We start from the raw sequence: 114775 nt of genomic DNA, 5'->3' as shown, positions 1-114775 counted from the left end.
CAACACCGGCATCGCGGTCGCCAAGGGCAAGCGCTACGACTTCTCCCTCTGGGCCCGCACCAGCGGATCGGACAAGGCTCCGCTGACCCTCTCCCTGCGCGACGCCTCCGGCGAACTGGCCCCGGCCCGCCGTGTCACCGCGCGGGGCGGCTGGGCGAAGTACAAGGCCACCTTCACCGCGAGCCGCACCTCGGCCACCGGCCGGCTCGCGGTCGCGTCGGGCGCACCCGTCTCCCTGGACGAGATCTCCCTCTTCCCGCGCGACACCTACAAGGGGCGCGAGAACGGCCTGCGCAAGGACCTCGCCGAGAAGGTCGCCGACCTGGACCCCGGCTTCCTGCGCTTCCCCGGCGGGTGCCTGGTCAACACCGGCTCCCACGAGGCGTACGACGAGAAGTCCGGCTGGCAGCGCAAGCGCTCCTACCAGTGGAAGGACACCATCGGGCCGGTCGAGCAGCGCGCCACCAATGCCAACTTCTGGGGCTACAACCAGAGTTACGGCCTCGGCTACTACGAGTACTTCCAGTTCGCCGAGGACACCGGCGCCATGCCGCTGCCCGTCGTACCCGCTCTGGTGACCGGCTGCGGCCAGAACAAGGCCACCGACGACCCGGCCCTGCTCAAGCGGCACATCCAGGACACCCTGGACCTCATCGAGTTCGCCAACGGTCCGGCGACGAGCGAGTGGGGCAAGAAGCGGGCGGCGATGGGCCACCCCAAGCCCTTCCGCCTCACCCACCTGGAGGTCGGCAACGAGGAGAACCTCCCGGAGGAGTTCTTCGCGCGCTTCAAGGAGTTCCGGGCGGCCATCGAGGCGAAGCACCCGGACATCACCGTCATCTCCAACTCGGGTCCGGACGACAGTGGTTCGGTGTTCGACAAGGCCTGGCAGCTCAACCGTGACGCGGACGTCGCCATGGTCGACGAGCACTACTACAACAGCCCGCAGTGGTTCCTGGAGAACAACGACCGCTACGACTCCTACGACCGAAAGGGCCCCGAGGTCTTTCTCGGCGAGTACGCCTCGCAGGGCAACAAGTTCTCCAACGCCCTGTCCGAAGCGGCCTTCATGACCGGCCTCGAGCGCAACGCCGACATCGTGAAGCTGGCCTCGTACGCCCCGCTGCTCGCCAACGAGGACTACGTGCAGTGGAAGCCGAACATGATCTGGTACGACAACGACCAGTCATGGGGTTCGGCCAACTACGAGGCGCAGAAGCTCTTCATGCGCAACGTGGGCGACGAGGTCGTGCCGTCCACGGCCTCCGGCACCCCCGCCACGTCCGGCCCCATCACCGGAGCCGTCGGCCTCTCCACCTGGGCGACCAGCGCCGCGTACGACGACGTGTCGGTCACCGGCGCCGACGGCAAAACGCTCCTGTCCGACGACTTCTCCGCCGGTGACAGTCAGTGGAGCAAGGCGGCGGACAAGGGCACCTGGGCCGTCCAGGACGGCGCGTACGTCCAGACCGACGAGGCCGCGGAGAACACGCTGGTCACGGCGGGCGACAAGAGCTGGCAGAACTACGACCTGAACGTGAAGGCCACCAAGAAGTCCGGCAAGGAGGGCTTCATGGTCGCTTTCGGGGTCAAGGACACCGGCAACCATTACTGGTGGAACCTGGGCGGCTGGAACAACACCCAGTCGGCCGTAGAGAAGACCGTCGACGGTGCGAAGCAGACCATGATCCAGGACACGACGGCCATCGAGACGGGCCGCAGCTACGACCTGCGCGTCGAGGTGCGCGGGCGTCAGGTGACCCTCTTCCTCGACGGCAAGAAGTGGGGCTCTTTCACGGACGACAAGCCGGCCGAGCCGTTCCGCCAGGTCGTCACTCGCGACAAGGCCACCGGTGATCTCATCGTCAAGGTGGTCAACGCCCAGGGCGCGGATGCCCGCACCAAGATCGGTCTCGGCCCGGCGACGAAGGTGCGCTCGACCGCGAAGGTGACCACGCTCGCCGCCGACCCGGCCGCGGAGAACACGAAGGACGCGACACCGGTCAAGCCGGTGACCTCGACGTTCAAGGGCGTCTCCGACACGTTCTCATACACGTTCCCGGCGAACTCGATCACTTTCATGAGGATCAGGACCGACTGAGCGCCCACCGGGCACAAACACGAGCATGCCTGGTCAAACGGGTGGTGACAGGGCCTTCGGGGGGTTCGGTTGGCGGGTGAGGACAAGGCAATGACAGGATGAGGACCATGACAATCAAGGCTTATTTCGACATCACCATCGACGGCAAGCCCGAGGGCCGCATCACGTTCAACCTCTTCGACGACGTCGTGCCGAAGACCGCGGAGAACTTCCGCGCGCTCGCCACCGGCGAGAAGGGCTTCGGCTACGCGGGCTCGAAGTTCCACCGCGTCATCCCGGACTTCATGCTCCAGGGCGGCGACTTCACCGCCGGCAACGGCACCGGTGGCAAGAGCATCTACGGCGCCAAGTTCCCCGACGAGAACTTCCAGCTCAAGCACACCAAGCCTGGCCTGCTCTCGATGGCCAACGCCGGCCCCGACTCGAACGGCTCGCAGTTCTTCATCACCACGGTCGTCACGAGCTGGCTCGACGGCAAGCACGTGGTCTTCGGTGAGGTCGCGGACGAGGAGAGCATGGCCCTCGTCAAGAAGATCGAGAGCTTCGGCTCGCAGTCCGGCGCCACCAAGGCCGAGATCGCCATCTCCGCCTCGGGCACCCTCTAGCACTCGGTGCATGAGCCCCCGCCCCTCCGGGGCGGGGGCTCACCCGCTGTACCGCGAGACCGGTGAGTCGGTACTGGCAGGCCCACCTGCCCGTACGTGAGGCGCCGACCGTCACGGGGCACGCCATGCGCCAAGTACCTCACCGGCGGTGTCGGCGCACGTCACGAGGGCGAAGCGTTCGGCGAGCCGTTCGAGCTGCCGCCGGACCGGGCGTACGCGGAGACCTGCGCGGCCATCGCCTCCGTGCAGTGATCCTGGCGGATGGCCCTGCTCACGGGCGAGACCCGCCGTCACCACTGCCGGTCATCGCCGCTCGGACGAGGCACCGACCCCGCCCCTCCTGCCCCACGGGTTGAGCGCACTCTCACCCGCGTACGTATGTACGGGAGACACCACCCTCCCCCACCCGGAGGCCTCTCATGGCAGACGCGGGCAACGTCACCGCCCTCTTCCGCGCGTCGACCGCGCACAGCCCCTCGTACTCCGCGCTGAACAGGGCGGGGGCGGACAGCGGGCGGCCGCTCGTCGACTTCTGCATCCCGTGCAATCCGTACTTCCCCACTCCCGAGATGTACGAGGAACTCGGCGGGCGGCTGCGGGACATCCTCACGTACTACCCCAGCGGCGCGGACACCATCACAGCCGAGCTCAGTGCCGTGTTCGGGCTCAATCCGCAGACCGTCGTGATGGGCAACGGGTCGACCGAACTCATCACGTGGATCGACCACTTGCTGGTGCGGGACGCGCTCGCCGTGCCCGTGCCGACGTTCGGGCGGTGGACCGATCAGTCGATGGAGACCGGCAAGCGCGTCGACATGTTCCTGCTTCCGGAGGCCGACGGCTTCGTTCTCGACCCGGCGGCCTTCGTCGACTTCGTACGGGCCCGCGGCTCCCGCACCGCGGTCGTCTGCAACCCCAACAACCCGGACGGGGGCATGCTTCCGCGCCGCTCCGTGCTCGCGCTGCTCGACGCGCTCCAGGACCTCGATCTTGTCGTGGTGGACGAGTCCTTCCTGGAGTTCGCCGACGCGGGACCCGAGTCGAGCGTCGCCGACGAGGCGGTTCTGCGGCCCAACGTCATCGTGCTGCGCAGCCTCGGCAAGAACTTCGGTCTGCACGGCGTGCGCTTCGGCTATCTCGTCGCCAATCCGGGCCTGGCCGGCCGGGTGCGCGCCGCGCTGCCGAAGTGGAACCTCAACTCTTTCGCGGAGGCCGTGGTGTTCATGCTGAGACAGCACCGCCACGCCTACGAGCTGAGCCTGCGGCAGGTACGTCGCGACCGGCAGGAGATGATCTGGCACCTCGGCCGGCTTCCCGGGCTCACCAGCTATCCCTCGCAGGGCAATTTCGTGTACGTGCGGCTGCCCGACGGGGTGGACGGGGCGGTCCTGCGGGACCGGCTGCTCGCGGAGCACGGCATCCTGGTGCGCGAGTGCGGCAACAAGATCGGCAGCTCCAGCCGCTTCCTGCGCCTGGTGGTCCGCCCGCCGGTCGACGTACAGCCCCTGATCAGCGGAGTCGAACAGGCCCTGTACGCGACCGGGGACGGCGGGCTCCTGCCGGTCCCCTACGGCTCGGGGAACCCGGCGGTGGACCGTCTTGTGATGCGGGCCTGAGTCCGCCGGCTCAACGGTGCGCGAACGCGCTCATCGCCTCGGTGGGCGCGCCGTCGTAGTCGAAGAGCGCCTGGTTCTCCCAGCCGTTGCCCGTGGAGGGGTCCGCGGGGTCCCAGCCGTTTCCGTCGACGGCGGTCCACGTGGCGTCCCACCAGAAGACGCCCAGGCCGCGACCTGCCGGGACCGCCTCCACGACGCTCTGGATGTCACGGAACCAGGCCGCCTGGCCCGCCTCGGTGGCGGGATAGCCGCCGACGAGTTCCTCGGTCTTGTCGATGACGTTCTCCCAGCCGTCGTCGCTGTCCAGGCGGAAGGGGTAGGCGGTCTCGGCGACGAAGAGCGGCTTGGCGTAGCGCGCCGCGAGGTCGTCGAGGTTGGCCTGGAGGTCGGTGAGCGCGCCGTGCCAGTAGCCGTAGAAGGAGAGGCCGATGACGTCGAAGGGCACGCCGCGCGAGACCGCGTTGTCGAACCAGGCGCGGTACAGGGCGTTGTCGCCGCCGTTGGCGAGGTGGAGGGCGACCCGCGTGCGCGACGAGACGGCCTTGGCGGCCTGTGCGCCGGCGGTCAGAAGACCTGCCAGCTGCGACCAGTTGCCGGTCGAGCCGGTGGGCCACAGCATGCCGCCGTTCAGTTCGTTGCCGATCTGCACCATGTCCGCGGTGGTGCCCTGCGCCTTGAGGGCGTTCAGGACGTCGTACGTGTGGTCGTGGACGTCGGTCTTCAGCTGGGCGTACGAGTGTCCCGACCAGGCCGAAGGGATCGTCTGGGCACCCGGGTCGGTCCAGGTGTCGGAGTAGTGGAAGTCGACGAGGAGCTTCATGCCCCGCGCCTTGACGCGCTTGGCCACGGCGAGAACGCGGGCCTTGTCGCAGTAGCCGTCGGCGGGGTCGACCCACACGCGCAGGCGGGCGTAGTTCATGCCGGCGGACCGGAGCACGGCGAGGGCGTCGGCCGTGGCGCCTGATCCGGTGCGGTAGACGCCGCCGAAGTCCTCGCTCTTCTTGAGCGAGGAGATGTCGGCGCCCTTGACGGACAGGCCGGTTGAGCCGGGCGTGAGCGTGATGTCGTCGAAGTTGGCCCAGTTCCCCGCGTTCGCGTCGGAGTACAGGCGGACGGTGCAGGCGTTGCCCGTCACCTTGACCGAGGTGACGAGGCGGAGCCATTTGCCGTTCGGGGTGGGCGGCAGCTCGGTGCGCTGTTCGCTGGAACCGCTCTTGAGCGCCAGGTAGGCCGAGTTCTGGCCGCCGCTGGAACGGACCCAGGCGGTGAGCGTGTACGTGCCGTCGGCGAGACCGGTGAGGTACTGGTACGTCTCGACCTTGTACGCCGAAGCCGACCAGTGCGCCAGGCGTCGGCCCCCGGTACGGCCGCCCGCCTCGGCGAAGGAGGCGCCGGTGGCGCCGTAGGTGCTCCAGCCGGTGGCGCCGTTCTCGAAGCCCCCGTTGGTGAGGGTGGACGCGGCGCTCGCGGACCGGGTGGGCAGCGCCATGACGGCGGCGCCTCCCAGTGCTGCTGCCAGGACTGCTCTGCGGGTGGTGCTGCCTGAGCTGAATGTTCCGTTTCCGTGCATCGTCGATGTCCCTTCGACTCGGCGGTACGGGGGAATGGCGGGCGTTGTGCGGAGAGGGCGGAGTCAGCCGTCGAGGCGTACGACCCGGACGGTGCCCGCGGGCACCGCGAGGCGGCCCGCGGCCCGTTCGCCGGTGAGGAGTTCGGTGCCATGGGCGTCGAGCGGCACCTTCGCGTCGGACTCGGTGTGGTTGATGGCGAAGAGGTAGGTGCCGCTGTCGCCCTGCCGGGTCACCACCTCGACGTCACGCGGGAGTTCGGGCCGCTCGGTGATGCCGGCGTCGGCGCAGGCGGTGGCGAGCAGGGCGTCGAGATCGCGGGCGGTCAGGCGCGTGGAGACGTACCAGGCGGTGCCCTCCCCGAGCTGGTTACGGGTGACGGCGGGGCGCCCCGCGGCCAGGCCGTCCGCATACGTCCACACCGTCTCGGCGCCGCGCTCCACGACGAACTCCGTCCATACGTCCGCGGTGAGTTCGGCGCCGTCGGGGCCCGCGACACGCACCGTCTGACCGTCGAGCAGCGGTGAGAACTCCTCGACGGTCAGACCGAGTACGTCGCGCAGGGCACCGGGGCAGGGCCCGGGGTGCACGGCGTCGTGCTCGTCGACGATGCCGGAGAAGTAGGAGACGAGGAGGGTGCCGCCGCGCGCCACGTACTCCTTGAGGTTGCGCGCCGCGGCCTGTGTCGCCAGGTACAGGGCGGGCACGACGACCAGGGGGTATGCCGACAGGTCGGCCTCGGGGTGGGCGAAGTCGACGGTGAGGTGGCGGTCGTACAGAGCCTCGTAGAACGTGTCGGCGCGCTCCCGTGCGTCGTGGTCCTCGCTGGGCCGCCACTGCAGGGACTGCGCCCACCAGGAGTGCCAGTCCCACAGCATGGCCACGTCGGCGGTGGTCCGCGTACCTTTCAGCGGCGCCAACTCGCCCACGGCGGCGCCCAGTTCCACGACCTCGCGCCAGACTCGGGAGTCCGTTCCGGCGTGCGGCAGCATCGCCGAGTGGAACTTCTCCGCGCCGCGCCGCGACTGCCGCCACTGGAAGAACAGGGCCCCCTCGGAGCCGCGCGCGACATGGGCCAGGGAGTTGCGGGCCATCTGCCCCGGTGCCTTGGCGGGGTTGCGGGGCTGCCAGTTGACGCCGGAGGTGGAGTGTTCCAGAAGCAGCCAGGGGGCGCCGCCCGCGACGGAGCGGGTGAGGTCGGCGGCCATGGCGAGGTTGACGTGGGTGCGGCGGCCGTCGGTGATCAGGTAGTGGTCGTTGGTGACGAGGTCGACCTCGCGGCCCCAGGCCCAGTAGTCCAGGGAGTCGCACTGGCTGAGCGCGGTCATGAAGTTGGTGGTGACGGGGGTGCCGGGGGCGAGGCGGTGCAGGATGTCGCGTTCGCGCACGAAGTTCTCGCGCAGGGTCGCGTCGGCGAACCGGCGGTAGTCCAGGGCCTGTGCGGGGTTGCCGACCGTGGGGGTGATGCGCGGCGGCTCGATCTCCTCGAAGGAACCGTAGCGCTGACCCCAGAACGCCGTGCCCCAGGCCTCGTTGACCGCCTCCACGTTCCCGTACGCCGACTGGAGCCAGCCCCGGAAGTGGGTGGCGCAGGACGCGCAGTAGCAGGCGGAGACCGGCACCCCGTACTCGTTGTGGACGTGCCACATGGCGAGCGCGGGGTGCTCGGCGTACCGGCGGGCGAGCTGCTCGGTGATGGCGGCGGACGCCTCGCGGTAGGCCGTGTTGCTGTGGCAGATGGCGCCTCGTGAGCCGAACTCGTAACGCACGCCCTCGGCGGTGACGGGCAGGGCGTCGGGGTGCGCGCGGTAGAACCAGGCGGGCGGCGCTACCGTCGGGGTGCCGAGGTCGGCGCGGATGCCGTTCTCGTGCAGGAGGTCCAGGATCCGGTCGAGCCAGCCGAACTCATAGCTGCCGGGCGCCGGTTCGAGCAGGGACCAGGAGAAGATCCCGAGGCTCACCATCGTGACGCCGGCCTCGCGCATCAGCGCCACGTCCTCGTGCCAGACGGTTTCCGGCCACTGCTCCGGGTTGTAGTCCCCACCGAAGGCGAGCCCGGTCAGGCCCGTGGGGGTGTTCTCCGGCATGGATTTCTCCCGAGTCGTCGATCAAATGGGAACGTGCACACACACTTTCGCGGTTCTGAGTTCAACATAACCGCACAGCAACAACCATTGACAAGTGTCCTGGATGTTTCTCTACTGTGAACGCTCACAGACGTGGCCCAGCCGCTCGACGCAGTCGGCACAGCCACCCGGTAAGGGGAGACCATCCATGCCGTTCACGAAGCACCGCCGCTTCCACGCCACTTCGCTCGCCCTCGCACTCGGCGCCGCCACCCTCACCGCGTGCGGCTCATCGGACGACGGGGGCCAGGCGGAATCGGGTCCCGCCTCCCTGACGTACTGGGCCTGGACGCCCGGCATGGACAAGGTCGTCGACCTGTGGAACGAGGGTCCCGGCAAGAAGGAACAGATCAAGGTCACGGTCAAGAAGCAGGCCTCCGGCGACACCCTGGTCACCAAGATCCTCACCGCCCACAAGGCGAAGAAGGCCCCCGACCTCGTCCAGGCCGAGTACCAGGCCCTGCCGACCCTGGTCAGCAACGACGCGCTCGCCGACATATCGGGTGAAGTGGGCAAGGTGGAGGGTGAGTTCCCCCAGGGCGTCTGGCAGCAGACGACGCTCGGCTCGGACGCGGTGTACGCGGTGCCGCAGGACTCGGGGCCGATGATGTTCTACTACCGCGCCGACCTCTTCAAGAAGTACGACCTCAAGGTGCCCGCCACCTGGGACGAGTTCGCGAAGACCGCCCGCGCGCTGAAGAAGAAGGCTCCTGACAAGGAGCTCACCACGTTCTCCGCGAACGACTCCGGGCTCTTCGCGGGCCTCGCCCAGCAGGCGGGCGCCAAGTGGTGGACCACCAAGGGCGAGAAGTGGAAGGTCGGCATCGACGACGACGCCACCCGCAGGGTCGCCGACTTCTGGGGCGGTCTCGTCAAGGAGGGCGCCATCGACAACCAGCCGATGTACACCCCCGCCTGGAACAAGGCCCTCAACACCGGCAAGCAGATCGCCTGGGTGAGCGCCGTCTGGGCGCCCGGCACCCTCACCACGGCCGCCCCCGACACCAAGGGCAAGTGGGCCATGGCCCCGCTGCCGCAGTGGTCCAAGGGCCGAGCCACCACCGGGAGCTGGGGCGGCTCCTCGACCGCCGTCACCACCGACAGCGATCACAAGGCCGCTGCCGCCAAGTTCGCCGCCTGGCTGAACACCGACCCGAAGGCACTCGACGCGCTCGCCAAGGAAGGCGGCATCTATCCCGCCGCCACCGCGGCCCAGACCAGCGGCGCGTTCGCCCAGCCCCCGGCCTTCTTCGCCGGCCAGAAGGACTTCTACCCGCAGGCCGCCGAGATCGCGAAGACCGCGGCGCCCGGCGCCTGGGGCCCGAACGTGAACGTCGCCTACACCACCTTCAAGGACGCCTTCGGCTCGGCCGCCAAGAACAAGTCCGACTTCCGCGGCGCCCTGAACACCATGCAGGACGCCACCGTCGCCGACCTCAAGAAGCAGGGCTTCGGAGTCGCGCCGTGACCACCGCACGACCCGCAAGCCCCCGCCGCGGGAAGTCGTACGGGGTCAAGAGCGCCCCGTACGCGTTCCTGCTCCCCGCCACGCTGCTCTTCGCGCTCTTCTTCGCGCTGCCCATCGGCTACGCGCTCTGGCTCAGTCTGCACAAGGTCGAAGTGCAGGGCCTCGGCCTCGGCAAGGACGCCCGCCGCGAGGTCTGGGCCGGGATCGGCAACTACACCGACGCGCTCACCGACTCCGAACTCCTGCACGGCACACTGCGCGTACTCGGCTACGGCGCCATCGTCATCCCGGTGATGCTCGGCCTCGCCCTGCTCTTCGCGCTGCTCCTGGACACCGAGCGGGTGCGCCTCACTCCCTTCACGCGCCTCGCGATCTTCCTGCCGTATGCCGTGCCCGGGGTCATCGCCGCGCTCCTGTGGGGGTTCCTCTACCTTAGGGACGTCAGCCCCTTCTTCTTCGTCCTCGACAAGCTGGGCCTGCCCCAGCCCGACCTGCTCGACGGCGGCCCGCTCTACCTCGCGCTCTCGAACATCGCGGTCTGGGGCGGTACCGGCTTCAACATGATCGTCATCTACACCTCGCTGCGGGCCATCCCGGCCGAAGTCCACGAGGCGGCGAAGCTGGACGGCTGCTCACAGCTGCAGATCGCGCTGCGGATCAAGATCCCGATGGTGGCGCCCTCACTGGTGCTCACGTTCTTCTTCTCGATCATCGCGACACTCCAGGTGTTCAGCGAACCCACCACCCTCAAGCCGCTCACCAACTCCGTCTCCACCACCTGGAGTCCGCTGATGAAGGTGTACCAGGACGCCTTCGGCAAGGGCGACATCAACTCGGCGGCGGCCACCGCCGTGATCATCGCGGTCGCCACGCTCGTCCTGTCCTTCGGGTTCCTGCGCGCCGCGAACTCCCGTACGAAGAAGGAGGCGAATCCATGAGTTCGCCGAATGCGCCGAGTACGCTCGCCGTCCGCAAGTCAGCACCCGCCGCGGGCACCACCCCCGGCACCGCGCAGGGACCGCCCGCGCCCCGCCGCATCGCCGTCCTGCCGACCGCCGTGCTGCTGCTCGGGGCCCTGTACTGCCTGCTGCCCGTGGTCTGGGTGGTGATCGCCTCCACCAAGTCGGGCCGCGAGCTGTTCTCCACGTTCACGTTCTGGCCCGGCAGCGGCTTCGCCGACAACGTCACGGACCTCTCCGCCTACCGCGACGGCATCTACTGGCGGTGGATGGGCAACTCCGCGCTCTACGCGGGCCTCGGCGCGCTCCTGTCCACGGCCGTCTCCGCGATCAGCGGATACGCCCTCGCGATCTACCGCTTCCGCGGTCGCGAGACCGTCTTCAACATCCTCCTGGCGGGCGTCCTGATGCCCCCGGTGATCCTGGCCGTCCCGCAGTATCTCCTCCTCGCGAAGGCCGACCTCACCGACTCGTACGCCTCGGTCCTGATGCCGCTGATCCTCTCCCCCTACGGGGTGTATCTCGCCCGGATCTACGCCGCTTCGGCCGTGCCCGGCGATGTCGTCGAGGCGGGGCGGATGGACGGCGCCGGCGAATGGCGGATCTTCACGCGGATCGCGCTTCCGATGATGGTGCCGGGACTGGTGACGGTGTTCCTCTTCCAGTTCGTGGCGGTGTGGAACAACTTCCTGCTCCCCTACATCATGCTCAGCGACGACGAGAAGTTCCCCATCACCCTGGGCCTGTTCACGCTCCTGGAGCAGGGCTCCAACACCCCCGCGCTCTACACCCTCGTGATCACCGGCGCGCTGCTCGCCGTCGTACCGCTCATCGCCCTCTTCCTGGTCATCCAGCGCTTCTGGAGCCTCGACCTGCTGTCCGGAGCCGTAAAGTCGTGACCATGAACGCAACGGGGGGCAGGCGAAGGCCGCCGACGATCCACGACGTGGCCCGCGAGGCCGGCGTCTCGCGCGGCACGGTGTCCCGCGTCCTCAACGGCGGGCACTATGTGAGCCCTTCCGCGCAGGAGGCCGTGAACGCGGCCATCCGCAAGACCGGTTACGTCGTCAACCGGCACGCCCGCTCGCTGATCACCGGCCGCTCCGACTCGGTGGGCTTCCTCCTCACCGAACCGCAGGAGCGCTTCTTCGAGGACCCCAACTTCAATGTCCTGCTGCGGGGTTGCACGCAGGCGCTCGCCGCGCACGACATCCCGCTGCTCCTGATGCTGGCCGGCACCCCGGACGAGCGGCGCCGCATCATGCGCTACATCACCGCGGGTCACGTCGACGGGGTGCTCCTGGTCTCCAGCCACTCCGGCGACCCCGTCACGGACGAACTGCGGGATGCCGGGGTCCCCCTGGTGGCGTGCGGGAAGCCGATCGGCCAGGCGTCCAAGGTGAGCTATGTCGCCGCGGACGACCGGGACGGGGCTCGCGACATGGTGCGCCATCTGCTCTCCCTCGGGCGGCGCCGCGTCGGCACGGTGACCGGGCCGCTCGACACCCCCGGCGGTGTGGAACGGCTCGCGGGGTACCGGGAGATCCTCACCGAGGAGGGGATCGCGGTCGACGAGCGGCTCATCGCGTCCGGCGACTACAGCCGGGCGGGCGGTGAGGCCGCCGCTGCCCAGCTCCTGGGCCGGGCCCCGGACTTGGATGCCGTGTTCGTCGCCTCGGACCTCATGGCGCAGGGCGTTCTCACCGCCCTGAACCGCGCGGGCCGCCGCGTGCCTCAGGACGTCGCGGTCGGCGGCTTCGACGACTCGCCCGCCGCCCTGACCGCCCGCCCCGAGCTGACGACGGTCCGCCAGCCCTGGGACCGCATCAGCGCCGAGATGGTGCGGGTGCTGCTCGCCCAGATAAGCGGCGAGGACCCGGCCGCGGTCATCCTGCCGACAGAGCTCGTGATCCGCGGCTCGGCCTGACGTACGACGAGGCCGCGGAGGGCTTGCTCCACCGCGGCCGTGAGGGAGGGACCCGAACATGACCGACGCCTTGGCCGCCGGCGGGGACGATACCGTGAGGGCGGTGAAGAACTGGGCCGGGAACATCACCTTCTCGGCCCGTGAGCTGCACCGGCCCACGTCGCCGTCCGCCCTGCGGGCGCTCGTCGCGGGCAGCCGGCGGGTGCGGGTGCTCGGCAGCGGCCACTCGTTCAACCGGATCGCCGACGTGGACGGCGACGGCCCGGACACGGCCCTGGTGTCGCTCAGCGCCCTCGCCCCGTCCATCGACGTGGACATCGCGGCGCGCACCGTGCGCGTCTCGGGTGGCGTGCGCTATGCCGAACTCGCCCGGCACATCGCGTCGTCGGGGCTCGCCCTGCCCAACATGGCCTCGCTTCCGCACATCTCGGTGGCCGGTTCGGTGGCCACCGGTACGCACGGCTCGGGGAACGGCAATCAGTCGCTGGCGGAGACCGTCCGCGCGGTGGAACTGGTGACCGCCGATGGGGAGACGGTCGTACTGAACCGCGGCGAGGACGGGTTCGACGGCTCCGTCGTCTCGCTCGGCGCGCTCGGCGTGGTCCTCGCCCTCACTCTCGGCCTGGAGCCGCACTTCGAGGTGAGCCAGCACGTGTTCGGCGAACTCCCCCTGGAGGGGCTCGACTTCGAGGCGGTGACGTCGGCGGCGTACAGCGTGAGTCTGTTCACGGACTGGCGCGGGCCGCGCTTCAACCAGGTGTGGCTCAAGCGGCGCGGTGAGGCCACGGTCGACTTCCCTTGGGCGAAGGCCGCGAGCGAACCGCGGCACCCGGTGCCGGGCATGCCCGCCGCCCACTGCACCGAGCAGCTGGGCGTGCCCGGCCCCTGGCACGAGCGACTGCCCCACTTCCGGGCCGAGTTCACGCCCAGCAGCGGCGCCGAGCTCCAGTCGGAGTATCTGCTGCCGCGCGAGCACGCCCTGGCAGCCCTGCACGCCTTGGACCGTCTCCGGCAGGAGGTGGCGCCCGTCCTCCAGGTGTGCGAGGTGCGTACGGTCGCCGCCGACACCCAGTGGCTCAGCCCCGCGCACGGCCGCGACACCGTGGCATTCCACTTCACGTGGGTGCCTGACGCGGCGGCCGTGCTCCCGGTGGTCGCGCGCGTCGAGGAGAGCCTGGCGCGGTTCGCGCCCCGGCCACACTGGGGCAAGGTGTTCGCCGCCGACCCCGCCGTGCTGGGCGACCGCTATCCGCACGCGGCCGATTTCGCCGCGCTCGCCGGCCGCCTCGACCCGGCGGGGAAGTTCCGCAACTCCTTCGTACGGCGTTTCCTCGGGCCGCGGGCCTAGGGTCCTAGGACGCGCCGACCGCGTCGGCGACGGGGATGCCGAAGTCCGGTGTCCCGTCCGCCTTCCAGCCGAGTCTCTGGATGCGGGTGTGGCGGTTGGGGTCGTGCAGGGGGTCGCCGACGATGTCCTTGTACTGCCGTGCGTGGTAGACGAGGACATCGGTGCGGCCGTCCTCGGCGACGGTGAAGCAGTTGTGGCCAGGGCCGTACTGCTTGGTCGTGTCGTTGCTGGTGAAGACGGGGGTCGGCGACTTGGACCAGGAAGCGGGGTTCATGAGGTCGCTGCGGGTGTCGGCGGTGAGCAGGCCCATGCAGTAGTTGGAGTCGGTCGCGGACGCCGAGTACGAGAGGAAGACGCGGCCGTTGCGCTGGATGACGGAGGGGCCTTCGTTGACCTTGAAGCCGACGCACTCCCAGTCGTACTCCGGTGTGGTCAGGCGTATCTGGGGGCCCGTCAGGGTCCAGGGGTTCGCCATGCGCGAGAGGAAGACCCCGGTGTTGTTGTCCATGCCGGGTTCGTACTGCGCCCAGGCGAGGTAGCGGCTGCTCCGGTGGGTGAAGGTGGTGGCGTCGAGGGAGAAGGTGTCCCAGGCCGTGGTGAGCCGGCCCTTCTCCGTCCAGCTCCCCTTGAACGGGTTGGAGTGGGCGTTCTCCAGGACCCAGATGCGGATCTTCCACACGTCGTCGGCGGGGGCCGCGGCGAAGTAGATGTACCACTTGCCGTTGATGTGGTGGAGTTCCGGCGCCCAGATGTGCGCGGCCATGTCGCCGCTCGTGTGCCGCCTCCAGATGACGGACTCGTCGGCCCGCGTCAGGCCGCGCAGGGTGCGGGAGCGGCGCAGGATGATGCGGTCGTACTCGGGGGAGGACGCCGTGAAGTAGTAGTGACCGTCGTTGTGGCGGTGGATGTGCGGGTCCGCGCGCTGCTCGACGAGCGGGTTGCGGTAGGCGGCGGCGCGGGAGGCCGCGTGGGCGGGTGCCTGGGCGAGCGCGGGCGCGGCGGCGAGGGCGCCGGCGGCCAGCGTTCCTCTCAGCACTGTTCTGCGGCTGGGGACTTCACTGTGGTTCATACGGCTCCCTGGTGGGCGAGGCGGACCTGACCGCACGCCGCGGCAGGGGGACAGCGGGCCGACCGGTCAGCGTCGCCTCCTCGCCACGACGTTCGTAATTTCGAACGCCATCTGATACTCCGAACGCCGAAACGTTAAAGGGGCGTTGGGGCGAGGGTCAACGGTTGTGACGAGATGCGCCCGGGAGCTGCTGCCCGTGCCGCTCCACGAGTCGTCACCCCATCCGTCCGAGCACCTCCGCGCATGCCTTGATGTACGCGCCCACCAGCGGGCGCCGGTCGTCGCCCACGCGCCAGGCCAGCGCGAACCGGCTGGGCGTGATGCCGCGGACCGGGCGGGTGACGACGCCGCCCAGCGTGATCAGGGGTGCGTTGCCCGCGGCGACCAGACAGACCCCACGGCCGTCCACCAGCGCCTCGTACGTCTCGTCGGTACTGGCGATCTCCGCGCCGACGCGCGGCGGGCGGCCCGCGCGGGCGTCCAGCGCGAGCCAGTAGTCCCTCAGCGCCCCCGCGCTCTTGGGCAGGGCGAGGAAGGGCTCATCGACGAGGTCGGCGAAGTCGATCTCGTCCCGTCCCGCGAGACGGTGCCCCGAGGGAAGGGCGACATGGCGCGGCTCCTCGGCGACCACCACCCAGCCGTAGCGCTCCAGGTCCGGAAGCGGCAGCCAGACGAAGGCCACGTCCGCCGTGCCGTCCGCGAGGCCGGCGCTCGCGTCCTCCCAACTCACCTGCCGCAGCCGGATCGTGGCCTCTGGATGGGCGGCGCCGAAGCGGGACCGTACCGCCGGGAGAAGGCCGCCACGGGCCGCCCGCGTACTCATGCCCACGCAGAGCGTGGCCCGCTCCTCCGTCTTCGCGCGCTCCACCGCGTCGAGCGCCGACTGCCAGTGCTCAACGGCCTGTTGGGCGTAGGGCAGGAGCGCCGCACCCACGCGGGTGAGTCGTACCCCGCGGTGCCCGCGCACGAACAGGTCGGCACCCAACTGTCGTTCCAGGGCCCGTATCTGCTTGCTCAGCGCGGGCTGCGAGACGAAGAGCCGCTCGGCGGCCCGCGTGAAGTGCAGCTCCTGCGCCACCGCGACGAAGTAGCGAAGATCCCTGCCGTGCACGTCCCTGCCCTGTAGGTCCATAACCATCAGCTATCACGTCAGGTCTTGGACGGGCCACCCGGTTCTGCCACAGGCTGATCCACAGAGCCGGTCAGCAGCGAACCGGCCCGTCGGCAAAGGGAGTTCGAGATGACGAAGGTATGGCTCGTGACGGGCGCGAACAGCGGCTTCGGCCGGGCGATCACCGAGGCGGCCGTCGCCGCGGGCGGCGTGGTCGTGGCCACCGCCCGTGACGCGTCGTCCCTGGACGACCTGGTCGCCGCCCATCCCGACCAGGTCGAGGCCATCGCCCTGGACGTGACGGACACGGCCGGTATCGAGGCCACCGTGCGTGACGTCACCGACCGGCACGGGCGCATCGACGTCCTGGTGAACAACGCGGGCCGCAGCCATGTCGGCGCCCTGGAGGAGGACTCGGACGCCGAGCTGCGCGCCCTGTTCGACGTGCACGTCTTCGGTCCGGCCGCGCTGACCCGCGCCGTCCTTCCGCACATGCGGGCGCGGCGCTCCGGGGCGATCGTGCAGATGAGCAGCATGGGCGGGCAGATGTCCTTCGCGGGCTTCTCGGCGTACAGCGGCACGAAGTTCGCCCTGGAGGGGATGTCGGAGGCGCTGGCCGCCGAAGTGGCTCCGCTCGGCATCACGGTTCTGGTCGTGGAGCCGGGCGCGTTCCGCACCCGCCTGTTCGGCAACACCAGCGCGAGCCCCGTCGAGATCCCGGACTACGCCGAGACGGCGGGCGCCACCCGCACGATGGTCGCGGGCGGCGACGGCGAGCAGCCCGGCGATCCGGCGAAGGCCGCGGCGGCGATCCTCACCGCGCTCGACGCCGACGAGACTCCGCTGCGCCTGCCACTGGGCGAGGACGCCGTGGACGCGGTCGTCGCTCACCTCGACTCGGTCCGGGCGGAGATCGCCACCTGGGAGAAGGTGACCCGCGCGACCGCCTTCGATGCCTGAGGCGGTCGGCGGGCGCCGGGCCGCGGGCGGCGTCAGCGGTCGCGCTTGACCGCCCGCAGAACCACGAACTTCGGGTCGCTGGCGACGACTTGGGAGTTGCCGAAGAGCTTGCGCAGCTTCACGTGGTACTGGAGGTGGCGGTTGCCGACGACCCACAGTTCGCCGCCGGGGCGCAGCGCCGCCCGCGCTCCGCTGAACATCCGCCAGGCGGTCGCGCCCGAGTTCGCCTGGTGGCTGTGGAAGGGGGGGTTGTTCAGGACGAGGTCCACCGACCCGGGCGGAACAGTCGACAGCGCGTCGCCCACCAGGAACTGGGCCTCGGTGGAGTCGGCGGCGTTCGCGCGGAAGGTGGCCTCGGCCGACGCGACGGCCGGGAACGACTCGTCGATGAAGGTGAGCGTGGCCTCCGGATCGGCGACGGCGGCGGCCGTGCCGAGCACGCCGTTGCCGCAGCCCAGGTCCACGATGTGCGCGGCGCCCTTGCCGGTCGGCAGGTGGCGCAGGAGGAAGCGGGTGCCGATGTCGAGGCGGTCGGCGCAGAACACCCCGGCGTGGTTGACGGCCGTCAGTCCCGATCCCGCCCCGGAGTCGGCGTCGAGGACGTAGCTGCGCGGCCAGGGGCTGGGTCCCGCGTTGCGCTCGGGATCCGGCGTACTGAAGATGAGCCGCGCCTTCTGCCGGGCGAGGGAGGTCCGCGTAGGACCGATGATCCGCTCGAACAGATCGAGCGTCGAGGTGTGGATCTCGGTGACCATGCCGGTGCCGACGACGACCGTGCCCGCGTGCAGCGCGGGCGCGAGCCGGTGCAGCTGGTCCTCGAGGAGCGCGAGGCTCTTCGGTACGCGGACGAGAAGTACGTCGATCCGGCTCGGCGGGGCGTCGACGGTCGTGGTGAGCCGCACCGCGTCCGGCGCGAACCCGGCGCGCGCCACGTTGGCCCGCGTCGCCTCCCGCGCGAGGAACGAGTCGGTGATCAGCGTCGGCCCGTGCTCGGCGAGCGCCGTGGTCAGCGCGCCCCAGCGGTCGCCGACGACGACCACGGTGCCGGAGAGGTCGACGGGCTTGCCCCCCGCGTCGATCCCACCGGGCTCGCTCTTCCCGTCCGTCTCACCCGCGAGGTGCCGCAGCAGGTAGGCGTCGGCGGCGGACCAGGCGCGCAGCGGGTCGCGGGGGTCCTCGGGGAATCGTGTGAGGTCGTACGCGCCCCATGACGTGCTCAGCTGGTTCATTGCCCTCAGGCTAACCGAGCGCCGGGGGTGCTCGGTGCGGCTGATCCGAACAGCGGCTCCTGTGGTGCGGGCGCGGCGCTTTCTCCCTAGCGTTCCTTGATGGAGCACCCGCGCATCCCATCCCCGAGGAGCCGTCATGCCGGAGCTGTTCATCGGCGGAACATGGACCACTGCCCAGGACGGGCAGACACGGGAGATCCGCTGCCCCGCGGACAACACCCTGGTCGCGACCGTCGACGAAGCCGGGCCGAAAGACGCCGCGGCGGCGATCGCCGCCGCGCGTGAGGCCTTCGACAGCGGGCCGTGGCCCGGCACCTCGGCGGCCGAACGCGGCCGCCTGCTGTTGCGCGTGGCCGATCTCCTCGAACGCGACAAGGACGCGCTCGCCCGCGCCGAATCCCTGGACACCGGGAAGCGGCTCGTGGAGAGCGAGTACGACATGGACGACATCGCGAACTGCTTCCGCTACTTCGGCAACCTGACGGCGGCGGGCGGCACCGACCGGGTCGTCGACGCCGGCAGTGCGGAGGTGGACAGCCGGGTGGTGCACGAGCCGGTCGGGGTGTGCGCGCTGATCACGCCGTGGAACTATCCGCTGCTGCAGACCGCCTGGAAGGTCGCCCCCGCGCTGGGCGCGGGCAACACCTTCGTCCTCAAGCCCAGCGAGCTGACCCCGCACACCGCCATCATCCTGATGCGCCTGCTCACCGAGGCCGGGCTGCCGGGCGGGGCCGCCAACCTGATCCTCGGCGCGGGCCCCACCGCGGGCGCCCCGCTCACCGAGGACCCGCGGGTCGACATGGTGTCGTTCACCGGCGGGCTCGCCACCGGGCGCCGCATCATGGCCGCCGCGGCCCCCACGGTGAAGAAGGTGGCCCTGGAACTGGGCGGCAAGAACCCCAACATCGTCTTCGCCGACGCCGACTTCGAGACGGCGGTCGACCACGCCCTGATGGCGATCTTCCTCCACTCCGGCCAGGTCTGTTCGGCCGGGGCGCGGCTTCTCGTCGAGGACGGGCTGCACGACAGGTTCGTCGACGAAGTGGTCGAGCGCGCCGGGCGGATCCGGCTCGGCGGCCCCTTCGACGACGACGCCCGTACGGGACCACTGATCTCCGCGGCGCACCGCGACAAGGTCGAGGCGTATGTGGCGGCGGGCATCGAGGAGGGCGCGGTGTTGCGCTGTGGCGGCGCGCGCCCCGACGACCCGGCGCTGAGTGACGGCTATTACTACCCGCCGACCGTGCTCGACGAGTGCACCCCCGGTATGTCCGTGATCACCGACGAGTCGTTCGGACCGGTGCTCACCGTCGAGCGGTTCCGGGACGAGGAGGAGGCCGTCGCGCTCGCCAACGACACCGTCTACGGGCTCGCGGGCGCCGTCTGGTCGCAGGACGGCGACAAGGCGCACCGGGTGGCGTCCCGGATGCGTGCGGGAACGGTGTGGATCAACGACTTCCATCCCTACGTGCCGCAGGCGGAGTGGGGCGGCATGAAGCAGTCCGGTTTCGGACGCGAGCTGGGTCCGGCCGGTCTCGCCGAGTACCAAGAGGCCAAGCACGTCTGGCGCAACCTCGCGCCGGCACCGCAGAGGTGGTTCGAATGAGTACGGATTCCGGCCCGGACCCGACCGTCCCGGCGAACTCGCAGAGCCAGGACGACGACGACGCCCTGGGCGAGCTCGGCTATCGTCCCGAACTCAAGCGCACCCTGGGCAACTTCCACACCTTCGCCGCCGGGATCAGCTACATCTCGATCCTGACCGGCACCTTCCAGCTCTTCTACTTCGGTGTGAGCTTCGGCGGCCCCGCCTACTGGTGGTCCTGGCCGATGGTCTTCGTCGGCCAGCTCATGGTGGCCCTCTGCTTCTGCGAGCTCGCTGCCCGCTATCCGGTCGCCGGCTCCATCTACAACTGGGCCAAGCACATGGGCGGCCCGCACATCGGCTGGCTCGGCGGCTGGATGATGATGACGGCCACCATGGTCACGCTCTCCGCCGTGGCCCTGGCCTACCAGATCACGCTGCCGCAGATCTCCGACTGGTTCCAGTTCGTGGGTGACGGCAGCGGCAAGAACGACGCGGCGGCCAACGCCGTACTCCTCGGCACGGTCCTCATCCTGTTCTCCACCGCGGTGAACGCCTTCGGGGTCAAGCTCATGGCCCGGATCAACTCGGCCGGTGTGTTCATCGAGCTGATCGCCGCGGTCGCACTGATCATCTTCCTGGCGGCGCACATCACCCGCGGCCCCAGCAGCGCCCTCACCGAGACCAACGGCCTCGGCAGCGGCCAGACGCTCGGGTACTTCGGCGCCTTCCTGACCGCGTCGCTCGCCTCCGCCTACGTGATGTACGGCTTCGACACGGCCTCGTCGCTGGGCGAGGAGTCACACAATCCGGGCCGCAACGCCCCCCGCGCCATTCTCCGCGCCCTCATCGCCTCCTTCACCATCGGCGCGTTCATCCTGCTGTTCGCCCTGTTGGCGGTGCCGGATCTGCACGCCGAGGAACTGTCCACCGGCGGACTGCAGTACGTAGTCCTCGAAACGCTGGGTTCGAGCATCGGTGAGATCTTCCTCTGGGCGGTGGTCGTCGCCATCACCGTCTGCGTGCTGGCCGTGCAGGCCGCCGGCATCCGGCTGATGTTCGCCATGGCACGCGACAACAACCTGCCCGCGGGGACGCATCTCGCCAAGGTCAGCCCCCGTTTCCAGACCCCCGTGGTGCCCGCGGTGCTGATCGGTGTCGTGGGTGTCGTCATCCTGGTGATCAACATCAACCAGCCGCAGATCTTCTCGGTGATCACGAGCATCGCGATCATCATGATCTACGTGGCCTACCTGCTCGTCACCGTGCCCATGCTGCTCAAGCGGCTGCGCGGCGAGTGGCAGCCCGCCGAAGGGAAGTTCTCGCTCGGCCGGTTCGGCCTGCCCATCAACATCGTCGCGGTCCTCTGGGGCGCTGCCATGTCCCTGAACCTGGCCTGGCCCCGCGCGGAGGTCTACAACGCCACCGGCCCCCAGCACTGGTATCTGCGCTGGGGCGCGTTCCTCTTCATCGGCATCGTGGCCCTCGGCGGCTTCGCCTACTACTGGTTCGTGCAGCGGCACAAGACCGGCGTACTCGCCGAGCACCGCTTCGAAGAGGCCGTCGACCCGACCACTCCGCCATCGCCCCCGGCCGCCCCCTGAACCCCGCTGATCTGGAGTAACCATGCCCGCTCAGAGCGCTCAGCCCGAGTACGACTACGTGGTGGTCGGCGGCGGTACGGCAGGCGCGGTCGTCGCCGCGCGGCTGACCGAGGACCCGAGCGTCAGCGTCTGCGTCCTGGAGGCCGGGCCCTCGGACGTCGGCGACGAGAACATCCTGCGCCTGGAGAGCTGGATGGCCCTGCTGGAGTCCGGGTACGACTGGGACTACCCGGTGGAGCCGCAGGAGAACGGCAACAGCTTCATGCGGCACGCCCGCGCCAAGGTCCTCGGCGGCTGCTCCTCGCACAACTCCTGCATCGCCTTCTGGGCCCCCGCCGAGGATCTCGACGAATGGGGCTCGCTGGGCTGCACGGGCTGGAGCGCGGCGGACTGCTTCCCCCTCTATCAGCGCCTGGAGACCAACGACGCGCCCGGCGACCACCACGGCCGCTCGGGCCCGGTGAACATCATGGGCGTCCCGCCGAACGACCCCTGCGGATCGGCCCTGCTTGAGGCGTGCGCGGCGGCGGGCATTCCCACCACGCCGTTCAACACCGGCAGGACGGTGGTGCGCGGCGCCCACTGGTTCCAGATCAACTCCCGCCCGGACGGCACCCGTTCGTCCGCGTCGGTGTCGTATCTGCACCCGATCCTCGGCAAACGGCCGAACCTCGAGGTGCGCACCGGCCTGCAGGCAAGACGGCTGCTGTTCGGTGAGAACCGGCGCTGCACGGGCGTCGAGTACCTGCATCCCGACACCATTCACAGCGGCACCGTCAGGGCACGCCGCGAGGTGATCGTGTCCTGCGGGGCCATCGACTCGCCGAAGCTCCTGATGCTGTCGGGGATCGGTCCCGCCGGGCACCTGCGGGAGGTCGGTGTGGACGTGCGGGTGGACTCTCCCGGAGTCGGCGCCCATCTCCAGGACCACCCCGAGGGCGTCATCATGTGGGAGGCGAAGCAGCCGATGGTCACCTCCTCCACCCAGTGGTGGGAGATCGGCATCTTCGCGAACACCGAACCGGGCCTTGACCGCCCGGACCTCATGTTCCACTACGGCTCGGTGCCCTTCGACATGAACACCTACCGGCGCGGTTATCCGACCACCGACAACGCCTTCTGCCTCACCCCGAACGTCACCCGGGCGCGCTCCATGGGAACCGTCCGGCTGCGCAGCCGCGACTTCCGGGACAAGCCGAAGGTCGACCCGCGCTACTTCACGCACGAACACGACATCCGCGTGATGACGTACGGGCTCCGGCTCGCCCGGGAGATCGCGGCGCAGGCGCCGATGGCGCACTGGGCGGGCGCGGAACTCGCTCCAGGACCGGACACCACGACCGACGACGAGCTCTTCGCCTACATCCGCCAGACGCACAACACCGTCTACCACCCGGCGGGCACCGTGCGGATGGGCGCGACAGGCGACGCGGACTCGCCGCTCGACCCGGAACTGCGGGTCAAGGGCGTCACCGGGCTCCGTGTCGCCGACGCGTCGGTGATGCCGTTCCTGCCCGCGGTCAACCCGTGCATCACCACGATGATGATCGGCGAGAAGTGCGCCGACATGATCAAGGCGAGCTGAGACCCTACGGCGGTCAGGTCACCGCCGGTCGAACCACGTCGGCTGTTCCTCCGCCATGGCCTGCTTGATCCGGAAGACGCCGAACTCGTGCAGGTCGGGCAGTTGGTCCACCGCGAACCAACCCACTTCGAGCGACTCGTCGTCGTTGACGCGGGCCTCTCCGCCGACGGCCCGGCAGCGCAGGGTGATGTCCATGAACTGGCAGGTGTCGCCGTTCGGGTACGTCACCGGCTCCAGGGCCTCGACGAGCACGACCCGCTCGGCCACACAGTGCACCGCGGTCTCCTCGAAGACCTCGCGCACGGCGCACGCGGCGGGCTGCTCCCCCGGATCCGGGATGCCGCCGATGACCGACCACTTGCCGTTGTCGGAGCGCCGCCCGAGGAGCACTCTGCCGTCGTCGTCGAAGACGATGGCGGTGACCCCGGGGAGCCACAACAGCTGGTGGCCCGCGTCGGCCCGGATCGTGCGGATGAAGTCAGGAGTTGCCATGCCGTCGACCCTAGCGGGCGCGCCGGGCCCGTACGGCACCCGTGACAGCCCACCCCAGACCGCCCGCGGCGATCAGCACGAGGACGCCCTCGGGCAGCACACCGAGCCGGGTGGCCGGGGTCCGCGACGAACGCAGCGGCACCTCCTCGACGAGCGAGTCGGCGGTGAACCACGTCGTCTTCTGCGAGACATGGCCGTCCGGCTGGATGATCGCGCTGACGCCGCTGGTCACCGGGACGGTGACGGTGCGGCTGTGCTCGACGGCACGGACACGGGACATGGCCAGCTGCTGGTACGTCATCTCGCTGCGGTCGAACGTCGCGTTGTTGCTGGGTACCGAGATCAGCTGCGCGCCGTGGGTGACGGTGTCGCGCACGGCCCAGTCGAAGGCGGCTTCGTAGCAGGTGGCGATCCCCACCTTGGTGCCCGCCATGGTGAAGACGCCGGGCTTTGCACCGCGGCTGAAGTCCTGGCGCACCATGCCGACGTCGCTGCTGAAGAAGCCGACGATGTCGCGCAGCGGGATGTACTCGCCGAAGGGCTGGATCTGCCGCTTGTCGTAGGTGTCGCTGGGGCCCTTCTTCGGATCCCACAGGATCTGCTCGTTGAAGAGCTTGCCGTCCTTGGACTGGACGACCCCGCCCACCGAGATGGGGGCGCCGATCGCCTTGACCGCGCGCTCGATCGCCTCGCGCGCGTCGGGGTTGGTGAACGGGTCGATGTCGGAGGAGTTCTCCGGCCACAGAACGAAGTCCGGCTGCTTCGCCTTGCCCGCCTTCACCCGGTCCGCGAGCCGCTGGGTCTCGCGCACGTGGTGGTCGAGCACCGCGCGGCGCTGGGCGTTGAACTCCAGGCCCGCCTGCGGGACGTTTCCCTGGATGGCCGCGACGGTCGCGGTGCCGTCCTCGGCGTCGTCGCTGACGAGCGGGCGCGCGGCGAAGGCACCCGCGATCGGGACGAGCACGGCGAGCAGGGCCACCGCCGCCGCGCCGCGGCGTACGCCGCGGGTGCCGTGCGGGTCGCGGGCCTCGCGCACCTGCCGGACGATCTCGTACAGACCGAAGCCGCACAGGACCACCGCGAACCCGAGTACCGGGGTGCCGCCGAGGGCGGCCAGCGGCAGGAAGACGCCGTCCGCCTGCCCGAAGGCGATCTTCCCCCAGGGGAATCCGCTGAACGGCACGCGCGCGCGTGCCGCCTCGCCGGCGATCCACAGAGCGGCCGCCCAGAGCGGGTATCCGGGCAGTCGGGAGACGGCGGCGATGCCCGCGCCGACGAGGGCGACGAACATGGCCTCGATGGCGGCGAGTGCCAGCCAGGGCCCCGGCCCGACCTCCACCCCGGTCCACACCAGGAGCGGCAGCAGGAAGCCGAGGCCGAAGAGGTAGCCGAGCCCGAGGCCCGCCTTCCAGCCGCGGCCGTGCAGACACCAGGCCAGTACCGCGAAGGCCGGCAGGGCCAGCCACCACAGGGTGCGTGGCGGAAAGCTGACGTAGAGCAGCACTCCGGAGAGTGCCGCCGCGGTGGCCGGGACGAGCGCTCGCAGGAGGCGGGCCTTGCGCGATGCGGGCGCGGGCCGCGGTCCGAGCTGCTCCGACTCGTCTACGGGGGTGGTGGTGGCGGTCACCCGGGGAGTGTACGGCGCGTCACGTGGACGGAGACAGGACGGTCGTGCCTGGCCGCCGCGGCTTCACCGGCCCGCGGGCGCCGGTGGCCGGAGGTGTCGTCCCACGATCGCCGGATCGTTCCTGCGCAAGACGTCCACATCTCCCGGTTCCAGCGACTACGGTGTGCCCGAGTCCCTGACCTGCGGCCGGATCGAGCCACAGCGTTCGGGGCCCGTCATACGGCGGGGGGCGACGGGGTGGGGACAACGGGGATGGCCGCGACGGCCGGGCCACCAGGGGCGTACGAACGGCGCAGCGCGTCCGACGCGACGGGCTGCGCGCTGCTCGGTGTGTGCGCCGCCTGGACCTTGATCACGGCCGGGGTGCACGGAGGTCAGCCCGAGGGTGTGCTCCTCGCGGTGCTCGCCGTGGCCGCGGGGTACGCGGGCGGGCGGATCTGCGGTGCGCTCCTTCCGGTGGCCGCGCCCTGTGCCGGTGCGCTGGCCGGGGTGGGCCTCGCGGCCGCGGCCCCGCAGCTCTCGCCGGGTCCCGTCAGCGCGGCGCCGCTCGGCCACACCGGCGCCACGGCCGCGCTCCTGATCCTGGCCTCGGGAGCGGCCTGCTGCGCGGCGTGGGCGGCCCGGAGCGCCTCCGCACGGCTCGCGATGCGGCTGCTCGCCGTGGGGGTCGGGGTCGCCGCGGCGGCGCTCGGCTCTGTGGCGGGCCTCGTCGCCTGCGTCGGGATTCTGCTGTGCTCGCTGGCGACCGCGCTGATGCGGCGCAGGGTGCTCGGTCTGGCAGGCCTCGCCCTGGCGACGGCAGTGGTGACCGGTCTGACCTGGGCGATCGCCGATGACGTACTGCCGGAGGGACTGAGCGCGTCACTGGAGGGTCAGCTCGACGGGCACCGGGTCCAGCTGTGGCGGGACGCGCTGGTGCTCGCGGGCCAGGAGCCCGCGCTCGGGGTGGGCCCCGGCCGGTTCGCCGACTCCAGCTCGACGGTGGCCGAGCATCTCCTGACCGACGGCAAGCCCCATTCGGCGCCGTTGCAGCAGGTGGCCGAGCAGGGTTTGGTGGGTGTGGTCCTTCTGGCGGCGGTCTTCTGCTGGCTTCTGTACGCGCTGTACCGCTCGCCGCGCTCCACCCAGGTCGTCCTCTCGGCGGGCGCGGCGCTGACGGCGCTGGCCGCCGTGGCCTCGGTCGGTAACGCGCTGAGCCTCACGGCGGTGACGACGGGCGCGGGCTATCTCGCGGGCATCGCCACGGCGCGACCGCTGGGCGATGAACCGGCGCAGATCAAGCCGCCCGGCGCCCCGTCAAGGACAGCCGGTGGCGGATGATCCGTACGGCCGCTTCGGCGTCGTCGACGGTGACCGTGAACTTACGGCCGTCGCCCAGCCTGAGGACCAGGCCCTCACCACGCCTGACCACGACGGCGGTGCCGAGGTCGGGCCGCGAGCGGTAGCCCCAGCCGCCCCACTGCCTGGGGCAGATGACCTGCGCGAACTCGGCTGCCACCACGTGGGAGAGGAGGATGCGCCGCCGCGGCAGACCCATGTGCCCGCAGCGCACTTCCAGGCAGTCCTTGTCGACCGTCACGGCGACGTGGACGAAGGCGAGGGTGCCGAACAGGATCAGCAGTCCGGCGGCGATGCACCCGACGACGGACATGGCGAGGGCCGCGATCCCGGACGTCCACATGTTGTCGACGGCCAGCTCGATCCCCAGCGCGAGACAGAGGGCCCCGGCCAGCGCCAGCAGCCACTGCACGCGGTTGGTCGCGCTTCCGGTCCAGACTTCCGGCGGGGCGTCGGCTGTGCTGCCCCGCTCGCCGTGGGTGTGGTCCCTCATGCGACCGAGAGTACCGACGTTCCGGTGGGAAGGCACGGCATCGCGGAGCGTTACCGCTCCGTTTGTACGGGCGGTACGGCTCTGTACGCGAGCGGGGCGGGAGCCTGCGCCGGCGGGCCCGTCATGCGTCCGTACGGGACTCAGCGTGCGGGAGTGGCCGCCGCGAGCAGCCTGCCTTCGGCGTACGTGTGGGCGGCGAGGGGCAGCTCGGCGGCGCGGCCACTGAGGATGACCGTCAGGCCGCCTTCCGTGCCGGTGCCGGGGCCGGGGAGCTCTCCGGTCCTGCGCAGTGCCTGTGCGGCGACCGCTCCGGCGGAGCCGTGCAGGACGAGGGGCGGCAGCTCGGGCTGCTGAAGGGCCGCGCGAATGCGCTCCCCGACCAGCTCGTAATGGGTGCACCCCAGGACGACGGCCGTTACATCACGCGGAGTGAGGGCCGCCGCCGCGGCGACCGCCCTGTCGATGGCCGCCTCGTCGGCGGATTGCACGGCGTCCGCGAGCCCGGGGCAGGGCACCTCGGTGACGGCGACGCCGCCGGCGAACTCCTCGATGAGGCCGCGCTGGTAGGGGCTTCCGGTGGTGGCGGGGGTGGCCCAGATGGCGATGGGTCCGCCGCCCGCCGCGGCCGGTTTGATCGCCGGTACGGTCCCGATGACGGGCAGGTCGGGCTCGAACCGGGCGCGCAGGGCGGGCAGGGCGGACACGGAGGAGGTGTTGCAGGCCACGATCAGCGCTTCGGGACGGTGCGCTGCGGCTGCTTCCGCGATGGCGAGCGAGCGCTGGGTGACGTCCTCGGCGGTGCGTGGTCCCCAGGGCAGACCGTCGGGGTCCGAGGAGAGGATGAGATCGGCGTCCGGCCGCAGACGGCGTACCGCCGCCGCGGCGGGGAGCAGGCCGATACCGGAGTCAATGAGCGCGATCTTCACCCGGTCACCATAGTCGATCGCCCGCCGCCGCCCGGCGGCGTGGGGCAGACTGCGGCGGATGAGCGCCGTTGTGTGGACCGCCGCCGCATCGCTTGCCGCCTGGCTGTGGCTGCTGTTGGGGCAGGGCTTCTTCTGGCGCACGGACCTGCGTCTGCCGCCGCGCCGTGAACCGGACGTCTGGCCTTCGGTCTGCGTCGTCGTCCCCGCCCGTGACGAGGCCGCCGTACTGCCCCAGAGCCTGCCCTCGCTGCTTGCCCAGGACTATCCGGGGCAGGCCGAGATCTTCCTCGTCGACGACGGGAGTTCGGACGGCACCGGGACGCTGGCCAGGTCCCTCGCCGACCGGCACGGCGGCCTCCCGCTGACCGTCGGCTCTCCCGGCGAGCCGCCGCCGGGCTGGACCGGCAAGCTGTGGGCCATGCGGCACGGCATCGGCCTGGCACGCGCGCGTGCGCCCCGCTATCTGCTGCTCACCGACGCGGACATCGCCCACGAGCCGGACTCCTTGCGGGAGTTGGTCGCGGCGGCGGAGACGGCCGGATTCGACCTTGTCTCGCAGATGGCGCGGCTGCGCGTCGCGAGCATGTGGGAGCGGCTCGTCGTCCCGGCGTTCGTGTACTTCTTCGCGCAGCTGTATCCGTTCCGGCGGATCGCCAAGAGGGGCGCGCGGACGGCCGCGGCCGCCGGCGGATGCGTCCTGCTGAGCGCGTCGGCAGCCGAGCGCGCGAAGATCCCCGACTCCATCCGGCACGCGGTGATCGACGACGTGACGCTGGCCCGGGCGGTGAAGCGTTCGGGCGGCCGCATCTGGCTGGGCCTCGCGGAGCACGTCGACAGCGTGCGTCCCTACCCCGGGCTCGGTGACCTGTGGCGGATGGTCTCGCGCAGCGCCTATGCCCAACTGCGCCACAACCCCCTGATCCTGCTCGGCACGGTCCTCGGGCTCGCCCTGATCTATCTGGTGCCACCGGTCGCGCTGTTCGGCGGCCTGGCCACCGGCAGCGCGGCGACCGCCGTGCTCGGCGGGATCGCGTGGCTCGTGATGACGGCGACGTACATCCCGATGCTGCGCTACTACCGGCAGAGTCTCTGGCTCGCTCCCCTGCTGCCGTTCACCGCTCTCCTCTACCTCCTCATGACGGTGGATTCGGCGGTGCAGCACTACCGGGGGCGCGGAGCGGCGTGGAAGGGGCGGACGTACACCCGCCCCGACCCCGCTCCCGAACGGAACTGATGCGGCTCTGCTACTTCCTGCCGGGCGTCCAGTTCATGCCCCAGCCGTACGCGTAGTCGATGGTGCGCTGCGGGCTCACGCCGCGTTCGGGCACCAGGTAGCGGGCCTCGCGCTGGACGAAGAGGTCGCCGTTCTCGTTCGTGAGCAGTGCCAGCGCGCACACCGTCGACGGCACCGTGCACTCGTCCAGCGAGAAGTCGATGGAGGCGCCGTGCTGCGGCTGCAGGGTGACCGTGGCGTTCAGGTCGGCGAAGCTGCGCGCTCCTTCGTAGATCGTCACGAAGATGACGATGCGCTTGAAGTCCTTGATGTGGTCGAGGTTGACCGTGAGGTTCTCGCCGGTGGACACGGCTCCGGTGCGGTCGTCGCCGTCGAGCAGCAGGTATGGGGGCTGGTTCAGCGATCCGAATGCGTTGCCGAGCGCCTGGACGACGCCCTTGCGGCCGTCGGCCAGTTCGTACAGGGCGCACAGGTCCAGGTCGAGGTCCGCGTGCATGGCCACGGCCCGGCCGAGCTTGCTGGCCCAGCCCTTGAACTGCTTGCGCACCTCCCAGTTGAGGTTCACGCGCATCGCACCGGATGTGCCGCCCTGCTTGGTGAGCGAGACGGACGGCGCTTCCTTGGTGAGCGTGACCTTGGTGAGGCGCACGGGCTGGGCCGCCGGGGCGGCGGCGGGCGGCGGGGTCTGCACGGGGGCCGCGGGAGCCACCGGAGCCGGAGCCGCGGGAGGCTGCGGCGCGGCCGGAGCGGGCGCGGGCGCCTGCTGCGGTTCGTCGACCGAGATTCCGTAATCGGTGGCCAGGCCCTGGAGCCCGCTGCCGTACCCCTGCCCGACGGCGCGGAACTTCCACGCACCCTGGCGGCGGTAGAGCTCGCCGAGGACGAACGCCGTCTCCACGGTCGCGTCCTCACTGTCGTAACGCGCGATCTCGGCGCCGCTGGCCGCGTCGACGACGCGGATGAAGAGACCGGGGACCTGCCCGAAGGTGCCGCTGTCCGTCGAGGCGGCGAGCACCACGGTCTCGACGGCGGGCTCCACGCGCGCGAGGTCCACCACGAGCGCGTCGGTCACCCGGCCGCCGTCGGTCTTCTTGCCCTCGTGGCGCACCGCGCCGGAGGTGTGGACCGCCTGGTTGTAGAAGACGAAGTCGTCGTCCGAGCGGACCTTTCCGGAAGGGGCGAGCAGCAGAGCCGACGCGTCGGCGTCCGGCACCCCGGCTCCTGAACCCCATCCCAATTCCACGCGCACGGCTGGTGCCGGCACGGCAACATTCGATCCTTTAGGCATTGTCATGTCCGCCCCCATCGCAAGTGACCACGTCCGGCCGGGCCGCCGTCCCGTTCATGACCAACCTATTACCCGGACCCCCGGGAGGCCCATGTCCACCGCCGACACCCTGCCGCCCGGCCTTCACGTCAACTGTGCGTCAACCGCCGGTAACCCGTACGGAGCTTGGCTTTTACACGATCCCTACGCCGTCGCGCGACCGATTTTTCCTAAGTTCGCTCGCATTGGGGATGTCAGGTCACTACCGACACGTAAAACAACCCTCTTATCGGTCTCCCCAACCAGCACATCAAGGGCTTAACTTATGTGTCATGACCTCCCCCCGCTCCACCTATGGCGGCGGTTACTACTCCGCGCCGTCCTTCCCGGACACTCCGATCTACGACTCCCTTGTCGCCGAGCGGGGTACTCCTCAGATCGCCCCGATCCGGGTCCCCTCCGCGTACGACACGGGCAGTCACCTGCCCGCGCTGCAGTCGGCGCTGCCCGCGCTGCCCGCCGCCCCGTCCCACCACAACCCCTCGTACGGCTACGCGCAGCAGCCCGCACCGCTGCAGCAGGCGCCCGCGCCGTACATCCCGCAGCAGCCATCGGCTCCGCGTGGCTACCCGGGCCCCCAGCAACAACAGCGTCCCCCGGCAGGTACGGGCTACGAGGCCATGCGCCCCGCGGCACCCCGCCCGGCCCCGGCGACGTACGAGGACCCGTACAACCGCCCCTACCGCGGCTACTGATTCGCCCGCCCGCCCCCCTGTCAGTGACTGCTGGCAGGATGGCGGCATGCCGAATCCAGCGCTGCACTCGATCCACTTCTACCCGCTCAAGGCGGTCGGGGGACACGCTCCGCGTGAGGCCGTCGTCGAGCCCTGGGGGCTCGCGGGTGACCGACGGTGGGTGCTGGTGGACAGCGACGGACGAATCATCACGCAACGACCGCATCCGAGGCTGGCGTTGGCCGCCGCCGAGCTCCTGCCCGGCGGCGGCATACGCATGTCCGCGCCCGGCCAGGAGCCGCTGACGGTCGCCGTGCCGCCCCCCGGCGAGACCGCGATGGTGGACATCTGGGGGGACAAGGTCGAGGCGGTGCCCGCCGCCGAGGCGGCGCACACCTGGTTCAGCGCCTATCTGGACACGGACGCCCGGCTCGTCCACCTCGACGACCCCGCGACCAAGCGCCCCATCGACCCGGCGTACGCCAAGGACGGCGAGACCGTCTCCTTCGCCGACGGGTATCCGCTGCTCCTGACCACGCTCTCCTCCCTCGACGCCCTGAACTCGCTCATCGCGCAGGGCGATCACTCCGACGAGGGGCCGCTCCCCATGAACCGTTTCCGGCCGAATGTGGTCGTGGACGGGACGGCGCCCTGGGCCGAGGACGACTGGTCGCGCGTCGCGATCGGCGAAGTCACCTTCCGGGTGGCCAAGACCTGCGGCCGTTGCGTCGTGACCACCACCGACCAGCGCAGCGCGGAGCGCGGCAAGGAGCCGCTGCGGACGCTCGCCAAGCACCGCCGCTTCGGTGACCAACTGGTCTTCGGCCAGAATCTGGTGCCGGAAACGACCGGATCGATCCGGGTCGGCGACGCGTTCACCGTCCTCGATTGAAGGTCGTCCGCACGGGAACTCGAAGGCGCGGCGCGGTCGTTGAGCGTGAACGAGGAGGGTGATGTGCCTCTCTCTTCTTCCCGCCGACGCGTGGGCCGTGCCGTTCGTGGTCAAGACGGACGCGGAAGGGGGTGCAGGACTGTGCGAGCACTCGTCGGGCTCTGGCGCTGGCGGCACAATCCGCTGCGCCGGAAGACCGACCTCGTCGAAGCCTGGGTGGCCCTCGTGGCCGTGCTGCTCATCGCCGTCGCCGTGCCGCTGGCCGGCTTCGCGGTCGGCGGCCTCACGCGAGGCGCCCTGCTCCAGTCGGTGCGGGAACAGCGCGAGGTGCGTCACGAAGTCGCGGGCACGGTGATCAAGAAGGTGTCGAGACCCCCGGTCGACCCCGACCCCGAGACATCGTCCGCGCGCGACAGGCACAGCCGTGTGCTCGCCGAATGGACGGCCCCGGACGGCACCACGCACTCCGGCACGGTGCTCGCGGCCCTGGTGTCCCCCGACCCCGGCGACCGGTTCCGGCTCTGGACGGACGAGCACGGCCAGGTGGTCGGCCGCCCGCTGGACGACGCGACCGCGAGCACGCACGCGGCACTGGCCGGAATCGGCGCCGCCGTGGCGGTCGCCGGACTCGTCGAGGGAGCCCGCCGACTCGTCGTCTGGCGCATCGTCCTGCAGCGCTACGACCGCTGGGACCAGGCCTGGGAGAAAGCGGGACCGGACTGGGGACGGACCGGCACCGGCTTGTGAAGCCCTGATCGAGGCCTCCGCGGCGACTGCCCGGTCCGGTGAGAGAGCGGCGATGACCAGGTGAGAGCCTGGCGATCGGGTGAACTCGCCCTCGCCGCGCGCGCTACGGTGGTCCGGCCGAACTCTTCGGCGCCTTGCGCGAGGTCGTGAGGTCCCGCGTACGACAAGGTGGGGGCAGAGCAACTCCATGGCACAGGGCACGGTCCAGGTGACGCACACCGGTACCTCGCGGTGGCGGCGCCGCACGGGTGAGTACGGATCGCTCGCTGCCGCCTTGGAGGCCGCGAGCGACGGGGACGTCCTCACCATCGCCCCCGGCACGTACCGCGAGAACCTCGTCGTCCAGCGGGCGGTGACGCTGCGCGGCCCCGAGGGCTCCCCCGGCTCCGTCCGCATCGCGCCCGCGGACGGGGTGCCGCTCACCGTCCGGTCGTCCGCCGTGGTGCAGGACCTCCATGTCGAGGGACAGGACTCGGCCGCACCCGCGCTGCTCGTCGAGGACGGGGCGCCCGAACTCATCGACGTACGCGTGGTGACACGTTCCGCGTCGGGCATCGAGGTGCGCGGCGGCGCGCGCCCGACCGTGCGGCGCTGCACGGTCGACAATCCCGGCGGCATCGGCATCGCCGTGCTCGACGGCGGCGGCGGTGTCTTCGAGGAGTGCGAGGTCGTCTCGGCCGGGCAGTCGGGCATCGCGGTACGCGGCGGCGCACACCCCCGTTTCGAGCGCTGCCGGGTGCATCACGCGTCCGGCGCGGGGCTCTCGGTGACCGGTGAGCACTCGGGGCTCGAGGCGATCGGCTGCGAGGTGTACGAGGTCAAGGGTTCGGGCGTGCAGATCACTGGGCGCGCGGCGGCGCATCTGACGGACTGCGACGTGCACCGCACGACGTCGGACGGCGTCACGCTCGACACGGACGCCGTGCTCACGCTCGCCGACTGCCGCATCCACGACATCCCGGAGAACGCGATCGACCTGCGTTCCCGCTCGGTGCTCACCCTGACGCGTTCCACGGTGCGGCAGTTCGGCCGCAACGGCCTCTCGGTGTGGGACCCGGGCACCCGCGTGGACGCCAACCAGTGCGAGATCCACGACAGCACGGGCGACTACCCCGCGGTGTGGGTCAGCGACGGCGCGACGGCCGTCCTGGAGTCCTGCCGGGTGCACGACGTGCCGGACGCGCTGTTCGTCCTGGACCGCGGCTCGCGCGCCGACGTCGTCGACAGCGATCTCTGGCAGGTGCGCAACACGGCGGTGTCCGTGAGCGACGGCGCGACGGCGCAGCTGGACGACTGCCGCATCCGCGACGCCGCCACCGGCGCGTGGTTCCGCGACCACGGCAGCGGCGGGACTCTCGCCAACTGCACGGTCGACGGCGTGCAGACGGGCGTCATCATCACCAAGGGCGCGGACCCCACCATCGAGCGCTGCACGGTCGCCTCGCCCGCGGAGGCGGGCTTCTACGTCTCGGCGGGCGGTCGCGGCAGCCTGCACGGCTGCCGGGTGAACGACAGCGACGGCTACGGCTTCCACGTCATCGACGGCTGCCGTACGACGCTGAAGAAGTGCCGTACGGAGCGGTGCGCGCGCGGCGGCTTCGAGTTCGCGGAGGACGGCCCGCTCGTCGAGGACTGCACCAGCGACGAGAGCGGCGGGGTACGGACCGGTGCGGCCACGGCCCAGGAGGCCGCCCCGCGGACGGCGACGCAGTCCGTGGGGCTGCTCGGCGCGGTTCCCGGTCAGCGCACGGACCCGCCGCCCGCGAGGAGCGAGGCCCCGCAGCCGCCGTCCCGCTCCTCCAAGGACGTGCTCGGTGAACTCGACACGCTGGTCGGCCTGGAGAGCGTCAAGCGCGAGGTGCGTGCCCTCACCGACATGATCGAGGTGGGGCGGCGCAGGCAGCTCGCGGGGCTCAAGGCCGCGTCCGTACGCCGTCACCTGGTGTTCACCGGCTCCCCCGGCACCGGCAAGACGACCGTGGCGCGGCTCTACGGCGAGATCCTCGCCTCGCTCGGCGCCCTGGAGAGCGGGCATCTCGTCGAGGTGTCGCGGGTCGACCTGGTGGGCGAGCACATCGGGTCGACGGCGATCCGCACCCAGGAGGCGTTCGACCGGGCGCGCGGCGGTGTGCTGTTCATCGACGAGGCGTACGCGCTCTCGCCCGAGGACTCCGGACGTGACTTCGGCCGGGAGGCCATCGACACGCTGGTGAAGCTGATGGAGGACCACCGCGAGGCCGTGGTGGTGATCGTCGCGGGCTACACCGCGGAGATGAAGCGTTTTCTTTCCGTCAACCCCGGTGTGGCGTCCCGCTTCTCACGGACCATCACGTTCGGTGACTACGCCCCTGAAGAGCTGCTCCGGATCGTCGAGCAGCAGGCCGAGGAGCATGAGTACCGCCTCGACACGGGGACGGGCGAGGCCCTCCTGAAGTACTTCACGGTTCTTCCGAAGGGTCCCGCGTTCGGCAACGGCCGCACGGCGCGCCAGACGTTCGAGGCGATGGTGGAGCGGCACGCGGGGCGGGTCGCCCAGTTCGAGGAGCCGAGCACGGACGACCTCACCCTGCTGTATCCGGAGGATCTGCCGGAGTTGCCGTGACGTTCGCGGGGCGCCCGGGGGCTTCCCCGGTCTGTGGGCGCGGGGCGGGCACGGCGGTCTTGAGCCGGGCGAGCAGCCGGGCGCGCTCCTCGGCGAAGACCGGGTCCGCCTGGTAGTCCCCGTGGCCCAGGATCGGTGCGGGCAGCGGATGTTCCTCGGTGCGTCCGTAGACCAGCGGGTCCTTGAGGGCGTCGTGGTCGACCTTCGGTCCGTCGTCGACGGGCAGGACCCGCACGGGGCCGCCGATCGGGTCGGTGGTGCGGTACAGGTTGCGCCAGCAGTCGACCTCGCGGTGCAGCGAGCCGAGGGATGCGGGGCCGAAGTGGGCGGGGAACCACCGGCCGTAGAGGCGCTCCAGGGGCGAGCCGTAGGTGAGGAGGGCGACCCTCTTGCGGACGGACGGCCACAGCTGCCAGGCGGCCGCGGCGGCCAGGACGCTGCCCTGCGAGTGGCCGGAGATGACGAGCCTGCCGCCCGTGGCACGGGTCGCGCGGGTCCAGGTGTGCATGCGCCAGGTGAGGTCGGGAACGGCACGCTCGGCGTAGCAGGGCGGTGCGAAGGGGTGGGCGGCGCGCGGCCAGAAGGTGCCGACGTCCCACAGGATGCCGATGGTGCGGCGGGCGGAGGGGTCGCGGTAGGCGCGGCGGCCCCACGTCACGAACAGTATGAAACCGAAGCCGATCAGCCAGGAGCCGAGCGCCTGCGAGGTCTCGGCCGCGCCTTCGAAGAAGAGCGGCAGCCCTTGCGCGGCCTTGCTCGGGACTTCCTCGCTCACCCAGGCGCCGACCAGCGCCCCCGCGCCCAGGAGCAGGGTCACCGCCGAGGTGATGCCCACGAGGAGCGGGGCGCGGTCGGTGAGGGCGGCACGCGCGCGTGTGCCCGCGATGCGACGGCTGCGGGCGGAGTCCTTCGGCTCGCCCGGGTATTCGAGCGGGATCTTCGCCCGGTCGTGGCGTGCCCGCCGCCAGCTGCGCAGGCCGAGCCAGCCACAGAGCGCGGCAAGGACCACGAGGAGGGGCGGGATGACGGATGCCTGCCAGGTCAGGAGCACGGGCGGGCCGTCGATGGTGCCACCGGAGCCGGGTTCCCCCGCGCCGTCGAGCCAGTCGGCGACGCGCTGGGCGCCGCCTCCGGACATCACGCCGCCGAGCGCGCAGGCGAGCATCGCGACGGCCGGGCCCGCGAAGCCGCGCAGGGCGGTGCGCGGGTCGGGGGCCGTGCGATAGAGGGCACGGGCGACCACCGCGAGGGCGATGACCAGGAGCCCCTGTACCAGGGCGATGCCCCCGAAGGTCGCGTTGCCCGGCAGCCTGCCCTCGGAGGTCCAGTCGGGGCGTGACCAGCCGGCGTACACGAGCGTCAGGGCGAGCAGGGTGAGCGCGCCGAGCGGCAGCCTGCGGATCAGTCTCTCGTCGAGGTGCCGGTCGAGCTTGTTCTCGCTGCGGCCTCTGCGCCAGACCACCAGGGCGACGGTGCCGCCTCCCAGGACGAGCGTCACGACGAGGATCCAGCCGAGGGCGTCGAGCAGCGCGGGCCCGCCGGGCCGCCGGTCGTGGCGCGCGGCAGCGGCGCCGACCGCGGTGGCCACCGTGAGAAACCCGGCGGCGGTGTGCGCGGCGCGCAGCCGGGCCACGAGCCGGCGCCCGTACCAGAAGCCGGGCTTGCCGAGCGCGGCACGCCCGGCCTCCTCCTCGGGGTCGTCCTGGTGGGGCAGCGGCGTCTGGGACTCGTACGCGCTCCAGGTGCGCTGGGACAGGTACCAGAGCAGCCCGGTGAGGGCGGCCGGCAGCACGGCGGCGAAGGCGAGGCGGCGTCCTGGCTGGCTCCACCAGCCGCCGTGCCCGGAGGCGTCGGTCGCGAGGAAGCCGAGCCAGGAGCGGTCGGCGGCGCACGCGGGAGTGCCGGCGCACTGCCAGGCCGTCAGGTCGATCGCGACCTCACAGGCGGCGGCGACCAGCAGGACGGTGAGGGTGAGGCCGGTCAGGCGCACCAGGAGGCCGTACATCCGGACGGTCCTGCGCCTGCGCCTGGACGTGGGGCGCATCCAGTGCGCGAGGTTGACCACCATGAACGGCAGCAGCAGGAGCCACAGGGCCCGCGAGCCGTTGCCGGAGGTCAGATTGCACCAGACGTACGCCTCCGGAACCGGCTTGCCCCGGTAGTCGTCCGGACGTTTCTCGGCGTCGGCGTCCTCGGCGCGGCGGAAGACGGCCGCCGTCTCGTCACCGGAGATCCGGACGGTCCTCGGATCGCCCAGCATCTCTTCGGGTGTCGTGCCCCCCACTCCATGGACGAGGAGTTCGAGAGCCGTCTCTTCTCTGTGGTCAGCCGCCACTGTTCGCTTCCCCCGGTGTGCGCGTGGTCAGGGAAGCAGGATCTCCACTCCTGACCCCGTCCACACCCCTCCTCACGTAATCTCCCCGTTCCGGGTGACAGCACGGGATCGGGCGGTGGGCCGCCTGTCGGTGGCACATGCGAGGATGAGGCAGCGCGATGGACGGGCGCGACGGGTGTGACGAGGCAGAAGGGCCGGGACGGACGTGAGTGAGAATCAGAACCTCCTCGCGGAGCAGCGCCGCGCCTTGATCCTCGATGAGGTACGCCGCCGGGGCGGGGTCCGGGTCAATGAACTGACCCGCAAGCTGGGTGTGTCGGACATGACGGTGCGCCGCGATCTCGACGCGCTCGCCCGCCAGGGCGTCCTGGAGAAGGTGCACGGCGGTGCCGTCCCGGTGGTCGAGGCGAGCACGCACGAGCCGGGGTTCGAGGCCAAGTCGGGTCTTGAGCTGAACGCCAAGGAGGACATCGCGCGCACCGCGGCCTCCCTGGTGGCGCCGGGCACGGCGATCGCGCTCTCCGGCGGCACCACGACGTACGCACTGGCCCACCATCTCCTGGACGTGCCCGATCTCACGGTGGTGACGAACTCGGTGCGCGTCGCGGATGTCTTCCACTCCGCGCAGCGCACCTCGGGCCAGCGGCAGGGGGCGGCCACGGTCGTCCTCACGGGCGGTGTGCGCACTCCGTCCGACTCGCTGGTCGGCCCGGTCGCCGACCAGGCGATCGGCGCGCTGCACTTCGATGTCCTCTTCCTGGGTGTGCACGGCATATCGGCGGAGGCCGGTCTGTCCACGCCCAACCTCGCGGAGGCGGAGACCAACCGGCGTCTTGTGCAGTCGGCGCGCCGCGTCATCGTGGTCGCCGACCACACCAAGTGGGGCACGGTGGGCCTCAGTTCGTTCGCCGGCCTGGATCAGGTCGACACGCTCGTGACGGACGCGGGGCTGCCCGCCGAGGCGCGGACGGAGATCTCCGAGCGTCTGCGGCGCCTGGTGATCACGGGCGAGCCCGAGGAGACGGCGGCCGACGAGCGGGCCGAGCACGGCGTGGAAGCCGGGCGGACGGGGAACGCCGGGAGCACCGCAGACATCTGACGGCCCGCCAGCTAAGGTGTCGCAAGCCCGGTCAACGACCCGATTCCGCTTGGGGGCTGAGTTCGATGGCACGCCGACTGAAGCCCGTGGGGCTCGCGTTCGCCGAGTCCGCTCCGTTGCGTCTGGTCTTCGCGCGTGAGGTGAGCGCGCCCCCGCAGGCGGTGTACCGCGCGCTCGCCGACGACACGACCGGCTGGCCCGAGTGGTTCACGGCGGTCACGCTGTGCCGCCCCATCGACGGCGCGGACGGCGCGGACGGCGGCAAGGGCCGCGAGGTCCGCCTCAAGGGCGGCACGCGCTTCTGGGAGACGATCGTCGCGGCCGAGGCGTCCGAGCGGTACGCCTACCGCGTCGACGAGACGAACGCCCCGGGCATGCGTGCGCTGCTCGAGGAGTGGCGGCTCACCCCGGCCGGGACCGGCACCCGCGTGCAGTGGACGTTCGCCGCGGACGGCGCCGCGCCTTTCCGCTTCGCCCTGAGAGTCGGCAAGCCGGGCATGGCCCGCGCCTTCCGCGACGCGGTCACCGCGCTCGACCGGCGCCTCGCCGCGGCCAAGGCCTGAGCCCCGCGCGGGGGTATGGGCCCTAGGTCCAGGTTCCGTTCGCCAGGAGCGACTTGATGGCGGTGGCGTACGGCGTGATGTCCAGGCCCTGTTCGGCCAGCCACGCGTCCGAGTAGTACTTGTCCAGATAGCGGTCGCCCGGGTCGCAGATGAGCGTGACGACGCTGCCCGTGCGGCCCTCGGCCACCATCTCGGCGACGATCTTCAAGGAGCTCCACAGGCCGGTGCCGGTCGAGCCGCCCGCCTTGCGGCCGATCGCCTCCTCCAGGGCGCGCACGGCGGCGACGCTCGCCGCGTCCGGCACCTTCATCATGCGGTCGATCGCGCCGGGCACGAAGCTCGGCTCCATCCGCGGCCTGCCGATGCCCTCGATGCGGGACCCGCAGTCGCTCGTGGCGTCCGGGTCGTGGTGGGTCCAGCCGTCGAAGAAGCACGAGTTCTCGGGGTCGGCGACACAGAGCCGGGTGTCGTGCTGCATGTAGTGGACGTAGCGGGCGATGGTCGCCGAGGTGCCGCCGGTGCCCGCCGTGGCGACGATCCACGCGGGCTCCGGGTAGCGCTCAAGGCGCATCTGCTGGTAGATCGACTCGGCGATGTTGTTGTTGCCTCGCCAGTCCGTGGCCCGTTCCGCGTAGGTGAACTGGTCCATGTAGTGGCCGCCGGTCTCGACGGCGAGGGCGGCCGACTCGGCGTACATCGTGCGTGAGTCGTCCACGAAGTGACATCGACCGCCGTGGAATTCGATGAGTCGACATTTCTCGGCGCTCGTCGTGCGGGGCATCACCGCGATGAAGGGCACCCCGATCAGCTTGGCGAAGTACGCCTCGGAGACGGCTGTCGAGCCACTGGACGCCTCGATGACCGGCCGCCCTGGCCGGATCCAGCCGTTGCAGAGGCCATAGAGGAAGAGCGAGCGGGCGAGGCGGTGCTTGAGGCTGCCGGTCGGGTGGGTCGACTCGTCCTTCAGATACAGGTCGATGCCCCATTGTTCCGGCAGTGGAAAGCGCAGCAGGTGCGTGTCGGCGGAACGGTTGGCGTCGGCCTGCACCTTGCGCACGGCCTCTTTGAGCCAGGCCCGGTACTCCGCGTCGCTGCGGTCCACGTCGAGCGTGGTCATCGGCTCGTCGGCTTGATCCTGCTGGGTGGTGCTCATCGGGCGGCTCCTTGGCGTCAACCTGGCCGCGCTCGAAGCGGGCTGGACCCCTCGATCATAAGCACCTGACGCACGCTTCTCACCTGCATAAACACACCTTTGGGCACCTCAAAGGCACACCTGGCACAGTCGGCTGGCACCGAGGCACGGCACACTGGGCAAAGGATGTGGTCCGGTTGTGACCACGTCTTCATACGCACTGGTGCTCGACGTCTGGTGCGTGCAGACTGCACCGCACGGGCAGGCGGTCCCGTATGGAACGACATACCGAAGCACTCAAGGGGGCGGAACATCATGGCGGAGCCGGAGTTCACGGCCACAGGCGTGCGGATCGGACGACGGCTGCGCTCCCTCACCCGGGCGGGTCAAATTCGTATCACCGACGGCAGGTTCGAGCTGCTGACCAGTTACGGCCGGGAGATCGACAGCGCACCCGTGCAGACGGTCCGGGCCGGCAAGCCGTGGTTCGCCGCCGACGACCGGGCCCTTGCCGAACTGAACGGCACGCGCTATCGGCTCACCCTCGCCGATCACGAGCCGGCGCCCGGCAAGGCAGGGCCGCCCACGGTACGCAGGTTCATCGACGCGGTACGCAGGGCCGGAGGCCGCAGGGCGCGTGGCTGAGGAGGGCGCGAGCTCCCGGCCGGGGTGGCGCGAGTTGCACGCCCGCACCCCCTGAGTCACTCTGGTCTCACATCACTCTGGGTTCATCGGCGATGACGCTGCGAACCAGCCCGTCGGCCGCACACAGCAGCCGGCAGACCCCGCGGCCGCCGCTGAATCCGATCGTCGTCTTCTTCCGGACCGCAATTCGGGGAGCCGCAGCCGTGATCAGCCAGCCAAGCAGGTGTTGCACGGTGGAGCTTCAGGCTCTGCCGTCGCGGATCGGCCAGGTCCGCAGAATCGTATCGGCGCAGTTGCGCTACTGGCGTCTCGATCCGTTGATAGACCAGGCCGCGCTCGGTGTGACCGAGCTCCTGACCAACGTGCACCGGCACGCACAGCCGGACAAGGTGTGCACCGTGGAGATCGAGCTGCTGCTCGACCGCCTCACGGTCTCCGTGCACGACCACGACCCCCGCCTCCCCGAGGTGTCCGACGCGGAGCCGTTCGCGACGTGTGGCCGCGGGCTCGCCATGGTCGCCGCCTTCAGCGAGAGCTGGGGGGTACGCCCCCACGGCGACAGGGGCAAGGCCGTCTGGTTCACGCTCCCGGCCCCTCCGGCCACCGTCACACTGGCATCCACCTACCCGGCGTACGGCGCCGCCGCCGCGGGTCCCTTCGCGGACCTGGGCGCAGGGCCGCGCTCCCTCGCCGACGGGCACGCGCCCGGACATGCTCCCGCCCGGTCGGCCGTTGTCGGCTGACCGGGCGGTGACAGGCTCCGCGGGGCGGGCGTCCTACGTCACTCGGTGGCGATGGCACGCAGCACGTCCAGGCGTGCGGCCCGCCGTGCCGGACGCAGACCCGCGAGGGCTCCCGCCGCCAGGCCCACCAGGACGACCACCGTCAGTTGCACGGGTGGCACCGCGAACGCGAAGGCACTGCTCGTCGCGCCGTCCGAGGCCTTGACGAGCACCCAGCCGAGGAAGCCGCCGAGCACCAGGCCGCCTGCCGTGCCGAAGGCGGCGACAAGCACCGACTCCCAGCGGACCATGGCACGCAGCTGCGCCCTGGTCTGACCGACGGCACGCAACAGGCCCAGCTCACGGGTCCGTTCGTGGATGGCGAGGGTCAGCGTGTTGGCGATGCCGAGCAGGGCGATCAGGACGGCGAGCGCCAGCAGGGCGTAGACCAGCGTGAGCATCATGTCGATGCCGCCCGCCGCGGACTGGGCGTACTCACCACGGGTCTGCACGTCCGGATTGCCGTACTCCTCGGCGACCTCGGAGACCGCGGCCTTGCCGTCGTCCGCGCTCACGCCGTCCTTGAAGCTGACGGAGACGAGACTGTCGGCGTCCTGCATGCGGTGCGGCGCCCAGGCCTCACGGGTGATGACGTAGTCCCCCGCGAGCTCCGACCGGCCGTACAGCGCGCGGACCGTGAAGGTGGCCTTCTTCCCGTCGGCGAAGGCGAGCTCGGCTTTGGAGCCGACCTTCAGGTCCTGCTTCTCGGCCTCCTCGCGGGTGATCGCGATGCCGTGGGTGCCCAGGCCGTCCAGTGACCCGTCGACCTTGCCGAGGTCGAAGGAGTTGGCGAAGGGGCCCGGGTCGGTGACCGTCAGGGCGCGGCCTTCCCCGTCGACCTCCGCCGCGCCCTTGCCGAGCCCCACCGCGGTCGCCACCTCCGGCCGCTCGGCGAGCGCGGGGGCCAGCTTGGGGCTGAGCCCGCTGCCGCCCGCGCCGAAGCCGGGGGTGCTGATGGCGAGGTCACCGGCGAAGGAGCGGTTCACCGTCTGGTCCATGGTCGCTTTCAGGGAGGCGCCGAAGACCGTGAAGAGGGAGACGACGGCGACGCCGATCATCAGGGCGCTCGCGGTGGCGGCGGTCCGCTTGGGGCTGCGCAGGGCGTTGCGCCGGGCGAGTCCGCCCGTGACGCCGCGCAGCCGGTCGAGGGGCCCGCCGAGGACGCGTACCGCTCGCGAGGACGCCACCGGCCCAAGCACCACGAACGCGACGAGCGCGAGGACCGCCCCGGCACCGGCCAGCCACACCGACGGAGTGACGAGGACACCGGCGAGCGAGAGGCCCACGGCGGTGAGCGCGAGGCCCCCGCCCGCGATGGCGCGTCCCCGTGAGGCCCCTGACTGGTCGACCGCGCTCTCCCGCAGCGCGGCCAGGGGTGCGGTGCGCCCGGCGCGTACGGCGGGCAGCAGCGCGGAGCCGACGCAGACCACGATGCCGACCGCCAGCGGCAGCAGCATCGACAGGCCGCTGATCACCAAGTCCCCCTCGGGGAACGGGAACCCGATGACGGGGAAGAGCGCCTGGAGCCCGGCCGCGATCCCGATGCCACCCGCGAGGCCCGCGGCGGACGCGATCACGGCGACCACGCTCGCCTCGGCCAGGGTGGCCGCGGTGACCTGCCTGCGCGAGGCGCCGAGCGCGCGCAGGAGGGCGTTCTCGCGGGTGCGCTGGGCGACGACGATCGCGAAGGTGTTGTGGATGCTGAAGGTGGCGACGAGCAGCGCGACTCCGGAGAAGACCAGCAGGAAGCTGGTGAAGAGCGTCAGGAACTGACCGGAGATGTTGTCCGTGTTCTCCGCCGCCGACGCCTCACCGGTGATCGCCTCAACTCCCTTGGGCAGTACGGGACTCAGCGTGTCCACGAGTTCCCGCTCGCTCACGCCGGGACCGGCCCGCACCTGAATCGTCGCGGCCTCGCCGGGCTTCGGCGTCAGGTACTTCTCGGCGTCGGCCTGCGTCATCCCGGTGAAGGTGGTCTGCGCCATGCCGTCCTCGCCGCCGAAGGTGGCCAGGCCCACGATCGTCACCTGGACGGGGTCGGGGGTGCGCAGCGTGGTCGTGTCACCGATCTTCAGGTCACCGGATTCGGCGGCGCCGCGGTTGACGACGACCTCGCCGGGCCTGGCGGGGGCGCGGCCGTCGGCCAGCTGATAGGCGTTCAGCTCCTTGTCGTCGATCCAGTTGCCGGCGAGCGTGGGCGGGCCTTCGCCGCCGATGGGCTCCCGGTCCTTGCCGAGGAGTTGGCCCGCGCCCTGGATGCTGGGCGCGGCGGCGGCGACGCCCTCGGTGCGCTCGATCTTCTCGACGAGTGAGGTCTTGACGGGCTGCCGGGTGCCCTGGCTGTCGTCGGGGGTGGTGATGGTGTCGGCGCTGCGGACGACAGCGTCGGTGCCACGCGTCGCGTTGCCGAACATCGTGTCGAAGCTGCCGCGCAAGGTGTCACCCATCACGAGCGTGCCCGCGAGGAAGGCGACACCGAGCATGACCGCGAGGAACGTACCCGCGAAGCGACGCTTGTGGCCTCGCAGCGAGGAGAGACTGATGCGCGCGGAGGCACCGAAGGAACTCATGACGCTGCTCCCTCGGCGCGAGAGGCGGTACGCGACCCGGAACCGGCAGGCGACTGCGGGTCGAAGGCCTTGAGCCGGTCCAGGACCGTGTCGGCGGTCGGGTCCGTCATCCGGTCCACGAGGCGGCCGTCGGCCAGGAAGACGACCTCGTCGGCGTGGGCCGCGGCCACCGGGTCATGGGTGACCATGACGACGGTGCGGCCCATCTGCCGCACGGCGCGGCCGAGGAGTCGCAGCACCTCCTCGCCGGAGCGCGAGTCGAGGTTGCCGGTCGGCTCGTCGGCGAAGACGACGTCAGGCCGGCCCGCGAACGCCCGTGCCACGGCGACGCGTTGCTGCTGCCCGCCGGAGAGCTCGGCGGGCCGGTGGTGGAGACGGTCACGCAGCCCCACCACGTCGATGAGGGCGTCGGTCCACTCGGTCGCCGACCCGTCATCGCGCTTGCCCGCGAGGTCCATCGGAAGCGTGATGTTCTCGGCCACGGTCAGCGTCGGCACCAGGTTGAAGGCCTGGAAGACAAAGCCGACGCGGTCGCGGCGCAAGAGGGTGAGCCGCCGGTCGTCGAGCGTGCCGAGCTCGGTGTCGCCGATGTGGGCGGCGCCCGATGTGAGGGTGTCGAGACCCGCCGCGCAGTGCATCAGGGTGGACTTGCCGGAGCCCGACGGGCCCATGATCGCGGTGAAGCGACCGGCGGGAAAGCCGACACTCACCCCGTCCAGGGCCCGTACGGCGGTGTCGCCGCTGCCGTAGACCTTCACGGCGTCGGTGACACGGGCGGCGTCAACGGTGGCGGCGTCGCGGTGCCCGGTCGCGGTGGTCATGCCGCACCGCCCTTGGAGGTGCGCCCGAACTCCTCGTTCAGTACGGAAAGGCGCCGCCAGTACTCGTCCTCGTCGATCTCGCCGGAGGCGAAGCGGCGGCCGAGCACGGCGATGGGCGAGTTCTCGTCGATGCGTACGTTCCGCTCGGCGCCGTCCCGCTGCCACGGCGCCCGGCGGCCCCGCCAGACGGTGCGGCGCAGGAGGGTGATGCCGCCGATCACGACGGCCGCCCAGATGAGCGGGAAGAACAGGATCCACGGGCCGGGCCCGCCGTCGAAGTGAGCCAGGGTGTTCATGGTGTCCATCTCCTCGGGAGCGATGTGCGCCGGATCAGTTGTGTGGGCCGGTGCGATGTCGGTGCGATGTCTCGAGACTCGCGCTCCGAGGGGGGCCGAGTCGTCGTACGGCCAGCGGCAGTGCGCGTACCACTGCGGGAGTACGTGGGGGTTTCGGGGCTGCTCCTGGGGGCTGCTCTCGGGCGCAGCTCTCGGCGGGCAGTTCTCTGCGGGCAGCTCTCGGCGGGCAGCTCTCGGTGGGCGAGCCCGTCGCTCGCCCGCGGCCTCTGCAGCCCTCCACCCCGTCTGTACCTACTAGTATGTACAGTGGCTTCATGAGCACATCGGAGCGTCTGATCGAGTCCACCCGCGAACTGCTCTGGGAGCGGGGATACGTGGGCACGAGCCCCAAGGCGATCCAGCAGCACGCGGGCGCCGGGCAGGGCAGCATGTACCACCACTTCACCGGGAAGCCCGACCTGGCACTCGCCGCGATCAGGCGTACGGCGGAGGAGATGCGTACCAAGGCCGAGGGCGTGCTCGGCGGCACCGGGTCGGCGTACGAACGCATCGAGGCGTATCTACTGCGCGAGCGTGACGTCCTGCGTGGCTGTCCGGTGGGGCGGCTGACGATGGACCCCGATGTCGTCGCTAGCGACGAGCTGCGCACACCCGTCACCGAGACGCTCGACTGGCTGCGGGACCGTATCGCCGGGATCGTCGAAGAGGGCAGGCAGCGGGGCGAGTTCGCGCCCTCGCTCGACCCGCAGGCGATCGCGGCGACGATCGTCGCGACGGTCCAGGGCGGCTATGTACTGGCCCGCGCCTCCGGGTCGCCCGCGGCCTTCGAGACCGGCGTACGCGGTTTGCTCGCCCTCCTGTTCGGCGCCACCACCCCTTCTCCGTAGGGGACTTGACGCGCGGGAACGAAGACACGGCGGCTTGAGACCGAGGAGCGAAACACCATGCACGCGATGCAGTACGAGATCACACTTCCGGCCGACTACGACATGGGCATCATCCGGGAGAGGGTCGCCGCCAAGGGCCACTTGCTGGACGACTTCCCGGGCCTCGGCGCCAAGGCGTACCTGATCCGCGAACGTGGCGTCGACGACTCGCCGGTCAACCAGTACGCACCGTTCTACCTGTGGAACACCCCCGAGGGCATGAACTCCTTCCTCTGGGGCCGTGGATTTCAGGGCATCGTCGACGACTTCGGGCGGCCGGAGGTGCAGCACTGGACGGGACTGGCGTTCGCCCGGGGCGCGGCGAGATCGGCCGCGGGCGCGGGCGCGAAGGCGGCGATACGGCGCCGCATCCGCATCCCGGCCGGTACTCATCTGGGTGGCCTTGCGAGTGAACTGGCGGAAGAGACAGCCCGGTTGACTCGTCAGAAGGGCGCCCTCTTCGCGGCGGCGGCCATCGACCCACGGACCTGGGAGGCGCTGCACTTCTCCGTCTGGGACCACGAGTCCCCCAAGGGGCAGGGCGACGTGTTCCAGGTGCTGCACGTCTCGGCGCCGGAGCGGGACCTTCTCGCCCAGGGCAGGCAGTGGTGAACGCACCGGGCTCGCCGCCCCTCACGCCCCTCGCCCTCCCCGCGACCTCCACGGTCCGCTCAGTACCCACCGTCCGCACGGTTCTCGGGGACATGGCTCCGGCAGACCTCGGCACCTGCGACGCCCACGATCACTTGTTTCTGACAAGCCCTCAACTACCGGGCCAGGAACTTGACTCGCCTTCATCGGCGGCCCGGGAGCTCGCGGCCTTCCGGGATGCCGGGGGCGAAAGCCTGATCCAGTGGACTCCGCTCGGGATGGGACGTCGTGCAGGCGACCTGCCCGAGCTGTCCCGGACTTCCGGCGTACGAATCGTGGCGGCAACGGGGCTCCACCAAGCAGCCCACTACGCACCGGAGTTTCTGGAGCGACTTCACGCTGCCGGACTCGCGGCCCTCTTCGTACGGGAGTTGACCAAGGGCGTGGCCGACACCGGCGTGCGGGCCGGGCTGATCAAGGTCGCGGGTGGATTCCACGGCCTGGACGCGCACGCCCACTGGACGATGGAAGCGGCGGCCGAGGCCCACCACGCGACCGGCGCACCCATCGCCGTCCACCTGGAGCTCGGCACAGGCGCACTGGACGTACTCGACCTGCTGTGCGGCGAGTTGAACGTCCCGGCCGACCGCCTGATCCTCGGCCACCTGAACCGCTCCCCCGACCTCGCGATCCACCGCCAGGCCGCCGAGGCCGGCGCGTACCTCGCTTTCGACGGCCCCTCCCGCGCCAACCACACCACGGACTGGCGCATGCCGGAAGCCGTAAGGTCCCTGGCCGAGGCAGGCTACGCGGACCAACTCCTCCTGGGCGGCGACACGACCACGTCCGGGGCACGCGCGGTGAACGGCGGCCCTGGCCTCCCGTATCTGCTGCGCAGGGTACGGCCGCGGCTCGCACTCGCCGTGGGGGAAGAGATCGTGGCGCGGATGCTGACGGAGAATCCGGCTCGGGCGTTCGCGGTCGACTGGAGGTAGGGGCGACTGCTCCACGGTCGTGGGCGACTGCTCCACCTCGACGTTACCCGTACCACCGAGTTACCAGTAGTGCCGCTCAAGGGGTAACTCATCGAGGGTTAAACTCATCATTGCGTATTGCACTGGACGTTCCAAAACCTATACGGTTCCGACATGGCCCGACCGAGAACCTTCGACGAGGAACGGGCCCTGGACGCGGCGATGCGCGCCTTCTGGGCGAACGGCTACGAGGCCACCTCGACCCAGGATCTGTGCGACGCCACCGGCCTGGGCCGCAGCAGCATCTACAACACCTTCAGCAGCAAGCACGAACTGTTCCAGCGGGCCCTGGCCCGCTACATGGACTCCATGACAGCCGGCCAGGTCGAACTCCTGGAGGATGCCGGTCGCGCCCCGATGGAACGGCTGCGCACCCTCTTCGCCCGGATCGTCGACTCCGAGTTCGAGTGCCGCGAGGGCGAGCACAGCATCGGTTGCCTGACCGTCAACACCACGGTGGAACTCGCCGGGCGCGACCCCGAGGCCGCCGAGATGCTCGCGCGCGATCTCGCGGTGCGACTGGACGCCATCAGCGCCGTCATCCGCTCAGGACAGAGCAGCGGCGACATCGCCTCCACGCGGGACGCGGGGGACTTGGCCCGCTTCCTCAACGCCGTCATCGGCGGGATGCGGATCTCGGCACAGGGCGGGGCCGACCGCGCCGCCCTGAACTCCATCGCCGACACGGCTCTGGAGGCACTGACCCACTGAGTCGCTGAGCCGCCGAGACGCTTAGTCGCCGGGACGCTTAGTCACTGACCTCACCTCACACCCGTACGTACCCACGTACGCCCCTACGCCTCGCTTCCGCATGCCCCAGTTTTGCACCGGTCAGTACATAACCCATCGCCACCCTCACCACCCCACTCCACCCCTGACAGGAGCCCCCATGCCCCGCGCCGTCTACCTCCTGGCCCTCGGCATCTTCGCCATGGTGACCAGCGAGTTCGTGGTCGCCGGACTGATGCCGCAGATGGCCGACGGACTCGACGCCACGATTCCGGAGATCGGCTACCTGATCACCGCCTTCGCCGCGGCGATGGCCTTCGGCGGGCCCTTCCTCACCGTCGCCCTTCTGAAGCTGCGTCAGAAGACTTCCCTGCTCGTCCTGTTCGGCATCTTTCTGGCAGGCAACGTCCTCGCCGCCCTGGCCCCGGACTACCGCACCATGCTGGTGGCCCGTGTCATCACCGGCATCGCGTCGCAAGCCTTCTTCGGCGTCTCCATCTCCCTGTGCGCACAACTCACCCGCCCCGAAGTCCGGGGCAGGGCCATCGCGGTGGCTCTCAACGGGCTGATGCTGGGCACGCTCCTCGGGCTTCCGCTCTCCACCGTCATCGGTGAACACCTGGGCTGGCGCGCCGCGTTCTGGGCGATCACCGTACTGACCGTCCTCGCCGCGCTCGCCACCCTCGTCGGGGTTCCGCGCATAGAGCGCGCGGCCGAAGGCAGCGGCCTCCGTCAGGAACTGGGCGCCTTCCGCAACCGCCGGCTCTGGCTGACCCTCACCACCAGCACGTTCGTCATCGGAGCCACGTTCTCCGCCTTCAGCTACCTCAACCCGATCCTCACCGAGGTCAGCGGCTTCGCCACGGGCTCCGTACCCCTGCTGCTCATCGCGTACGGAGCGGCCACCGTCATCGGCAACACCATCGTCGGCCGGCTCGCCGACAAGCGCACCGTGCCGGTCCTGCTCATCGGCCTGCTGCTCAATCTGGCGTTCCTCGTCGGCTTCGCCTCTCTCGCCCAACTGAGCGCCGCTGCCGTGCTGTTGATGATGGGCATCGGCCTGGTCGGCGTCACCATGAACCCGGCCCTGGTGACCCGCGTCCAGCGTGCGGGCAATGCCGGGCCGCTGGTCAACACCGTCCACTCCTCGTTCATCACCCTCGGCATCATCATCGCGACGTCCCTTGGCGGACCCGCCATCGATACGTTCGGCCTGCGGGCGCCGCTCTGGATCGGCGCCGCCCTCGCCGCGCTCGGCCTCGTCACCCTCCTGCCCGACCTGAAGCGGCTGCGCGACAGTCGAACCACCCCAGCAGCAACGGGAGTTGGGGCGGCTCAGAGCCGCCCGACCACGAACGAGTCCGCTCCCGCCTAGCCCAGCGCCCCGAGGGGGTCGTCGAGCACCGGCTGCCAAGCCAGCTCGGCGGCCCCCACCAGGCTGTTGTGGTCCAGCGTGCAGGCAAGGATCGGTACGCCGCCGCTGCGCCCCCACAGGCTCCGGTCGGCGACGACGGCGCGCAGCCGCTCGGGGTCGGCCTCGAGGAGCGCGCGGTGCAGGCCGCCCAGGATGATGCGGTCCGGGTTGAGGATGTTCACCAGGCCGGCGAGCCCCAGGCCGAGTCGGTCGATGAGCTCCTCGGCCGCCGCACGGACCGCCGGATCTCCGCCCCCGTCACGCAGCAGTTCGCGGGCCTGCAGCAACAGCCCCTCGGGGCCCGGCTCGCGCCCCGCCGCCGTGAGGAAGGCCAGCGGGTCCGTCTCGACGTCCAGGCAGCCCCGGCTGCCGCAGTGGCAGGGGCGACCCTCCGGATTGACGGTGAGGTGACCGACTTCGAGCGCGAGACCCGAACTGCCGGTGTGCAGACGCCCGTCGAGTACGAGCGCGCCGCCGACTCCCCGGTGCCCGGTCGCGACGCACAGCAGATCGCGGGCACCGCGCCCGGCGCCGTGCCGGTGCTCGGCGAGCGCGGCGAGGTTGACGTCGTTGGCGGCGAAGGCGGGCCCGGTGATCCCCGCGTCCCGTACGCAGTCGGCGAAGATCTGGCGTACCTGCGAGCCGGCGGGCCACGCCAGGTGCAGCGGGTTGAGCGCCGTGCCCTCAGGTTCGGCGACGGCCGACGGCACGGCGAGGCCCGCGCCCACGCACCGCCTGCCGGTCTCCCGCAGCAGTTGCGCACCCGCGTCGATCACCGAGCCGAGCACCTGTGCCGGGTCGGCGTCGATCGTCTCGCAGCCGGGCGCCGTGGCGACGATACGGCCGCCGAGCCCGACGAGCGCGGCCCGGAATCCGTCAGAGTGCACCTGCGCGGCGAGCGCCACGGGACCGTCCTCCGCGATGGAAAGGCCGTGCGAGGGGCGGCCCTGGGAACCCGCGGGCGCGCTCGGCCTCGCGTCGATCCTGATCAGGCCGAGGGCTTCCAGCTCGGCTGCGACCGCGCCCGCCGTGGCACGGGTGACACCGAGTTCGGCGGTGAGCACGGCACGGGTCGGGGCGCGCCCGGTGTGGACGAGCTCAAGAGCGGGCCCGAGCGCGCCGCGCCCTCGCTCCAGGCGCGTACGCGTGGACAGATCCCCCTCGTCGCGGGGGGCAGCCTTGCCGTTCATGAGGGCGAGTCTCCCATGATCCGTACGACGCCTCGCCGTTCAGCCGTCATCTGCTCGTACACCGCCCGCCCCCTGCCCTTCCCCTGCCGCCCCACAAGAACCTTCCCCTCCGAGAACCGGCCCCCGGGCGAGCCGCCCACTCACCGTTGACTTCCAGACCACGAAATTCCGCAGCTCTCCGGTGACTCACGCAGTGACTCACCGGTTGGCTCACCCTCCACCCACAGTGGCCGCCACCTCACAAGAACCGTCTTGTCGTTACGGGGGCGCACCTCTACTCTGACTTTGTGCCGCTAGTAAACAAAACCACGTCCGCAGCGTCGCGGGCCACTCCGCCGGGCCTTGCCCGGCTCCGTGTCGCACTCACCGTCTTCTTCGCGCTCGACGGCTTCATCTTCGCCGGATGGGTCGTCCGTATCCCCGCCATCAAGGAACAGACCGGCGCTTCGGCGAGCGATCTCGGGCTGGCGCTGCTCGGGGTCTCCGCCGGCGCCGTGATCACGATGACGCTCACCGGACGGCTCTGCCGCCGCTTCGGCAGCCATCCGGTCACCGTGGCCTGCGGGGTCCTGATGCCGCTGAGCATCGCGCTGCCGCCGCTGACCCACTCGGCGCTCTCACTCGGGCTCGTACTCCTGGTGTTCGGAGCCGCTTACGGCGGGATCAACGTGGCGATGAACAGCGCCGCCGTCGACCTGGTGGCCGCCCTGCGGCGCCCGATCATGCCCAGCTTCCACGCCGCCTTCAGCCTCGGAGGCATGGTCGGCGCGGGGCTCGGCGGGCTGATAGCCGGCTCCCTCTCTCCCACGCGCCACCTGCTCGGCCTCACCGTGATCGGCCTGCTCGTCACCGCCGTCGCGGGCCGCACCCTCCTGCGCCTCGAACCGCCCGCACCCCCGGCCGGCCGGCCCGACTCGCAAGGCACCGCGCGCCGCGTCGACTCCCGCCCCCACACCCGCGGACTGGTGATCGTCTTCGGGCTCATCGCGCTCTGCACGGCGTATGGCGAGGGAGCGCTGGCCGACTGGGGCGCTCTCCACCTCGAACAGGACCTGGCCGCCCACCCCGGCATCGCGGCCGCCGGCTACTCCTGCTTCGCCCTCGCCATGACCATCGGCCGCCTCAGCGGAACCACCCTCCTCGAACGCCTCGGCCAGACCCCCATCCTCGTAGGGGGCGGCGCCACGGCCGCCGCAGGCATGCTGCTCGGCGCGCTCGCGCCCACCGTCTGGCTCGCCCTCATCGGCTTCGCCGTCACCGGACTCGGCCTCGCCAACATCTTCCCCGTCGCCGTCGAACGCGCCGGCGCCCTCGCAGGACCCAGCGGCGTCGCCACCGCCTCCACCCTCGGCTACGGCGGCATGCTCCTGGGCCCACCCGCCATCGGATTCATGGCCGACTGGTTCACCCTCCCCACCGCCCTCACCAGCGTGGCGGTACTCGCGGGACTCGCGGCACTCATCGGCTACACCACCCGCCGCTGACGGAACCCGCATGGCTCGCGGCGCTCCGCCAACTCGAAAGCACGGCAGGGCGATATATCGCCGGCTCGTCACCTATCGGTACCTCATCGCGTACCGTCCTCGACTGCAGCCTGGCGTTCCGCACCGAAGAGCCTGCGGTGCGTACTCCGCCCGCCGCGGTGGTCGCGTGCTGCACGTGACCTCACCGGCCCGCCTCGCCGCTCGCTACCCCACCTCCGGCGGCACGTACGTCACGGCCGCGAGCGGCTGGGTCGCTTCTGGGGGCTTCCTCATCGGCAAGACCGCCTCCTGCGCCGCCATGGACCTCACGGTCGCTACCGCGTACGCGGTACTCCGTTCGCGGTACACGTGCCGCACCGGTCAGGGGCAGGTGATCACCTGTGCCGCGTAGCTGAGGCCCGCGCCGAAGCCCATCAGCAGGATCGGGTCGCCGGGGCGGACACGGCCGAGGTCGATCAGCCGCGAGAGTGCCAGCGGCACGGACGCCGCGGAGGTGTTGCCGGTCTCCACGATGTCCCGGGCCACGGCGGCGTTCGTGGCGCCGAGGCTCGTCGCCAGGCGTTCGATCATCCGTAGGTTCGCCTGGTGCGTCACAAAGCCCTTGAGGTCGGCCGGGGCGATCTTGGCGCGCGCACAGGCCGCCGCCGCCACCGCGGCCAGCTCCGAGGTCACCCAGCGGTAGACCGCCTGGCCCTGCATCGTCACGCTGCCGTGCCGGTCGGGGATGGTGACGAGGCCGGCCTTGTCGCCGTCTCCGCCCCACTCCACCGGGTGGATCCCCACCTGTTCCGCGGGGACGACGACAGCCGCACCGGCCCCGTCGGCGAAGACGGTCGCGGTGTCCACGTCCTGTTGGTCCACCCAGTCGGTCATCCGCTCCGCCCCGATGACAAGGGCCCGACGGCTGGTGCGGGAGCGGATGAGGCCGTCGGCGACGCCCAGTGCGTAACAGAAGCCCGCGCAGGCCGCGTTGACGTCGAAGGCGGCGATGCGCGGGACACCGAGAAGCGCCGCGACCGACGCCGCCCCGCTCGGCATGGGAGAGGGCATGGAGCAGGTGGCCAGGATCAGCAGATCGACGTCGGTGGGGGCGAGACCGGCAGCCGAGAGCGCCTTGGCCGCCGCGCCCGCCGCCATCCCCGTGACTGTCTCCTCCGCTCCGGCGAACCGCCTCTCGCGGACGCCCACCCGCCGCTCGATCCACTCGGCCGTGACACCGAGACCTTCGCCCAACTCCTCGTTGTCGACCAACCGTTCCGGGCGGACGCCGGCGACGGCCGCGATCCGGGAACCGGCCACGGCGTCGGACACGGCCGGAGCAGATGAATTGGACGACATACGGTCACCTCGAGCTGTCTGCGGCGGCGGATCGCCCGGTGGGAACCGAGAATTCGGCCCTCCGGAGAACCTGAATGAGGGGCAGGCGTTTTGCACGGAGTCGTCAACTCCACTTGACGGAAACTTTCCTTTGTCCTCGTCCGACTCGGTACACGGTCGCGCACCGGAGAATGGTGAATGAGAGGGCAGATGAAGGGACGGATTGCGATACGGATTGCACTGCGCCATCCCTGCAAAGAGTTCCGCATGAGGAACGAAAGGCGCACACTCACCTCCGCGCGGCGACCGCCGCGGTACCGGGTCGGAACGCCCCCTCTACGCGGCGAACCCCCGTGCCACCATAGGGCGTTGAGCGATCAACTAGTTACGATCGCGATCATCGGGCCGTCGGGCAATCGCGTGAACGGGCCACCGCCACGCCATTCTCCGCCCGAGCGGACTGACGTACATGCGCGTGGAATCCGGTGACGGCGGACGACCCTCGCCATGGGAGTACAGTGCGAGTTGTACAAGCCCCAACGGTGACGGGCCAGTTCGGGCGTTGCCTTATTTACTGTCGAGTCAACGGGGGATCGGCGGTTGCGTGCGATAGACCGATGCGATTCCTCACGCGGTGACGACTTTCCCAAGGAGCTGGAGAACGCATGCACGGGGACATTCAGGTCGGCGGAGGCGTCGAAAGGCCGATAAGAGGCGGTGGTGGCCGCCTGGCATCGGTGGAGCGGTCCGCCCTGCGGGTGCTGACGCCGCGGGAGCTCGAAGTGTTCAGCGTGCTGCCGGACGGCGAGGGCAATCGGGAGCTCGCCCGCCGGCTCGGCATCGCGGAGCGGACGGTCAAGGCCCACCTCACCAGCATCACGCGGAAGCTGGGGCTGCGGTCCCGGGTGGAGGCCGCACTCCTCGCCGCGGAGTGGTCCGACGATCTCCGGGCCGCCGATCCGAAGGGCCTCGACAGGCCGTAGTGACACTTTCGATGCCCTCGACACCGTCGACACTTTCATGACTGATTCCCTTCCGGTGGGGGCGACGGGCAAGCCGCCCGGGCCGCGCGACACCGACACCGTCGCGGACCCCGACGCTCCGCTCGACACCGCGGGCAAGATCGACACGGTCAACGCGGTCGACGTGTGGACGCTGTGGATTCCGGACCTCGCCGCGGCAGCCGCCGCGCGCGCCGGGATCCTCGACGCCGAAGAGGCGAAGCGCGCCGCCGGGTTCCAGGACCCGGCGGCACGCACGCGCTACGTCACGTCCCATGTGGGGCTGCGCGTGCTGCTCGGCGCCCGCATCGGGACCGCTCCCCAGGACGTCGCCCTCGTCCGCGAGCGGTGCGGGATGCCCGGCTGCGAGAAACCGCACGGACGGCCCGCCGTCGCCGGTCGCCCCGGAGTGCACTTCTCGCTCTCGCACGCCGGGGACGTCGCGCTCTGTGCGCTGGCCGCCTCGCCGGTCGGGGCCGACATCGAGTCCATGGAACTGGCCGGCGACGGCCTCGGACGGTTGGCCGGGCGCCTGCACCCCGGCGAGCGGTGCGCCCTGGACACCCTGTCCCCGGCGGCGCGTCAAGAGGCACTGCTCGGTTGCTGGGTGCGCAAGGAAGCCTTCCTCAAAGGGATCGGCACCGGACTGCCCGGCGGGATCGGCGCTCATCACGTCGGCCTCGCCGCGGCGGTGGCCCCGCCCTGGGCGCCGCCCGTGCCCGACGGCTGGGCCCTCCTCGACGTGCCCGCGCCCGACGGCCATCACGCCGCCGTCGCCTTGCGTCTACAGGACCCCGTGGGACGGGTCCGGCTCCCCACCATGCGTATCTCCCGACTGCTGCTGGAGTGACTGGAACGGCGGCCGGGGCGACGCACGCACCCGCCCGGCGAGGGGCGAGGCGCGAGGCTCCCGTGGGCCCTCCGCCGCCCGGCCCGGACGCCCTACTGCTCCGCCGCCTTGACCACCTTGTTCAACCGGTGCATCCGGGTCGCCAGGCTCATCCGGCCCTCCAGCCGGAACGCCGGAGGCCGCCGCCCGTCCACGTCGGCGAAGCCGTACTCGAGAGCCAGGTCGCCGGTGCTGAGCACCTTGCCCGTGCGCTCCATCACCTCGGGGTCCGCGAGCAGGGCCGCGATCGCCCGTCCCACGTACTCCGGGGAGTGCACCACCGACGCGGGACCGTCGCCCATCGCCTCCCAGGCCGCCTCCACCCGCTCCGTACGGACGAAGCCCGGATGCAGGGAGAGCGCCGCGACACCCTTCTTGCGCAGGTCGGCGGCGAAGCCCCGGCACATGCGGTCGGAGCCCGACTTGAAGACGTCGTAACCGACCTGGCCGAGATAGATGTCGCCGTCGGAGAAGCTGATGCCGACCACCAGGCCGCTCCGCTGCGGCAGCATCAGCGGGACGAGCCTGCGGGTGACGTCGTACTGCGCGCGCAGCGACGTCTCGAAGAGGTCGTAGCGCCACATCGGCTGGTCCCAGAAGGGTGCGTCGAAACGGACCTCGGAGGAGCGTTCGTAGCCTCCCCAGGCGTTGTTGACCAACAGGTCCAGTCTGCCGTGATCGGCCTCGACGCGGGCGGCGAGCGCCTCGTTGTCCCCGGCCGCACCGTGGTCGCAGCGCACGGCGATGCCCTTGCCGCCGCGCTGGGTGACCTCGTCGGCGGTGCCGTCCACCGTGCCGGGCAGTCCTTCGGTGCGGGCGCCGTCCCGAGTGCTGCGGCCCGTGACGTACACGGTGGCGCCCGCGGCGCCGAGCGCGAGCGCGATGCCGCGGCCCACACCACGGCTTGCGCCGGTGACGACGGCCACCTTGCCGCCCAGGTCCGGCGCGTTCCATTCCTCGTTCACAGCACTTTCCTTCCGTTCGTCCGGCCGCGTGGCCCCGGCCGCTGGGTCTAGCCGAGGTGCTCCGCCGCGTACTCCAGGCTCGCCAAGTACGCCGTGGTGTCGTCGACTTGCGGAATTCCGTAGCGCTCGCGCAGCTCGGGCATGGAGGTGGGCAGCACACCTCCGCTGCACCGGGTGACCTCACTGACGTCACGCAGGACGGACAGGAAGGAGCGGGTACGCGGAGCGGTGTTCTCGATGGCGCCGGGGGCCAGCTCGTCGGCGTTCACCACCGGCGGCGGCGTCAGCGAACGGCCACGCCCGGCCGCGTGCTTGGCCAGGACCCGCAGGCAGGACTCGATGTCCATGGCCTCCGGGCCGTACGTCACCCAGAACTCGCCCGTGTCGTCGCCCAGTTCGATGGCGCGCAGGACCGCCTTGGACAGCAGGTCCTGCGGGACGAAGTCCATCCGGATGCCCGGGTGCGCGGGGATGAAGGGCGCCTTGCCGCGGCCCAGCCAGTCCGACATCAACTGCACGATCTGGCCCTGTGAGGTCCAGCCCGTGATGGAGTCGCCGATGAGGTTGGTGGGGCGGAAGACGGTGTGCCGCACCCCGCTGTCGCGCAGGACCTGCTCGGCCTGCCGTTTCGAACTGATGTAGTTGCGGCAGACGTTGGCCTCGCCGAGCGGCGTGGGCGCGCTGTCCGCGAGCGCGGCCACGAACGCCGTACTCATGAAGTGGACGACCGCGTCCGCGCGTTCGGCGAACTCGGCGACCCGCCGAGTGCCCTCGATGTTGATCGGGCGGTAGGCCTCGGCGGGCAGGCCCCATTCGGTCAGGCCCGCGGAGTGGATGACGACATCGACCTCGGCGGCCAGTGCGGCGTAGCTGTCCTCGTCGAGGCCGAAGCGCTCCGCGGTCATGTCAAGCCGCAGCGACCGCGCGTCCCCGGCCTCGGGCACCGGTGTGCTGTGGGTGGCGACCACGAACCGCGGGCCGCGCGGCTCCCGCAGCAAGGAGCGTCCGACGACCCCGGAGGCTCCGGTCAGCAGGACGGTGGGGCGGTTGTGACCGCTTTCGCCGCTCAGGGTTCGACTCATGCGCGCGAGTCCTTCCAGTCCATCAGCCGTGCCACAGCACGGGCGCCGGCGTACAGGACCGGGTCGGGTGGGAACGAGGCGGGCGGCTTGCGCCGTTCGTCGTCCACGAACAGCAGCCGCGAGTGGTCCGTGTCCTTGCCGAGCGTGAGGTCGCGCAGGACCTTGCCGCCGGTGTGGGTGGCCGCGATGCCGTTGCCGCAATAGCCGTACCCGTACAGGATGTTGCCGCCGCCGAGCCTGCCGAAGTGCGGGGCGAAGTCACGGACGACGTCGGCGGTCCCGCCGTAGGCGTAGGTGAACTCCACGTCGCCCCACATCGGGAAGAAGCGCAGGAACTCCCGGTGGATCTCGCGGTAGGCCTCGGGCCGGTTCATGTTCCGCTGCCGCTTGTCCCTGCCGTAGTAGTACGGGGCCGGGCCGCCGGCGAACATGATGCGGTTGTCGTGCGTGAAACGGGCGCAGGTCAGCAGGGACTTGGCCTCGACGAGGCCCTCGCGCCCCTCCCAGTTCACGCGCCCCGACTGGGCGTCGGTGAGCGGCTCGCTCACCATCGCGTACGTCCAGATCGGGATCACCTTCCTGCGGAACGGCGGGAAGGCGTCCATGTGGACGTTGGTGGCCAGGACGACCTTGTCGGCCGTGACCTGTCCGCCGGCGGTCACGACGGTCGGCCGCACGCCCGGTTCCACGCGCAGGCAGGGCGAATCGTCGTAGATCGTCACGCCCTTCTCACGCACCACACGGGCGATGCCGCGGGAGAGTTTGAAGGGGTTCACGAGCGCGCCGCCGGTGCGCATGCTGCCGAGCACCGCGGGCGATCCGATGATGGATCGGGACTCCTCGCCCGGGAGGATCTCCAGCTGCGCGGCGCCCATGCGCTCGGCGAGAGCCCGGTCGTGCTCGAGACGCTTGAGCTGGGCGGCGTCCGTGGCCACCATCAGGTAGTCGTTGGCCTCGTACTCCGCGTCGACGCGGTTCTTGCGGGCGAACCTGCCGATCTCCAGGATCGACCGGCCGACCGCCTGCGACGCCTCGAGCGCGCGCTGGAGCCCGAATTGCTCCACCAGGGCCTGGATGTCTTTGCCGATGGTCGGCGTGACGAAACCATCGGCGCGGCCCGATGCCCCGTAGCCGGAGTAATGCGCCTCGACGATACGGATATCGAGCGCGGGCTCGGCCTCTTTGAGGAAATAGGCCGTCCACAGGCCGGTGAAACCGCCGCCGACGATGCAGACATCGCAGTCGACGCGCTCCCGGAGAGGGGCTTCGACGGTGACCTTTTCTGTGTCATGCCAGTAGACGACATGCTTGTACGCGTTCAATTGAGTGCTCCTCAGAGGACCCGCCGGTGAAGCTGTCGGTCACACGGCTTCGAGAACGATCCTCGACAGGCCCAGATGACGGTTTCTGAAGTGGCCGACCGTGGAGCTCAGATAGCGCTCGTAGTTGGCGACGTTTTCTTCGCCCGCCACCTTCACGGCCTGATCGCGGTTGGCCCGCAGCCGGTCGAACCATTCCTGGCAGGTACGGCTGTAGTCATCCGGGTCGTTGCGCAGACGGACGACGTCAAAGCGCTTCTCACTCGATTCGAGAACCTCGGAGAGCGCCGGAATCTCGGACTCCGGAAAGATGGTGTCCATGATGAACAGCAGGTCCCGCACGGTCTGCTTGTCCATCTGGACGTTGTTTCCCTTGATGTTCGTCTGCAGCGCGAGCCGGCCGCCCGTGGGCAGCCAGGAACGGCAGCGCTCGAAGAACTCGCGGTAGGCGGCGACCCGCTCGGCACGGGACAGGCCGGTGCGTGCGAAGTGCTCGAAGGCGCCGATGGAGATGATCGCGTCGTACGGCTCGGCGGGCTCGTGGTCGAGCCAATTCTCCACCCGCACCTCGGTGCGCTCCAGCGCCAGTTCCCGCAGGCGTTCCGCCTGGCTGTCGCTGAGCGTGAGGCCGACGGCCTGCTCCACGCCGTGCGTGCGGACCAGCCGTTCGAGCAGGCTTCCCCAGCCGCAGCCGACGTCGAGGACACGACGCGCACCGCTGGCCCGCGCACCTTCGATGAGGTGGTCGAGCTTGCGCTTCTGGGCGCTCTGGAGCGTGTCGCCCTCTTCCCACAGCGCACAGGTATACGTGAGGTCCGCGTCAAGCCACAGCGCGAAGAAGTCGTTGGAGACGTCGTAGTGATGCTTGATGGACTCCGCGGTGGCGCCCTGGTAGTCGAGGACCGTCACGCGGCCGCGCTGCCCTGCTTGGTCTCCTCGGCGAGCTTCACCAGGTCCGCGACCGTCTTCACGCTCGCGGCCCTGCTCTCGTCGAACTCGATCTCGAGGTCGTCCTCGATCGTGTAGACGATGTCGGCGATCTGCAGGCTCGACAGGCCCACCGAGTCGAATGCGGTGTCCTCGTTCAGAGTGTACGAATTCGCCTTGCTGCCGAGCTTCTTGGCAATGCGGACACACACTTCTTCAGCAGTTATCACGGGACAGCCTTTCCGGTGCGCGGTGAAGAGGACAGCGGTGAAGGGGATGACCGAAGGTTCTACGGAACCCGCGATTCAGCCGCCGTATACAGGAGATCGAGGGTGGAATTACGAGGCAGTTGCCTCCGAGGCGCGGGCTGGAGCCGCACGGCTCACCTCGTCCGTGCACTCATCCCTCACCTTGCGGCGGACGGCTCCTGCACGGGAGTCGCCACGGTACCCAGGCGGCCGTCGGCCGACCATTGCCCTTTAGGGCAATGATCGTTCTTGGTCGAGTTGTTGCTGGCGAAAAAGAGTCTGAGATGTTTTGCTTACCCCGGCTCACCCACCCGAGCGGCTACCACGCCGCCCAACTGGGCATCCAGCGCTGCGTCCAGTGCGAGCGTCCCTTCGCACCCCCCCGAATCAGTACAGCTCCGAGGAGATGTGAAATGGCTGAGGTAGACCTTTCGGCTGGCACCGTGGAGTATCAGGACACCGGCGGCGAGGGGCCGGTCGTGGTCCTGCTGCACGGTGTCGCGATGGACGGCTCCCTGTGGCGGAACGTCGTAGCGCCACTGCGGTCCGAATTCCGTTGCGTGGTACCGACGTTGCCGCTGGGTGGTCACCGCAGGCCGATGAAGCCGGACGCGGACCTGTCGATCGCTGGTGTGGCCCGGCTGGTCGCGGAGTTCCTCGACCGGCTCGACCTGCGCGACGTCACGCTGGTGATGAGCGACTGGGGCGGTGCGCAGGCCCTGGTCTCCGAGGGCAGGGACGAGCGGATCGGGCGTCTCGTCATCACCTCGTGCGAGGCGTTCGACAACTTCCCGCCGGGCGTGCCCGGAAGCAACCTCTTCACCTCGGCGAAGCTGCCCGGCGGCATCAACTTCGCCTTCAAGCTGCTGAAGTGGAAGCCGATGCGCCGACTTCCCATGACCTGGGGCTGGATGAGCAAGCGGCCGGTCCCCCACGAGGTGATGAACGCCTGGTTCGAACCGCTGTGGACCTCCAAGGAGATCCGCCGGGACCTGCGCAAGTACGTGCTCGGGGTGCCGCCGAAGAGCGAACTGCTCGGCTGGGCGGACAAGTTGCGTGACTTCGACCGGCCCGCGCTCGTGGTGTGGGCCGCCGAGGACAAGGTGATGCCGCCCGAGCACGGGCGCAAGCTCGCCGAGCTGCTCCCCAAGGGCGAGCTCGTCGAGATCGCGGACAGCTACACCCTCATTCCCGAGGACCAGCCCGAACAGCTCAGCGGCCACATCCGCTCCTTCCTGCTGACGGGCAAGGCCACCTCCTCGTAGGAGCAACGCCTGCAGGAGCGCCCCTCCCGGCGGGAGGTCGGCCTCCCACCAGGGCGGACGACGGAACTCTGTGGCCGCATCCCCCACCCGGGAGCGGCGGTGAAACGCGGGGGCGCAGGGAGACGACGTGGAGGACGGCATGGCTGACCCGATGGACGAGCCGACCCGGCGAACAGGGCCGGCAGAGGACGCGCACACCGCGGTGACCGGGCCTGACGGGCCACGCGGGCTGCACGCACCACACGGGCAGGACGGGGTGCCGGGCGGGGGCTTCGCGCAGCGCCTGGCCGGGCTGTCGGCCGACCGTCGCCCGGCGGCCCTTCTCGATCTGGTCCGCGAGGAGACCGCGGGCCTGGCGGGCACCGACCCGCTCGACATCGACCCGGAGATGGCCTACCGCGACTACGGCTACAACTCCCTCGCCGCCGTGGAGCTGACCACGCGGCTGAGCCAGGCCACCGGCCTCGAACTACCCCTCACCCTGCTCTTCGACCACCCGACCGCGGCCTCCGTCGCGGAGCATCTGCTCGGTCTCCTCGGCTTCGCGCGCCCCGAGAACGACGCCCAGGAGGCGGAAGCAGCGCCGGGCCCGGACCCCGACGACGACCCGATCGCCGTGGTGGGCATGGCCTGCCGCTATCCGGGCGGCGTGACGTCCCCCGCCGGCCTGTGGGACTTGGTGGCCGCCGGACGCGACGCCGTCTCGGACTTCCCCTCCGACCGGGGATGGGACCTCGACGGCCTTTTCTCGGCCGACCCCGAGCAGCCCGGCACCAGTTACGCGCGCACCGGGGGATTCCTCGATCCGGTCGCCGACTTCGACGCGGAGTTCTTCGGCATCGCGCGCCGCGAAGCACTGGCGATGGACCCCCAGCAACGGCTGCTCCTGCAGACCGTCTGGGAATCCCTGGAGAGCGCGGGCATCGACCCCGGCCGCCTGAAGAAGTCACGGACCGGCGTCTACGTGGGCAGCAGCGGCCAGGACTACGAGAACGTGGCGCGCTTTGGCCCCGGCGAACTGGAGGGTTACTGGGGCATCGGTTCCGCGGGCAGCGTCCTGTCGGGCCGGGTCGCCTATGCCTTCGGCTTCGAGGGCCCGGCTCTCACCGTCGACACGGCCTGCTCGTCGTCCCTGGTGGGCGTGCACCTGGCCGTCCAGGCGCTGCGCCGGGGCGAGTGCACGCTCGCTGTGGCGGGCGGCGCCACCGTGATGGCCACGCCGAAGGTCTTCACCGAGTTCAGCAGGCAGCGCGCGCTGTCGCCGGACGGCAGGTGCCGCTCGTACGCGGAGGCGGCCGACGGCACCGGCTGGGCCGAGGGCATAGGTGTCGTACTCCTCGAACGCCTCAGCGAGGCCCGCCGCAACAACCACCGCGTCCTCGCCCTCATCCCGGGCACGGCGGTCAACCAGGACGGTGCCAGCAACGGCCTCACCGCCCCGAACGGCGGCTCCCAGCAGCGTGTCGTCAGCCAAGCGCTCACCGACGCCGGTCTGCGCCCGGGCGACATCGACGCGGTCGAGGGGCACGGCACCGGCACCACGCTCGGCGATCCCGTCGAGATCGACGCCCTCACGGCGGTCTTCGGCCGGGACCGTCCCGCCGGGCAGCCCCTGCGGCTCGGCTCGCTGAAGTCCAACATCGGCCACAGCCAGGCCGCCGCGGGCGTCGGCGGCCTGATCAAGACGATCCAGGCGCTCCGCCACGAGGTGCTCCCCCGGACGTTGCACGTCGACCGGCCCACGCCGAAGGCCGACTGGTCCGGCGACGTGGTGTCCCTGCTCACCGAGGCCGCCCCGTGGCCGCGCGGTGAGCGGGTCCGCCGGGCCGGGGTGTCGGCCTTCGGCGTGGGCGGGACCAACGCGCACGTCCTCGTGGAGGAGGCGCCCGCCGCGCCGGCGCAGACGACAGCGCCCGAGGACCGGCCATCCCGGTCTCAACTCCCGGCCGCAGCAACCGTGATGATGACACCCGTGTCGGTGCCGTGGTCGACGACGCCCGCGTCGGTGCCGTGGGTACTGTCCGCGAAGACGCCAGCCGCCCTGCGCTCCCAAGCCCGCGGTCTGCACACCCATCTCACCACCACACGGCCGGACGCGACGCCCAGCCAGGTCGGCGCCGCCCTCGCCCACACCCGCGCCCACTTCGACCACCGGGCCGGTCTCACCGGCACCACCCGCGCCGAGCTCCTCGACGCGGTTGCCGCGCTCGCCCGGGGCGAGGAGGCGGAGCAGCTGACCCGGGCCCGCGCCCGCGCCGGGAAGACCGTCTTCGTCTTCCCCGGCCAGGGCTCCCAATGGATCGGCATGAGCCGTGAACTCGCCGCCGCGCACCCGGTGTTCGCGAAGGAGCTCGGCGCCTGCGCCGACGCGCTCGCACCCCACACCGACTTCTCGCTCGACGAGGTCCTGAGCGGGGCGCCGGACGCTCCCCCGCTGGACCGGGTGGACGTCGTACAGCCTGCGCTGTTCGCGGTGATGGCGGCGCTCGCCGCGCTCTGGCGCCACCACGGCGTGCACCCTGACGCCGTGGTCGGGCACTCGCAGGGCGAGATAGCCGCCGCGTACGTCGCCGGAGGCCTCTCGCTGCAGGACGCCGCCCGCGTCGTGGCCCTGCGCAGCAAGGCCATCGCCCAGATGGAGGGGCGCGGCGGCATGGCCTCGGTGACGGCCTCGCCCGAGCGGCTGCTGCCGCTTCTGTCGGACTGGGGCGGACTCCTGTCCGTCGCCGCCGTCAACGGCCCCTCCTCCATGACGGTTTCGGGGGACTCCGATGCCCTGGACGCGCTGCTCGCCCGCTGCGCCGCCGAGGGCATCTGGGCCCGGCGGGTCCCCGTCGACTACGCCTCGCACTCGCCCCAGGTCGAGTCGATCGAGGGGCGTCTTGCCGAGGTCCTCGCACCGATCGCGCCGCGCTCCGGTGAGGTGCGCTTCCACTCCACCGTCACCGCGGGCGAGTTCGACACCAGCGGCCTCGACGCCGGGTACTGGTACCGGAACTTGCGCCGAACCGTGCGCTTCGAGGAAGTCGTCCGTGCGCTGCTCGACCAGGGGCACACCACGTTCATCGAGGTGAGCCCACACCCGATCCTCACCTTCGCGGTGGAGCAGACGGCGGAGCAGATGGCGCTGCCGGCAGGCGGGAGCGGGCGGGCCGCCGCTGCCGTCCTGGGTTCGGCCCGGCGCGAGCGCGAGCAGGCGCAGTTCGCCGCCTCGCTGGCCGCCGCGCACGCGCACGGGGTGCCCGTGGACTGGGAAGCCGTGTTCGACCCGGCCACCGCGCGTGACGTCGACCTCCCCACCTACGCCTTCGAGTCGACGCGCTACTGGGCGGCGCCGCGGCCCGTGGCGGGTGACATCGGGCAAGCGGGGCTGCACTCCACCGGACACCGGCTCCTGACCGCCGGATCCGAACTCGCCGACGGCAGTGGGTGGTTGTTCACCGGGCGGGTCTCACGGGGAACGCATGACTGGCTGAACGACCACGCGGTGTACGGCACGGCCCTGCTGCCGGGCACCGCCTTCGTGGACATGGCCGTTCTCGCCGCCTCCTACGTCGGCTGCGATGTCGTCGAGGAGCTGACGCTGGAGGAGCCGCTGGTGTTCCCCGACGAGGGCGCCGTCGACCTCCAGGCGTCGGTCGGCACCCCGGACTCCCGGGGGCGGCGGCCGGTGTCTGTCCACTCCCGGCCTGCCGGCTCCCGGCCTGCCGACGCGACGGGCGGCGACGACTGGACGCGGCACGCCGGCGGCTTCCTCGCGCCCGCCCCCGCCCAGGCGGACGGCGGCGGCTCCCCAGGCCCCGCCTCCTGGCCCCCGGCGGGCGCCGAGCCGCTGGACGTCGCCGACCTCTACGAGCGGCTCGCCGACCGGGGCTTCGGATACGGGCCTGCCTTCCGCGGGCTGCACGCGGCCTGGCGGCACGACGGTGTGCTCCTCGCCGAGGTGGACAGCACGGAGGCCGGGGAGATCGGGGGCACCGAGGGGTACGGGGTGCACCCGGCCCTGCTCGACGCCGCGTTCCACGCCCAGCTGACCGAGCTGGCCGGTGCCGACGGCGCGTCCGGGCAGGCCTGGCTGCCGTTCACCTGGTCCGGCGTACGGGTCCTGCGGCCGGGCGCCACGCACCTGCGGGTGTCCCTCACCCCGCTCGGCGAAGGCACCGTAGGGATGTCCGCGGTGGACGCGGCAGGCAGCCCGGTGGTCTCCGTCGACTCGGTCGTGGCCCGCCCGGTGGACCCGTCCCGCCTGGCCGGCACGCGCGGTCCGGCCGACTGCCTCTTCCGCGTGGACTGGCAACCGGCACCGGCCCCGGACCCCGCCATCGCTTCCGCCATCGCCTCCGAACGCTGGGCGCTCCTGGCCGAGAACGGGACGCCCACCGTGCACCCGGACGCCACGAGCGACCCGAGCGCCCCCACCCCACAGCCTCCCGCCTACCCGGGCCCCACCCACCTCGCCACCAACGCTGCCGAACGCTCGGCGGCCCTGAACAAGAACGGGACAGCCCCCGCACACCCCGACACCACGAGCGACCCGAACACCCCCACCCCACAGCCTCCCGCCCACCCCGACCTGACTCACCTCGCCGACGCGCTGGCCGCAGGCGCCCCCGTTCCGGACACCGTCGTCGCCTTCGTGCCCGCGGCGCGCGGCAAGCCCACCGCGGAGGCGGTCCGCTCCCGCGCCCATCGCACCCTCGCGCTGCTGCGCGGCTGGCTGGCCGATGAGCGGTTCGCCGACTCCCGGCTGGTGCTGGTCACGCGGAACGCTGTGGCCACCGCTCCCGGCGAGGCCGTCGCCCCCGAGCTCGCACCGCTGTGGGGGCTGGTGCGCACGGCGCAGTCGGAGCACCCCGGCCGCTTCACGCTGGTCGACCTGGCCGACGACGCGTCCGACGATCCCGCACGCGTCCTGCCCGTCGCGCTCGCCGCCGATGAACCCCAGGTCGCCGTACGCAACGGTGTACTCCACGTACCCCGTGCCGTCCGAGTCCGTGGCGCCTTTGGCGGCCCGCTCCCCTTCGACCCGGACGGCACGGTCCTGATCACCGGAGGCACCAGCGGACTCGGCGCCCAGCTGGCCCGGCATCTCGCCGCCGAACGGGGCGCGCGGCACCTGCTGCTGGCGAGCCGTCGCGGCCGGGACGCCGAGGGCGTGCCGGAGCTGACGGCCGAACTGGCCGGCCTCGGCGCCCGGGTCACCGTCGCGGCCTGCGACATCACGGACCGGTCGGCGACGGCGGAGCTCCTCGCGTCGGTGGACGCCGCGCACCCGCTGACCGCCGTCATCCACTCGGCGGGAGCGCTGGACGACGGCCTCCTGGAGACGCTGACACCCGAGCGGCTGGATCGCGTGCTGCGCCCCAAGGTGGACGCGGCCCTGCACCTGCACGAGCTGAGCGAGTCCGTGCCGCTCGCCGCGTTCGTCCTGTTCTCCTCGGTCGCGGGCGTCATCGGCGGCCCGGGGCAGGGCAACTACGCGGCGGCCAACACGTTCCTCGACTCCTTCGCGCAGTGGCGGCGCGCCCAGGGGCTGCCCGGCCTCTCGCTGGCCTGGGGCCTGTGGGAGGAGGCGAGCGACATGACGCGGCACCTCGGCGACGCCGAAGTGGCCCAGTTGGGCAGATCAGGGCTCGCACCGCTGGCCACCGCCGAGGGGCTGCGCCTGTTCGACGCGGTGCACGGCACGCAGGACGCTCTGCTGCTGCCGGCCCGGCTCGACCTCGGCTCCTTGCGGGCCCAGGCCCGCGAGGGGTCGCTGCCCACCGTGCTGCGGGCCCTGGTGCCGAGCGCGCACGGCCCCGCGGGCCGGTCGGCCGCGGCGCTGCCCGCGCGCCTCGCGGCCGCTCCGCCCGAGGAGCGCGACGCGCTGGTGCTGGCGGCGGTGGCCGCGGAGGTCGCCGTGGTGCTCGGCCACGAGGACTCGGGCGCCATCGATCCAGAGCGTCCCTTCAAGGAACTGGGTCTGGACTCGCTGGGCGCGGTGCGCCTGCGCAACCGGCTTGGCCAGGTGACCGGCCTGACCCTGCCGTCCACCCTGGTGTTCGGTCACCCGACTGTCCCCGCGCTCGCCGCGCATCTACGCACGCTGCTCGACGAGCAGGCCGCCGGGGACGAGAAGGCGGCGGCGCCCGATGTGCTCGCGGATCTGGACCGTCTCGCCGGGCTGCTTCCTTCGGTCTCGGAGTCCGCCGTGGCGAGTGTCCGTACGCGGCTGCGGTCCCTGCTCACGGTCCTCGACGACAGGGGCCGGGAAGACGGCGAGGACGGCGGCGCCGGCCTGCGCAGGGAGCGCATCGACGAAGCGTCCGCCGACGACCTGTTCGACCTGATCGACAACGACTTGGGGGTGGGCTGAACCATGCCCGACGACGACAGGACACTGCGGTACCTCAAGCGTGTCACCGCCGAACTGCAGGACACCCGCGCGCAGTTGAGGCAGGCCGAGCAGCGCGCGTACGAGCCGGTGGCCGTAGTGGGCATGGCCTGCCGCTATCCGGGCGGTGTGACATCGCCCGACGCCCTCTGGGACCTGGTGGCCGACGGACGTGACGTGGTCGCGGACTTCCCGGCGGACCGGGGCTGGGACCTGGCCCGGCTCTTCCACGACGACCCGGACCACCCCGGCACGACCTACACCAGGGCCGGTGGATTCCTGGAAGGGGCGGCGGAGTTCGACGCGGAGTTCTTCGGCATCGGTCACACCGAGGCCCTCGCGATGGACCCGCAACAGCGGCTGCTCCTCCAGACCGTCTGGGAGTCCCTGGAGGACGCGGGCATCGACCCGGGCACCCTGCGCGGCTCACGAACGGGCGTGTTCGTGGGAACGACGGGCCAGGACTACGCGCAGTTGGCGCGGTCGGGTCCGGACGAACTCGAGGGCTACTGGGGCATCGGCTCGGCGGGCAGCGTGCTCTCCGGACGCGTCTCCTACGTACTGGGGTTCGAGGGCCCGGCCCTCACCGTCGACACGGCCTGTTCGTCGTCCCTGGTGGGCGTGCACCTGGCGGTGCAGGCGCTGCGCCACGGCGAGTGCTCGCTGGCTCTGGCGGGCGGCGTGACGGTGATGTCCACGCCGGGCGTCTTCACCGAGTTCAGCAGGCAGCGCGCGCTGTCGCCGGACGGCAGGTGCCGTTCGTACGCGGAGGCCGCCGACGGCACCGGGTGGAGTGAGGGGGTCGGGGTCGTCCTCCTCGAGCGCCTCAGCGAGGCCCGCCGCGACAACCACCGTGTCCTGGCGGTCATCGCGGGCACGGCGGTCAACCAGGACGGCGCCAGCAACGGCCTCACCGCCCCGAACGGCAGCTCCCAGCAGCGGGTGATCGCCCAGGCGCTCGCCGCGGCGCGGCTGCGCCCCGACGACATCGACACTGTCGAGGGGCACGGCACCGGCACCACGCTCGGCGACCCCATCGAGATCGACGCCCTCGCGGCGGTGTACGGACGCGAGCGGACCGCCGCGGACCCGCTGCGTCTCGGCTCGCTGAAGTCCAACATCGGGCACAGCCAGGCCGCCGCGGGCGTCGGCGGCCTGATCAAGATGGTGCAGGCGCTCCGTCACGAAGTGCTGCCCCAGACCCTGCACGTCGACCGGCCCACGCCCAAGGCCGACTGGTCCGACGGCCGCGTCCGCCTGCTGACCGAGGCGGCCCCGTGGCCGCGCGGCGAGCGGGTGCGCCGGGCCGGGGTGTCCTCGTTCGGCATCAGCGGCAGCAACGCGCACGTCGTGGTGGAGGAAGCACCGCTCGACGCGTCCGGCGACACGTCCGGCAACGCGTCCCCCGAGGCGTCCCGGGACGCGCTCCCCCATACGGGGCCGGGGCCAAAGTCGCAGCCGGAGGCCCTCCCGGTGGTGCCTTGGATGCTGTCCGCCAAGACACCGGCCGCCCTGCACGCCCAGGCCCGCCGCCTCCACACCCACCTCACCACCACACACACCGACGCCACCGCCACCCAGGTCGGCGCCGCCCTTGCCCACACCCGCGCCCACTTCGACCACCGGGCGGTCCTCACCGGAGCCACCCGCGCCGAACTCCTGGCAGGCCTTGCGGCGTTCGGCTCGGGGCAACTGCCGGGCAACGCGGTCCTGGGTCAAGCGGCGCGGGCAGGCAAGACCGCCTTCCTGTTCTCCGGGCAGGGGTCTCAACAGGCCGGAATGGGCCGCGAACTCGCCGCCGTCCACCCGGTGTTCGCCGACGCCCTGGACGCGACCCGTGCCGAGCTGGACCGGCACCTGGAGCTTCCTCTCCGCCAGGTGATGGAGGCTCCCGACGGCACTCCCGAGGCGGAGCTGCTGCACCGCACAGCCTGGACGCAACCGGCGCTGTTCGCCCTGGAGGTGGCCCTTTACCGCCTCGTGGAGTCCTGGGGTTTCACGCCGGACTTCCTGATGGGCCACTCGATCGGCGAGCTGTCCGCCGCGCATGTGGCCGGAGTGCTGTCCCTGGCCGACGCGAGCGCCCTGGTGGCCGCGCGCGGCAGGCTCATGCAGGCCCTTCCGGAGGGCGGCGCGATGGTCGCCGTGGAGGCGACGGAGGACGAGGTCCTGGAACGTCTTCACGGTGACGTCCAACTGGCCGTGGCGGCCGTGAACGGGCCACGCTCGGTCGTCGTGTCCGGCGCCGCCGACCCGCTCGCGGCCTGGCTGCGACCGTGGCAGGAACAGGGCCGGCGCACCCGTCGGCTGCAGGTCAGCCATGCCTTCCACTCACCCCTGATGCGGCCCGCGCTCGATGAACTCGCCGCCGTGGCGAGCAGTTTGAGCTACCACGCTCCGACCGTGCCGATCGTCTCGAACGTGACGGGGACCTTCGCCGACGGCTCCGCCCTGACGACGCCCGACTACTGGGTCCGCCACGCCGAGCGTCCCGTCCGCTTCCACGACGGGCTGCGCCGCCTCGAGGACGCGGGAGCAACGGCGTTCCTGGAGCTCGGGCCGAGCGGTGTGCTGACCGCGATGACCCGGCACTGTCTGCGCGACCCGGGGTCCGCGGTGCTCGCTTCCGCCCTCGACGGTCGTGCGCCGGAGCCCGCCGCGCTCATGACCGCGCTCGCCGAGCTGCACACGCACGGCGCGTGCGGCAGCCTGGCGGCCCTCCTCCCCCAGGCTGCGGCCCGCCAAGTACCCCTGCCCACCTATGCCTTCCAGCCTCGCCGTCACTGGATCGATGTGCCCCAGACCGTACGGGGCACTGAGCCGGGCCCGTCGGCCGACCAGGCAGCTCAGGCACCGGCCGCCCAGGAACACCCGGACCCGGACGGTCAGGAGGCGGCGGGCCAGGAGCAGGACGTCCTCGCGCTGATCCGCACCCAGGCGGCCCTCGTCCTCGGTTACGAGGACGGCACGCGGGTCGACCCGGACCTGTCCTTGCTGGAGCTCGGCATCGACTCGCTGGGAGCCGTCCGCCTGCAACGGCGGCTGGCCTCGGTCACCGGTCTCGACCTCCCTGCCACCCTCCTGGTCGACCACCCCACTCCGTCAGCCCTCGCGGAGCACCTGCGGCCGTTGCTCGTCCCACACACTCCGAACGGCCCCGCCGACCTGCTCAGAGATCTGCACCGGCGAGGCCAACTCGCCGACGCCGTACCGCTGTTGCGGGCGGCTGCAGCGGACAGGGCCGTGTTCAGCACGGCCGAACGGCCTGCGGGCCCACCGGAGTCCGTGCTGGTCTCCGACGGCCCCGCCACGCCCGCCGTGGTCTGTGTGCCGTCCTTCCTCACCGGTTCGGGCCCGCACCAGTTCGCGCGCTTCGCCGCCGGATTCGCCCACCGGCCACGGATGTCGGCCCTCACCTTGCCCGGCCTCGGTGCCTCACCGCTGCTGCCCGGATCGTGGCGGGCGGCGGTCGACAGCCTGGCCGCCGCAGCGTCGCGGGCCGCGGGCGGTGCCCCTCTCGTCCTCGTGGGGCACTCCATCGGCGGCGTCCTCGCCCATGCCGCCGCCGCGTCGCTCGAGCGCGCCGGCCACCACGTCCAAGGGGTCGTGCTGATCGACACGTACGAACCCGAACCCAGCCGGCAGCAAGAGGTGTTCGCCTGGGCCATGGGCCGCATCCTCGCCCGGGACGGCGCGCCCGCCGACATCGACGACGACAGCGTGCTGGCCATGGGCGGCTATCTGCGGCTCTTCGACGGCTGGGCGGCCGACCCGCTGACGGCGCCCACGCTGCTCCTGACCGCGGAGCGGGTTCCTGACGCGCCGGACGGTGCGGCCTGGCGGTTCTGGCGGGACGCGGACACCGTCACGCCCGTCGCCGGCGACCACTTCTCGCTCCTCGACGAGCACGCCGCTCACACGGCACGCACCGTCGAGGACTGGCTTCGAAAGGAACTGTCATGCAGCCCGTCGGCATAGTCGACTTCGGGAGCTATCTGCCCGAGAAGGTGGTGGGGCCCGAGTTCTTCCTCGACGAGAACGCCCCGGTGGACCCGCTGGCCAACACCCCGCTGTTCCGCGTGCCCCCGACCCGGCACCACGTCGCCCCCGGCGAGCGGGCCGCCGACATGATCGCCGAGGCCGCCCGGCCGGTGCTCGAGCGCCTCGGCAGGGAGCCCGCCGGCCAGGTCGACGTGCTCCTGACGAACGTGCTGCTGCCGGACGAGCCGTTCATGGGCGTCGGCGCCCGGGCCGCGCACGCCCTCGGCATCGATCCCGAGTGGATCGTGGACCTGCACAACGGCGGCTGCGCCTCGTTCCCGTACATGCTCTCGCTGGCCCAGAAGATCATGGCCGACGGAGCGGCACGGACCGCGCTGATCGCCAATGTGCAGAACACCGCGGGCCAGATGTTCGCCCAGTCCGAGGTGCGCAAGCTGTCGCACGCCCCGATTCCCGGTGACGGCTGCGGCGTTGCCTACCTGGAGGCCGGTGCGGGCTCGCCGATCCTCGGCGTACGCACCCGCAGCGTCCCCGCGTACTCCGTGGACCTCGGCATCAAGACCCCGGACGGGCGCAAGTACTGGGAGCCCGGCGTCGGCCAGATGGACATCGGCTTCGACGCCGACAAGGCGGCGGAGATCCTCCGACGCGGCAACACCCTCGTACCCGAACTGGTCGGGAAGCTCTGCTCCGATCTCGGGGAGCAGCCGTCCGGCATCGATGTGCTCGTCACCAACCAGCCCAACCGGATCTTCCTGAAGAACTGGCGTCAGGCCCTGAGGCTGGACGAGGCACGGCACTTGGACACCTTCGACCGGTACGGCAACCTGTACGGCGCCGCCGTGCCCGTCACCCTCGACCGGGCGGCCCGCGCCGGCCGGCTGCGCGACGGCGACCTCGTGGTGATGTCGGGGTTCGCGCACGCCGGAGACTTCGCGGCCGCCGCGGCGGTGCGCTGGAACGGCGCGTCATGAGCGAGGCGTCGCAGGGGGCCGGGCAGCCCGGCGAGACCACGGAGTTCGACGTGATCGTCGTCGGTGCGCGCTGCGCCGGGGCCACGCTCGGCGCGCTCCTCGCGCGTCGGGGTCTGCGGGTCGCCGTGCTCGACCAGGCCACCGAGATCCGCTCGACCCTCTCCTCGAACATCCTCCAGGCCGACTCCCTGGCGTTCCTCGACCGCCTAGGTGTGATGGACCAGCTGCGTGCGGCCGGGGCCACCACCATGAGCCACGTCGACATGCGCCTGGAGGAGTTCCGCTGCCGGGCCGCGTTCCCTCAGGAGCCCGGCGACGTGGGCGGCGCGGCCTGCATCCGCCGCGAGGTCCTCGACCCGGTCCTGGTGAACGCGGCCCGCACGTCCGGCGCCGAGGTGCGTCTGGGCACCCGGGTCGTCGGGGTCGTCCGTGAGAGCGGTCGCGTCGCGGGGGTCCAGGCGGTGTCGGGCGGTGTACGGACGCGGCTGCGGGCCCGTCTGGTGGTCGGCGCGGACGGGCGGAACTCGAAGGTCGCCGAGGCGTGCGGGTCCCGCATGTACCACGTGAGTCCCGGTGAACGCAGCTACTACTGGACGTACTTCGAGGGCGCGGACACCGGCCCACGGCCGACGTTCGTCTTCCACCGCTGGGGCGACCGGCACATGCTGGGCGGCCCCGCCGACAACGGCCTCTACATCGTGGGCGTCTCCCCGCAGCAGCACGAGCGGGAGAGCTTCCGTGCCGACCTCGACGGCTCCGTGCGCGCCCACGCGATGCGCTGCGCGCCGATCGCCGAGGCCATCTCGGGCGCCACCAGGGCGAGCAGGATCTACGGCATCCGGCGCTTCTTCGGCTACTTCCGCGAGGCGGCGGGCGCCGGCTGGGTGCTGCTCGGCGACGCCGGACACTTCAAGGACCCGGCGGGCGGGCGCGGCATCGGCGACGCCTTCCACCAGGCGGAACGGCTCGCCGACGCGATCGGTGACGCCATCGGGCCGGGCGTCCGGCTCGACCGCGCCGTCGCGGATTTCGGCCGCTGGCGGGACCGCACCTACGCCGAGTACTACGGCCTGGCCGCGGACCTCGGGGTGGCCGGGCCCATCGCGGGTCTCGTCCCGCGGGTCGTGCGCGGCCTGCACGCGCGCGGAAGGGTCGACGGCGTCCTGAACCTCCTGAGTCACCGTGCGTCCGTGCTCGAGGTCCTCACCCCGGCCCGGGTGCTCGGCGCCACGGGCGGGCACCTGTTGCGCGCCCCCGGCGGCCGCCGGGCCGCGCTGGCCGAGTTGCGGCAGCTCGCCACCACCGAGATCCGGCGCAGGAACGCGATGCGCAAGCCCGTCTTCCAGAGCGGCCCGCAGCCGCGCCCCGTACAGCAGGACACGCCCGAACCGGAGCTGAGCCGATGACCAGCACGATCCCGCACACCGGCGCCCCCGGCCAACTACCGCCACAGGGCGTCGAGTTGACCTTCGAGCAGACGGTGCCTCGTTCCCTGGCCCACCGCAGGCAGGTCGGCGAGGTGTTCGTCACCGACTCCGCGCAGGGGTCCGACGACGACTTCCACCTCGCCTTCCAGATCCCCCGCGCCCACAGTCTCTGGTCGGACCAGCGGGCCGACTTCCACGACCCGTTCGCGTCCGCGGAGGCGGCGCGGCAGTCCATCTTCGTTCTGCTGCACCGCCATGTCGGGGTGCCGGTCGGGCTGCCCTTCAGCCTCCAGCGGATCACGCTGCGGGTGACGGATCCGCAGGCGTACGCCCATGACGGGACATCGGCGCTCCAGGGTTATGTGCACTACCGGGTCGCCGAACGGCAGGGCAAGGGCTCCGATGTGGTGAGCATGGTCCTCGAAGGCGTCATGGAGATCGGCGGGCGACCGGCGATGACCCTGAGCGCGGTGCTCGCCTTCATGTCGCAGGACGACTACGACGTCTTCCGGGCTTTCCAGCGGGCGCAGAAGCCGGTGGCGGACGCCCGCCCGACCCCGGCCCGGCGACTCGACGCGGGCCTGGTCGGGCGGGAGAACCCGCGCAACGTCGTCATCGGTCTGCCGGGGGACGAGGCGCAATCGGCAGGCGGCGTGTTCCGCTGCCTGCTGGCGGCCGATCCGCACCACCCCGCCTTCTTCGACCACGAGTACGACCACGTGCCGGGCCCGTTGATGGTCGAGGGCATGCGGCAGGCCGCCGTGGCCGCGGCCTGCCGGGCCGGGGCGATCGCCGACGGGCGCGCCCTCGCCGTCGGCTGCGAGGCGGCCTTTCTGGACTTCGCCGAGTTCGAGGCCGACCTGGTCCACGAGGCGGAGGTCGGTGCCCCCGGCGCGGACGGCCGCGTCCCGGTGACCGTGGTCCTGCGGCAGTTCGGCAAACCGATCGTCGAGGGCCGCATCGACCTGCTTCCCGACGCCACCCCGCGTCCCCCATCGACCGCGCGAGCGCACGGAGTCTGATCCATGGCAATGGCACACGCAGGTGAAAGTGCAAGCAGGCGGCGGCGCGTGGCGGTGGTGGGGTCGGGCATCTCCGGCCTCACCGCGGCGCTCCGCCTCGACCTCCTCGGGTACGACGTCGAGGTCGTCGAGGCGTCCGGGACCCTCGGCGGCCGCTTCGGCCTCGACAAGCTCGGCGACCGGCAGGTCATGACGGGCGGGAAGAACATCGGCCGCCGCTACCACACGTTTCGCTGGTTCACCTCGGAGCTCGGCGCGGACGCGTACGAGTCCTTCGGCTACAACGCGTCCCGCATCAAGGACGGCGAGATTCTCACCCTCGACAGCGAGCGGCGCAGCCAGACCCTGAAGAACATCCGGCGGATGGGCTCGGCCCGCGACTTCGCGCGGATGGCGGCGATGGCGGCACGTATCCGCGCCGACGAGCGCAACCGCTTCCTCGGTTCGCGCTACTTCAGCGGCGTCTCGCGGCGCCACGACCACGCGCCGCTCAGCTCGTTCTTCGGGCGCGAGATGACGGACATGCTGGTGCGGCCCATGGTCATCCGCAACAACGGGGCCGAGCCCGAGGAGGTCTACCCCGGCACCTTCGGCACCAACCTGTCGATGCTGATGGACCATTACGATCAGCTCGCGGGTGGCATCCAGCCGGTCCTCGACGCGTTCGCCAAGCGGGTCCCGGTGCGGCTCAATGCCACCGTGGAGGGCCTGGAGGTCCGCGACGGCAGGGTCACGGGACTGCGCGTCTCCGAGGACGGTGCTCCCGCACGGACCAGCGACTACGACGGTGTGGTCCTTGCCACCCCGGCCTACGCGACCGCCGAGATCGTCCGCTCCGCGCGGCCCGCCCTCGCCCGGCGTCTCGCGGACGTGAACTACTTCCCGTCCACCGTCGTGCTCGTCGAGTACGACCGGCCCGTCTTCGGCCACGACGTCCGCGCGCTCGCCATGGACGACGGGCCGTGCAGCAACGCCGGTTCGTACGGCATGGAGGAACGGCACATCGTCCGCTACACCTACAGCGGCCGCGAGGGGCGCCTGACCGACCTCAGCCCGGAGAACATCGACCGGTTGACCGGGGAGACCGAGGAGCGCCTGGTGAAGTACCTGGGGGCGCCGCGCGCCGAGCGCGTCAACCTCCTGGTCAAGCACTGGAAGGCGGCCTACAGCGGCTACCTCCCGCACCACGCCGACTTCCTCGCCGAAGTACGGGAGAGCGTCGCGGGCGTGACCGGCCTGGAGCTCGCGGGCGACTACATCCAGGGCGTCTCGATCGAGGCGTGCGCCAGAACGGGCCGTGCCGCGGCCGGCCGGCTGGCCACGCACCTCACGTCGCCCTCGGCCGCGGCGTGAGCGGCCGCGCCGACTGGGCGGTGGTCACCGGCGCCTCCTCCGGCATCGGCGAGCACCTCGCCCGCGGCCTGGCAGCGCGCGGGTACGGTCTGTGGCTCGTCGCCCGCTCCACCGACGCCCTCGAACAGCTCGCCAAGGAGCTGCGCGAGCAGCACGGCGTGCCGGTGCGCGTGCGCACCTGCGACCTCGCGGACCCGGCCGCGCGCCGGGCGCTCGAACAGGAGCTGGCCGGGCAGCCGGTCTCCGTCCTCTGCGCCAACGCGGGCTTCCCCACCTGCGGGCCGTTCAGCGAGAACGACCCCGCCCAGGAGAGCGCCGAGGTCCAGGTCAACGTCGTCGCGCTGCACGCGCTGACGCAGGCGGTGCTGCCGGGCATGCTGGCCCGGCAGAGCGGCGGGATCCTGGTCACCGGCTCGACCGCGGGCTGCCAGCCCGTGCCGACCGCGGCCACCTACTCGGCCAGCAAGGCGTTCGCCAACACCTTCGCCGAGTCACTGCACGTCGAACTGCGCGGCACCGGGGTGAGCTGCACCCTGCTCTCCCCGGGGCCCGTGCGCACCAACTTCTACGCGGTGGGCGGCATGTCACGGCTCCAGGAGCACAAGTTCCTGGCCTGGCTGACTCCCGAGCGGGTCGCGGAGGCGGGCCTGCGCGGCCTGGCACAGGGGCGCCGCGTGGTGGTCCCCGGGCCGGTCGCCAAGGCCCAGTACCTCGCGGGCCGCCACACCCCGCGCCCCCTGCTCTTCCCCGTGCTGCGCGCGGCGGTACTGCCCGTCTTCCGCGGCGCGCGGCTCAGCTCGCGCAGCCAACCGTCAGTCGGCATCTCCGACTTCCGCAAGTGAGAGGCACTGGTACATGGACGGCAGAAAGCACCGTTGGTTCATCCTCGGGGCGTCGCTGATACCGCTGGTCGCGGTGTTCGGCGCGATGGCCCTGCTGTGGAACGAGATCTTCGGCTGGTCGGACGTGGTGGTCCTGGTCATCATGTACGCGGTCTCCGGCTTCGGTATATCGACCGGCTACCACCGGATGCTCACCCACCGCTCGTTCGAGACGTACAAGCCCATACGCGTCGCCCTGGCCACCGCCGGCGTGATGGCCGGGCAGGGCCCGCCGCTGATCTGGGCCGCCCACCACCGCAAGCATCACCGCGTCGCCGACAAGGCGGGTGACCCGCACAGCCCCCACCTGGACTTCGAGCCGGGCTTCAAGGGCACCATGGCCGGTCTCTGGCACGCCCACCTGGGCTGGCTCTTCGACGTCAACCTCACGTCGGACCCGATGCGTTACTGCCCGGACCTGGTCCGCGAGAAGCCGCTGCGCTGGCTCAGCGAGAACCTGATGCTGGTCACCGCGTCCAGCGTCGTGCTGCCCGGCCTCATCGCCTACGCCATCACCGGCGGCGACTGGCGCGCCGGCCTGACCGGCATGCTCTGGGGCGGCCTGGTCCGCATCTTCCTCATCAACCACATGACCTACGCGGTGAACTCCGTCGGCCACGTGTTCGGCCGCCGCCGCTTCGAGACCACCGACGAGTCGCGCAACGTCGCCTGGCTCTCCATCCCCTCCTTCGGCGAGGCCTGGCACAACAACCACCACGCCTTCCCGCGCTCGGCCCGGCACGGCATGAAGTGGTACGAGGTCGACCTCTCCGCGATCCTCATCTGGAGCCTCGAGAAGACCCACCTGGCCTGGAAGGTCGTGCGCATCGACCCCGAGCGCATGGAGATGCGCGAGGCGGGCGTCAGCCGTGTCACCGCCGGCTCCGTGGACAAGAAGGAACTCCTGGAGACCCAGCAGAACATCGCGCCCATGGCGGAGCGCGGCCGCGAGACCCGTGAGGCCGACGCCTCGCTGGTGGACGTGGAATAGCACGCCCTCTGGACGAGCAGACGAGTAGACGGGGATCACGTACATGGAGTTCTTCCGCGCCCTGACCAACGGGGCTTCGAACGGCGTGCTGCACGAGTGGACGGGCGAGGAGTTCGAGCACACCCCCTGGAGCGATGTCGTCAGGGATGCCCACGGCATGGCCGCCCAGCTGCGGGCCCTCGGCGTCGGCCCCGGCACCCGGGTCGCCGCCATCCTCACCAACACACCGGACACGGTCCGCGGCCTGCTGGCGGTCTGGCTGGCCGGCGGCGCGGTGGCCTCGCTGCCGCTGCCGACCCGCGGCCAGAGCCAGGAGGCGTACGGCGAGCAGCTGGTGGCGCTCTCGGCGCGGCTCGACCCGACGCTGCTCCTGGTCGACGACTGGCTGACCGCCATGGTCCCCGCGGAGCTCAGCAAGGAGCTGCCGGTGCACGGCTGGTCGGCGCTGCGCGGCGGGGGACGCATCGAGCCGAGCCCGCCCGGCCGGGACGACGTGGCGTTCATCCAGTACTCGTCGGGGTCCACCAGCACGCCCAAGGGCTGCGCCCTGACCACCCGCGCCATCGAGCAGCAGTTGCAGATCATCCTGCACCTGACCGGTGGCCGACCCGGCGCCGACACCGTCGCCTCCTGGCTGCCGCTCTCGCACGACATGGGCATGTTCGGCTGCCTGCTGTACTCGTGGGCGTACGACTTCGACTTCGTGCTGTCGTCGCCGGAGCGGTTCGGGATGTCGCCGCGCACGTGGTTCCGGGACATGGCGGAGTACGGGGCGACGATGACGGCGGGCACGAGCACCGCCGTGTACCTCGCGGCGCGGGCACAGGGCCGCGGTGGGTTGCCCAAGGAGCTGAAGCTGCGGGCGGCCGTGATCGGGGCGGAGCGCGTGGACTGGGACACGCTGGTGGCGGCGACGGAGAAGTTCCGGCCGTTCGGCCTGTCCGACACGGCGTTCCAGCCCGCCTACGGCATGGCCGAGGCGACGCTCGCGGTGACCGGGAAGCCGTGGGCCCAGGCGCCCAAGGCCCTCGCCTTCGACGGTCCCGCGCTCGTCGAAGGCTCGGTGATCGAGGTGGCGCCCGATCATCCGAAGGCGGCCCGGCTGGTCTCCAACGGCCTGACGCTGCCCGGTGTCTCGGTTCGGGCGGGCAGCGGCAGCGGCATCTCGGAGATCCTGGTGTCGTCACCGAGCCTGGCCGACGGCTATTACGCGGACCCCGCCCGCACGGCCGCTCGTTTCCAGGAGGGTTGGCTGCGCACCGGAGACCTCGGCTTCGTGCGTGACGACGAGTTGTACGTCCTCGGCCGGGCCGACGACATGCTCTCGGTCGGTGGCCGGAAGGTCTACGCCTCCGAGATCGAGTCGGCGGTCGACTCCCTGAAGAACGTCCGCAAGGGCTGCGCCGCCGTCGTCGACGCGGGCGACTCGGGCATCTCCCGGCTCGTGCTGATGGTGGAGCCCCAGGGCAATCCGAAGGACTTCCGCCCCATCGCCGAGGAGGCCGCGACGCTGGCCCTGGAGAAGGCCGGCGTCGCGCTCGCGGAGTGCCTGTTCCTGGCGCGCGGCGTGCTTCCCAAGACGCCGAGCGGCAAGATCCAGCGGTTCCGCTGCCGCGCGCTCCTCGACGAGGGACGGCTCGAGCCCGTGGCCCGGGTGACGTTCGCCTGAGCGGAGATCAGGACCCGTACGCGCTCGTCGGCATGGAGCGCCCGAAGTACGTGTACGGGTCCTCGGAGAGCCCCCCGTGGCGTGCCCCATCCGGCAGAATCCAGCACATGAAGATCTCCGAGCACCTTGAAATTCTTGATGCGGAAGGCAAGTTGCTGGCCCGCACCGCCGAGGCGGCCGGGCCGGACGCCAAGGTGGCCAACTGCCCCGGCTGGGCCGTGCGCGACCTGCTGCGCCACACGGGGACGGTGCACCGCTGGGCCGCGGCGTTCGTCGCCGAGGGGCACATCGCGCCGCGGCCCATGGACGAGCCGCCGGAGCTGGACGGCGCCGCCCTGGTCGGCTGGTACCGGCAGGCGCACGCGGACCTGGTCGCCACCCTCCGCGCCGCCTCGCCCGATGTGCGGTGCTGGGCGTTCCTGCCCGCGCCGTCCCCGCTCGGGTTCTGGGCGCGGCGGCAGGCGAACGAGACGACGATCCACCGCGTGGACGCCGAGTCCGCGCTCGGGGGCGCGTCGTCGCCGATAGGCGCGGAGTTCGCCGCGGACGGGATCGACGAGTTGCTCCGCGGTTTCCACGCGCGCTCGCGCAGCCGGGTGCGTACGCAGGAGCCGCGGGTCCTGCGCGTGCGGGCGACGGACGCGGGCACGGACGCCGTGTGGACCGTGCACCTCTCGCAGGAGCCGCCCGTCACGGAGCGGGGCGAGGACGGCCGGGCCGAGTGCGAGGTGTCGGGTCCGGCGGAGCTTGTCTACCTCGCGCTGTGGAACCGCGCGCCGTTCCCGCACGTCAGCGGCGACACCGCGCTGAGCGCACTGTGGAGCGAGATGTCGGGCGTCTGAGACCGGTCGGCGCCATCCGGTGGGGGCCGGTCCGCGCTACTCGGATCCGGTCCCCGCGAGCATCCGCTCAAGCACCGCGCGCTGCAACGGCCGCACCTCCGTGTGCAGGTGGCGTCCCTTGTCGGTGAGCACGACCCGCACCCCGCGCCGGTCCTCGCTGCACATGGCGCGCTCCACCAGACCGTCCTTCTCGAGGCGGCCGATGAGGCGGGACAGTGCGCTCTGGCTCAGGTGCACCCGGCCCGCGATGTCCTGCACGCGGTAGGCGCAGTCGCCGTCCGCCGTGGCGCCCTCCGACAGCACGTCGAGGACTTCGAAGTCACTCGCGCCCAGGCCGTGCTCACGCAAGGCGCCGTCGAGTTCGCACAGGGTGCGCGCGTGCACCGCGAGGATGTCGCGCCATTGGTCCACGAGCCTTTGCTCGGCCGTCTTGAGCCCTTGCTCGGCCTTCTTCGCCGCCATGACATCGCACGGTAGCAGAAAAGGCCCTCTTTGTTGCATCGGAATTAAATGCACTTGCACTCAATGCGCGTGCATGTACCGTGCTGCGCATGACTTCTCCGCTCACAGCTGCCTCCGCGTCCCCGGAGCGCTGGTCCCCGCGCCTGTGGGGCACTCTCATCGTGCTCTGCGCCGCGATGTTCCTCGACGCACTCGACGTGTCGATGGTCGGCGTCGCGCTGCCCTCCATCGGCTCCGAACTGAACCTCTCCACCTCGACCCTCCAGTGGGTCGTCAGCGGCTACATCCTCGGCTACGGCGGCCTCCTGCTCCTGGGTGGCCGAGCGGCCGACCTGCTCGGACGGCGCCGCGTCTTCCTGATAGCACTCGCGGTCTTCGCCCTCGCCTCACTGCTCGGCGGGTTCGTCGACTCGGGTCCGCTGCTGATCGCCAGCCGCTTCATCAAGGGCCTGAGTGCCGCGTTCACCGCGCCGGCGGGCCTTTCCATCATCACCACGACGTTCGCCGAGGGCCCCGCCCGCAACCGCGCGCTCACCATCTACACCACCTGCGCCGCCACCGGCTTCTCCATGGGCCTCGTCCTGTCCGGACTGCTCACCGAGGCCAGCTGGCGCCTGACGATGCTGCTGCCCGCGCCCATCGCCGTCATCGCGCTCATCGCCGGACTCAAGCTGATCCCGCGCAGCGCCCGCGAGAAGAACATCGGCGGCTACGACGTTCCGGGCGCCGTCACCGGCACGGCGGCGATGCTGCTGCTCGTCTTCACCGTCGTCGAGGCACCCGAGGCCGGCTGGGCGTCGGCCCGCACACTCCTGTCGTTCCTCGCCGCGGCCGTGCTGCTCGCCGTCTTCGTACGCATCGAACTGCGCACCGCGAGCCCGCTGATCCGCCTCGGAGTCCTACGCTCCGGGCCCCAGCTCCGGGCGCAGGTCGGCGCGATGACATTCTTCGGCGGCTATGTCTCCTTCCAGTTCCTGGCCACGCAGTACTTCCAGACACTGCTCGGCTGGTCCGCCCTGGAGACCGCTCTCGCCTTCCTGCCCGCGGGCGCGCTTGTCGCCCTGTCGTCCACGAAGGTCGGCTCGGTGATCGACCGGTTCGGTACACCGCGGGTCATCGTGGCGGGCTTCGTCCTGCTCGTCGCCTCGTACGCGCTGTTCCTGCGCGTGACCCTCACCCCGTCGTACGCGTCCATGGTGCTGCCGTCCATGATCCTGCTCGGCTTCGCGTGCGCCCTGGTCTTCCCCTCGCTCAACATCCAGGCCACCAACGGCGTGCACGACGACGAGCAGGGCATGGTGTCGGGCCTCCTGAACACCTCGATCCAGGTGGGCGGCGCGATCTTCCTCGCCGTCGTCACGGCCGTGATCACCGCGTCTTCGCACGGCGGCGACGCCTCGCCACAGGCCGTACTCGACAGCTACCGGCCCGGCCTGATCGTGGTCACGGCCATCGCGGTCGCGGGCCTGCTCATCACCCTCACCGGAGTGCGGACGAGGCGTACGCACGAGACGGTCGTCGTCACGAAGTCGACGCCGCAGGAGACTGCGGAGGCTGCGGAGAGGAAGCCGGTGGCTGTCAACGACTGACCGCACAGCCGATCAACAGGTCGCTCCCGGCGCGCAGTTGCTTGCCCGCCGGGAGCGCACACCGCACACTTCGAGGATGGGGCGAAGGACACAGGCCGAGCGCGACGCGAACACCGTGGAGATCGGTTTCGCGCTCTTCGCCGCGACGTCCCTCGCGGGGGCCACGATGCTGGCCGTGGCCTCACCGGCGTTCTTCTTCGGTGTGACGTCACCCAGCGAGGGCACGCTGGTCCGGACCGGTGTGATCGCGGGGGCCGTCGTCTTCGTCGCTGTCCTGGTGACGATCCTCGTACGCCACCGGCGCGAGACGCGTCAGCCCAGCCACCCCGGGCGCACCAAGCCCGACTCGTAGGCCATCACGACCAGCTGGGCGCGGTCGCGAGCGCCGAGCTTCACCATGGCCCGGCTGACGTGCGTCTTCGCGGTGAGCGGGCTGACCACCAGACGGCGGGCGATCTCGTCGTTCGACAGGCCGATGCCGACCAGCGCCATCACCTCCCGCTCCCGCTCGGTGAGTTCACCCAGCGGCTCGGCGCCCGCGGGCTCCTTGGAGCGGGCGGCGAACTCGGCGATGAGGCGGCGCGTGACGCCGGGCGAGAGCAGCGCGTCGCCGTCGACCACCGCGCGGACGGCACGCAGCAGTTCCTCGGGCTCGGTGTCCTTGACGAGGAAACCCGAAGCCCCGGAACGGATCGCCTCGAAGACGTACTCGTCCAGTTCGAAGGTGGTCAGCATGACCACCTTGACGGCGTTCAGGTCCGGCTCGTCGGTGATCCTCCGGGTCGCCGCGAGCCCGTCGAGCAGCGGCATGCGGATGTCCATCAGGACCACGTCGGGGCGCAGTTCCCGCACCCTTCGCACGGCTTCCTCACCGTCGGCCGCCTCTCCCGCGACCTCGATGTCCCGCTGGGCGTCGAGCAGCGCCTTGAAACCGGCCCTGACCAGCGACTGGTCGTCGGCGAGCAGTACGCGGATCACTGGTCCTCCTGAGGTGCCGTGCGGGTGGGCAGTACGGCGGTGACCCGGAAGCCCCCGTCCGGGCGCGAGCCCGCGTCGATCGTGCCATTCAGGGCAGCGGCGCGCTCCCGCATTCCCGCGAGACCGTTGCCGCTGCCGCCCGCGTCGGCGCCGGTGGCCGGGCCGTCGTCGTCGATGCGCAGGGTGAGCGCCGCGGCCTCCTGCCGCACCAGCACGCGCGCGTGCCGTGATCCGGAGTGGCGTACGACGTTGGTGAGGGCCTCCTGGACGATGCGGAAGGCGGCGAGGTCGACGCCGGGCGCCAGCTTTCTTCGGGTCCCCTGGGTGTCGACGTCGACCGTGAGCCCCGTACGTGCGGCCTGCTCCACGAGTTCGGGCAGCCGGTCGAGCCCGGGAGCCGGGGCACGTGGCGCGTCACCGGGCGTACGGAGGGTGTCGAGGACCTGGCGGACCTCTCCCAGGGCTTCCTTGCTCGCGGCCTTGATGGTGGTCAGGGCCGTGCGGGCCTGTTCAGGGTCGGAGTCGAGCAGCGCGAGGCCGACGCCCGCCTGGACGTTGATCACGGAGATGCTGTGGGCGAGGACGTCGTGCAGCTCGCGGGCCATGCGCAGCCGCTCCTCGTCGGCCCGCCGCTCGGCGGCCCGCGCGCGCTCCGCGCGCTCCTTCATCCACTGCTCGCGCCGTACGCGGGCCAGTTCGGACACGGCGATGATGGCGACGACCCAGACGGCGACGACGGTTTCCTCGCCCCAGGTCCGTTCATTGTCGCCGTCCGGCGGCAGCCAGTGGTAGAGCCAGTGCGCGACCAGCAGATGCCCCGCCCACAGCATTCCGACGGCGCCCCACGCGGCGCGCCGGTGCCCCGAGACGACCGCGGCGAAGCAGCCGACGGCGACGGTGATCAGGACGGGTCCGTACGCGTACCCGGCGCCCAGGTAGAGCAGTGCGGTCCCGGCGGTGACGTACGCGACCGGGACCGGGTGGCGGTGACGCAGCAGGAGCGAGGCCGTGCCCGCGAGCAGGAGGAGCCGGGCGTAGGTGTCGAGCGGCTCCCGGTCCAGCTGGCCCTCGGCCGCGTACTTCGAGCCCACCTGTACGAACACGGTGATCGCCAACGTCGTCAGCCACGGCAGCCTGCCGGCGCCCCCGGCGTCCTCCCGCCGGTTCCACCAGGGCGGACCCTGCCGCCACATCGCCGGTCCGCCCCAGGGCAGGGCCGGCCCGCCGCGCCCACGTTCGCGCTGTTCGTCCATGGCGGCAACGCTAGACCGCACGGTGGGCGGCGGGCATCAGCCGAGCGTTGCGATCACACGTACTTCCGTTGGAGTACCTCGGGTTCCATGCTGCTCTTCGGGGTCCTTACTGCTCCTCGGGGTCCTTACTGCTCCTCGCGCTGCCCCGCGCACCCCCGGCCCATGCCTTCGCTCAGTCCGACTCCGTGGGCGAGTTGTGTCGCCGCGTACGAGAAGAACTCCGCTCGGTTCTCGACGACGCGGTTGAACTGCCCGAACACCTCGAAGCCCACGAGCCCGAACAGCTGGGCCCACGCCGCGACCATCGCCGTGATCACGGCCGGCGGCAGGTCCGGCGCGAGATCGGCGGCGATCCGCTCGGCCTCCGTACGCAGCCCGCCCGGCACCGGCCGCACGGCGATGCCGCGCCCCTGGTGGGCGTCGCGCACGATCCCGATGAGCAGCAGCCCGACGCGGGACGCGGCGTCGACCGTGGTGGCGGGCGCGCTGTAGCCGGGGACGGGTGAGCCGTAGATGAGGGCGTACTCGTGCGGATGCGCGAGCGCCCAGGAACGCACGGCCTCGCACACGACCGTCCAGCGCCGCACGGGCTCGGCCGACGCGACCTCGGCGTGCGCCGACTCGGCGGCGGCACCGAGGGAGTTGTAGGCGTCGATGATGAGCGCGGTCAGGAGTTCGTCGCGGCTGGGGAAGTAGCGGTAGAGGGCGGAGGACACCATGCCGAGCTCGCGGGCCACGGCGCGCAGCGAGAGCTTGGCTGCTCCGTCGGCCGCCAGCTGTCTGCGTGCCTCGTCCTTGATGGCGGCGGTGACTTCGACTCGGGCGCGGGCCCTGGCCCCGCTGGTGGCGCTGCTCATACGGGCAGTGTGCCACGAGTTGAGAGCGGTGCACCAGAACGAGATCGCCGCACCACGAAGTGAGCGGCGCACAATTTAGAGAGCACTGCTCTTGAAACAGAGCACCCGTCTCGTGCACACTGCTCTCAAGCGAGAGCAGTGCTCTCGGAAGCTTCCCCGACTTTGGCGGTCACCATGACTTCGTCCTCCTCGTCCTCCTCCGGCTCCCCCACCCCCTACTACCTCAAGGGCAGCCCTCTCGCCGTCCGCCTGAACGGAGTCATCGGCTGGCTGGCGCGGCACGGGATCAGCCTGATGGGCTCGGCCGAACTCTCCGTACGGGGTCGCAAGAGCGGACAGATGCAGCGCATCCCGGTCAACCCGTTCACGTACGAAGGCGCCCAGTACCTCGTCTCGGCGCGCGGGCACTCGCAGTGGGTGCGCAACATGCGCGTGGCGGGCGGGGGCGAGCTGCGCGTGGGCCGCAAGGTGCGCGCGTTCACGGTCGAGGAGGTCCCGGACGCGCAGAAGCTGCCGCTGCTGCGCGGCTATCTGGAGAAGTGGGGCTGGGAGGTCAACCAGTACTTCAAGGGCGTCACCGCCAAGTCCACGGACGCGGAGATCGAGGCGGCCGCGGGCGACCACCCCGTCTTCCGCGTCACCGTCACGAAGTGACTTCCGCCGGGCGTTACTTGTCGAGCGCGGAGAGCGCCCGCCCCGCCAGCGGATGGTTGCGCACCAGCTCGCCGAGCGTCGTCGAGCCGCGGGTGATCCTCGCGAACGCGTTCCACGCGGGCCGGAACCCGGTGATCGCCGCGTGCAGCACGCCCGGACGGCGCTCGAAGAGCGTGAGCATGCGTCGCCCCACGCTCATCTCCACGCCGAGGCCCGCCTTGACGGCGAAGGCGTAGTTCAGGGCCTGGCGGCGGGCGTCGACCGCGTCGTGCGCCTCACCGATCCGCACCGCCCACTCCCCCGCGAGCCGCCCCGAGCGCAGCGCGAACGAGATGCCTTCGCGCGTCCACGGTTCGAGCAGCCCCGCCGCGTCACCGCACACCAGGACCCGGCCGCGCGAGAGCGGCGAGTCGTCGCTGCGGCAGCGGGTCAGATGGCCGGAGGAGATGCTCGGCTCGAAGCCCGCGAGTCCGAGACGGGCGATGAAGTCCTCCAAGTACCGCTTGGTGGCCGAACCCTCGCCGCGTGCGGAGATGACACCGACGGTGAGCGTGTCGCCCTTGGGGAACACCCACCCGTAACTGCCCGGCATGGGGCCCCAGTCGATGAGCGCGCGGCCCGCCCAGTCCTCGGCGACGCTCCGCGGCACCGGGATCTCGGCCTCGAGGCCCAGGTCCACCTGGTCCAGCTTCACGCCGACATGTGCTCCTATGCGGCTCGCGCTGCCGTCCGCTCCGACGACCGCGCGGGCGAGTACCGTCTCGCCGCCCTGGAGAACCACCGCGACGGTCCGCCGGTCGGGCACCACGGAGCCGTGCTGCTCCACGCGGGCGACGGTGACGCCGGTGCGCACCTCGGCGCCCGCCTTCTGCGCGTGCTCGACCAGGCGCTGGTCGAACTCGGGGCGGTTGATCAGCCCGAAGAGCATCTGCTTCGAGCGGCGGGTGCGGGCGAACTTGCCGTCCAGGGAGAACGTCACCGCGTGCACCCGGTCCCTGAAGGGCAGCTCGAACCCCGGCGGGAGCGCGTCACGCGAGGGGCCGATGATGCCGCCGCCACACGTCTTGTACCGGGGCAGTTCCGCTTTCTCCAGGACGAGGACCCTGCGTCCCGCGACGGCTGCCGCATAGGCCGCCGACGCCCCCGCGGGCCCTGCTCCCACCACGACGACATCCCACACGTACTGCGCGTCGTCCGCTGAGTTCTCGCTGCTCACGTTGGTCTACCGCTCCCGATCCAGCTGTTGGCCGCGCTTTCCCAGGCATCCTACGGCGGGCACCTGGGTCACCCTCCTGTGGGAGGATCACAACACCCACATACGTGCAACGTCGCACCCACGAGGAGCGTGCCCATGTCGCCGAATCCGATCACCGAGACCGTCGCCTCGCTCATGCCGAGGGCGAAGGTGGAGCTCACCGAACTGGTGGCCTTCAAGTCGGTGGCGGACTTCGATCAGTTTCCCAGGAGCGAGAGCGAGGCCGCCGCGAACTGGGTGGCGGACGCACTGCGCGCCGAGGGGTTCCAGGACGTCGCCCTGCTCGACACCCCGGACGGCACCCAGTCGGTGTACGGCCTGCTGCCGGGCCCCGAGGGCGCTCCCACCGTGCTGCTCTACGCGCACTACGACGTGCAGCCGCCGCTCGACGAGGCGGCGTGGACCAGCCCGCCGTTCGTGCTGACGGAGCGCGACGGCCGCTGGTACGGACGCGGCAGCGCCGACTGCAAGGGCGGCGTCCTGATGCACCTGCTCGCGCTGCGCGCCCTGAAGGCGAACGGCGGCGTCCCGGTGACCGTCAAGGTGATCGCCGAGGGTTCCGAGGAGCAGGGCACGGGCGGCCTTGAGCGGTATGCCGAGCAGCATCCCGACCTCCTCGCGGCCGACACCATCGTCATCGGCGACGCGGGCAACTTCCGCGTCGGCCTGCCGACGGTCACCGCCACGCTCCGCGGCATGACGCTCGTACGCGTCCGTATCGACACCCTTGAGGGCAATCTGCACTCGGGACAGTTCGGCGGCGCGGCCCCCGACGCGCTCGCGGCGCTGGTGCGGGTGCTCGACTCGCTGCGCGCGGAGGACGGCTCGACGACGGTCGACGGGCTCACCGGCGACGAGGTGTGGGACGGGCTTCAGTACGAAGAGGGCGACTTCCGGAAGGACGCCAAGGTTCTCGACGGCGTCCGACTGATCGGCAAGGGCACGGTCGCCGACCGCATCTGGGCGCGCCCCGCGGTCACGGTGCTCGGCATCGACTGCCCGCCGGTGGTCGGCGCGACCCCGTCCGTACAGGCCGCCGCGCGGGCGCTGATCAGCCTGCGGGTGCCGCCGGGCGTGGACGCGGCCGAGGCCACCAAGCTCCTGCAGGCGCACCTGGAGACGCACACCCCCTGGGGCGCGCAGGTGACCACCGAGCAGATCGGGCAGGGCCAGCCGTTCCGCGCGGACACCACGAGCCCGGCGTACGCGGCGATGGCGGAGGCGATGGGCGAGGCGTATCCGGGCGAGGAGATGCAGTACGCGGGGCAGGGCGGCTCGATCCCGCTGTGCAACACCCTCGCCGCGCTCTATCCCCGTGCGGAGATCCTCCTGATCGGCCTGAGCGAACCCGAGGCACAGATCCACGCGGTCGACGAGAGCGTGTCACCGCAGGAGCTGGAGCGGCTCTCGGTCGCGGAGGCGCTGTTCCTCCAGAAGTACGCGGCGAGCTGAGCCACCGTGCGGGCAGGGCAGGGGGAGCAATCCCTCTGCCCTCGGCTAAAAACCCTCGCCCGCCGCAAGGGCGTTTCCTACGGTCGGCTCATGGACGTCATCAGGGTTCATCCCGCACTCTTCCCCGAGCTGTACCTCCTGCGCTTCCCCGTCGGGCAGGCCTATCTCTGGCGTGACGGTGACGCGCTGACCCTCGTCGACGCGGGCCCGCCCGGCGCCGGACTGCGGATCGCGGACGCGGTCACCGCTCTCGGGCTGCGCCCCGAGGACGTACGACGCATCGTGCTGACGCACTTCCACGAGGATCACGTGGGCGGCGCGGGCGAGTTCGCGCGGCTGAGCGGGGCCGCCGTGTACGCGCACCGCCTGGAGGCGCCGATCGTCCGGGGCGAGGTGATGGGGCCGCCCCCGGTGTTCGAGGACTGGGAGGTGCCGCTGCACGAGGACGCGATGCGGAGACTGGGACCTCCGCCGTCGAATCCGGTGCTGCCCGAGGAGGTCAGGGAGCTGTCGGAGGGCGACATGCTGGACTTCGGGGGCGGTGCGCACGTGGTCGGGGCCCCCGGCCACACGGACGGCAGTATCGGGATCCATCTCCCGGAGCGGGGCGTGCTGTTCACCGGTGACGCCGTCGCCGTTTCGCCGCTGGACGGCCAGGTGATGCTCGGCGTCTTCAACCTGGACCGCGCCCGGGCTCTCGCGTCCTTCCAAAAGCTCGCGGCGCTCGATGCGGAGGTGGCGTGCTTCGGGCACGGGGATCCGGTGACCGAGAAGGCGTCGTCCGTGCTGCGTGCTGCCGTCGACGGGTACGCCGAGGGCTGATCCCCGTCGGTCATTCGGGGCCGACGGGGGCCCCCGCCTCCAGGTACAGGGCGACCCCACGCGCCCGCGCGCGCAGGGCCCAGCGCAGCCGTTCGTAGCGCACGGAGGGCAGCAGCAGGGCCGCCTCCTCCTCGGTGACGAAGCGGCAGTCGCGCAGTTCGGGGCCGGGCAGCAGCATCTGACGCGCCTCACCGCTGTCGAGGCGCCCGCCGTCGAAGAGGAACCGCATGCCTCCGTAGCCGGGCGGCCTTGGCGGCTCCCAGTCGACGACGAGGAGCCGCGGGACGTCGACGAGCCGGATGCCGGTCTCCTCGGCCACCTCGCGCATGCCCGCGCGCGCGGGCGCCTCGCCCTGTTCGACGACACCGCCGGGGAACTCCCAGCCGGCCTTGTACGTCGGGTCGACGAGCAGCACCCGGTCCCGCTCGTCGAAGAGCAGCACGCCGGCGGCGAGCGTCTCCGCGGTGGGCTCCGGGGTCTGCACGATGTCGCAGACGGACGCGGCCCCGGTGCGTACGGCGTCGGCGATGCGCTCGGCGGTCTCGCAGGGGGTCAGCGCGCCGGTGTCGATGCGGTGGGCGTCGGCGCCGAGCCAGCCCGCGAGCGCGGCGCGGTACGGCTCGATGTGGTCGAACGACCACTGCCGCACACGCGTGTCGCCGCCCGGCACCTCCGGGACGGGGCGCCCTGATATTCGCTCGCGCAGGATCGTTTCATCCGGTGTCAGGACGACGTGGCGTACGGCGATCCTGCGCGAGGCGAGCCCGCCGAAGATCTCGTCTCGGTACTCCTGCCGCAGCAGGGTCATGGGCACCACGAGGACGCCACCGACCTCGGCGAGCAGGGCTGCCGCCGTGTCCACGACCAGCCGCCGCCAGAGCGGCAGATCCTGGAAGTCGCTCACCTCGGCGAGGCGCTTGGCAGGCAGCAGTTCGTGCAGCGCGCCGCCGATGACCTCGGGGTCGAAGAGTGTGCTGTTCGGGATCAGCTCGATCAGTTCCCGTGCGGCGCTGGTCTTGCCCGCACCGAACGCGCCGTTGACCCAGACGATCACGGTTCCCCCCTCTTCTGTTGGCCCCCTGTGGCTTGCCCGCAACACCCTGCCACGGAAACCAGGCCCTGATGAGGTGGCCATCGCCTGGGCCGAAAAACGCCATAAACTGTCAAGCAATTCGCATGCACTTCACCCCATCGGGTGGCAGTCACCCTGCATGAATCGTTCCGTCACTGCAGGACAGGCCCTCCCCCGCTAGCGTGATCCGCCAGGCGCCCCAGCCCCTGGTGACCTCCTGAATCCGGCTCTTCCGATGGGCCCCGCTCACAGGACCCGGCCGATGCTCGCCCCTGGGGGACACGTGCAACTCGATGCACTGAACGAATTCGCCTTCGACTCCGATCAGCAGCCCCATGTGTACGGCCGCGATGGCGCGGTCGTCGTAGAACTGTGCGGTGAGATCGACCTGTTGGCCTACCAGCAGATCGTTCCACTCCTCGACCCCATCACCGGCGGCACAGCGGCCACCGTGGTCATCGACCTGACCCACACCACGTTCTTCGACTGCTCCGGCCTCGGTCTGCTGGTGCGCGCACGCCGCCGCACGAAGGCGCGAGGCGCCCGCCTCGCCGTGGTCTGCACCCACCCCCTGACCCTCCGCGTCCTGCGGCTCACGGGCCTCACTCTCCTGCTGTCCCCGGTCCCCACGCTGGAAGAAGCGCTGCGGCAGAAGTGAACCCACACCAGCGGCGGCGGGCTCTTCGCAGCCGCTGGAGGGGCTCCGGAACGCTGCGGGGTCCGGGCAGCACCCAAAGCCTGCCCCGCTGACGCCGTCGCCGGGAGCAGGCGCGCGCGGTGCGTCTACGCATTTCGTTCGCACCCCGTGTGAAACGCGCGCTCACCGTGGCTTCGCCACAGGACGTGCCGTGCGGGCACGGTTGGGCCACCTGGTCCGGGTGTAGGCGTGGAAGTGGTCGCCGGCGTGACCCTGCCCGAGAGTGCAGTGCAGGACATCACCGGGCCTCTCGTCCCAGCACAGGCCGGGAATGTCACGCGCGTACTTCGGGGCTTTCATGCGGAGCGCTCCGTCTGCTGAGTGTTGTCGGTGGCCACGCCCCGACACTCTCAATCCGGCCGGCCGACGCGGGGACATGACGGCCCGTGACACGGAACGGATCATGCGGACGGCCGCCACCCCGCCCACTCCTCACACCGGCCGACGCGGGCCGGACGCGGAGGCGAGGTTCCCTCACCCCTTGCTCGACCCCAGGGTCAGCCCCGCGATGAAGTGCCGTTGGAGCAGCAGGAAGACCAGGACCGTGGGGAGCGCCACCAGGACCGAGCCCGCTGCCAAGAGGTTGTAGTCCGTGAAGAACTGGCCCCTCAGGTTGTTCAGGGATGACGTGATCGGGAGTTTGTCGGGATCGGAGATGAAGATGAGGGCCCAGAGGAAGTCGTTGTAGATCCAGGTGAATTCCAGTGTGCCCAGCGCTGCCAGCGCGGGGCGGCACAGGGGGAGGGTGATGCGCCAGAACTGCGTCCACACTCCCGCGCCGTCCACGATCGCCGCCTCCAGGATTTCCTGCGGCAGCGTCCGCATGAAATTGGACAGTACGAAGACACAGAAACCGACCTGGAAGCCGACGTTGACGATGATGATCGCCCAGTACGAGTCGTACAGGGTGAGCGAGTCGGACATCCACCAGGGGAGGGGGATCTTGAGGAAGAGGACGTACAGGGGGTGACGAGGACCTGGGGCGGGAGCAGGTTCCCGGCCGTGAAGAGCATCAGGAGGACCATTCCGCCGCGGAGCCTCAGCCGGGACACGGCGAATGCCACGAACGCCGCGAGGAAGAGCGTGATCAGGACCGCGGGCACCGCTATGAGCAACGTATTGGTGAAGTACTTGCCCATGCCGGAATCGCTGTAGGCCTGGCGGTAGTAGTCGAACGACAGGCTCTTGGGAAACGAGAAATAGCCGTGCTCCGCCGTTTCCTCGTACGGGCGCAAGGAGGCGTAGACGGCGAGGAGCAGGGGCGCGAGGAAGCCGAGCGTCACCGCCGTCAGGAAGATGTGCACCCCGAAACGGCCGGGGCGGCGGCCGCGGCGTACGGGCTTCTCGGTGACGGGTGCGGGTCTTTCGTCGAGCGGCGTGGTGTGGATGTCGGCTGTCATCGGTCGCGCGCACCTCGCAACTCTTGGACCAGGAACGTCACGATGAATCCGACCGAGACGGTCAGGAGTACGACCGCGATGGCGGAGCCGAAGCCGATGCGGCTCGCCTCGCCGATGATGTTGTCGGTGATGAGCACGGAGAGCAGTTCCAGGCCGTTGCGGCCCTTGTTGACCGCGTAGACGATGTCGAAGGCGCGCAGCGCCTCGATGACGGTGATGACGCCGACGATGACATTCACGGGGCGGAGTGTCGGGAAGACGATGCGGAAGAACGTCTGGCGGGCGTTCGCGCCGTCTATCTGTGCGGCCTCTTTCAGGGCGGGGTCCACGGATTTCAGCCCGGCCAGATACAGGATCATGACGTAACCGGTGTGCCGCCAACTCGCGGCCAGCATCATCATCCAGATGTTGATGTCGGAGTTCCCGAGCCAGTCGATCGGGTCGTTCTGGTTGTCGAGGATGGTGTTGACCACGCCTTGGTCGGTGCCGAGGATCAGCTGGGCCATGAAGCCGACCACGGCGAGCGAGAGCACCACCGGCATATAGAGCACGGACTGGTAGAAGCGGCTGAAGCGCACCCCGCGGTCGATGACGACCGCGAGGAGAAGCCCGAAGGGTGTGGCCACCAGGCCGAGGAAGGCGATCCACAGCAGGTTGTGGCGGACGGCCGGCCAGAACGCCGGGTAATTGTCGACCAGGTTCCGGTAGTTCTTTCCGCCCACCCACTGGATGTCGCCTACGCCGTCCCAGGAGGTGAAGGACAGGCCGACGGAGGCCAGGGCCGGGCCCCAGATGATGAAGATGTCCAGCAGGACGGGAATTCCCAGAAGCACGCCGAGCACGGCGATGTCACGGCGCGTGAAGCGCCGTGGTCCCCGCCGTCCGGCGCGCCGCGCGGTTTTCTGCGGCACGGGGCGCGATCCCTCGCTACTCAGCTGACGTCGGAGGAGAAGATGTCCTTCTTCTGGCGCTCGATGCTGTTGACCAGGCCGTCGACGTCCTTGGGGTTGTCGATGAAGTCCTGCAGCGCCTTGATCATGACGGTTTGCGCGAAGTCGGGCCGGGTGTCCCGGTCGAGGAACTGGGATATCTGCGCGGCGCCGGCGACGAGTTCGGCTGATTTCTTCTGCAGCGGGCTGTACTTACTGGTGTCGGCGCCGTCGTTGACCGCGACATTGTTGGGGTCACCGGCCAAGTAGACGTCCTCGGCCTTCGGTGTGCCGAGCCACTTCAGGAGTTCCTTGGCGCCGTCGACGTTCTTCGACTTCTTCGCCACCAGGAATCCGTCGATGGGCGCCTCCACCGCGTCCTGACCGTGCGCCGGATCGATCTCGGGGAAGGCGAAGAAGTCGATGTCGTCGCGTTCGTCCGCCGGGAACTGCTGGCCCGGGTGCGGCATCCCGAAGACGGCCATGGAGGTCTTGCGCTGCTGGAGCCCCTGGCCCGCCTCTTCCCAGGTGCGGCCGAGGGCGCCCTTCTGGTAGTACGGCATGAGTTCACGCCACAGGTCGAAGACCTTCTTCACCTTCGGGTCGGTCCAGGCTTCCTCGCCTGCCATCAGGCTCTTGTGGAACTCGTATCCGTTGAGGCGCATGTTGATGTAGTCGAAGGTGCCCATGGCCGGCCAGCCGTCCTTGTCGCAGAAGGCGACCGGTATGCCGTCCTTGCTCGTCTTCTTGGCGAGCGCGATGAACTGGTCCCACGTCTTGGCCTGTTCGTAGCCCTGCTTCTCAAAAAGGCTCTTGCGGTGGAAAACGGCCCATGGGTAGTAGTAAAACGGCACGAAGTACTGCTTGCCGTCGTGAGTGGACTGCTCCCGCAGCGCGTCCGAGAAGCCCTTGAATCCCTTCCAGACATCACTGATCTCGGTCAGCAGGCCCTTCTCGGCGAAGTACTGCATGCGGTAGCCGGCGAACCACATGAAGACGTCGTCCGGGCTTCCCTGCAGGTAGCGCGTGATGTTCTGCTGGAACTCGTTGTGCTCTGTCGTGTTGACCTTGACGGTCTTCCCCGACTTCTTCTCATAGGCGTCGAAGGCGGCGGCGAACGCCTTCTTGGGCACCGCGTCCGAGGAATTGGACCCCATCGACACTTCGTCCTTGCTGCCGCCCGGGCCGTCCCCACAGGCAGTGAGCAGGGCCGGAAGGGTGACCGCTCCGGTTCCGGCGGCGGCACCACGCAGGACGTTCCGTCGGGACATCCGATGTCCTGACACGCTGCGAGGCGTGGCAGGACCCGTGAACGATGACTGTGCCATGTCCCCCTCCTCGGGGTGCAAACGAACACAACCGAACGCAAGGGTTGCGATCCCACTCCCAAGCGCCACCGCAGTCAAGGGTTTCGGCGTCCGGGTACTCGAACCGTTACGGCCCCTCTTCCAACAGAGTCCAACACGGCCTAACGTAAGCGCGCACCTCTGACACGTACATGCAGCCCCCAACTTCTGCGAGTACGGAGGAATGTAACGATGCGTCCACTCTCATTCCGCATCTCGTCCCGCACCACGCGTCGAAGAGTCGTCGGGTCGCTGGCCGCAGCACTGCTGTCCGCCGCGGGTCTCGCGGCTCCGGCGGCGGCGCGCGAAACGGGCGGCGGGAACGGCGCGGGCGGCGCGAGTGACACAGGCGACCGGAGCGTGGCCGCAAGGCCCTCCACCACCGGGGCGAAGCTCCCCGAAAGCGTCGGGGCCAAGCCGCCCGGAAGCGCCGCCGCGAAGCTTCCCGGCAACCTCGCCCTCACCCCGCCCATGGGCTTCAACAACTGGAACTCCACGCACTGCAGGGCCGAGTTCGACGAATCGATGGTCAAGGGGATCGCGGACATCTTCGTCGAGAAGGGCCTCAAGGACGCCGGCTACCAGTACGTGAACCTCGACGATTGCTGGGCGCTGCCCGAGCGGGACGCGAACGGCAAGCTGGTGCCCGACCCCAAGCGATTCCCCAACGGAATCAAGGCAGTCGCCGACTACGTGCACGACAAGGGGCTCAAGTTCGGCATCTACACCAGCGCCGGCACCAAGACCTGCAGCGACATCGGTTTCCCCGGGGCGCTCGGCCACGAGGTCAGCGACGCGCGGCAGTTCGCCGACTGGGGCGTCGACTACCTCAAGTACGACAACTGCAACAACCAGGGCGTCGACGCCAAGAAGCGGTACATCGCGATGCGCGACGCGCTGAAGGCCACCGGCCGCCCCATCGTCTACAGCATCTGCGAGTGGGGCCAGAACAAGCCCTGGGAGTGGGCCGCGGACGTGGGCCATCTGTGGCGCACCACCGGCGACATCAGCGACAACTGGTCGTCGATGCTGTCGATCATGAAGCAGAACCTGCCGCTCGCCGAGCACGCGGGCCCGGGCCACTGGAACGACCCGGACATGCTGGAGGTCGGCAACGGCGGCATGACGGACACCGAGTACCGCACGCACTTCTCGATGTGGTCCATCATGGCCTCACCGCTGCTCATCGGCTCCGACCTGCGCAAGGCCACGCCCGAGACCTTCGAGATCATCGGCAACAAGGAAGTCATCGCCGTCGACCAGGACCCGCTGGGCAAGCAGGGCGAGGTGCTGTCCTCGGAGGGCGGACGCTGGGTCGTCGCCAAGGAGATGAAGGACGGCAGCCGGGCGGTGGCGCTCTTCAACGAGACGGGCACCGCCCAGTCGATCGCCACGTCGGCGAAGGCTGTCGGGCTCCCGGAGGCCGACGGATACACGCTGCGGGACCTGTGGAAGCACAAGAGCTACAACACGGCGGGCAAGATCTCGGCGACCGTCCCCGCGCACGGCACCGTACTGCTGCGCGTCTCGGCGGACGGCAAGTGGGCCAAGAACCCGCCCGCCGTCGAACTCGGCCTGGACGGCGACCTCTTGGTGGAAGCGGGCCGATCCACGAAGCTGACGTCGAAGGTCACCAACCTCGGCCGCACCCCCGCGCGGAAGGTGTCCGCGACCTTCTCCGGCCCCTCCGGCTGGCGGATCGAGGCGACATCACCCTCTGCCGCGAGCTCCCTGCCTACGGACAAGACGCTGAGTACGTCGTGGTCGGTGACAGCACCGCGGGGCACGGCCCCAGGTGCGTACGACCTCACGCTCAGGACCACCTACCGCTCCCCCGCGGGCACCCGCTCCGAGACCGTTCTGCCACTGACGGCGCATGTCGTCGTGGCGCCGCCCGCGGGCGACTCGGCGGTCAGCGATCTGCCCTGGATGTCGACGGTCAACGGCTGGGGGCCGGTCGAGAAGGACACCAGCAACGGCGAGAGCGAGGCGGGCGACGGCAATCCGCTCACCATCGGCGGGACCGTCTACGACAAGGGGCTCGGGGTGCACGCCGACAGCGCCGTCGAGTACTACACCGGCGCGTCCTGCGAGAAGGTCACCGCGCGGGTGGGCGTGGACGACGAGAAGGGCGAGAAGGGGACGGTCGTCTTCGAGATCTGGGCGGACGGCGAGAAGGCCGCGTCCACCGGCGTCCTCACCAACGCCGATGCCGCGCAAGGCCTCTCGGCCGATGTGTCCGGCGCCCAGGTGGTGCGCCTCGTCGTCACGGACGGCGGTGACGGCAGGGACTCCGACCACGCCGACTGGGCGGAGCCGGTTCTCAGCTGCTGAGAACCGCGGCGACGGGCCGAGCCTCGTGGGCCGTTGACCGCCGATTCGACCGCTGATTCGCGTGGACCATGAACCGCGGGCCGGGCCGAAGCACTTCGGTCCGGCCCCCGGCCACGGAAGGCGAAGCCTCGGGCAAGGAGCGGTCAACTCCCCACAGCGGGCCGCAGCTCCGCACCCCTTTCCTCCTGCATGAGCGCCGCGGCAGCGGCCCCCACCAGCCCGGCATCCGTCCCCGTCAAGGCAGGGGCCACGGTCAGCTGACGTACGAACGAGAGCGTGGCGTACTCCTTCAGGGAGCGTCGCAGCGGGTCGAAGAGCACGCTCCCCGCCTTCCCCACCCCGCCCCCGATGACCGCGATGTCGATCTCGACGAGGGTCGCCGTGGCGGCGATCCCCGCGGCGAGCGCCCGCGCCGCCCGTTCGAAGGAGGCGACGGCCACGGGGTCCCCGGCGCGTGCGGCGAGGGCCACCGCGGCGGCGGACGTGTCGCCGTCGGTCCCCGGCCGCCACCCGCCCTCCAGCGCACGCCGGGCGATGTTGGGCCCGCTGGCGATGCGCTCCACGCACCCGCGTGCCCCGCACGGGCAGGGGTCGCCGTCCAGGTCGACGCTGATGTGACCGATGTGCCCCGCGTTCCCGGTGGGACCGGGGTGCAGCTTGCCCCCGAGGATCAGTCCGCCCCCGACTCCCGTGGACACGACCATGCACAGGGCGTTGTCGTGCCCCCGAGCCGCGCCCTGCCAGTGCTCGGCCGCCGTCATCGCGACGCCGTCCCCGACCAGCTCGACCGGAAGGCCGCCGGTCGCCGCTCGTACCCGCTCGACCAGCGGGTAGCCGCGCCATCCCGGGACGTTCACGGGACTGACCGTCCCCGCCGACGCGTCGACGGGGCCCGCGCTGCCGATGCCGACCGCGCGCGCCCTGCCCCACATCGCCGACCGCGTGAGCTCGCCGATGACCTCTTCGACCGCCCGCATCACGGTGTCGCCGTCCTCGCGCGCGGGCGTGGGCCGCTGGGCGCGCAGCAGGATCCGGCCACGCCCGTCCACCAGGGCGCCGGCGATCTTGGTGCCGCCGATGTCGAGTGCGGCGACGAGGTCCGTGTGCATCAGTGTCAGATCTCCTGGTGAAAGGGCAGGCCGCTCTCCTGGTGAAAGGGCAGGCCGGAGAATGTGATGGACAGTCTCTCTTGCATCTGACAACGTTGTCCAGGTTCTATGCTCGACGCCACATCACTAAAGCACCACTTCCAGCTCACCTTCGTCGACGACAGGACAGCGCACCGTGGCCGAGACCGCCAGCCGACCCGAGCGACCCGAATCCCGCTACGGCAACCGTCCGACCATGAAGGACGTCGCCGCCCGCGCCGGAGTCGGCCTCAAGACGGTCTCCCGCGTGGTGAACGGCGAGGCGGGCGTCACCCCGGACACCGAGCGCCGCGTACAGGAGGCCATCGACGCGCTCGGCTTCCGGCGCAACGACAGCGCGCGCGTACTGCGCAAGGGCCGCACGGCCAGCATCGGCCTGGTCCTCGAAGACCTCGCCGACCCCTTCTACGGTCCGCTCAGCCGCGCCGTGGAGGAGGTGGCCCGTGCCCACGGCGCGCTCCTCATCAACGGTTCGAGCGCCGAAGACCCGGACCGGGAACAGGAACTGGTGCTCGCGCTGTGCGCGCGGCGGGTCGACGGCCTCGTGATCATCCCGGCCGGTGACGATCACCGCTATCTGGAGCCGGAGATCGCCGCCGGTGTCGCTACCGTCTTCGTCGACCGGCCCGCCGGAAAGATCGACGCCGATGTCGTGCTCTCCGACAGTTTCGGCGGCGCGCGCGACGGCGTCGCCCATCTCATCGCCCATGGCCACCGCCGCATCGGCTTCATCGGCGACCAGCCGCGCATCCACACCGCCATAGAGCGCCTGCGCGGGTACCGCGCCGCCATGGAGGACGCGGGCATCCCCGTCGAGGACGAGTGGATGTCCCTCGGGCCCACCGCCCCGGACCGCGTGGAGCAGGCCACCAGGACGATGCTGGGCGGCTCCGACCCCGTCACGGCGATCTTCGCGGGCAACAACCGCGTGACGGTGACCGTCGTCCGGGTCCTGGCCGGGCTCTCCCGTCCCGTGGCCCTCGTCGGCTTCGACGACATCGAGCTCGCGGACCTGCTGCAGCCGGGCGTGACCGTCGTCGCCCAGGACGCCGCACAGCTGGGAAGGACCGCCGCGGAGCGCCTGTTCCGTCAGCTGGACGGCGCGTCGGACGCCCCGGAGCGCATCGAACTCCCGACGCGGCTCATCAAGCGCGGATCGGGCGAACTGCCGCCCGCGGGCTGACGGTCAGGGGGTGGCGGTTGGCGTCGCGATCACGGTCAGCAGACCGGGAGGCCGGGCAGCGGTTCGTCGTTGTCGCCGCCCTTGATGTAGACGTCGCTGATGAAGACGCCTGTGTTGCCGCTGTCGTCGTCCGTCTTGGCCCACCAGACGTTCGTCCACTCGCCGTGCGTCTCGCGGCGGCCCAGGTTCTGCTGGCAGTAGAAGTAGTTCGTGCCCGCGTTCAGCACGCCCGCCTCGGCGCCCGACGCGGTGTACGACGTCGCCGTACGCCAGACCGAGCAGTCGTACTTGCCGCCGCCCGCGGCGTGGCAGGCGGGCTCGGGGGCCGGATCGCCACCGCCGTCCGTCGTGCCGCCGGAGCCGTCAGAACCGCCGCCTGTCGCGCCGCCGTCGCCGGAGGGCTTGGTGGAGGGTTTGGGGCGGGCCGCCGGTCTGTCCGTGGACTTGGGGTCGTCGTCCTTGCCGGTGGAGGGCTTCGCGTCCGGCTTCCTGGTCTTCTCGTCCCCCTGCTTCGAGGGCTTGGGGCCGTCGGTGCCGTCCAGCGCGCCACGGCTGCTGTCGGACTCCGGCTCGGCCGCGTCCCCGGAGGAGGCGGGCCGCTGGGCCTGGCTTCCGCTGTCCCCTTGGCCGTTGAGGAGGGCGACGGTGACGCCGGTGGCGGCAAGGACGACGGCCACGGCCACGGCGGCGAGCAGCGCACGGCCGCGGCGCGGTCGTCGCCCGGCGGGCGGTGTGGCCGCCGGTCCGGAGGGGTGGGCCGGCGGGGGCGACGTGGCGAGCGGCGGCCCGAAGCCCGGCGGCGGCGCGCTGGGGATGCTCCGCTCCGTGGCCTCCCTCGGCCGCGGCGCGGGCTCGCGCGCGGCGGCCGTGACGGCGCCCCCCGCCGCGTCGGCGAGGACCCGTGCCGCCTGCTCCGCGTCCGGGCGTGCCTGCGGGTCCTTGTGCATCAGCTGCTGCAGGACGGGGGTCAGAGGACCTGCCCGCAGCGGCTCGGGCAGCGGGTCGGTGACGATCGCGGTGAGCGTGGACCACGTCGACGTACGGCGGAACGGGGACGCGCCCTCGACCGCCGCGTACAGCGTCGCGCCCAGGGCCCAGACGTCGGACGCGGGGCCCGGGTCCTGGCCCTGGGCGCGTTCGGGCGCCAAGTAGTCCAGGGAGCCGACGAGTTCGCCACTGCGCGTGAGGTGCGTGGCGGAGCCGTCTGCGGGGTCGTCCATCGTGGCGATGCCGAAGTCGGTCAGGACGACGCGCCCTCCGGTCTCCAGGAGGATGTTGCCGGGCTTGACGTCGCGGTGCAGGACTCCGGCGCGGTGGGCGGCGGCGAGGGCCTCCATGACCTTGGCGCCGATGGCCGCCGCCGCGCGGGGGTCGAGGGTGCCGCTCTCGCGCAGGACGTCGTCCAGGGAGGGCCCTTCGACCAGCTCCATGACGATCAGGGGCCGCCCGTCGACCTCCGCGACGTCGTGCACGGCGACCACTCCGGGGTGGCGCACCCGGGCGGCCGCGCGGGCCTCGCGCTGCATCCGTACGCGCAGGTCGGCCAGTTCGGGCCCGGCCGCGTCCGTGTACGTCCGCAGTTCCTTGACGGCGACCTCGCGGCCGAGCACCTCGTCGACGGCACGCCATACGACGCCCATGCCGCCGCGTCCGAGCTGCGCGGTCACGCGATAGCGCCCGGCGAGCAGGCGCCCGACGCCGCCCGTCTGTTCCTGATCCCCCGAAGCCACCGCTGCCCCGTTCCTGTGACACCACTGTGCGTGGCTCACAGACTACGGGGCAGGGGTGACAGCGCGTGCCGGGAGTTACTTGCCGTGCGGTGTGAGGTCCCCGCGGCGCGGGCCCGAGAAGCTCTGCAGGCGAGCCAGTGTCAGGCCGGTGAGCCGGGTGACCTCGCCGACGTCGAGGGCGCCGCAGTCCAGGCCGCGCAGCAGGTACCCGGCGAGCGCCTTGGCCGACGCCGGCTCGTCCGCCACGTCGCCGCCCTCGCGGTGCGCGGCGTACGCGGACAGGCGCGCGGCGGCCTGCTCGAAGCCCTCGCGGTAGAAGGCGAACACGGCGGCGTAGCGCGTGGGGATGTGGCCGGGGTGCATGTCCCAGCCCTGGTAGTAGGCGCGGGCCAGGGCGCGGCGGGTGAGGCCGTAGTGCAGCCGCCAGGCGTCGTGGACCTTCTCGGTGGTGCCGATCGGCAGGACGTTGGTGGAGCCGTCCGAGACGCGTACGCCGGTGCCGGCCGCGGCGACCTGCATGATCGCCTTGGCGTGGTCGGCGGCCGGGTGGTCGCTGGTCTGGTAGGAGGCGCTGACACCGAGGCAGGCGCTGTAGTCGAAGGTGCCGTAGTGCAGGCCGGCGGCGCGGCCCTCGGCGGCGCCGATCATGCGGGCCACGGTGGCGGTGCCGTCGGTGGCGAGGATGGACTGGCTGGTCTCGATCTGGATCTCGAAGCCGATCCGGCCGGGCTCCAGGCCGCGTACCTTCTCGAACTCCTCCAGGAGGCGCACCATGGCGGTGACCTGCTCGGGGTACGTGACCTTGGGCAGCGTGAGGACGAGGCCGTCGGGCAGCCCGCCCGCCTCCATGAGGCCGGACAGGAAGATGTCGAGGGTGCGGATGGCGCGGTCGCGCACCGCCTCCTCCATGCACTTCATGCGGATGCCCATGTACGGGGCGGCCGTGCCGTTCTTGTAGGCCTCGGCGATCAGGCGGGCCGCGCGGGCGGCGTCCTGGTCCTCGTCCGCGCCCTTGTAGCCGTCCTCGAAGTCGATGCGCAGATCCTCGATCGGCTCGCGCTCCAGCTTGGCGCGCACGCGGTCGTAGACCGGCGCGGCCAGGTCGTCGGCGAGGCCGAGGACGGCCGCGAAGGAGGCGGCGTCCGGCGCGTGCTCGTCGAGGGCCTTCAGCGCCTGGTCACCCCAGTTACGGATGGTGTCGGCGCCGAAGAGCTCACCGGGGACGTACACGGTGTGGACCGGCTGGCGGGTGCCCGGGTCGCCGGGGTAGCGGCGCTCGAGCTCCGCGTCCACCGGGGCGAGGGAAGCGCTGATGCCCTCGCTGACCGCGCCCGCGAGGCTCGTCGCCACCTTCTCTTGCTGACCCATTCCTGCACCCTCCACACGCTCGGGGCCGCACACCCAGCCCACTCAATGTTTCCGCTTCACGGAATCAACAATCCGTATGGCGAAGTTATCCGGCGACCTTCCCGCTGGTCAACACCCTCTCGTCTGCCGGACCTCGTCCGTTCATCCGTGTCTCAGATCCTGCTTCCGCACTCGCGTGCCCGCACCTCATCCTGACCGCCACCCACTGAAGGAGACCGCGTGCCGAATGACACCCGAGTAACGCGCCGCTTCGGCCTGCAGACCGCGCTCGCCGCGGTGGCCGTGCCCCTGTTCACCACCGCGCTGGCCGCCTCGCCCGTCCACGCGGTGGAGCGCGCGGGGCGCCGCCTGGAGGTGATGTCGTTCAACCTCCGCTACGCGAGCACCACGCCGCCCAACACCTGGGCCGACCGCCGCCCGGTGACCCGGGAACTGCTGCGCCGCGCGCGCCCTCACGTCATCGGCACCCAGGAAGGCCTCTACCAGCAGGTACGGGACATCGCGGAGGACCTCGGCCCGCACTACGACTGGATCGGCACCGGCCGGGCGGGCGGCAGCCGGAACGAGTTCATGAGCGTCTTCTACGACACCCGCAGACTCGCGCCGATCGAGTACGACCACTACTGGCTCTCCGACACCCCGGACGTCATCGGGTCGAACACCTGGGGCGGCGGCTCCATCCGCATGGTCACCTGGGTCCGCTTCCAGGACCTGCGCACGGACACCGAGCTGTACGTCCTCAACACCCACCTCGACAACGCGAGTCAGTACGCACGCGCGCGTGCCGCCAATCTGATCGCCGAACGGATCCCCCGCCTCGACCGGTCCCTGCCGCTCCTGGTCACAGGGGACTTCAATGTCGCGGCCCACAAGAACCCGGTCTACGACACGATGCTGGGCGCCGGTCTTGTCGACACCTGGGACGCGGCGGACGAGCGCAGCAAGGCGTACGCCACCTTCCACGGCTACAGGCCGCTGGTGCCGGACGGTGACCGGATCGACTGGATCCTGGCGACACCCGACGTGCGGGTCCACTCGGCGGCCATCAACACCTTCTCGAAGGGCGGACAGTTCCCGAGCGACCATCTGCCGGTGCAGGCGTCACTGAGCCTGTGACGCAGCGAGGCCCTTGCCCCGCGCGCGACGCGGGACAAGGGCCTCATGCAAGTCGATGAGATCAGCCCTTGCGGGTGTTGACCTCTTCGGTGAGGGCGGGGACGACGTCGAAGAGGTCGCCGACCACGCCGTAGTCGACGAGGTCGAAGATCGGGGCCTCGGCGTCCTTGTTGATCGCCACGATCGTCTTGGAGGTCTGCATGCCCGCCCGGTGCTGGATCGCCCCCGAGATGCCCGAGGCGATGTACAGCTGCGGGGAAACACTCTTGCCGGTCTGGCCGACCTGGTTGGAGTGCGGATACCAGCCCGCGTCCACCGCCGCGCGCGAGGCGCCCACGGCCGCACCCAGGCTGTCGGCCAGCGACTCGATGAGGTGGAAGTTGTCCGCCCCGTTCACGCCACGCCCGCCGGAGACCACGATCGCGGCCTCGGTCAGCTCCGGACGCCCGGACGACTCCCGCGGGGTGCGCGCGGTCACCTTGGTACCGGTGGCGGCCTGGGAGAAGGACACGGCCAGCGCCTCGACGGCGCCCGCGGCCGGAGCGGCCTCCACAGCGGCGCTGTTGGGCTTGACCGTGATGACGGGGGTGCCGGTGGTGATACGGGACTTGGTGGTGTACGACGCGGCGAACGCGGACTGCGTGGCGACCGGGCCCTGCTCGGAGGCCTCCAGGTCGACGGCGTCGGTGATGATGCCCGACTTGATGCGCACCGCCAGCCGGGCGGCGATCTCCTTGCCCTCGGCGGAGGAGGGCACCAGCACGGCGGCCGGGGACACGGCCGCACAGGCGGCCTGCAGCGCGTCCACCTTCGGCACGACCAGGTAGTCGGCGAACTCCGGCGCATCGGCGGTCAGCACCCTGACCGCACCGTGCTCGGCCAGCACGGCAGCGGTGTCGGCGGCGCCGTTGCCCAGCGCCACGGCGACGGGCTCACCGATGCGGCGGGCCAGCGTCAGCAGCTCCAGGGTGGGCTTGCGGACGGCACCGTCCACGTGGTCGACATAGACCAGAACTTCAGCCATGAGACTTCTTCTCTCCTGCGGTACGAGGGATGAGGGATGGAAGGGGGGAGCCGAAGCTTCAGATGAACTTCTGGCCCGCGAGGAACTCGGCGAGCTGCTTGCCGCCCTCGCCCTCGTCCTTGACGATCGTGCCCGCCGTGCGCGCGGGACGCTCGGTAGCCGAGTCGACCTTCGTCCAGGCACCCTCCAGACCCACCTGCTCGGCCTCCAGGTCCAGATCGGAGAGGTCCCAGGCCTGCACCGGCTTCTTCTTCGCCGCCATGATCCCCTTGAAGGACGGGTAGCGCGCCTCACCCGACTGGTCGGTGACCGACACCACCGCCGGCAGCGAGGCCTCCAGCTGCTCGGAAGCGGCATCCCCGTCGCGGCGGCCCCTGACGACACCGTCCGCCACCGACACCTCCGACAAAAGCGTCACCTGCGGCACACCCAGACGCTCGGCCAGCAGCGCGGGCACCACACCCATCGTGCCGTCCGTCGAGGCCATCCCCGAGATCACCAGGTCGTAGCCGGCCTTCTCGATCGCCTTGGCCAAAACCAGCGACGTACCCAGCGCGTCCGTGCCGTGCAGATCCTCGTCCTCCACATGGATGGCCTTGTCCGCGCCCATCGACAGCGCCTTGCGCAACGCGTCCTTGGCATCCTCCGGACCCACCGTCAACACGGTGATCTCCGCGTCATCCGCCTCGTCCGCGATCTGCAACGCCTGCTCGACCGCATACTCGTCCAGCTCCGACAGCAGGCCATCGACGTCATCCCGGTCGACGGTCAGGTCATCGGCGAAATGCCGGTCGCCGGTGGCGTCAGGCACGTACTTCACGGTGACAACGATCCTCAAGCTCACGCCGGCTCTCCTACTGCATCGTCTTTGCTGGGCTGCTGCCTTGCTCTGGCCACTGCCTTCTTGCAGGCAGCATAGGCGCCTGAAGGGGCGGATCCCGGTCGGGGCGGCCCGCGCTCCGACCAGAATATTACTCGCCAGTACACCCAGTACATTCCCACTAAGCAAGCGCTTTGAACTGTGACCTTCCCAACGCTCCGTAATCGGGCCCAGAGCGGGTCATTCGGGAACCCTCAGTCGCGCAGAGCGTTGAAGCGGCCCTGGTGGTAAAGCAGGGGACGGCCGGCGCCCGCGGGGTCGCCCACCACCGCCTCCGCGAGGACGATCCGGTGGTCACCGGCAGGCACCCGCGCCACGACCCTGCACACCAGCCAGGCCAGCGTGCCGTCGAGCACGGGAACTCCCTCGGGCCCCTCGTACCAGCGTGTCCCCTCACCGAAGCGGTCGGCGCCGCTGCGCGCGAAGGTCGTGGCGAGGTCGAGCTGGTGCTCGCCGAGTATGTGGACGCCCACGTGTTCGGCCTCCGAGACCGCGGGCCAGCTGGAGGCCCCCGTACCAATGCCGAACGAGAGCATCGGCGGCTCGGCGGAGACCGAGACGAGCGAGGTGGCGGTGAAGCCGACAGGCCCGGAGGGGCCCTGAGCGGTGATCACCGCGACCCCCGCCGCGTGCTGCCGGAAGACGGAGCGCAGGAGGTCGGGGGAGGCGAGCTGTGGGGTGCGGAGATCGGGGGTGGCCGTCATGGAAGTGTCCTTCTGCCGGAGGTACGAGCGGTTCCGTGGCTGCTCAGCAGCCCGGACAGCGCGCACTTGCATGACGGGCGAGGTCCACGTGGACGCGCTCGTAGAGAAGGAGCTCCGGAGGCATGGGAGCAGGCTGGCGACAGGTGTCGGGCGCAGTCAAATCCGTTCCGCGATGTGAAAGACGGCCTTGCCGATGCCGGCGATCACGTCGGCCTTGCGCGGCTGGCCGGTCGCGCGCAGCACGACCTGTCCGTCCGCGTCGAGCACCAGCACGGTCGGCGTCTTGAGGATGCGCAGTTCCCGTACGAGATCGAGTTCGGCCTCGGCGTCGATCTCCACATGCGTGACACCGGGGACCATTTCGGCCACCTCGGCGAGCACCCTGCGCGTCGCGCGACACGGCTGACAGAAGGCGCTGGAGAACTGCACGAGCGTGGCGCGCTCCCCCAGTTCCTGCCCCGCCCACGCGCCCGCCACGGACGCGTCGATCCAGACCCCCGCCTCGCGTATCCGCACGTCAGCCTCCCGTCCCGCCTCATGATCCAACTGTCCCCGCCTTCAGCGTCCGGGCGCCCGGATGCATTCCCGACGTGACGAGAATCTCGCGCTCGCGGGGAACGATGGGTGGTCAGCCGTCCGTTCTTGGGGCACGATCTGCGCAACGCCGAAAAACCTACGGCTGCGTAACTTCCCGCCGGGAGCCCCCTCCCATGGCAGACACGAAGGGCCCTCCCCACCCATGGCAGAGCTTGTCTACCGTCCGGTCATCGGTGCCGCTAAAACGCTGTTCAAGGCATGGGACCTGAAGATCGACTGCAAGGGGTCGGAGAACATCCCTCGCACCGGCGGCGCGGTGCTGGTCAGCAATCACATCAGCTATCTCGACTTCATCTTCGACGGTCTCGCCGCCCTGCCGCAGAAGCGCCTCGTGCGCTTCATGGCCAAGGAGTCGGTGTTCCGGCACAAGATCTCCGGTCCGCTGATGCGTGGGATGAAGCACATCCCCGTCGACCGCAAGCAGGGTGAGGCCGCGTATCAGCACGCGCTCGACTCGCTGCGTTCCGGGGAGATCATCGGCGTCTTCCCCGAGGCGACGATCTCCCCGTCGTTCACGCTGAAGACCTTCAAGTCCGGCGCCGCGCGCCTGGCCCAGGAGGCCGGCGTCCCGCTGATCCCGATGGCGCTGTGGGGCACGCAGCGGCTGTGGACCAAGGGGCAGCCGCGCAACTTCAAGCGCAGCCACATCCCGATCACGATCCGGGTCGGCGAGCCGGTGGAGGCTCCGAAGGACCAGTTCGCGGGCGCGATCACGCGGCGGCTTCGCGAGCGCTGCCAGGAGCTCCTCGAGGCAGCGCAGCGCGCCTATCCCGTACGCCCCAAGGGCCCGGACGACACGTGGTGGATGCCGGCGCACCTCGGCGGCACCGCGCCGACGCCGGCCGAGGTGAAGGCCGCCGAGGCGAGCTGAATCGATTACTCCGGGCGCTCGGACGCCCGCTCCGGCGCGTGGACGGTGAGCCGCGCGCCGGGGCTGAACTTCGCAAGGAGTTCGGCCAGCTCGGCGCCCGCTTCCTCGACGCCGGAGTCCGGCCCCATCCCCTCGAGCAGGAAGATGGCGTTGATCGACTCCTCCGTGAGGCGGGTGCGCGGCCCTTGGCGCCAGTTCCAGCGGCGGCAGGTGACGCCCTCGTCGTCGCACCAGACCACCTCACCCGCGTCCGGGTGCTCGACGGCCCGCTCCCCCGCGGCCATGGTGACGAAGTCCTCGGTGCCGTCGGCCCGCAGCAGACGCATGCCGCCCTTGATGTGGTCCAGGTCCTCGCCGCCGACCGGGATCAGGTGGGCCACGCTGATCGCGTTGTAGACGTCGACGAGGGTGTTGATGCGCGGCAGACCGCCGTCGGCGAGTGCGCGCTTGGCCAGCGCCTCGGCGGAGTTGCGGGTGCGGGACGGCTTCGCGCCGAAGGCGGTGTACGCCGCGCGCCAGGCCACCATGTGGGGGTCCTCGTGCGGGGCGCGGCCGCCGAGCCGCTCCGCGAGGCGGCGTGCGGCGTCGTCGAGGAGGGCCGAGGTCTCGTCGGTGCTGGGCCCGTTGACGAGTCCGTGGGCCTCGATGGCGACGTGGGTGAAGCCGGGCGCGAGGGCGCGCACTTCGTCGGTCACGGTGATCTGGAAGGTCATCGGCTGCCTTGCGTCGGGGGTATGGCGGTGTAGGCGCACGGTTCCGGGCCGCGGTTCAGAGCGCGTCGGGGAGGTGCTCCCACAGGTACGGCCGGTCCGGTGCGCTCTTCAAGGCGCGGAGAACTACCGCGTGTGGTGCAGCATAGAGTACTGGATAGTCCACCTCACTGGACTCGACATCCGCCATGAAGGCCAGCCGCTCACCACCGAGGGAGAACTGGGCGTCGACGCCGGGCTTGTTTCCCCGTGGGTCCTGTCGGTGCCAGGCGCCGTTGAACCGGACCGCGACGAGGCCGTGCACGCAGTACCCGGTGCCCGCGTCGTACGCCAGTCGCTGATAACAGAGGGCGGTGGGGATGTCCTCGGCCCGCAGCAGCGCGGCCAGCGCGTGGGCCTTGGCATGGCAGATACCCGTGCCCTGCTCCAGGACGTCGGAGGCGCGCCAGGTCACGCGCGGATCGCCGCTGTCGGCGGAGTGCGGAACGGTGTCCCGCACGAACTCGTAGGCGGCCTGAGCGTATGCGTATGAATCGGCGGCATCGGCGGCGAGGCGCGCCGCCGTCTCGCGGACGAGCGGGTGATGGTGGTCGATGACCTCGTCAGCGGCCAAGTAGGCGGACAGGTCAGGGTTTTCCTGGATCAGCTGCATGCCACAGGAGCATAGAAATGCGATCGACCGCACGTCAATAGCTTTACGGTCGATCGCATACCTATGCAGTTGTTTCCGGAGAGGCGTTACCGCGCCATCTCCTCCTTGAGCGCCGCGACGAAGCCGTCCACGTCCTCCTCGCGCGTGTCGAACGCGCACATCCAGCGGACGTCGCCCGCCGCCTCGTCCCAGAAGTAGAAGCGGTACTGCTTCTGCAGTCGCTCGCTCACGTCGTGCGGCAGCCGCGCGAAGACCGCGTTGGCCTGGACCGGGTAGAGGATCTCCACGCCGTGGACGGCGCGGACCCCCTCGGCGAGGCGCTGCGCCATCTCGTTCGCGTGCCGGGCGTTGCGCAGCCACAGGTCCTTGGCGAGCAGGGCCTCCAGCTGCACCGAGACGAAGCGCATCTTGGAGGCGAGCTGCATGGACATCTTGCGCAGGTGCTTCATGTGGCTGACGGCGTCCTGGTTCAGGACGACGACGGCCTCGCCGAAAAGCGCGCCGTTCTTCGTGCCGCCCAGGGACAGGATGTCCACGCCGACCGCGTTCGTGAACGTCCGCATGGGGACGTCGAGCGACGCGGCGGCGTTGGATATCCGCGAGCCGTCGAGGTGCACCTTCATACCGAGTCCGTGCGCGTGGTCGCAGATGGCGCGGATCTCGTCGGGCGTGTAGAGCGTGCCCAGTTCGGTGTTCTGCGCGATCGAGACGACCTGCGGCATCGCCCGGTGTTCGTCGTCCCAGCCGAACGCCTGCTTGTCGATCAGCTCGGGCGTGAGCTTGCCGTCGGGCGTCTCCACCGTGAGCAGCTTGAGGCCGCCCATGCGCTCGGGGGCGCCGCCCTCGTCCACGTTGATGTGCGCGGACTCGGCACAGATCACCGCGCCCCAGCGGTCGGTGATCGCCTGGAGCGCGACGACGTTGGCCCCCGTGCCGTTGAAGACCGGGAACGCCTCGGCAGTCGGACCGAAGTGACCGCGGATGACCTGCTGGAGGTTGGCGGTGTAGTCGTCCTCGCCGTACGCGATCTGGTGACCGCCGTTGGCGAGAGCGATGGCGGCGAGCACCTCCGGGTGGGCGCCCGCGTAATTGTCGCTCGCGAACCCCCGTACATCCGGATCGTGGTGGCGGCGTGCGTCGGTCTTCGGAGGGTTCACGGCTTCTCTGTCGCGGGTGTCGCGAGCGGTCACGGCTTCTCGGTCAGCCACAGGCGGGTTCCGTTCACTTCTCCGGCGGGCCGCTCCCAGACTCCGGCGATGGCCTCGGCCAGCTCCGTGACGTCCGTGAAGCCCGCGAACTTCGCGTTGGGCCGCTCCGCGCGCATCGCGTCGTGCACCAGCGCCTTGACCACCAGGATGGCAGCCGCCGCGGTCGGGCCCTGCTCGCCCCCCGCCTTGCGGAAGGCGTCACCGAGGGCGAGGGTCCATGCCTCCGCCGCCGCCTTCGACGCCGAGTACGCGGCGTTGCCCGCCGTCGGCTTGGAGGCGCCGGCCGCGCTGATCAGGAGATAGCGGCCGCGGTCGCTGCGCTGCAGGCCGTCCTGGAAGGCGAGCGTGGTGTGCTGCACCGTACGGATCAGGAGCTTTTCGAGCAGGTCCCAGTCGGCGAGGTCGGTCTCGGCGAAGTTCTTGCTGCCGCGCCAGCCGCCGACGAGGTGGACCAGGCCGTCGATGCGCCCGAACTCCTTCTCCGTGCGGGCGGCCCACTGCCGGGTCGCCGTCAGATCGAGGAGATCGACCGTGTCGCCGATGACGGTGGCACCGCCGTGCGCGTACCGCGCGGCGTCCACGGCCTCCGCGAGGCGCGCCACGTCGGCGTCGGACGCCACGACCGTGGCACCGGCCTCGGCGAGCCTCAGCAGCGTGGCACGGCCTGCCGGCCCGCCTGCCCCCGCGACCGCGACCACGGCTCCATCGAGTGCGGACATCGTCCTCGCCTCCTTGGTGGTGCGGTCGCTCATGCGGCGACCTTCTCGGCGCTCGACGCGGTGATCCCCTTGGTGGAGGCGATCACGTGCTTGAGCTTCTTGGAGAGCGCCTCATAGAACATGCTGAGCGGAAACTCGTCGGGAAGCACCTCGTCGACGAGTTTACGTGGCGGAAGCTGCACATCCAGGGCGTCGGGGCCCTTGGCCCAGCGCGATCCGGGGTGCGGCGCGAGGTACTGGGACACCAGGTCGTAGGCGGCGAACCAGTGGACCAGCTTGGGGCGGTCGATGCCCGCGCGGTAGAGCTCCTCGATCTCGGCGCACAGCTGGTTGGTGACCTGCGGCGCGCGATCCCAGTCGATCTTGAGCTTGTTGTCGGTCCAGCGGACGACGTCGTGCTTGTGGAGGTACGCGAAGAGCAACTGGCCGCCGAGCCCGTCGTAGTTCTTGACACGGTCGCCGGTGACCGGGAAGCGGAACATCCGGTCGAAGAGGACGGCGTACTGCACGTCGCGGGCCTGCGGGACGCCCTCGGCCTCCAGCTTCACGGCCTCCTTGAAGGCGGTGAGGTCGCAGCGCAGCTCCTCCAGGCCGTACATCCAGAACGGCTGGCGCTGCTTGATCATGAAGGGGTCGAAGGGAAGGTCGCCGTGGCTGTGGGTGCGGTCGTGGACCATGTCCCACAGGACGAACGCCTGCTGGCAGCGGTCCTGGTCGCCGATCATCTCGCGGATGTCCTCGGGGAGTTCGAGGCCGAGGATGTCGACGGACGCCTCGGTGACGCGGCGGAAGCGGGCCGCCTCACGGTCACAGAAGATGCCGCCCCAGCTGAAGCGCTCGGGAGCCTCGCGCACGGCGATGGTCTCCGGGAAGAGCACGGCCGAGTTCGTGTCGTACCCGGCGGTGAAGTCCTCGAAGGTGATGCCGCAGAACAGCGGGTTGTCGTAGCGCGTGCGCTCGAGCTCGGCCAGCCACTGAGGCCAGACCATGCGCAGCACGACCGCTTCGAGATTGCGGTCCGGGTTGCCGTTCTGCGTGTACATCGGGAAGACCACGAGGTGCTGCAGGCCGTCCTCGCGGTGCGCCGCGGGCTGGAAGGCGAGCAGCGAGTCGAGGAAGTCCGGCACCTGGAACCCGTCGTCGGCCCAGCGCCGCAGGTCCGCGCCGAGCGCCTTGTGGTATGCGGCGTCGTGCGGCAGGAGCGGGGCGAGCTGGTCGATCCCGGAGATCACGCGGTCCACGGCGAGTTCGGCCACGGACCTGGCCGGGGCGCCCTCCCTGTCGAAGTCGATCGAGCCGTCCGCGGACTGCCACGGGCGGATCTCTTCCACGGCTTCCTTGAGCATCGGCCAAGCCGGGTGCTCCACGACCCTTCCCATGGGGGCACCCCCGCTCGCGGGAGGAACCGCGTCTTCCGTAACCCTCTGCACAAGAATTTCCGTCACTTGTCAACCTCCCCGGGAGAACCTCGCGTTAGAACACCGTATGTGTCCGAGGTTCTCCACCACAAGAGGAGCCTCGGGAAATTATCCTGTGACACCCCCAACATCACCGCTGTTTTTCCTGCGGTACACCGTTGCGGCGACTGCTTCTGCCGCTTCCGCCATCGCAGTCCGCGCATCGTCCAGGAGCCGCGGGAAGCCCAGGAACCCGTGGAACATCGCCGGGTAGTGCCTCCGTGTCACCGGGACCCCCGCCAGCCGCAGCTTGACCGCGTACGCGGCGCCCTCGTCGCACAGCGGATCGCAGCCCGCCGTGACGATGTGCGCGGGCGGCAGCGCGGCGACGTCCGCGCCCACGGGTGAGGCGTAGGGGTGGGTGCCGTCACCGTCCGGGCCGAGATACTGCTCCCAGAACCAGCGCAGGTGCGCGGCGGTGAGGAAGTAGCCCTTCGCGTTCGACGTATACGACTCGCCGGCCTGCCCCGCGTCGAGCACGGGGTAGATCAGCACCTGGAGCGCCACGGCGGGCCCACCCCGGTCCCGCGCCATCAGCGCCACGACGGTGGCGAGCCCGCCCCCGCTGCTGTCCCCGGCCGTCACCAGGGCGCCCGGATCACCGCCGAGCTCACCCGCCCGGATCTCGGCCGCGACCCAGGTCAGGGCCGCGTACGCGTCCTCGGGGGCCGCGGGAAAGGGGTTCTCGGGCGCGAGGCGGTAGGCGACGGAGACCACGACGGCGCCGGACTCCGCGCACAGGGCGCTGACCGTGGCGTCGTGGGTGTCGAGGCCGCAGAGGGCGTAGCCGCCGCCGTGGAAGAACAGGACGGTGGGACGGGCGTGGCTCACCGCTCCGAGGCGGCGCGCCGCCTCGGGGCGGTAGATGCGTACCGGCAGGTCAGGAGCCCCGGCAGGGCCGGGGATGTCCCGGTCCTCGACGCTCCCCACGGGC

At 70.9% G+C, this 114775-nt stretch carries 95 protein-coding genes and 2 pseudogenes (2 of these 97 only partly in view); 53 read left to right on the top strand and 44 right to left on the bottom strand.

Annotated elements, in window-relative coordinates; genetic code table 11:
• From AB0I94_RS27190 to AB0I94_RS27175, 4 genes and pseudogenes are all read left to right on the top strand, one after another.
• Positions 1-2101: the 3' portion of an alpha-L-arabinofuranosidase C-terminal domain-containing protein gene (locus tag AB0I94_RS27190; protein WP_363312295.1), read on the top strand. 383 nt of this gene lie to the left of the window's left edge; 2101 of the gene's 2484 nt are visible here — the last part of the coding sequence; its start codon lies beyond the left edge, outside the window; it ends in the stop codon at positions 2099-2101.
• Between the two features lie 107 nt (positions 2102-2208).
• A complete protein-coding gene (locus AB0I94_RS27185) occupies positions 2209-2706 on the top strand; it encodes a peptidylprolyl isomerase (RefSeq protein WP_363312294.1) in 498 nt (165 codons plus the stop codon).
• Between the two features lie 71 nt (positions 2707-2777).
• Positions 2778-2955 (top strand): annotated as a pseudogene (locus AB0I94_RS27180) (beta-L-arabinofuranosidase domain-containing protein); the annotation flags it as partial.
• A gap of 170 nt (positions 2956-3125) precedes the next feature.
• Positions 3126-4322: a histidinol-phosphate transaminase gene (locus AB0I94_RS27175; protein WP_363312293.1), complete on the top strand. Its 1197-nt coding sequence runs from the start codon at positions 3126-3128 to the stop codon at positions 4320-4322.
• Positions 4323-4332: 10 nt separating this feature from the next.
• On the opposite strand, the gene AB0I94_RS27170 is transcribed toward AB0I94_RS27175, so the two are convergent.
• Positions 4333-5811, bottom strand: coding sequence for a glycosyl hydrolase 53 family protein (locus AB0I94_RS27170; RefSeq protein ID WP_363312292.1), 1479 nt, complete (start codon positions 5809-5811; stop codon positions 4333-4335).
• A 144-nt stretch (positions 5812-5955) separates the two neighbouring features.
• Positions 5956-7977: a beta-galactosidase gene (locus tag AB0I94_RS27165; protein ID WP_363312291.1), complete on the bottom strand. Its 2022-nt coding sequence runs from the start codon at positions 7975-7977 to the stop codon at positions 5956-5958.
• 187 nt (positions 7978-8164) lie between these two features.
• Here AB0I94_RS27165 and AB0I94_RS27160 point away from each other — a divergent pair, with 187 nt between their 5' ends.
• Genes AB0I94_RS27160 through AB0I94_RS27140 form a run of 5 tightly spaced genes read left to right on the top strand, consistent with a single transcriptional unit; the run spans position 8165 to position 13718 of the window.
• Complete coding sequence (locus AB0I94_RS27160; RefSeq protein ID WP_363312290.1) at positions 8165-9484, top strand: extracellular solute-binding protein; 1320 nt, start codon at positions 8165-8167, stop codon at positions 9482-9484.
• Positions 9481-10422 carry a sugar ABC transporter permease gene (locus tag AB0I94_RS27155; protein ID WP_363312289.1) on the top strand — a complete coding sequence of 314 codons (942 nt, stop codon included), beginning with the start codon at positions 9481-9483 and terminating at the stop codon, positions 10420-10422. The genes AB0I94_RS27160 and AB0I94_RS27155 overlap by 4 nt, the downstream gene beginning before the upstream one ends.
• On the top strand, positions 10419-11342 hold the full coding sequence (locus AB0I94_RS27150; RefSeq protein WP_363312288.1) for a carbohydrate ABC transporter permease: 924 nt from the start codon (positions 10419-10421) through the stop codon (positions 11340-11342). The genes AB0I94_RS27155 and AB0I94_RS27150 overlap by 4 nt, the downstream gene beginning before the upstream one ends.
• The gene (locus AB0I94_RS27145) at positions 11339-12370 is read left to right on the top strand and encodes a LacI family DNA-binding transcriptional regulator (protein WP_363312287.1); all 1032 of its coding nucleotides are present in this window, start codon (positions 11339-11341) and stop codon (positions 12368-12370) included. Before AB0I94_RS27150 ends, AB0I94_RS27145 begins: the two co-directional genes overlap by 4 nt.
• 58 nt (positions 12371-12428) lie before the next feature.
• Positions 12429-13718: an FAD-binding protein gene (locus tag AB0I94_RS27140; protein ID WP_363312286.1), complete on the top strand. Its 1290-nt coding sequence runs from the start codon at positions 12429-12431 to the stop codon at positions 13716-13718.
• Between the two features lie 4 nt (positions 13719-13722).
• Here the strand turns inward: AB0I94_RS27140 and AB0I94_RS27135 are convergent, their stop codons facing one another.
• The gene (locus AB0I94_RS27135; protein WP_363312285.1) at positions 13723-14787 is read right to left on the bottom strand and encodes a glycoside hydrolase family 43 protein; all 1065 of its coding nucleotides are present in this window, start codon (positions 14785-14787) and stop codon (positions 13723-13725) included.
• 214 nt (positions 14788-15001) lie between these two features.
• Positions 15002-15925: a LysR family transcriptional regulator gene (locus AB0I94_RS27130; RefSeq protein WP_363312284.1), complete on the bottom strand. Its 924-nt coding sequence runs from the start codon at positions 15923-15925 to the stop codon at positions 15002-15004.
• Between the two features lie 102 nt (positions 15926-16027).
• Between AB0I94_RS27130 and AB0I94_RS27125 the strand changes: the two genes are divergently transcribed.
• On the top strand, positions 16028-16858 hold the full coding sequence (locus AB0I94_RS27125; RefSeq protein ID WP_363312283.1) for an oxidoreductase: 831 nt from the start codon (positions 16028-16030) through the stop codon (positions 16856-16858).
• Positions 16859-16890: 32 nt separating this feature from the next.
• On the opposite strand, the gene AB0I94_RS27120 is transcribed toward AB0I94_RS27125, so the two are convergent.
• Complete coding sequence (locus tag AB0I94_RS27120; RefSeq protein WP_363312282.1) at positions 16891-18087, bottom strand: methyltransferase; 1197 nt, start codon at positions 18085-18087, stop codon at positions 16891-16893.
• A gap of 136 nt (positions 18088-18223) precedes the next feature.
• On the opposite strand from AB0I94_RS27120, the gene AB0I94_RS27115 reads away from it, so the two are divergent.
• From AB0I94_RS27115 to AB0I94_RS27105, 3 genes are read left to right on the top strand one after another with little or no spacing between them, the layout of a single operon-like run.
• A complete protein-coding gene (locus AB0I94_RS27115) occupies positions 18224-19693 on the top strand; it encodes an aldehyde dehydrogenase family protein (protein ID WP_363312281.1) in 1470 nt (489 codons plus the stop codon).
• The gene (locus AB0I94_RS27110) at positions 19690-21276 is read left to right on the top strand and encodes an APC family permease (protein WP_363312280.1); all 1587 of its coding nucleotides are present in this window, start codon (positions 19690-19692) and stop codon (positions 21274-21276) included. The genes AB0I94_RS27115 and AB0I94_RS27110 overlap by 4 nt, the downstream gene beginning before the upstream one ends.
• 22 nt (positions 21277-21298) lie before the next feature.
• The gene (locus AB0I94_RS27105) at positions 21299-22861 is read left to right on the top strand and encodes a GMC oxidoreductase (RefSeq protein ID WP_363312279.1); all 1563 of its coding nucleotides are present in this window, start codon (positions 21299-21301) and stop codon (positions 22859-22861) included.
• A gap of 18 nt (positions 22862-22879) precedes the next feature.
• Here the strand turns inward: AB0I94_RS27105 and AB0I94_RS27100 are convergent, their stop codons facing one another.
• Positions 22880-23353: an NUDIX domain-containing protein gene (locus tag AB0I94_RS27100; RefSeq protein WP_363312278.1), complete on the bottom strand. Its 474-nt coding sequence runs from the start codon at positions 23351-23353 to the stop codon at positions 22880-22882.
• Positions 23354-23363: 10 nt separating this feature from the next.
• A complete protein-coding gene (gene lnt / locus AB0I94_RS27095) occupies positions 23364-24980 on the bottom strand; it encodes an apolipoprotein N-acyltransferase (RefSeq protein ID WP_363312277.1) in 1617 nt (538 codons plus the stop codon).
• Positions 24981-25232: 252 nt separating this feature from the next.
• Here lnt and AB0I94_RS27090 point away from each other — a divergent pair, with 252 nt between their 5' ends.
• The gene (locus AB0I94_RS27090; protein WP_363312276.1) at positions 25233-26300 is read left to right on the top strand and encodes an O-antigen ligase family protein; all 1068 of its coding nucleotides are present in this window, start codon (positions 25233-25235) and stop codon (positions 26298-26300) included.
• Here AB0I94_RS27090 and AB0I94_RS27085 read toward each other — a convergent pair.
• A complete protein-coding gene (locus tag AB0I94_RS27085) occupies positions 26257-26811 on the bottom strand; it encodes a hypothetical protein (RefSeq protein ID WP_363312275.1) in 555 nt (184 codons plus the stop codon). The two genes, AB0I94_RS27090 and AB0I94_RS27085, sit on opposite strands and share 44 nt — an antisense overlap.
• A gap of 140 nt (positions 26812-26951) precedes the next feature.
• On the bottom strand, positions 26952-27737 hold the full coding sequence (locus AB0I94_RS27080; RefSeq protein WP_363312274.1) for an aspartate/glutamate racemase family protein: 786 nt from the start codon (positions 27735-27737) through the stop codon (positions 26952-26954).
• A 58-nt stretch (positions 27738-27795) separates the two neighbouring features.
• Here AB0I94_RS27080 and AB0I94_RS27075 point away from each other — a divergent pair, with 58 nt between their 5' ends.
• On the top strand, positions 27796-28971 hold the full coding sequence (locus tag AB0I94_RS27075; RefSeq protein WP_363312273.1) for a glycosyltransferase: 1176 nt from the start codon (positions 27796-27798) through the stop codon (positions 28969-28971).
• 10 nt (positions 28972-28981) lie between these two features.
• Here AB0I94_RS27075 and AB0I94_RS27070 read toward each other — a convergent pair whose 3' ends face one another.
• Complete coding sequence (locus AB0I94_RS27070; RefSeq protein WP_363312272.1) at positions 28982-30277, bottom strand: TerD family protein; 1296 nt, start codon at positions 30275-30277, stop codon at positions 28982-28984.
• 293 nt (positions 30278-30570) lie between these two features.
• Between AB0I94_RS27070 and AB0I94_RS27065 the strand changes: the two genes are divergently transcribed.
• The 4 genes from AB0I94_RS27065 to AB0I94_RS27050 all read left to right on the top strand — a co-directional run bounded on the left by AB0I94_RS27065 (position 30571) and on the right by AB0I94_RS27050 (position 35213).
• Positions 30571-30993 carry a DUF6643 family protein gene (locus AB0I94_RS27065; protein ID WP_363312271.1) on the top strand — a complete coding sequence of 141 codons (423 nt, stop codon included), beginning with the start codon at positions 30571-30573 and terminating at the stop codon, positions 30991-30993.
• 46 nt (positions 30994-31039) lie between these two features.
• Positions 31040-31864 (top strand): MOSC N-terminal beta barrel domain-containing protein, encoded by an 825-nt coding sequence (locus AB0I94_RS27060; RefSeq protein WP_363312270.1) that lies wholly within the window; start codon positions 31040-31042, stop codon positions 31862-31864.
• Positions 31865-32005: 141 nt separating this feature from the next.
• Positions 32006-32611, top strand: coding sequence for a hypothetical protein (locus AB0I94_RS27055; RefSeq protein WP_363312268.1), 606 nt, complete (start codon positions 32006-32008; stop codon positions 32609-32611).
• Between the two features lie 187 nt (positions 32612-32798).
• Complete coding sequence (locus AB0I94_RS27050; RefSeq protein ID WP_363312267.1) at positions 32799-35213, top strand: right-handed parallel beta-helix repeat-containing protein; 2415 nt, start codon at positions 32799-32801, stop codon at positions 35211-35213.
• Here the strand turns inward: AB0I94_RS27050 and AB0I94_RS27045 are convergent.
• A complete protein-coding gene (locus AB0I94_RS27045) occupies positions 35173-37473 on the bottom strand; it encodes a hypothetical protein (protein ID WP_363312317.1) in 2301 nt (766 codons plus the stop codon). The two genes, AB0I94_RS27050 and AB0I94_RS27045, sit on opposite strands and share 41 nt — an antisense overlap.
• 280 nt (positions 37474-37753) lie before the next feature.
• Here AB0I94_RS27045 and AB0I94_RS27040 point away from each other — a divergent pair, with 280 nt between their 5' ends.
• Complete coding sequence (locus tag AB0I94_RS27040) at positions 37754-38647, top strand: DeoR/GlpR family DNA-binding transcription regulator (protein WP_363312265.1); 894 nt, start codon at positions 37754-37756, stop codon at positions 38645-38647.
• A gap of 65 nt (positions 38648-38712) precedes the next feature.
• The gene (locus AB0I94_RS27035) at positions 38713-39210 is read left to right on the top strand and encodes an SRPBCC family protein (protein ID WP_363312264.1); all 498 of its coding nucleotides are present in this window, start codon (positions 38713-38715) and stop codon (positions 39208-39210) included.
• A gap of 22 nt (positions 39211-39232) precedes the next feature.
• Here the strand turns inward: AB0I94_RS27035 and AB0I94_RS27030 are convergent, their stop codons facing one another.
• On the bottom strand, positions 39233-40363 hold the full coding sequence (locus tag AB0I94_RS27030; RefSeq protein WP_363312263.1) for a PLP-dependent cysteine synthase family protein: 1131 nt from the start codon (positions 40361-40363) through the stop codon (positions 39233-39235).
• A 294-nt stretch (positions 40364-40657) separates the two neighbouring features.
• On the opposite strand from AB0I94_RS27030, the gene AB0I94_RS27025 reads away from it, so the two are divergent.
• Complete coding sequence (locus AB0I94_RS27025) at positions 40658-40987, top strand: hypothetical protein (RefSeq protein ID WP_363312262.1); 330 nt, start codon at positions 40658-40660, stop codon at positions 40985-40987.
• A 203-nt stretch (positions 40988-41190) separates the two neighbouring features.
• On the top strand, positions 41191-41730 hold the full coding sequence (locus AB0I94_RS27020) for an ATP-binding protein (RefSeq protein WP_363312261.1): 540 nt from the start codon (positions 41191-41193) through the stop codon (positions 41728-41730).
• A 38-nt stretch (positions 41731-41768) separates the two neighbouring features.
• Here the strand turns inward: AB0I94_RS27020 and AB0I94_RS27015 are convergent, their stop codons facing one another.
• Genes AB0I94_RS27015 through AB0I94_RS27005 form a run of 3 tightly spaced genes read right to left on the bottom strand, consistent with a single transcriptional unit; the run spans position 41769 to position 45456 of the window.
• Entirely contained in the window at positions 41769-44339 is a 2571-nt protein-coding gene (locus tag AB0I94_RS27015; RefSeq protein ID WP_363312260.1) for an FtsX-like permease family protein, read from the bottom strand.
• Positions 44336-45160: an ABC transporter ATP-binding protein gene (locus tag AB0I94_RS27010; protein ID WP_363312259.1), complete on the bottom strand. Its 825-nt coding sequence runs from the start codon at positions 45158-45160 to the stop codon at positions 44336-44338. Before AB0I94_RS27010 ends, AB0I94_RS27015 begins: the two co-directional genes overlap by 4 nt.
• Positions 45157-45456, bottom strand: coding sequence for an SHOCT domain-containing protein (locus AB0I94_RS27005; RefSeq protein ID WP_344523883.1), 300 nt, complete (start codon positions 45454-45456; stop codon positions 45157-45159). Before AB0I94_RS27005 ends, AB0I94_RS27010 begins: the two co-directional genes overlap by 4 nt.
• Before the next feature lie 314 nt (positions 45457-45770).
• On the opposite strand from AB0I94_RS27005, the gene AB0I94_RS27000 reads away from it, so the two are divergent.
• From AB0I94_RS27000 to AB0I94_RS26980, 5 genes are all read left to right on the top strand, one after another.
• Positions 45771-46343 (top strand): TetR/AcrR family transcriptional regulator, encoded by a 573-nt coding sequence (locus AB0I94_RS27000; protein WP_363312258.1) that lies wholly within the window; start codon positions 45771-45773, stop codon positions 46341-46343.
• Between the two features lie 57 nt (positions 46344-46400).
• The gene (locus tag AB0I94_RS26995; RefSeq protein WP_363312257.1) at positions 46401-46994 is read left to right on the top strand and encodes a DUF4865 family protein; all 594 of its coding nucleotides are present in this window, start codon (positions 46401-46403) and stop codon (positions 46992-46994) included.
• Between the two features lie 92 nt (positions 46995-47086).
• A complete protein-coding gene (locus AB0I94_RS26990) occupies positions 47087-47968 on the top strand; it encodes a phosphotriesterase (protein ID WP_363312256.1) in 882 nt (293 codons plus the stop codon).
• Between the two features lie 153 nt (positions 47969-48121).
• Complete coding sequence (locus AB0I94_RS26985; protein WP_363312255.1) at positions 48122-48718, top strand: TetR/AcrR family transcriptional regulator; 597 nt, start codon at positions 48122-48124, stop codon at positions 48716-48718.
• A 178-nt stretch (positions 48719-48896) separates the two neighbouring features.
• Positions 48897-50111: an MFS transporter gene (locus AB0I94_RS26980; RefSeq protein WP_363312254.1), complete on the top strand. Its 1215-nt coding sequence runs from the start codon at positions 48897-48899 to the stop codon at positions 50109-50111.
• Here AB0I94_RS26980 and AB0I94_RS26975 read toward each other — a convergent pair.
• Positions 50108-51340, bottom strand: a complete 1233-nt coding sequence (locus tag AB0I94_RS26975; RefSeq protein WP_363312253.1) for an ROK family protein — start codon at positions 51338-51340, stop codon at positions 50108-50110. The two genes, AB0I94_RS26980 and AB0I94_RS26975, sit on opposite strands and share 4 nt — an antisense overlap.
• A 287-nt stretch (positions 51341-51627) precedes the next feature.
• Between AB0I94_RS26975 and AB0I94_RS26970 the strand changes: the two genes are divergently transcribed.
• Positions 51628-52824: an MFS transporter gene (locus tag AB0I94_RS26970; protein ID WP_363312252.1), complete on the top strand. Its 1197-nt coding sequence runs from the start codon at positions 51628-51630 to the stop codon at positions 52822-52824.
• A gap of 166 nt (positions 52825-52990) precedes the next feature.
• On the top strand, positions 52991-53215 hold the full coding sequence (locus tag AB0I94_RS26965) for a hypothetical protein (protein ID WP_363312251.1): 225 nt from the start codon (positions 52991-52993) through the stop codon (positions 53213-53215).
• Here the strand turns inward: AB0I94_RS26965 and AB0I94_RS26960 are convergent.
• Positions 53185-54162, bottom strand: a complete 978-nt coding sequence (locus tag AB0I94_RS26960; RefSeq protein WP_363312250.1) for a beta-ketoacyl-ACP synthase 3 — start codon at positions 54160-54162, stop codon at positions 53185-53187. The genes AB0I94_RS26965 and AB0I94_RS26960 overlap by 31 nt on opposite strands.
• 644 nt (positions 54163-54806) lie before the next feature.
• Here AB0I94_RS26960 and AB0I94_RS26955 point away from each other — a divergent pair.
• Both AB0I94_RS26955 and AB0I94_RS26950 read left to right on the top strand, forming a co-directional pair.
• Positions 54807-55124: a helix-turn-helix transcriptional regulator gene (locus AB0I94_RS26955; protein WP_363312249.1), complete on the top strand. Its 318-nt coding sequence runs from the start codon at positions 54807-54809 to the stop codon at positions 55122-55124.
• Positions 55125-55161: 37 nt separating this feature from the next.
• Positions 55162-55992 carry a 4'-phosphopantetheinyl transferase superfamily protein gene (locus AB0I94_RS26950; protein WP_363312248.1) on the top strand — a complete coding sequence of 277 codons (831 nt, stop codon included), beginning with the start codon at positions 55162-55164 and terminating at the stop codon, positions 55990-55992.
• Between the two features lie 92 nt (positions 55993-56084).
• On the opposite strand, the gene AB0I94_RS26945 is transcribed toward AB0I94_RS26950, so the two are convergent.
• From AB0I94_RS26945 to AB0I94_RS26925, 5 genes are read right to left on the bottom strand one after another with little or no spacing between them, the layout of a single operon-like run.
• Complete coding sequence (locus AB0I94_RS26945; protein ID WP_363312247.1) at positions 56085-56996, bottom strand: SDR family NAD(P)-dependent oxidoreductase; 912 nt, start codon at positions 56994-56996, stop codon at positions 56085-56087.
• 47 nt (positions 56997-57043) lie between these two features.
• Positions 57044-58078 (bottom strand): SDR family oxidoreductase, encoded by a 1035-nt coding sequence (locus AB0I94_RS26940; protein WP_363312246.1) that lies wholly within the window; start codon positions 58076-58078, stop codon positions 57044-57046.
• Entirely contained in the window at positions 58075-59400 is a 1326-nt protein-coding gene (locus AB0I94_RS26935; protein ID WP_363312245.1) for an FAD-binding oxidoreductase, read from the bottom strand. The genes AB0I94_RS26940 and AB0I94_RS26935 overlap by 4 nt, the downstream gene beginning before the upstream one ends.
• A gap of 39 nt (positions 59401-59439) precedes the next feature.
• Positions 59440-60306 (bottom strand): cyclopropane-fatty-acyl-phospholipid synthase family protein, encoded by an 867-nt coding sequence (locus AB0I94_RS26930; RefSeq protein WP_363312244.1) that lies wholly within the window; start codon positions 60304-60306, stop codon positions 59440-59442.
• On the bottom strand, positions 60303-60536 hold the full coding sequence (locus AB0I94_RS26925) for an acyl carrier protein (protein ID WP_363312243.1): 234 nt from the start codon (positions 60534-60536) through the stop codon (positions 60303-60305). The genes AB0I94_RS26930 and AB0I94_RS26925 overlap by 4 nt, the downstream gene beginning before the upstream one ends.
• A gap of 449 nt (positions 60537-60985) precedes the next feature.
• Here AB0I94_RS26925 and AB0I94_RS26920 point away from each other — a divergent pair, with 449 nt between their 5' ends.
• From AB0I94_RS26920 to AB0I94_RS26870, 11 genes are all read left to right on the top strand, one after another.
• Positions 60986-61837, top strand: coding sequence for an alpha/beta hydrolase (locus AB0I94_RS26920; protein WP_363312242.1), 852 nt, complete (start codon positions 60986-60988; stop codon positions 61835-61837).
• Between the two features lie 139 nt (positions 61838-61976).
• Positions 61977-68195 (top strand): SDR family NAD(P)-dependent oxidoreductase, encoded by a 6219-nt coding sequence (locus AB0I94_RS26915; RefSeq protein ID WP_363312240.1) that lies wholly within the window; start codon positions 61977-61979, stop codon positions 68193-68195.
• A gap of 3 nt (positions 68196-68198) precedes the next feature.
• Positions 68199-72191 carry an alpha/beta fold hydrolase gene (locus AB0I94_RS26910; RefSeq protein ID WP_363312239.1) on the top strand — a complete coding sequence of 1331 codons (3993 nt, stop codon included), beginning with the start codon at positions 68199-68201 and terminating at the stop codon, positions 72189-72191.
• Positions 72173-73189, top strand: coding sequence for a 3-oxoacyl-[acyl-carrier-protein] synthase III C-terminal domain-containing protein (locus tag AB0I94_RS26905; protein ID WP_363312238.1), 1017 nt, complete (start codon positions 72173-72175; stop codon positions 73187-73189). The genes AB0I94_RS26910 and AB0I94_RS26905 overlap by 19 nt, the downstream gene beginning before the upstream one ends.
• Entirely contained in the window at positions 73186-74595 is a 1410-nt protein-coding gene (locus AB0I94_RS26900) for an NAD(P)/FAD-dependent oxidoreductase (RefSeq protein WP_363312237.1), read from the top strand. Before AB0I94_RS26905 ends, AB0I94_RS26900 begins: the two co-directional genes overlap by 4 nt.
• On the top strand, positions 74592-75638 hold the full coding sequence (locus AB0I94_RS26895; protein WP_363312236.1) for an AfsA-related hotdog domain-containing protein: 1047 nt from the start codon (positions 74592-74594) through the stop codon (positions 75636-75638). The genes AB0I94_RS26900 and AB0I94_RS26895 overlap by 4 nt, the downstream gene beginning before the upstream one ends.
• Before the next feature lie 48 nt (positions 75639-75686).
• The gene (locus AB0I94_RS26890; protein ID WP_363312235.1) at positions 75687-76991 is read left to right on the top strand and encodes an FAD-dependent oxidoreductase; all 1305 of its coding nucleotides are present in this window, start codon (positions 75687-75689) and stop codon (positions 76989-76991) included.
• Entirely contained in the window at positions 76988-77833 is an 846-nt protein-coding gene (locus tag AB0I94_RS26885; RefSeq protein WP_363312234.1) for an SDR family oxidoreductase, read from the top strand. Before AB0I94_RS26890 ends, AB0I94_RS26885 begins: the two co-directional genes overlap by 4 nt.
• Before the next feature lie 13 nt (positions 77834-77846).
• The gene (locus tag AB0I94_RS26880) at positions 77847-78863 is read left to right on the top strand and encodes an acyl-CoA desaturase (RefSeq protein WP_363312233.1); all 1017 of its coding nucleotides are present in this window, start codon (positions 77847-77849) and stop codon (positions 78861-78863) included.
• Positions 78864-78906: 43 nt separating this feature from the next.
• Positions 78907-80532 carry an AMP-binding protein gene (locus tag AB0I94_RS26875; RefSeq protein ID WP_363312232.1) on the top strand — a complete coding sequence of 542 codons (1626 nt, stop codon included), beginning with the start codon at positions 78907-78909 and terminating at the stop codon, positions 80530-80532.
• A gap of 107 nt (positions 80533-80639) precedes the next feature.
• Positions 80640-81374 carry a maleylpyruvate isomerase family mycothiol-dependent enzyme gene (locus AB0I94_RS26870; protein WP_363312231.1) on the top strand — a complete coding sequence of 245 codons (735 nt, stop codon included), beginning with the start codon at positions 80640-80642 and terminating at the stop codon, positions 81372-81374.
• 36 nt (positions 81375-81410) lie between these two features.
• On the opposite strand, the gene AB0I94_RS26865 is transcribed toward AB0I94_RS26870, so the two are convergent.
• Entirely contained in the window at positions 81411-81836 is a 426-nt protein-coding gene (locus AB0I94_RS26865; protein ID WP_363312230.1) for a MarR family transcriptional regulator, read from the bottom strand.
• Positions 81837-81925: 89 nt separating this feature from the next.
• On the opposite strand from AB0I94_RS26865, the gene AB0I94_RS26860 reads away from it, so the two are divergent.
• On the top strand, positions 81926-83425 hold the full coding sequence (locus tag AB0I94_RS26860) for an MFS transporter (RefSeq protein WP_363312229.1): 1500 nt from the start codon (positions 81926-81928) through the stop codon (positions 83423-83425).
• 76 nt (positions 83426-83501) lie between these two features.
• Positions 83502-83777, top strand: a complete 276-nt coding sequence (locus AB0I94_RS26855) for a DUF6332 family protein (protein WP_363312228.1) — start codon at positions 83502-83504, stop codon at positions 83775-83777.
• On the opposite strand, the gene AB0I94_RS26850 is transcribed toward AB0I94_RS26855, so the two are convergent.
• From AB0I94_RS26850 to AB0I94_RS26840, 3 genes are all read right to left on the bottom strand, one after another.
• Complete coding sequence (locus AB0I94_RS26850) at positions 83738-84403, bottom strand: response regulator transcription factor (RefSeq protein WP_363312227.1); 666 nt, start codon at positions 84401-84403, stop codon at positions 83738-83740. The genes AB0I94_RS26855 and AB0I94_RS26850 overlap by 40 nt on opposite strands.
• Positions 84400-85656 carry a sensor histidine kinase gene (locus AB0I94_RS26845; RefSeq protein WP_363312226.1) on the bottom strand — a complete coding sequence of 419 codons (1257 nt, stop codon included), beginning with the start codon at positions 85654-85656 and terminating at the stop codon, positions 84400-84402. The genes AB0I94_RS26850 and AB0I94_RS26845 overlap by 4 nt, the downstream gene beginning before the upstream one ends.
• 125 nt (positions 85657-85781) lie before the next feature.
• Positions 85782-86513 (bottom strand): TetR/AcrR family transcriptional regulator, encoded by a 732-nt coding sequence (locus AB0I94_RS26840; protein ID WP_363312225.1) that lies wholly within the window; start codon positions 86511-86513, stop codon positions 85782-85784.
• A 174-nt stretch (positions 86514-86687) separates the two neighbouring features.
• On the opposite strand from AB0I94_RS26840, the gene AB0I94_RS26835 reads away from it, so the two are divergent.
• On the top strand, positions 86688-87167 hold the full coding sequence (locus tag AB0I94_RS26835; protein ID WP_363312224.1) for a nitroreductase family deazaflavin-dependent oxidoreductase: 480 nt from the start codon (positions 86688-86690) through the stop codon (positions 87165-87167).
• A gap of 13 nt (positions 87168-87180) precedes the next feature.
• Here AB0I94_RS26835 and AB0I94_RS26830 read toward each other — a convergent pair whose 3' ends face one another.
• Positions 87181-88383, bottom strand: a complete 1203-nt coding sequence (locus AB0I94_RS26830; protein ID WP_363312223.1) for a geranylgeranyl reductase family protein — start codon at positions 88381-88383, stop codon at positions 87181-87183.
• 135 nt (positions 88384-88518) lie between these two features.
• Here AB0I94_RS26830 and AB0I94_RS26825 point away from each other — a divergent pair, with 135 nt between their 5' ends.
• Together AB0I94_RS26825 and AB0I94_RS26820 are read left to right on the top strand one after the other, a co-directional pair.
• Entirely contained in the window at positions 88519-89874 is a 1356-nt protein-coding gene (locus AB0I94_RS26825; protein ID WP_363312222.1) for a dipeptidase, read from the top strand.
• A gap of 90 nt (positions 89875-89964) precedes the next feature.
• Positions 89965-90696, top strand: coding sequence for an MBL fold metallo-hydrolase (locus tag AB0I94_RS26820; protein ID WP_363312221.1), 732 nt, complete (start codon positions 89965-89967; stop codon positions 90694-90696).
• Between the two features lie 10 nt (positions 90697-90706).
• Here AB0I94_RS26820 and AB0I94_RS26815 read toward each other — a convergent pair whose 3' ends face one another.
• Entirely contained in the window at positions 90707-91750 is a 1044-nt protein-coding gene (locus AB0I94_RS26815) for an NUDIX domain-containing protein (RefSeq protein WP_363312220.1), read from the bottom strand.
• Positions 91751-92051: 301 nt separating this feature from the next.
• On the opposite strand from AB0I94_RS26815, the gene AB0I94_RS26810 reads away from it, so the two are divergent.
• Complete coding sequence (locus tag AB0I94_RS26810; protein ID WP_363312219.1) at positions 92052-92426, top strand: STAS domain-containing protein; 375 nt, start codon at positions 92052-92054, stop codon at positions 92424-92426.
• Positions 92427-92939: 513 nt separating this feature from the next.
• Here the strand turns inward: AB0I94_RS26810 and AB0I94_RS26805 are convergent.
• The 3 genes and pseudogenes from AB0I94_RS26805 to AB0I94_RS26795 form a co-directional block, all read right to left on the bottom strand.
• Positions 92940-93865, bottom strand: a pseudogene (locus AB0I94_RS26805) (carbohydrate ABC transporter permease).
• Positions 93862-94776, bottom strand: a complete 915-nt coding sequence (locus AB0I94_RS26800; protein ID WP_363312218.1) for a sugar ABC transporter permease — start codon at positions 94774-94776, stop codon at positions 93862-93864. Before AB0I94_RS26800 ends, AB0I94_RS26805 begins: the two are co-directional and overlap by 4 nt.
• A 20-nt stretch (positions 94777-94796) precedes the next feature.
• Complete coding sequence (locus AB0I94_RS26795) at positions 94797-96065, bottom strand: ABC transporter substrate-binding protein (protein ID WP_363312217.1); 1269 nt, start codon at positions 96063-96065, stop codon at positions 94797-94799.
• Between the two features lie 267 nt (positions 96066-96332).
• On the opposite strand from AB0I94_RS26795, the gene AB0I94_RS26790 reads away from it, so the two are divergent.
• The gene (locus tag AB0I94_RS26790) at positions 96333-98474 is read left to right on the top strand and encodes an NPCBM/NEW2 domain-containing protein (protein ID WP_363312216.1); all 2142 of its coding nucleotides are present in this window, start codon (positions 96333-96335) and stop codon (positions 98472-98474) included.
• 143 nt (positions 98475-98617) lie between these two features.
• On the opposite strand, the gene AB0I94_RS26785 is transcribed toward AB0I94_RS26790, so the two are convergent.
• Complete coding sequence (locus AB0I94_RS26785; RefSeq protein ID WP_363312214.1) at positions 98618-99583, bottom strand: ROK family protein; 966 nt, start codon at positions 99581-99583, stop codon at positions 98618-98620.
• A gap of 235 nt (positions 99584-99818) precedes the next feature.
• Here AB0I94_RS26785 and AB0I94_RS26780 point away from each other — a divergent pair, with 235 nt between their 5' ends.
• On the top strand, positions 99819-100805 hold the full coding sequence (locus tag AB0I94_RS26780; protein WP_363312316.1) for a LacI family DNA-binding transcriptional regulator: 987 nt from the start codon (positions 99819-99821) through the stop codon (positions 100803-100805).
• Between the two features lie 35 nt (positions 100806-100840).
• Here AB0I94_RS26780 and AB0I94_RS26775 read toward each other — a convergent pair whose 3' ends face one another.
• Both AB0I94_RS26775 and AB0I94_RS26770 read right to left on the bottom strand, forming a co-directional pair.
• A complete protein-coding gene (locus AB0I94_RS26775) occupies positions 100841-102535 on the bottom strand; it encodes a serine/threonine-protein kinase (RefSeq protein ID WP_363312213.1) in 1695 nt (564 codons plus the stop codon).
• A 75-nt stretch (positions 102536-102610) separates the two neighbouring features.
• A complete protein-coding gene (locus AB0I94_RS26770; protein ID WP_363312212.1) occupies positions 102611-103903 on the bottom strand; it encodes an aldolase/citrate lyase family protein in 1293 nt (430 codons plus the stop codon).
• Positions 103904-104122: 219 nt separating this feature from the next.
• Here AB0I94_RS26770 and AB0I94_RS26765 point away from each other — a divergent pair, with 219 nt between their 5' ends.
• A complete protein-coding gene (locus tag AB0I94_RS26765; protein ID WP_363312211.1) occupies positions 104123-105019 on the top strand; it encodes an endonuclease/exonuclease/phosphatase family protein in 897 nt (298 codons plus the stop codon).
• A 61-nt stretch (positions 105020-105080) separates the two neighbouring features.
• Here the strand turns inward: AB0I94_RS26765 and AB0I94_RS26760 are convergent, their stop codons facing one another.
• From AB0I94_RS26760 to AB0I94_RS26745, 4 genes are all read right to left on the bottom strand, one after another.
• A complete protein-coding gene (locus AB0I94_RS26760; protein ID WP_363312210.1) occupies positions 105081-106043 on the bottom strand; it encodes an electron transfer flavoprotein subunit alpha/FixB family protein in 963 nt (320 codons plus the stop codon).
• Between the two features lie 58 nt (positions 106044-106101).
• Positions 106102-106887 carry an electron transfer flavoprotein subunit beta/FixA family protein gene (locus AB0I94_RS26755; RefSeq protein ID WP_363312209.1) on the bottom strand — a complete coding sequence of 262 codons (786 nt, stop codon included), beginning with the start codon at positions 106885-106887 and terminating at the stop codon, positions 106102-106104.
• Between the two features lie 230 nt (positions 106888-107117).
• Positions 107118-107627 (bottom strand): flavin reductase family protein, encoded by a 510-nt coding sequence (locus AB0I94_RS26750; protein WP_363312208.1) that lies wholly within the window; start codon positions 107625-107627, stop codon positions 107118-107120.
• A gap of 156 nt (positions 107628-107783) precedes the next feature.
• Positions 107784-108137 (bottom strand): thioredoxin family protein, encoded by a 354-nt coding sequence (locus tag AB0I94_RS26745; protein WP_363312315.1) that lies wholly within the window; start codon positions 108135-108137, stop codon positions 107784-107786.
• 229 nt (positions 108138-108366) lie between these two features.
• Between AB0I94_RS26745 and AB0I94_RS26740 the strand changes: the two genes are divergently transcribed.
• On the top strand, positions 108367-109095 hold the full coding sequence (locus tag AB0I94_RS26740; RefSeq protein ID WP_363312207.1) for a lysophospholipid acyltransferase family protein: 729 nt from the start codon (positions 108367-108369) through the stop codon (positions 109093-109095).
• Between the two features lie 5 nt (positions 109096-109100).
• Here AB0I94_RS26740 and AB0I94_RS26735 read toward each other — a convergent pair whose 3' ends face one another.
• The 6 genes from AB0I94_RS26735 to AB0I94_RS26710 form a co-directional block, all read right to left on the bottom strand.
• Complete coding sequence (locus tag AB0I94_RS26735) at positions 109101-109808, bottom strand: phenylalanine--tRNA ligase beta subunit-related protein (protein WP_363312205.1); 708 nt, start codon at positions 109806-109808, stop codon at positions 109101-109103.
• Positions 109809-109863: 55 nt separating this feature from the next.
• The gene (locus AB0I94_RS26730) at positions 109864-110457 is read right to left on the bottom strand and encodes a transglutaminase domain-containing protein (protein ID WP_363312204.1); all 594 of its coding nucleotides are present in this window, start codon (positions 110455-110457) and stop codon (positions 109864-109866) included.
• Positions 110458-110543: 86 nt separating this feature from the next.
• Entirely contained in the window at positions 110544-111614 is a 1071-nt protein-coding gene (locus AB0I94_RS26725) for a low specificity L-threonine aldolase (RefSeq protein WP_363312314.1), read from the bottom strand.
• Positions 111615-111643: 29 nt separating this feature from the next.
• On the bottom strand, positions 111644-112417 hold the full coding sequence (locus AB0I94_RS26720; RefSeq protein WP_363312203.1) for an SDR family NAD(P)-dependent oxidoreductase: 774 nt from the start codon (positions 112415-112417) through the stop codon (positions 111644-111646).
• Complete coding sequence (locus AB0I94_RS26715) at positions 112414-113829, bottom strand: DUF6421 family protein (RefSeq protein ID WP_363312202.1); 1416 nt, start codon at positions 113827-113829, stop codon at positions 112414-112416. The genes AB0I94_RS26720 and AB0I94_RS26715 overlap by 4 nt, the downstream gene beginning before the upstream one ends.
• 81 nt (positions 113830-113910) lie before the next feature.
• A protein-coding gene (locus AB0I94_RS26710) for an alpha/beta hydrolase (protein ID WP_363312201.1) crosses the window boundary here: on the bottom strand, positions 113911-114775 show its 3' portion. The gene runs 206 nt beyond the window's last position; the window shows 865 of its 1071 coding nt (coding positions 207-1071); the start codon falls outside the window, past its right edge; its stop codon occupies positions 113911-113913.

The sequence above is a fragment of the Streptomyces sp. NPDC050147 genome (genome assembly GCF_040660195.1).
GTDB lineage: Bacteria > Actinomycetota > Actinomycetes > Streptomycetales > Streptomycetaceae > Streptomyces.
Note: the sequence above shows the minus strand (reverse complement) of the source record. Positions and strands in the feature narration are given on the sequence as shown.

Bases quoted from the DNA above. Each gene is read 5' to 3' on its own strand.
- AB0I94_RS26860 (WP_363312229.1), top strand. From the start codon at position 81,926: ATGACTTCTCCGCTCACAGCTGCCTCCGCGTCCCCGGAGCGCTGGTCC.
- AB0I94_RS27090 (WP_363312276.1), top strand. From the start codon at position 25,233: ATGGCCGCGACGGCCGGGCCACCAGGGGCGTACGAACGGCGCAGCGCG.
- AB0I94_RS27175 (WP_363312293.1), top strand. From the start codon at position 3,126: ATGGCAGACGCGGGCAACGTCACCGCCCTCTTCCGCGCGTCGACCGCG.
- AB0I94_RS26920 (WP_363312242.1), top strand. From the start codon at position 60,986: ATGGCTGAGGTAGACCTTTCGGCTGGCACCGTGGAGTATCAGGACACC.
- AB0I94_RS27015 (WP_363312260.1), bottom strand. From the start codon at position 44,339: ATGAGTTCCTTCGGTGCCTCCGCGCGCATCAGTCTCTCCTCGCTGCGA.
- AB0I94_RS26730 (WP_363312204.1), bottom strand. From the start codon at position 110,457: ATGCAGCTGATCCAGGAAAACCCTGACCTGTCCGCCTACTTGGCCGCT.
- AB0I94_RS26720 (WP_363312203.1), bottom strand. From the start codon at position 112,417: ATGAGCGACCGCACCACCAAGGAGGCGAGGACGATGTCCGCACTCGAT.
- AB0I94_RS26785 (WP_363312214.1), bottom strand. From the start codon at position 99,583: ATGCACACGGACCTCGTCGCCGCACTCGACATCGGCGGCACCAAGATC.
- AB0I94_RS27010 (WP_363312259.1), bottom strand. From the start codon at position 45,160: ATGACCACCGCGACCGGGCACCGCGACGCCGCCACCGTTGACGCCGCC.
- AB0I94_RS27120 (WP_363312282.1), bottom strand. From the start codon at position 18,087: ATGAACCAGCTGAGCACGTCATGGGGCGCGTACGACCTCACACGATTC.
- AB0I94_RS27035 (WP_363312264.1), top strand. From the start codon at position 38,713: ATGGCACGCCGACTGAAGCCCGTGGGGCTCGCGTTCGCCGAGTCCGCT.
- AB0I94_RS27165 (WP_363312291.1), bottom strand. From the start codon at position 7,977: ATGCCGGAGAACACCCCCACGGGCCTGACCGGGCTCGCCTTCGGTGGG.
- AB0I94_RS26940 (WP_363312246.1), bottom strand. From the start codon at position 58,078: ATGAGTCGAACCCTGAGCGGCGAAAGCGGTCACAACCGCCCCACCGTC.
- AB0I94_RS26895 (WP_363312236.1), top strand. From the start codon at position 74,592: ATGACCAGCACGATCCCGCACACCGGCGCCCCCGGCCAACTACCGCCA.
- AB0I94_RS27100 (WP_363312278.1), bottom strand. From the start codon at position 23,353: ATGGCAACTCCTGACTTCATCCGCACGATCCGGGCCGACGCGGGCCAC.
- AB0I94_RS27075 (WP_363312273.1), top strand. From the start codon at position 27,796: ATGAGCGCCGTTGTGTGGACCGCCGCCGCATCGCTTGCCGCCTGGCTG.
- AB0I94_RS26835 (WP_363312224.1), top strand. From the start codon at position 86,688: ATGACTTCGTCCTCCTCGTCCTCCTCCGGCTCCCCCACCCCCTACTAC.
- AB0I94_RS26975 (WP_363312253.1), bottom strand. From the start codon at position 51,340: ATGAACGGCAAGGCTGCCCCCCGCGACGAGGGGGATCTGTCCACGCGT.
- AB0I94_RS27070 (WP_363312272.1), bottom strand. From the start codon at position 30,277: ATGGGGGCGGACATGACAATGCCTAAAGGATCGAATGTTGCCGTGCCG.
- AB0I94_RS27025 (WP_363312262.1), top strand. From the start codon at position 40,658: ATGGCGGAGCCGGAGTTCACGGCCACAGGCGTGCGGATCGGACGACGG.
- AB0I94_RS27135 (WP_363312285.1), bottom strand. From the start codon at position 14,787: ATGAACCACAGTGAAGTCCCCAGCCGCAGAACAGTGCTGAGAGGAACG.
- AB0I94_RS26915 (WP_363312240.1), top strand. From the start codon at position 61,977: ATGGCTGACCCGATGGACGAGCCGACCCGGCGAACAGGGCCGGCAGAG.
- AB0I94_RS27005 (WP_344523883.1), bottom strand. From the start codon at position 45,456: ATGAACACCCTGGCTCACTTCGACGGCGGGCCCGGCCCGTGGATCCTG.
- AB0I94_RS26820 (WP_363312221.1), top strand. From the start codon at position 89,965: ATGGACGTCATCAGGGTTCATCCCGCACTCTTCCCCGAGCTGTACCTC.
- AB0I94_RS27110 (WP_363312280.1), top strand. From the start codon at position 19,690: ATGAGTACGGATTCCGGCCCGGACCCGACCGTCCCGGCGAACTCGCAG.
- AB0I94_RS26750 (WP_363312208.1), bottom strand. From the start codon at position 107,627: ATGACGGCCACCCCCGATCTCCGCACCCCACAGCTCGCCTCCCCCGAC.
- AB0I94_RS26780 (WP_363312316.1), top strand. From the start codon at position 99,819: ATGAAGGACGTCGCCGCCCGCGCCGGAGTCGGCCTCAAGACGGTCTCC.
- AB0I94_RS26880 (WP_363312233.1), top strand. From the start codon at position 77,847: ATGGACGGCAGAAAGCACCGTTGGTTCATCCTCGGGGCGTCGCTGATA.
- AB0I94_RS27000 (WP_363312258.1), top strand. From the start codon at position 45,771: ATGAGCACATCGGAGCGTCTGATCGAGTCCACCCGCGAACTGCTCTGG.
- AB0I94_RS27150 (WP_363312288.1), top strand. From the start codon at position 10,419: ATGAGTTCGCCGAATGCGCCGAGTACGCTCGCCGTCCGCAAGTCAGCA.
- AB0I94_RS27140 (WP_363312286.1), top strand. From the start codon at position 12,429: ATGACCGACGCCTTGGCCGCCGGCGGGGACGATACCGTGAGGGCGGTG.
- AB0I94_RS26825 (WP_363312222.1), top strand. From the start codon at position 88,519: ATGTCGCCGAATCCGATCACCGAGACCGTCGCCTCGCTCATGCCGAGG.
- AB0I94_RS26995 (WP_363312257.1), top strand. From the start codon at position 46,401: ATGCACGCGATGCAGTACGAGATCACACTTCCGGCCGACTACGACATG.
- AB0I94_RS26840 (WP_363312225.1), bottom strand. From the start codon at position 86,513: ATGAGCAGCGCCACCAGCGGGGCCAGGGCCCGCGCCCGAGTCGAAGTC.
- AB0I94_RS26910 (WP_363312239.1), top strand. From the start codon at position 68,199: ATGCCCGACGACGACAGGACACTGCGGTACCTCAAGCGTGTCACCGCC.
- AB0I94_RS27045 (WP_363312317.1), bottom strand. From the start codon at position 37,473: ATGCTGGGCGATCCGAGGACCGTCCGGATCTCCGGTGACGAGACGGCG.
- AB0I94_RS26855 (WP_363312228.1), top strand. From the start codon at position 83,502: ATGGGGCGAAGGACACAGGCCGAGCGCGACGCGAACACCGTGGAGATC.
- AB0I94_RS26950 (WP_363312248.1), top strand. From the start codon at position 55,162: ATGACTGATTCCCTTCCGGTGGGGGCGACGGGCAAGCCGCCCGGGCCG.
- AB0I94_RS26870 (WP_363312231.1), top strand. From the start codon at position 80,640: ATGAAGATCTCCGAGCACCTTGAAATTCTTGATGCGGAAGGCAAGTTG.
- AB0I94_RS26990 (WP_363312256.1), top strand. From the start codon at position 47,087: ATGGCTCCGGCAGACCTCGGCACCTGCGACGCCCACGATCACTTGTTT.
- AB0I94_RS27185 (WP_363312294.1), top strand. From the start codon at position 2,209: ATGACAATCAAGGCTTATTTCGACATCACCATCGACGGCAAGCCCGAG.
- AB0I94_RS26985 (WP_363312255.1), top strand. From the start codon at position 48,122: ATGGCCCGACCGAGAACCTTCGACGAGGAACGGGCCCTGGACGCGGCG.
- AB0I94_RS26865 (WP_363312230.1), bottom strand. From the start codon at position 81,836: ATGGCGGCGAAGAAGGCCGAGCAAGGGCTCAAGACGGCCGAGCAAAGG.
- AB0I94_RS27130 (WP_363312284.1), bottom strand. From the start codon at position 15,925: ATGGTTATGGACCTACAGGGCAGGGACGTGCACGGCAGGGATCTTCGC.
- AB0I94_RS27065 (WP_363312271.1), top strand. From the start codon at position 30,571: ATGACCTCCCCCCGCTCCACCTATGGCGGCGGTTACTACTCCGCGCCG.
- AB0I94_RS26905 (WP_363312238.1), top strand. From the start codon at position 72,173: ATGCAGCCCGTCGGCATAGTCGACTTCGGGAGCTATCTGCCCGAGAAG.
- AB0I94_RS26875 (WP_363312232.1), top strand. From the start codon at position 78,907: ATGGAGTTCTTCCGCGCCCTGACCAACGGGGCTTCGAACGGCGTGCTG.
- AB0I94_RS26900 (WP_363312237.1), top strand. From the start codon at position 73,186: ATGAGCGAGGCGTCGCAGGGGGCCGGGCAGCCCGGCGAGACCACGGAG.
- AB0I94_RS26795 (WP_363312217.1), bottom strand. From the start codon at position 96,065: ATGTCCCGACGGAACGTCCTGCGTGGTGCCGCCGCCGGAACCGGAGCG.
- AB0I94_RS26980 (WP_363312254.1), top strand. From the start codon at position 48,897: ATGCCCCGCGCCGTCTACCTCCTGGCCCTCGGCATCTTCGCCATGGTG.
- AB0I94_RS27125 (WP_363312283.1), top strand. From the start codon at position 16,028: ATGACGAAGGTATGGCTCGTGACGGGCGCGAACAGCGGCTTCGGCCGG.
- AB0I94_RS26960 (WP_363312250.1), bottom strand. From the start codon at position 54,162: ATGTCGTCCAATTCATCTGCTCCGGCCGTGTCCGACGCCGTGGCCGGT.
- AB0I94_RS26845 (WP_363312226.1), bottom strand. From the start codon at position 85,656: ATGGACGAACAGCGCGAACGTGGGCGCGGCGGGCCGGCCCTGCCCTGG.
- AB0I94_RS26790 (WP_363312216.1), top strand. From the start codon at position 96,333: ATGCGTCCACTCTCATTCCGCATCTCGTCCCGCACCACGCGTCGAAGA.
- AB0I94_RS27160 (WP_363312290.1), top strand. From the start codon at position 8,165: ATGCCGTTCACGAAGCACCGCCGCTTCCACGCCACTTCGCTCGCCCTC.
- AB0I94_RS27170 (WP_363312292.1), bottom strand. From the start codon at position 5,811: ATGGCGCTGCCCACCCGGTCCGCGAGCGCCGCGTCCACCCTCACCAAC.
- AB0I94_RS26735 (WP_363312205.1), bottom strand. From the start codon at position 109,808: ATGACCTTCCAGATCACCGTGACCGACGAAGTGCGCGCCCTCGCGCCC.
- AB0I94_RS26955 (WP_363312249.1), top strand. From the start codon at position 54,807: ATGCACGGGGACATTCAGGTCGGCGGAGGCGTCGAAAGGCCGATAAGA.
- AB0I94_RS26760 (WP_363312210.1), bottom strand. From the start codon at position 106,043: ATGGCTGAAGTTCTGGTCTATGTCGACCACGTGGACGGTGCCGTCCGC.
- AB0I94_RS27105 (WP_363312279.1), top strand. From the start codon at position 21,299: ATGCCCGCTCAGAGCGCTCAGCCCGAGTACGACTACGTGGTGGTCGGC.
- AB0I94_RS26740 (WP_363312207.1), top strand. From the start codon at position 108,367: ATGGCAGAGCTTGTCTACCGTCCGGTCATCGGTGCCGCTAAAACGCTG.
- AB0I94_RS27085 (WP_363312275.1), bottom strand. From the start codon at position 26,811: ATGAGGGACCACACCCACGGCGAGCGGGGCAGCACAGCCGACGCCCCG.
- AB0I94_RS27050 (WP_363312267.1), top strand. From the start codon at position 32,799: ATGGCACAGGGCACGGTCCAGGTGACGCACACCGGTACCTCGCGGTGG.
- AB0I94_RS27115 (WP_363312281.1), top strand. From the start codon at position 18,224: ATGCCGGAGCTGTTCATCGGCGGAACATGGACCACTGCCCAGGACGGG.
- AB0I94_RS27030 (WP_363312263.1), bottom strand. From the start codon at position 40,363: ATGAGCACCACCCAGCAGGATCAAGCCGACGAGCCGATGACCACGCTC.
- AB0I94_RS26770 (WP_363312212.1), bottom strand. From the start codon at position 103,903: ATGGGTCAGCAAGAGAAGGTGGCGACGAGCCTCGCGGGCGCGGTCAGC.
- AB0I94_RS27060 (WP_363312270.1), top strand. From the start codon at position 31,040: ATGCCGAATCCAGCGCTGCACTCGATCCACTTCTACCCGCTCAAGGCG.